Source organism: Mesorhizobium sp. GW821-FHT04C10 (assembly GCF_059420305.1).
The window spans coordinates 1,018,963-1,131,145 of sequence record NZ_JBWKTL010000001.1; the positions used below are offsets into that span (position 1 = coordinate 1,018,963).

109 protein-coding genes (2 of these 109 running past the window's edge) are annotated in these 112,183 nt (G+C 64.6%); 51 read left to right on the forward strand and 58 right to left on the reverse strand.

The annotated features are described in order from the left end of the window. Together AC07UC_RS04820 and AC07UC_RS04825 are read left to right on the forward strand one after the other, a co-directional pair. On the forward strand, positions 1-444 hold the 3' end of the coding sequence (locus AC07UC_RS04820) for a cytochrome ubiquinol oxidase subunit I (RefSeq protein ID WP_140771092.1). 918 nt of this gene lie to the left of the window's left edge; 444 of the gene's 1,362 nt are visible here — the last part of the coding sequence; the start codon falls outside the window, past its left edge; it ends in the stop codon at positions 442-444. A gap of 1 nt (position 445) precedes the next feature. After that, positions 446-1,450 (forward strand): cytochrome d ubiquinol oxidase subunit II, encoded by a 1,005-nt coding sequence (locus AC07UC_RS04825; protein ID WP_494904381.1) that lies wholly within the window; start codon positions 446-448, stop codon positions 1,448-1,450. Positions 1,451-1,488: 38 nt separating this feature from the next. Here AC07UC_RS04825 and AC07UC_RS04830 read toward each other — a convergent pair whose 3' ends face one another. Continuing rightward, complete coding sequence (locus AC07UC_RS04830; RefSeq protein ID WP_494908894.1) at positions 1,489-4,077, reverse strand: ATP-binding protein; 2,589 nt, start codon at positions 4,075-4,077, stop codon at positions 1,489-1,491. A 246-nt stretch (positions 4,078-4,323) separates the two neighbouring features. Between AC07UC_RS04830 and AC07UC_RS04835 the strand changes: the two genes are divergently transcribed. From AC07UC_RS04835 to AC07UC_RS04845, 3 genes are all read left to right on the forward strand, one after another. After that, a complete protein-coding gene (locus AC07UC_RS04835) occupies positions 4,324-4,596 on the forward strand; it encodes a DUF4242 domain-containing protein (RefSeq protein ID WP_095775628.1) in 273 nt (90 codons plus the stop codon). 43 nt (positions 4,597-4,639) lie between these two features. Further along, on the forward strand, positions 4,640-4,864 hold the full coding sequence (locus AC07UC_RS04840) for a hypothetical protein (RefSeq protein WP_246682911.1): 225 nt from the start codon (positions 4,640-4,642) through the stop codon (positions 4,862-4,864). 71 nt (positions 4,865-4,935) lie between these two features. After that, positions 4,936-5,436, forward strand: coding sequence for a hypothetical protein (locus AC07UC_RS04845; RefSeq protein ID WP_494904384.1), 501 nt, complete (start codon positions 4,936-4,938; stop codon positions 5,434-5,436). 265 nt (positions 5,437-5,701) lie between these two features. Here the strand turns inward: AC07UC_RS04845 and msrA are convergent, their stop codons facing one another. The 4 genes from msrA to AC07UC_RS04865 all read right to left on the reverse strand — a co-directional run bounded on the left by msrA (position 5,702) and on the right by AC07UC_RS04865 (position 8,909). After that, positions 5,702-6,427 (reverse strand): peptide-methionine (S)-S-oxide reductase MsrA, encoded by a 726-nt coding sequence (gene msrA / locus AC07UC_RS04850; RefSeq protein ID WP_140776422.1) that lies wholly within the window; start codon positions 6,425-6,427, stop codon positions 5,702-5,704. A 126-nt stretch (positions 6,428-6,553) separates the two neighbouring features. Then, a complete protein-coding gene (locus AC07UC_RS04855) occupies positions 6,554-6,853 on the reverse strand; it encodes a hypothetical protein (protein ID WP_494904386.1) in 300 nt (99 codons plus the stop codon). 84 nt (positions 6,854-6,937) lie between these two features. Beyond that, positions 6,938-7,642 (reverse strand): DUF1223 domain-containing protein, encoded by a 705-nt coding sequence (locus tag AC07UC_RS04860; RefSeq protein ID WP_494904388.1) that lies wholly within the window; start codon positions 7,640-7,642, stop codon positions 6,938-6,940. A 142-nt stretch (positions 7,643-7,784) separates the two neighbouring features. After that, entirely contained in the window at positions 7,785-8,909 is a 1,125-nt protein-coding gene (locus AC07UC_RS04865) for a TadE/TadG family type IV pilus assembly protein (RefSeq protein WP_494904389.1), read from the reverse strand. A gap of 206 nt (positions 8,910-9,115) precedes the next feature. On the opposite strand from AC07UC_RS04865, the gene lepA reads away from it, so the two are divergent. Further along, a complete protein-coding gene (gene lepA / locus AC07UC_RS04870) occupies positions 9,116-10,921 on the forward strand; it encodes a translation elongation factor 4 (RefSeq protein ID WP_494904390.1) in 1,806 nt (601 codons plus the stop codon). A 115-nt stretch (positions 10,922-11,036) separates the two neighbouring features. On the opposite strand, the gene AC07UC_RS04875 is transcribed toward lepA, so the two are convergent. The 3 genes from AC07UC_RS04875 to AC07UC_RS04885 all read right to left on the reverse strand — a co-directional run bounded on the left by AC07UC_RS04875 (position 11,037) and on the right by AC07UC_RS04885 (position 13,618). Beyond that, the gene (locus AC07UC_RS04875; RefSeq protein WP_494904391.1) at positions 11,037-12,077 is read right to left on the reverse strand and encodes a COG3904 family protein; all 1,041 of its coding nucleotides are present in this window, start codon (positions 12,075-12,077) and stop codon (positions 11,037-11,039) included. A gap of 275 nt (positions 12,078-12,352) precedes the next feature. Continuing rightward, on the reverse strand, positions 12,353-13,084 hold the full coding sequence (locus AC07UC_RS04880) for a hypothetical protein (protein WP_494904392.1): 732 nt from the start codon (positions 13,082-13,084) through the stop codon (positions 12,353-12,355). A 9-nt stretch (positions 13,085-13,093) separates the two neighbouring features. Continuing rightward, positions 13,094-13,618, reverse strand: a complete 525-nt coding sequence (locus AC07UC_RS04885) for a hypothetical protein (RefSeq protein WP_494904394.1) — start codon at positions 13,616-13,618, stop codon at positions 13,094-13,096. 372 nt (positions 13,619-13,990) lie between these two features. Here AC07UC_RS04885 and AC07UC_RS04890 point away from each other — a divergent pair, with 372 nt between their 5' ends. Further along, entirely contained in the window at positions 13,991-14,350 is a 360-nt protein-coding gene (locus AC07UC_RS04890) for a hypothetical protein (protein ID WP_494904395.1), read from the forward strand. Positions 14,351-14,844: 494 nt separating this feature from the next. On the opposite strand, the gene AC07UC_RS04895 is transcribed toward AC07UC_RS04890, so the two are convergent. The 3 genes from AC07UC_RS04895 to AC07UC_RS04905 form a co-directional block, all read right to left on the reverse strand. After that, positions 14,845-16,485, reverse strand: a complete 1,641-nt coding sequence (locus tag AC07UC_RS04895) for an ABC transporter substrate-binding protein (RefSeq protein ID WP_494904396.1) — start codon at positions 16,483-16,485, stop codon at positions 14,845-14,847. Between the two features lie 427 nt (positions 16,486-16,912). Continuing rightward, positions 16,913-17,416 carry a protein-export chaperone SecB gene (gene secB, locus AC07UC_RS04900; RefSeq protein ID WP_140776400.1) on the reverse strand — a complete coding sequence of 168 codons (504 nt, stop codon included), beginning with the start codon at positions 17,414-17,416 and terminating at the stop codon, positions 16,913-16,915. A 350-nt stretch (positions 17,417-17,766) separates the two neighbouring features. Further along, positions 17,767-18,267 carry an FxsA family protein gene (locus AC07UC_RS04905; protein ID WP_494908895.1) on the reverse strand — a complete coding sequence of 167 codons (501 nt, stop codon included), beginning with the start codon at positions 18,265-18,267 and terminating at the stop codon, positions 17,767-17,769. Between the two features lie 198 nt (positions 18,268-18,465). Here AC07UC_RS04905 and AC07UC_RS04910 point away from each other — a divergent pair, with 198 nt between their 5' ends. The 4 genes from AC07UC_RS04910 (at position 18,466) to AC07UC_RS04925 (ending at position 21,321) form a co-directional block, all read left to right on the forward strand. Then, a complete protein-coding gene (locus tag AC07UC_RS04910) occupies positions 18,466-19,173 on the forward strand; it encodes a Tim44/TimA family putative adaptor protein (RefSeq protein ID WP_140776454.1) in 708 nt (235 codons plus the stop codon). 126 nt (positions 19,174-19,299) lie between these two features. Next, entirely contained in the window at positions 19,300-20,400 is a 1,101-nt protein-coding gene (gene mltA, locus AC07UC_RS04915; RefSeq protein ID WP_494904399.1) for a murein transglycosylase A, read from the forward strand. Further along, positions 20,397-20,927, forward strand: coding sequence for a Smr/MutS family protein (locus AC07UC_RS04920; RefSeq protein WP_494904401.1), 531 nt, complete (start codon positions 20,397-20,399; stop codon positions 20,925-20,927). The genes mltA and AC07UC_RS04920 overlap by 4 nt, the downstream gene beginning before the upstream one ends. A gap of 25 nt (positions 20,928-20,952) precedes the next feature. After that, positions 20,953-21,321: a helix-turn-helix domain-containing protein gene (locus AC07UC_RS04925; protein ID WP_172347765.1), complete on the forward strand. Its 369-nt coding sequence runs from the start codon at positions 20,953-20,955 to the stop codon at positions 21,319-21,321. A gap of 91 nt (positions 21,322-21,412) precedes the next feature. On the opposite strand, the gene AC07UC_RS04930 is transcribed toward AC07UC_RS04925, so the two are convergent. The 4 genes from AC07UC_RS04930 to AC07UC_RS04945 all read right to left on the reverse strand — a co-directional run bounded on the left by AC07UC_RS04930 (position 21,413) and on the right by AC07UC_RS04945 (position 24,737). After that, positions 21,413-21,658, reverse strand: a complete 246-nt coding sequence (locus AC07UC_RS04930; RefSeq protein ID WP_202325228.1) for a hypothetical protein — start codon at positions 21,656-21,658, stop codon at positions 21,413-21,415. A gap of 376 nt (positions 21,659-22,034) precedes the next feature. Further along, positions 22,035-22,649, reverse strand: a complete 615-nt coding sequence (locus AC07UC_RS04935; protein ID WP_494904404.1) for a transglutaminase-like cysteine peptidase — start codon at positions 22,647-22,649, stop codon at positions 22,035-22,037. A 158-nt stretch (positions 22,650-22,807) separates the two neighbouring features. Continuing rightward, the gene (locus AC07UC_RS04940) at positions 22,808-24,085 is read right to left on the reverse strand and encodes a polyhydroxyalkanoate depolymerase (RefSeq protein ID WP_140776388.1); all 1,278 of its coding nucleotides are present in this window, start codon (positions 24,083-24,085) and stop codon (positions 22,808-22,810) included. Between the two features lie 283 nt (positions 24,086-24,368). Further along, entirely contained in the window at positions 24,369-24,737 is a 369-nt protein-coding gene (locus tag AC07UC_RS04945; protein ID WP_056574162.1) for a septal ring lytic transglycosylase RlpA family protein, read from the reverse strand. Positions 24,738-25,046: 309 nt separating this feature from the next. Between AC07UC_RS04945 and AC07UC_RS04950 the strand changes: the two genes are divergently transcribed. Beyond that, complete coding sequence (locus tag AC07UC_RS04950) at positions 25,047-25,223, forward strand: hypothetical protein (RefSeq protein ID WP_494904407.1); 177 nt, start codon at positions 25,047-25,049, stop codon at positions 25,221-25,223. An 86-nt stretch (positions 25,224-25,309) separates the two neighbouring features. On the opposite strand, the gene AC07UC_RS04955 is transcribed toward AC07UC_RS04950, so the two are convergent. From AC07UC_RS04955 to tauA, 8 genes are all read right to left on the reverse strand, one after another. After that, positions 25,310-26,107, reverse strand: coding sequence for an ATP-binding cassette domain-containing protein (locus AC07UC_RS04955; RefSeq protein WP_494904408.1), 798 nt, complete (start codon positions 26,105-26,107; stop codon positions 25,310-25,312). 10 nt (positions 26,108-26,117) lie between these two features. Continuing rightward, positions 26,118-26,894, reverse strand: a complete 777-nt coding sequence (locus AC07UC_RS04960) for an ABC transporter permease subunit (RefSeq protein ID WP_494904410.1) — start codon at positions 26,892-26,894, stop codon at positions 26,118-26,120. Beyond that, positions 26,891-28,054, reverse strand: a complete 1,164-nt coding sequence (gene ssuD / locus AC07UC_RS04965; RefSeq protein ID WP_181180139.1) for an FMNH2-dependent alkanesulfonate monooxygenase — start codon at positions 28,052-28,054, stop codon at positions 26,891-26,893. The genes AC07UC_RS04960 and ssuD overlap by 4 nt, the downstream gene beginning before the upstream one ends. 89 nt (positions 28,055-28,143) lie before the next feature. Then, the gene (locus tag AC07UC_RS04970; RefSeq protein WP_140776380.1) at positions 28,144-29,097 is read right to left on the reverse strand and encodes a sulfonate ABC transporter substrate-binding protein; all 954 of its coding nucleotides are present in this window, start codon (positions 29,095-29,097) and stop codon (positions 28,144-28,146) included. 376 nt (positions 29,098-29,473) lie between these two features. Then, positions 29,474-29,662 carry a hypothetical protein gene (locus AC07UC_RS04975; protein WP_140776378.1) on the reverse strand — a complete coding sequence of 63 codons (189 nt, stop codon included), beginning with the start codon at positions 29,660-29,662 and terminating at the stop codon, positions 29,474-29,476. Between the two features lie 28 nt (positions 29,663-29,690). Beyond that, positions 29,691-30,551 carry an ABC transporter permease subunit gene (locus AC07UC_RS04980; RefSeq protein ID WP_202325235.1) on the reverse strand — a complete coding sequence of 287 codons (861 nt, stop codon included), beginning with the start codon at positions 30,549-30,551 and terminating at the stop codon, positions 29,691-29,693. Beyond that, positions 30,548-31,321, reverse strand: a complete 774-nt coding sequence (locus tag AC07UC_RS04985) for a taurine ABC transporter ATP-binding protein (RefSeq protein WP_494904413.1) — start codon at positions 31,319-31,321, stop codon at positions 30,548-30,550. Before AC07UC_RS04985 ends, AC07UC_RS04980 begins: the two co-directional genes overlap by 4 nt. Positions 31,322-31,552: 231 nt before the next feature. Beyond that, complete coding sequence (gene tauA / locus AC07UC_RS04990) at positions 31,553-32,566, reverse strand: taurine ABC transporter substrate-binding protein (protein WP_494904415.1); 1,014 nt, start codon at positions 32,564-32,566, stop codon at positions 31,553-31,555. Positions 32,567-33,013: 447 nt separating this feature from the next. Between tauA and AC07UC_RS04995 the strand changes: the two genes are divergently transcribed. The 9 genes from AC07UC_RS04995 to AC07UC_RS05035 all read left to right on the forward strand — a co-directional run bounded on the left by AC07UC_RS04995 (position 33,014) and on the right by AC07UC_RS05035 (position 42,329). Continuing rightward, positions 33,014-33,169, forward strand: coding sequence for a hypothetical protein (locus tag AC07UC_RS04995; RefSeq protein WP_494904417.1), 156 nt, complete (start codon positions 33,014-33,016; stop codon positions 33,167-33,169). 169 nt (positions 33,170-33,338) lie between these two features. Continuing rightward, positions 33,339-33,815, forward strand: a complete 477-nt coding sequence (locus AC07UC_RS05000) for an RrF2 family transcriptional regulator (RefSeq protein ID WP_140776369.1) — start codon at positions 33,339-33,341, stop codon at positions 33,813-33,815. A gap of 25 nt (positions 33,816-33,840) precedes the next feature. After that, positions 33,841-35,199: an FAD/NAD(P)-binding protein gene (locus AC07UC_RS05005; protein WP_494904419.1), complete on the forward strand. Its 1,359-nt coding sequence runs from the start codon at positions 33,841-33,843 to the stop codon at positions 35,197-35,199. 253 nt (positions 35,200-35,452) lie between these two features. Next, on the forward strand, positions 35,453-36,892 hold the full coding sequence (locus AC07UC_RS05010) for a pyridoxal-phosphate dependent enzyme (protein ID WP_494904421.1): 1,440 nt from the start codon (positions 35,453-35,455) through the stop codon (positions 36,890-36,892). Next, entirely contained in the window at positions 36,889-38,070 is a 1,182-nt protein-coding gene (locus tag AC07UC_RS05015; RefSeq protein WP_494904423.1) for a trans-sulfuration enzyme family protein, read from the forward strand. The genes AC07UC_RS05010 and AC07UC_RS05015 overlap by 4 nt, the downstream gene beginning before the upstream one ends. Positions 38,071-38,200: 130 nt before the next feature. Then, positions 38,201-39,169 carry a GlxA family transcriptional regulator gene (locus AC07UC_RS05020; protein WP_494904425.1) on the forward strand — a complete coding sequence of 323 codons (969 nt, stop codon included), beginning with the start codon at positions 38,201-38,203 and terminating at the stop codon, positions 39,167-39,169. Between the two features lie 218 nt (positions 39,170-39,387). Next, complete coding sequence (locus AC07UC_RS05025; protein WP_494904427.1) at positions 39,388-40,683, forward strand: M24 family metallopeptidase; 1,296 nt, start codon at positions 39,388-39,390, stop codon at positions 40,681-40,683. Next, positions 40,680-41,360 (forward strand): isochorismatase family protein, encoded by a 681-nt coding sequence (locus AC07UC_RS05030; protein WP_140776353.1) that lies wholly within the window; start codon positions 40,680-40,682, stop codon positions 41,358-41,360. The genes AC07UC_RS05025 and AC07UC_RS05030 overlap by 4 nt, the downstream gene beginning before the upstream one ends. Positions 41,361-41,378: 18 nt before the next feature. After that, positions 41,379-42,329, forward strand: a complete 951-nt coding sequence (locus tag AC07UC_RS05035) for an alpha/beta hydrolase (protein WP_494904430.1) — start codon at positions 41,379-41,381, stop codon at positions 42,327-42,329. 3 nt (positions 42,330-42,332) lie between these two features. On the opposite strand, the gene dnaQ is transcribed toward AC07UC_RS05035, so the two are convergent. The 5 genes from dnaQ to AC07UC_RS05060 form a co-directional block, all read right to left on the reverse strand. After that, complete coding sequence (dnaQ, locus tag AC07UC_RS05040; protein WP_494904432.1) at positions 42,333-43,061, reverse strand: DNA polymerase III subunit epsilon; 729 nt, start codon at positions 43,059-43,061, stop codon at positions 42,333-42,335. Between the two features lie 75 nt (positions 43,062-43,136). Continuing rightward, positions 43,137-43,730, reverse strand: coding sequence for a dephospho-CoA kinase (gene coaE, locus AC07UC_RS05045; RefSeq protein WP_494904434.1), 594 nt, complete (start codon positions 43,728-43,730; stop codon positions 43,137-43,139). Continuing rightward, positions 43,727-44,569 carry a shikimate dehydrogenase gene (locus tag AC07UC_RS05050; protein WP_494904436.1) on the reverse strand — a complete coding sequence of 281 codons (843 nt, stop codon included), beginning with the start codon at positions 44,567-44,569 and terminating at the stop codon, positions 43,727-43,729. The genes coaE and AC07UC_RS05050 overlap by 4 nt, the downstream gene beginning before the upstream one ends. Beyond that, positions 44,562-45,161 (reverse strand): Maf-like protein, encoded by a 600-nt coding sequence (locus AC07UC_RS05055; RefSeq protein WP_494904438.1) that lies wholly within the window; start codon positions 45,159-45,161, stop codon positions 44,562-44,564. The genes AC07UC_RS05050 and AC07UC_RS05055 overlap by 8 nt, the downstream gene beginning before the upstream one ends. A gap of 142 nt (positions 45,162-45,303) precedes the next feature. Continuing rightward, complete coding sequence (locus AC07UC_RS05060) at positions 45,304-46,125, reverse strand: pyruvate, water dikinase regulatory protein (RefSeq protein WP_140776340.1); 822 nt, start codon at positions 46,123-46,125, stop codon at positions 45,304-45,306. Positions 46,126-46,528: 403 nt separating this feature from the next. Here AC07UC_RS05060 and hemE point away from each other — a divergent pair, with 403 nt between their 5' ends. From hemE to rho, 3 genes are all read left to right on the forward strand, one after another. After that, positions 46,529-47,560, forward strand: a complete 1,032-nt coding sequence (gene hemE / locus AC07UC_RS05065) for a uroporphyrinogen decarboxylase (RefSeq protein ID WP_140776338.1) — start codon at positions 46,529-46,531, stop codon at positions 47,558-47,560. Beyond that, complete coding sequence (gene hemJ / locus AC07UC_RS05070; protein WP_494904440.1) at positions 47,560-48,096, forward strand: protoporphyrinogen oxidase HemJ; 537 nt, start codon at positions 47,560-47,562, stop codon at positions 48,094-48,096. Before hemE ends, hemJ begins: the two co-directional genes overlap by 1 nt. Positions 48,097-48,312: 216 nt before the next feature. Continuing rightward, positions 48,313-49,578, forward strand: coding sequence for a transcription termination factor Rho (gene rho, locus AC07UC_RS05075; RefSeq protein WP_081294988.1), 1,266 nt, complete (start codon positions 48,313-48,315; stop codon positions 49,576-49,578). Positions 49,579-49,649: 71 nt separating this feature from the next. Here the strand turns inward: rho and AC07UC_RS05080 are convergent, their stop codons facing one another. Beyond that, positions 49,650-51,668 (reverse strand): thioredoxin domain-containing protein, encoded by a 2,019-nt coding sequence (locus tag AC07UC_RS05080; RefSeq protein WP_494904442.1) that lies wholly within the window; start codon positions 51,666-51,668, stop codon positions 49,650-49,652. A gap of 65 nt (positions 51,669-51,733) precedes the next feature. Between AC07UC_RS05080 and mnmE the strand changes: the two genes are divergently transcribed. The 8 genes from mnmE (at position 51,734) to AC07UC_RS05120 (ending at position 59,820) form a co-directional block, all read left to right on the forward strand. Beyond that, a complete protein-coding gene (mnmE, locus tag AC07UC_RS05085) occupies positions 51,734-53,065 on the forward strand; it encodes a tRNA uridine-5-carboxymethylaminomethyl(34) synthesis GTPase MnmE (RefSeq protein WP_494904444.1) in 1,332 nt (443 codons plus the stop codon). 474 nt (positions 53,066-53,539) lie between these two features. Continuing rightward, positions 53,540-55,429, forward strand: coding sequence for a tRNA uridine-5-carboxymethylaminomethyl(34) synthesis enzyme MnmG (gene mnmG, locus AC07UC_RS05090; RefSeq protein WP_494904446.1), 1,890 nt, complete (start codon positions 53,540-53,542; stop codon positions 55,427-55,429). Further along, a complete protein-coding gene (gene rsmG, locus AC07UC_RS05095) occupies positions 55,426-56,058 on the forward strand; it encodes a 16S rRNA (guanine(527)-N(7))-methyltransferase RsmG (protein WP_494904447.1) in 633 nt (210 codons plus the stop codon). The genes mnmG and rsmG overlap by 4 nt, the downstream gene beginning before the upstream one ends. Positions 56,059-56,112: 54 nt before the next feature. Next, positions 56,113-56,913 (forward strand): ParA family protein, encoded by an 801-nt coding sequence (locus AC07UC_RS05100; protein ID WP_080680503.1) that lies wholly within the window; start codon positions 56,113-56,115, stop codon positions 56,911-56,913. Positions 56,914-56,994: 81 nt separating this feature from the next. Then, a complete protein-coding gene (locus AC07UC_RS05105) occupies positions 56,995-57,882 on the forward strand; it encodes a ParB/RepB/Spo0J family partition protein (protein WP_140776326.1) in 888 nt (295 codons plus the stop codon). A 491-nt stretch (positions 57,883-58,373) separates the two neighbouring features. Next, complete coding sequence (locus AC07UC_RS05110; protein WP_202325254.1) at positions 58,374-59,000, forward strand: DUF1326 domain-containing protein; 627 nt, start codon at positions 58,374-58,376, stop codon at positions 58,998-59,000. A gap of 33 nt (positions 59,001-59,033) precedes the next feature. Continuing rightward, positions 59,034-59,501: a copper chaperone gene (locus tag AC07UC_RS05115; RefSeq protein ID WP_494904450.1), complete on the forward strand. Its 468-nt coding sequence runs from the start codon at positions 59,034-59,036 to the stop codon at positions 59,499-59,501. Beyond that, entirely contained in the window at positions 59,449-59,820 is a 372-nt protein-coding gene (locus AC07UC_RS05120; protein ID WP_494904452.1) for a DUF2182 domain-containing protein, read from the forward strand. The genes AC07UC_RS05115 and AC07UC_RS05120 overlap by 53 nt, the downstream gene beginning before the upstream one ends. A 26-nt stretch (positions 59,821-59,846) precedes the next feature. Here the strand turns inward: AC07UC_RS05120 and holA are convergent, their stop codons facing one another. Continuing rightward, the gene (gene holA, locus AC07UC_RS05125; protein ID WP_494904454.1) at positions 59,847-60,890 is read right to left on the reverse strand and encodes a DNA polymerase III subunit delta; all 1,044 of its coding nucleotides are present in this window, start codon (positions 60,888-60,890) and stop codon (positions 59,847-59,849) included. Positions 60,891-61,845: 955 nt separating this feature from the next. Here holA and AC07UC_RS05130 point away from each other — a divergent pair. The 4 genes from AC07UC_RS05130 to lpdA all read left to right on the forward strand — a co-directional run bounded on the left by AC07UC_RS05130 (position 61,846) and on the right by lpdA (position 67,054). Continuing rightward, the gene (locus tag AC07UC_RS05130) at positions 61,846-63,078 is read left to right on the forward strand and encodes a 3-methyl-2-oxobutanoate dehydrogenase (2-methylpropanoyl-transferring) subunit alpha (protein ID WP_172347792.1); all 1,233 of its coding nucleotides are present in this window, start codon (positions 61,846-61,848) and stop codon (positions 63,076-63,078) included. Positions 63,079-63,081: 3 nt separating this feature from the next. Then, on the forward strand, positions 63,082-64,095 hold the full coding sequence (locus tag AC07UC_RS05135) for an alpha-ketoacid dehydrogenase subunit beta (RefSeq protein ID WP_202325257.1): 1,014 nt from the start codon (positions 63,082-63,084) through the stop codon (positions 64,093-64,095). 1 nt (position 64,096) lies between these two features. Next, a complete protein-coding gene (locus AC07UC_RS05140) occupies positions 64,097-65,419 on the forward strand; it encodes a dihydrolipoamide acetyltransferase family protein (RefSeq protein ID WP_494904456.1) in 1,323 nt (440 codons plus the stop codon). A 240-nt stretch (positions 65,420-65,659) separates the two neighbouring features. Beyond that, complete coding sequence (gene lpdA / locus AC07UC_RS05145; RefSeq protein ID WP_494904458.1) at positions 65,660-67,054, forward strand: dihydrolipoyl dehydrogenase; 1,395 nt, start codon at positions 65,660-65,662, stop codon at positions 67,052-67,054. Positions 67,055-67,209: 155 nt separating this feature from the next. Here lpdA and AC07UC_RS05150 read toward each other — a convergent pair whose 3' ends face one another. Next, on the reverse strand, positions 67,210-68,313 hold the full coding sequence (locus AC07UC_RS05150; protein WP_140776312.1) for a saccharopine dehydrogenase family protein: 1,104 nt from the start codon (positions 68,311-68,313) through the stop codon (positions 67,210-67,212). Positions 68,314-68,434: 121 nt separating this feature from the next. On the opposite strand from AC07UC_RS05150, the gene AC07UC_RS05155 reads away from it, so the two are divergent. The 5 genes from AC07UC_RS05155 (at position 68,435) to AC07UC_RS05175 (ending at position 72,636) form a co-directional block, all read left to right on the forward strand. Then, positions 68,435-68,863, forward strand: a complete 429-nt coding sequence (locus AC07UC_RS05155; RefSeq protein WP_202325261.1) for an Lrp/AsnC family transcriptional regulator — start codon at positions 68,435-68,437, stop codon at positions 68,861-68,863. A 171-nt stretch (positions 68,864-69,034) separates the two neighbouring features. Continuing rightward, positions 69,035-69,187: a hypothetical protein gene (locus AC07UC_RS05160; protein ID WP_202325262.1), complete on the forward strand. Its 153-nt coding sequence runs from the start codon at positions 69,035-69,037 to the stop codon at positions 69,185-69,187. A gap of 100 nt (positions 69,188-69,287) precedes the next feature. Then, on the forward strand, positions 69,288-70,814 hold the full coding sequence (locus AC07UC_RS05165; RefSeq protein ID WP_494904461.1) for an ArnT family glycosyltransferase: 1,527 nt from the start codon (positions 69,288-69,290) through the stop codon (positions 70,812-70,814). Then, positions 70,811-71,974 carry a glycosyltransferase family 2 protein gene (locus AC07UC_RS05170; protein WP_494904463.1) on the forward strand — a complete coding sequence of 388 codons (1,164 nt, stop codon included), beginning with the start codon at positions 70,811-70,813 and terminating at the stop codon, positions 71,972-71,974. Before AC07UC_RS05165 ends, AC07UC_RS05170 begins: the two co-directional genes overlap by 4 nt. Positions 71,975-72,084: 110 nt before the next feature. Beyond that, positions 72,085-72,636, forward strand: coding sequence for a phosphatase PAP2 family protein (locus AC07UC_RS05175; RefSeq protein WP_494904465.1), 552 nt, complete (start codon positions 72,085-72,087; stop codon positions 72,634-72,636). 88 nt (positions 72,637-72,724) lie between these two features. On the opposite strand, the gene AC07UC_RS05180 is transcribed toward AC07UC_RS05175, so the two are convergent. From AC07UC_RS05180 to AC07UC_RS05220, 9 genes are all read right to left on the reverse strand, one after another. Then, entirely contained in the window at positions 72,725-72,979 is a 255-nt protein-coding gene (locus tag AC07UC_RS05180; protein ID WP_494904467.1) for a DUF1344 domain-containing protein, read from the reverse strand. A gap of 130 nt (positions 72,980-73,109) precedes the next feature. After that, on the reverse strand, positions 73,110-75,764 hold the full coding sequence (locus AC07UC_RS05185) for an FtsX-like permease family protein (RefSeq protein WP_494904469.1): 2,655 nt from the start codon (positions 75,762-75,764) through the stop codon (positions 73,110-73,112). Further along, positions 75,761-76,444 carry an ABC transporter ATP-binding protein gene (locus AC07UC_RS05190; protein ID WP_494904471.1) on the reverse strand — a complete coding sequence of 228 codons (684 nt, stop codon included), beginning with the start codon at positions 76,442-76,444 and terminating at the stop codon, positions 75,761-75,763. Before AC07UC_RS05190 ends, AC07UC_RS05185 begins: the two co-directional genes overlap by 4 nt. Then, positions 76,437-77,099 (reverse strand): ABC transporter ATP-binding protein, encoded by a 663-nt coding sequence (locus tag AC07UC_RS05195; protein ID WP_494904473.1) that lies wholly within the window; start codon positions 77,097-77,099, stop codon positions 76,437-76,439. The genes AC07UC_RS05190 and AC07UC_RS05195 overlap by 8 nt, the downstream gene beginning before the upstream one ends. A 1-nt stretch (position 77,100) precedes the next feature. Next, positions 77,101-77,703 (reverse strand): hypothetical protein, encoded by a 603-nt coding sequence (locus AC07UC_RS05200; RefSeq protein ID WP_494904475.1) that lies wholly within the window; start codon positions 77,701-77,703, stop codon positions 77,101-77,103. A 127-nt stretch (positions 77,704-77,830) separates the two neighbouring features. Further along, complete coding sequence (locus tag AC07UC_RS05205; RefSeq protein WP_140776292.1) at positions 77,831-79,210, reverse strand: HAMP domain-containing sensor histidine kinase; 1,380 nt, start codon at positions 79,208-79,210, stop codon at positions 77,831-77,833. Then, positions 79,207-79,890 (reverse strand): winged helix-turn-helix domain-containing protein, encoded by a 684-nt coding sequence (locus tag AC07UC_RS05210; RefSeq protein WP_140776290.1) that lies wholly within the window; start codon positions 79,888-79,890, stop codon positions 79,207-79,209. The genes AC07UC_RS05205 and AC07UC_RS05210 overlap by 4 nt, the downstream gene beginning before the upstream one ends. A 105-nt stretch (positions 79,891-79,995) precedes the next feature. Beyond that, positions 79,996-80,790, reverse strand: a complete 795-nt coding sequence (locus AC07UC_RS05215; RefSeq protein ID WP_140776288.1) for a COG4705 family protein — start codon at positions 80,788-80,790, stop codon at positions 79,996-79,998. 142 nt (positions 80,791-80,932) lie between these two features. Further along, positions 80,933-81,181: a hypothetical protein gene (locus tag AC07UC_RS05220; protein ID WP_494904478.1), complete on the reverse strand. Its 249-nt coding sequence runs from the start codon at positions 81,179-81,181 to the stop codon at positions 80,933-80,935. A gap of 265 nt (positions 81,182-81,446) precedes the next feature. Between AC07UC_RS05220 and AC07UC_RS05225 the strand changes: the two genes are divergently transcribed. Then, positions 81,447-82,082: a methyltransferase family protein gene (locus tag AC07UC_RS05225; protein WP_140776284.1), complete on the forward strand. Its 636-nt coding sequence runs from the start codon at positions 81,447-81,449 to the stop codon at positions 82,080-82,082. A gap of 23 nt (positions 82,083-82,105) precedes the next feature. Here AC07UC_RS05225 and AC07UC_RS05230 read toward each other — a convergent pair whose 3' ends face one another. The 9 genes from AC07UC_RS05230 to AC07UC_RS05270 form a co-directional block, all read right to left on the reverse strand. Further along, positions 82,106-83,410, reverse strand: a complete 1,305-nt coding sequence (locus AC07UC_RS05230; protein ID WP_494904480.1) for an NAD(P)/FAD-dependent oxidoreductase — start codon at positions 83,408-83,410, stop codon at positions 82,106-82,108. Positions 83,411-83,517: 107 nt separating this feature from the next. Next, positions 83,518-84,570 carry an ABC transporter substrate-binding protein gene (locus tag AC07UC_RS05235; RefSeq protein ID WP_181180130.1) on the reverse strand — a complete coding sequence of 351 codons (1,053 nt, stop codon included), beginning with the start codon at positions 84,568-84,570 and terminating at the stop codon, positions 83,518-83,520. Next, positions 84,563-85,675 (reverse strand): ABC transporter ATP-binding protein, encoded by a 1,113-nt coding sequence (locus AC07UC_RS05240; protein ID WP_494904482.1) that lies wholly within the window; start codon positions 85,673-85,675, stop codon positions 84,563-84,565. Before AC07UC_RS05240 ends, AC07UC_RS05235 begins: the two co-directional genes overlap by 8 nt. After that, a complete protein-coding gene (locus tag AC07UC_RS05245) occupies positions 85,672-86,487 on the reverse strand; it encodes an ABC transporter permease (RefSeq protein WP_494904484.1) in 816 nt (271 codons plus the stop codon). Before AC07UC_RS05245 ends, AC07UC_RS05240 begins: the two co-directional genes overlap by 4 nt. Next, positions 86,484-87,365: an ABC transporter permease gene (locus AC07UC_RS05250; protein WP_494904486.1), complete on the reverse strand. Its 882-nt coding sequence runs from the start codon at positions 87,363-87,365 to the stop codon at positions 86,484-86,486. The genes AC07UC_RS05245 and AC07UC_RS05250 overlap by 4 nt, the downstream gene beginning before the upstream one ends. Beyond that, the gene (locus AC07UC_RS05255) at positions 87,362-88,537 is read right to left on the reverse strand and encodes an acyl-CoA dehydrogenase family protein (protein WP_140776276.1); all 1,176 of its coding nucleotides are present in this window, start codon (positions 88,535-88,537) and stop codon (positions 87,362-87,364) included. The genes AC07UC_RS05250 and AC07UC_RS05255 overlap by 4 nt, the downstream gene beginning before the upstream one ends. 20 nt (positions 88,538-88,557) lie before the next feature. Then, positions 88,558-90,690 carry an acetate--CoA ligase family protein gene (locus AC07UC_RS05260; protein WP_494904488.1) on the reverse strand — a complete coding sequence of 711 codons (2,133 nt, stop codon included), beginning with the start codon at positions 90,688-90,690 and terminating at the stop codon, positions 88,558-88,560. Between the two features lie 179 nt (positions 90,691-90,869). After that, entirely contained in the window at positions 90,870-91,793 is a 924-nt protein-coding gene (locus tag AC07UC_RS05265; RefSeq protein WP_202325278.1) for a LysR substrate-binding domain-containing protein, read from the reverse strand. After that, positions 91,790-92,437 (reverse strand): TetR/AcrR family transcriptional regulator, encoded by a 648-nt coding sequence (locus AC07UC_RS05270; protein ID WP_494904490.1) that lies wholly within the window; start codon positions 92,435-92,437, stop codon positions 91,790-91,792. The genes AC07UC_RS05265 and AC07UC_RS05270 overlap by 4 nt, the downstream gene beginning before the upstream one ends. A 254-nt stretch (positions 92,438-92,691) precedes the next feature. On the opposite strand from AC07UC_RS05270, the gene AC07UC_RS05275 reads away from it, so the two are divergent. Together AC07UC_RS05275 and AC07UC_RS05280 are read left to right on the forward strand one after the other, a co-directional pair. Beyond that, complete coding sequence (locus tag AC07UC_RS05275; protein ID WP_494904492.1) at positions 92,692-92,991, forward strand: aminotransferase class III-fold pyridoxal phosphate-dependent enzyme; 300 nt, start codon at positions 92,692-92,694, stop codon at positions 92,989-92,991. Next, positions 92,988-94,010: a peptidase C39 family protein gene (locus tag AC07UC_RS05280; protein ID WP_494904493.1), complete on the forward strand. Its 1,023-nt coding sequence runs from the start codon at positions 92,988-92,990 to the stop codon at positions 94,008-94,010. Before AC07UC_RS05275 ends, AC07UC_RS05280 begins: the two co-directional genes overlap by 4 nt. Before the next feature lie 159 nt (positions 94,011-94,169). On the opposite strand, the gene AC07UC_RS05285 is transcribed toward AC07UC_RS05280, so the two are convergent. Further along, a complete protein-coding gene (locus AC07UC_RS05285; RefSeq protein WP_494904494.1) occupies positions 94,170-94,655 on the reverse strand; it encodes a hypothetical protein in 486 nt (161 codons plus the stop codon). A gap of 222 nt (positions 94,656-94,877) precedes the next feature. Between AC07UC_RS05285 and AC07UC_RS05290 the strand changes: the two genes are divergently transcribed. Beyond that, positions 94,878-95,243 (forward strand): RidA family protein, encoded by a 366-nt coding sequence (locus AC07UC_RS05290; protein ID WP_027047560.1) that lies wholly within the window; start codon positions 94,878-94,880, stop codon positions 95,241-95,243. Positions 95,244-95,274: 31 nt separating this feature from the next. Beyond that, entirely contained in the window at positions 95,275-96,510 is a 1,236-nt protein-coding gene (locus AC07UC_RS05295; protein ID WP_202325281.1) for an amidohydrolase/deacetylase family metallohydrolase, read from the forward strand. Between the two features lie 30 nt (positions 96,511-96,540). On the opposite strand, the gene AC07UC_RS05300 is transcribed toward AC07UC_RS05295, so the two are convergent. The 6 genes from AC07UC_RS05300 to AC07UC_RS05325 form a co-directional block, all read right to left on the reverse strand. After that, positions 96,541-97,122, reverse strand: a complete 582-nt coding sequence (locus AC07UC_RS05300) for a CatB-related O-acetyltransferase (protein ID WP_140776262.1) — start codon at positions 97,120-97,122, stop codon at positions 96,541-96,543. A 101-nt stretch (positions 97,123-97,223) separates the two neighbouring features. After that, positions 97,224-99,524 carry a xanthine dehydrogenase family protein molybdopterin-binding subunit gene (locus AC07UC_RS05305; RefSeq protein ID WP_494904495.1) on the reverse strand — a complete coding sequence of 767 codons (2,301 nt, stop codon included), beginning with the start codon at positions 99,522-99,524 and terminating at the stop codon, positions 97,224-97,226. Beyond that, entirely contained in the window at positions 99,517-100,881 is a 1,365-nt protein-coding gene (locus AC07UC_RS05310) for a c-type cytochrome (protein ID WP_494904497.1), read from the reverse strand. The genes AC07UC_RS05305 and AC07UC_RS05310 overlap by 8 nt, the downstream gene beginning before the upstream one ends. A 2-nt stretch (positions 100,882-100,883) precedes the next feature. Beyond that, positions 100,884-101,342 (reverse strand): (2Fe-2S)-binding protein, encoded by a 459-nt coding sequence (locus AC07UC_RS05315; protein WP_494904498.1) that lies wholly within the window; start codon positions 101,340-101,342, stop codon positions 100,884-100,886. A gap of 290 nt (positions 101,343-101,632) precedes the next feature. Further along, entirely contained in the window at positions 101,633-103,423 is a 1,791-nt protein-coding gene (locus AC07UC_RS05320; RefSeq protein WP_494904499.1) for a flavin-containing monooxygenase, read from the reverse strand. A 24-nt stretch (positions 103,424-103,447) separates the two neighbouring features. Next, entirely contained in the window at positions 103,448-104,392 is a 945-nt protein-coding gene (locus AC07UC_RS05325) for a MurR/RpiR family transcriptional regulator (RefSeq protein WP_140776252.1), read from the reverse strand. A 310-nt stretch (positions 104,393-104,702) separates the two neighbouring features. Here AC07UC_RS05325 and AC07UC_RS05330 point away from each other — a divergent pair, with 310 nt between their 5' ends. From AC07UC_RS05330 to AC07UC_RS05350, 5 genes are all read left to right on the forward strand, one after another. Further along, on the forward strand, positions 104,703-105,536 hold the full coding sequence (locus AC07UC_RS05330) for an ABC transporter ATP-binding protein (RefSeq protein ID WP_056574351.1): 834 nt from the start codon (positions 104,703-104,705) through the stop codon (positions 105,534-105,536). Further along, complete coding sequence (locus tag AC07UC_RS05335; protein WP_056574354.1) at positions 105,533-106,375, forward strand: ABC transporter permease; 843 nt, start codon at positions 105,533-105,535, stop codon at positions 106,373-106,375. Before AC07UC_RS05330 ends, AC07UC_RS05335 begins: the two co-directional genes overlap by 4 nt. A 69-nt stretch (positions 106,376-106,444) precedes the next feature. Beyond that, positions 106,445-107,608: an ABC transporter substrate-binding protein gene (locus AC07UC_RS05340; protein WP_494904502.1), complete on the forward strand. Its 1,164-nt coding sequence runs from the start codon at positions 106,445-106,447 to the stop codon at positions 107,606-107,608. A 75-nt stretch (positions 107,609-107,683) separates the two neighbouring features. Further along, positions 107,684-108,772 (forward strand): Gfo/Idh/MocA family protein, encoded by a 1,089-nt coding sequence (locus AC07UC_RS05345; RefSeq protein ID WP_483120502.1) that lies wholly within the window; start codon positions 107,684-107,686, stop codon positions 108,770-108,772. Between the two features lie 184 nt (positions 108,773-108,956). Further along, positions 108,957-110,393, forward strand: a complete 1,437-nt coding sequence (locus tag AC07UC_RS05350; RefSeq protein WP_494904504.1) for an amidase — start codon at positions 108,957-108,959, stop codon at positions 110,391-110,393. 234 nt (positions 110,394-110,627) lie between these two features. Here AC07UC_RS05350 and AC07UC_RS05355 read toward each other — a convergent pair whose 3' ends face one another. Both AC07UC_RS05355 and AC07UC_RS05360 read right to left on the reverse strand, forming a co-directional pair. Then, positions 110,628-111,869 (reverse strand): M24 family metallopeptidase, encoded by a 1,242-nt coding sequence (locus AC07UC_RS05355; RefSeq protein ID WP_494904506.1) that lies wholly within the window; start codon positions 111,867-111,869, stop codon positions 110,628-110,630. Between the two features lie 50 nt (positions 111,870-111,919). Beyond that, positions 111,920-112,183, reverse strand: partial view of a hypothetical protein gene (locus AC07UC_RS05360; RefSeq protein ID WP_494904507.1) — the 3' portion only. The gene runs 51 nt beyond the window's last position; the window shows 264 of its 315 coding nt (coding positions 52-315); the start codon falls outside the window, past its right edge; it ends in the stop codon at positions 111,920-111,922.

Below are 112,183 nucleotides of genomic sequence, written 5' to 3' on the forward strand. Positions count from 1 at the left end.
CCCGGCAACCACCCGCCGGTCTTTCCGGTGTTCTGGGGCTTTCGCGTCATGGTCGGCACCGGCCTCCTGATGCTCGCCGTTTCCTGGTCGGCCGCCTTCTTCCTCAAGCGCCGGCACAGCCTGCCGAGGCCGCTCGCCATGCTGATGGTGCCGATGGCGCTGTCGGGCTGGCTGGCGACACTGGCCGGCTGGTACACGACCGAGATCGGCCGCCAGCCCTGGCTGGTGACGGGCGTGCTCAGAACCGCCGACGCCGTCGGCCCGGTGGCGGGCAGCCATGTCGCGCTGACGCTCGCCGTCTATCTCATTCTCTACGTGCTGCTGCTGATCGCCTATCTCGGCGTGCTGGTGCACCTTGCGCTGAAGGCGGCCAAGGATGGCGACACCTCGCCATTGCCGGGCGTCATGAAAGCAGCGCTTTCACAGCCGGCGGCAGGAGAGTGACATGAGCTTCGATTGGCCAACCGCCCTCCCCCTCATCTTCGCCGGCCTGATGGGCCTCGCCATCCTGATCTACGTCATCCTCGACGGCTTCGACCTCGGCATCGGCATTCTGTTCGCGGCCGCCGAGGACACCGAGCAGGATACGATGATCGCGGCCATCGGTCCGTTCTGGGACGCCAACGAGACTTGGCTGGTGCTGGCCGTCGGCCTGCTGCTGGTCGCCTTCCCGATGGCGCATGGCGTCATCCTGACCGCGCTCTACATTCCGGTCTTCGTGCTTTTGGTCGGGCTGATCCTGCGCGGCGTCGCCTTCGATTTCCGCGCAAAGGTGCCGAGCGGTAAAAAGCATCGCTGGAACCGCATCTTCTTCCTCGGCTCGGTCATCGCCTCGCTGGCGCAAGGCTATATGCTGGGCGTCTATGTGCTCGGCCTCGATGTCGGCGTGGGCGGCATGGCATTCGGCGCTCTGGTGGCGTTCTGCCTGGCCGCGGCCTACGCGGCGATGGGTGCGGCCTGGGTGATCTACAAGACCGAAGGCGCATTGCAGAAGAAGGCGGTGCGCTGGCTGCGCACGGCGCTGGTGCTGACCGCGCTCGGCATGGTGGCGGTGTCGCTGGCGACGCCCTTCGCCAGCCCGCGCATCTTCGACAAATGGTTCGTCTGGCCGGAGATGCTGTACCTGTCGCCGCTGCCGATCCTTTCGGCACTGCTGTTCCTGTGGCTGTGGCGGCAGACCTTCCATCTGCCGAAGCCCGACGACCGCCATTCGCTGACGCCGTTCCTGACGCTGGCCAGCATCTTCGTGCTGGGCTTTGCCGGCCTTGCCTGGTCGTTCTACCCGTTCGTGGTGCCCGACAAGCTGACCATCTGGCAGGCGGCGTCGGCGACCGAAAGCCTGGCCATCATCCTGGTCGGCACCGTGGTGGTGCTGCCGATCATCATCTTCTATTCCTTCTATGCGTATAGGGTGTTCGGCGGCAAGGCGACGGATCTCACCTACGACTGATCCGCCGGCCTTCCCAACCGCCAAGGCATGGCGAAGGTTCAGATCAGCCCTGAGTCGCGCGCGGCTGCGGTCGCCTCGCCGCGCGACACGGCATCCAGCTTGCCCAGCACCGCCGAGACATGGTGGTCGACCGTCTTGGGCGAAATGGCGAGATGTTCGGCGATGCGCTTGTTGGACAGGCCGCGCTCGATCAGCTGCAGCACCTCCATCTGGCGCTGGGTCAGGCCGGCGCTGTTGGCCCGGGTGGTGCGGCGCGGCCCCCTGGCAATGTGAATGACGCCGTTCTGCCGCATGATGTCGCGCACATGGCTCGCGACCGGTTGGGCGCCGAGCGCCTCGAGAATCTCCAGCGCCGTGCGCTGCGCGGCCTCGTCGCCCTGGGCGAGCGCCAGCGCGCGTTCGTAAGGGGCGTCGAGTTCCGCCCAGGCCGAGGCCGCGCCGCGCCAGTCACCGGCCAGCAGCATGCGGTAGGGCGCGGCCATGCCTGACGTGTCGCCCGGATCGGTATCGGGTGAAAGCAGCTGCCGCCAGCCGGCCAGTTCCGCGAAGACCGCCCGCGTCGGCGACAGGCCCTCGGCAAGGCCGATCAGGCGCAGCGCCTCGGCCTTGTCCGCCTCGCCGAGCCAGGCCCGTTCGGCAATCACCGCCGCGTAGGGCAACAGCCGCTGCAGCTCGGCTCCCCTTTCCAGAAACTGCTTCATATCGGCCAGAAGCGGCTCGGCCGAGGGGTCGCCGCGACGGACCCTCAGCCGCGACAGCGCCACAAGGGCCGGATAGCGCACCAGTGCGGTCGCCCTGTCGTTGGCAATCACATCCAGAGCCTCGGCGGCCGCCTCATTCCAGCATCCCTGACGCAGCAGCAGCTGGGCCCGCACGCCACGCATGTAATCGCGCCACGTCGCGAGATCGTTCTCGACGCAATAGTCGATGCCGCGGTCAAGGAAGGATTGGGCCTGGCTGTAGCCCAACTGGTTCATCTCGCCACAAGCGCAATTGGTGAACGCGCGGGCCGCATGTTCCTGGAAATTCTCTTGCAGCGCGATTTCGAGGCTGCGGGCAAGATGCAGCCGGCTTGAGTCCAGGTCCAGCCACTGCTCGGCGGCACCGACATTGTTGAGCGCATGGCAGACGACTTCGGGCCTGTTCAGCCGTTCGGCGAGCTCGATCGCCCTGGCACCCAGCGACAAGGTCTCGTCCAGCCTTTCGGCCAGCATCGCCAGTTGCGAGAGGTTCGAATAGGCCATGGCAAGCTCGGCGCTGGCCGGTACGGTCTCCAGCAACGCGACCGCCTGGGCGCCGAACATGTCGGCGGCCTGCCGGTCGCCCACAAGATAGGAAAAGCGCGACAGCCATCTGAGGCTGTCGCCTTCCTTCAGCGTGTTGCCGAGCGCCTGCTGCAGCACACGCGCCTGTTCCTGCGCCTTGATGGCCTCTTCGATGCGCGCGATCAGATGGCACTCGAAGGCATATTGCTCGTAAAGGCCGGCGCGCTCTTCCTCGGGCAAGGTGTCGGCCTGGCGCAAGGCGACCTCGTAATAGCCGGCGGCGTCGCGATGGGCGCCGACACGCGAGGCTTCCCGCGCCGCGATCGGCGCGAATTCGCGCACCGCCTCGAGATTATGCGCTTCCACCGCATGATGGACGAGGCGCGCGGTGGCGACATCCCTGTTCTCAAGCAGCGCCGACAGCGCACGCTGGTTGAACAGTCTCCGGGAACTCGTCGTCAGCATCATCTCGATGGCGCGGCGTGCGATCTCGTGCCGGAAGGCGTAGCCGTCGCCCAGATCGTCAAGCAGCCCATGCGACACGCATTCGGCGAGCTGACCGGCGGCGGCCACGCCGCACAGGCCCTGCAAGGCCCAGGCGTCGGCGCGTCTGGGAAACACCGACACCGCGTCGAGCATCGAGCGGGCGCCGGCCGACAGCCGTTCGGCTCGTGCGACGACGGCGTCGCGCACGCTGGCAGGCGGCGTCATCTCATTGTCGGCGCATAAAAGCTCGGTGACGAAGAAGGCGTTGCCGGCCGTCGCCCGGTAGATGGCGTCGCCGTCGCGGCCGGCGGCAATGGCGAGCGAGAGCACCGCCGCCTCGCTGAGCAACGGCACGTCGATCCGCACGACATTACCGGTGGGAATTTCGCCGAGCGCGCGACGCACGCGCATCTGTCCTTCGCTGCGGTCGGTGCGCGCCGTCAGGACGAGCAGGATGTGGGTGTTGGCGATGCGGCGGCCCAGAAAGCGGACGAAATCGAGCGTCGCGTCATCCGCCCAGTGCAGGTCCTCGATGATCAGGAGCGTTGGCTGCGTCCTTGCCTCGAAGACTTCGAGCGCGTCGGAAAACAGGGGCAGCCTCTGTCCCTGCCGGGCATCGATCGCCTGCGGCATCGACCATCGCGCCTCGCGGGCGAGATCGTAGAGCGGCCCGAGCGGGTCCGGTATCGACAGATCCTCGCAGGCGCTGCGGAAAACGCGCACGCCGTCGCCAACGCCGCCGACGAAAGCCTCGACAAGGGCCGACTTGCCGGCGCCTGCCTCGCCGGACAGTGCAGCCACATGGCCGAAGCCACGCGTGGCCTCCGCGAGAAGTCCATCCAGCTGCTCCAGCTGTGCCTGCCGTTCCAGAAGCATCGTCATTCGCTCAACAGGGATGGTGTCCGGGCGTATCCCTGGACGTCCGCCACGAGCGTCCGGGACGATGACCGACAATGTGCCCCTCCCCACATTTTCGGTGCCACCTACCACATAACGTCACCACTATAGGGAATCTTCCAACAAAAAAATAGGGAAAGGCTCCGATGCGCGCGCTTGGCGAGCGTGATCAATGTCCAGCCGCGCTCAAATCGAGCGTGAATCAACAGAAAAGGGAAACTTGATATGCCTCGCTATGTGGTACAACGCACATTTCCTGACGGCCTCAGCGTGCCGATGAACGATGCCGGCGCCGACGCGCTGGGCGGCGTCATCATGCGCAATGCGGAGAAGGGCGTGACCTGGGTGCAGTCCTTCGTGTCGCCCGACAAGAAGCAGAGCTTCTGCATCTATGACGCGCCGTCGCCGGAAGCGATCCGCAGCACGGCCCAGAAGAACGCGCTGCCCGTCGACAAGATCACGGAGGTGCGGGTCCTTGACCCTTACTTTTACCGTTGATCCCTCCGATGGGCGTCAAACTGCCCTTCGCGGCGGTGGCGACATGCCTGACGAAGCGCCCGGCGAGGTGCCGGCGGCTTCGAGACCCGTCGGACGACGGCCGTCACTGGGCCGGCTTCCCTGGCGGCTTGCCTCGCTGCTGCTCGCACCATTGCGCAAGGGGCGGCGCCGGTTGCCACCGCAGGACAACTATCTGAGACGCGACATCGGCTTGCCGGAGCTCGAGGAGCTGCCGCAGTACTGGGATTTCACCCGGTCAGACCACTGAACGCGCAGCCATCCGACGTGCCGGCGGCGGGAGCGGCTGCTCCCGCGCACCATCAACAACGAGGAGAGAAAATGAACATTCATGTGTGGACCAAGCACCTCATCAACCTGTCGATCCTGTCGATCGCGGCCACGGCGGCGAATGCCCATGACACGGGTACGCTGGATGAGAAGGTACGGGCAGCCAATGGCCGTTTCGAGAATGTGGCGATGGCCACCGCCGAAGGCTATGCGCCGATCCCTTGCGCCAGCGGCATCACCGGCGGCGCGATGGGCATCCACTATGTCAACGCGGCCTATCTGAAGGACGATGCCGTCGATCTCGCAAAGCCGGAGGCCGTCATGTACGAGCCGATGGCGGACGGCACGCTTAAACTGGTGGCGGTCGAGTACATAACCTCGAAAGGCCCGGCCTCGCTGGAAGGGCAGCTGTTCAACTTCAACAGCGCGCCCAATCGCTATGGCCTGGGCGCCTTCTACGAGCTGCATGTCTGGGCCTGGAAGAAGAACCCGATCGGCACCTTCGCCGACATGAACCCCGATGTGTCGTGCGACGCGATGAAGGCCATGTAGGCGCAAATCTCCCCTCTCGAGGCAGGGCAATTGCATATGAGTTTTTACGAAGAGGACCCCCACCCTAACCCTCCCCACAAGGGGGAGGGAACGCTGCCGCGCGCTACGCTTTGGCGTCGAACTTCTACAGATTACCGAGTGCAGCGCCGGCGCGAGTCTCCCTCCCCCTTGTGGGGAGGGGTTAGGGGTGGGGGTACGTGCCGGGCAAACCTTCGGGAAGTTTCATATGCGATTGCCCTGCCCCTCGAGGGGGGAGATCACGCACTCAGTTGCTCGCCGACAGCACCAGCACCGGCTTCTCGCTGTACAGCGCCGGGAACAGCTGCTTCAGGTTCGCCACCTTGGGCAGGTCGTTGTAGACGATGTAGGGATAGGTCGGGTTCAGCGTCAGAAAGTCCTGGTGGTAGTTCTCGGCCGGATAGAAGGTCTTGCCGGTCTCGATCGTGGTGACGATCGGCGCCCCATACAGCTTGGCCTTGTCGAGCTGGGCGATGTAGCCCTGCGCGATCTTCTTCTGCGCATCGTTTTCGGCGAAGATCGTCGAGCGGTACTGGGTGCCGGAGTCCGGTCCCTGGTAGTTGAGCTGCGTCGGATTGTGGGCGACCGAGAAATAGACCTGCAGCAACTGGCCGTAGGTCACCTTCGAGGGATCATAGGTGATCTCGACGGATTCGGCGTGGCCGGTGCGGCCGGTGCCGACCGTCTCGTAGACGGCGTCATCCTTGGCGCCGCCGGTGTAGCCGGAGACGGCCTGGCTGACGCCCTTGACGTGCTGGAACACGCCCTGCACACCCCAGAAGCAGCCGCCGGCGAAGATCGCCTTCTCGCTGCCCGAGGCCGCCTTTTCGTCCAGCGCCGGCGGCGGGATCACCACGGCGTCTTCCGCCGAGACGGCCGGCGTCAGCCAGAAGGCGGCACCGGCGGCCGCCAAGGCGAGTGCGGCGAGCGCGCTCCTGGCAAAGCCGGTCGAACGGGTCTTGATGTCGGTCATGGTTGCACTCCTCATGGCTTGCCCCTTTGAGCAACTGGGGATCAGTCTATTGGATCAGCTACGATGGCGCGATGCGCGAGTTGCGGCCCAGCCTCACATTCTTGCGACCGGGCGCATGTCCTCGCCCTAGTTGGCCGGAGCCATGGCGTCCGCCGCCGGCTTCATCGCGTCGGCCGCGGGCTTCATCGCATCAGCGGCGGGCTTCATCGCATTGGTGGCCATCGGGTCGGCAGGCTTCATCGCGTCGGTCGCCGGCTTCATGGCATCGGCTGGCTTCATTGCGTCCGTGGCCGGTTTCATGGCGTTGGTCGCCATCGCATTGGCCGGCTTCATGGCATTGGTCGTGTCGTCGGCACGGGCGCCGGCGACGAAGACGGCGGCCGAAAGCGCGAAAGCGAGCGCCGGCAGGGTCAGGTACTTGGTCATGGGAGTCTCCTTGGGTTTTGGCGCGCGGAAGCGGGCCGGGTGATGCGTTGCCGTGTTCCACGGCCCCGCGCGATAAAAGGATGATCAGTTGGTCGCGGCGGCCAGGATCGGCCCGCCGCCGGGCGATTGCACCAGCACGGCGGTGCTCAGGCCACCGGCCGCGGCGGGCAGCGCATAGGCGGTGGCGTCGCCGCTCCAGTTGCCGAGCTTTTCCAGAGCATGCACGACATTGGCATGAGGCAGTGTGCGGCCGGTGTTTTCGCCACGCGCGACCGGCACCTGCACGACGCCCTTGGCATAGCGCACCAGCCAGACATCGGCCTTGCCGCCTGGGGCGGCGCCGGCACCGATCGCGACCTTGCCGCCCTCGAGCGACAGCGACGGGCCGCCGGTCTTGCCCGTTGCCTTGATCAGATGCTCGATCTCGCCTTGCGCTGCGCCGACGACATCGGCATGGCCGTTGACCACCACTTGCGGCGTGAACGGGCCGTCATGGCCGAGCGACGGTTCGTAGGAAACCTGGCGCTGGGTGAATTCCTGTTTGCCGAACGTGTCCTTCCAGCCGAGATAGTCCCAGTAGGTGACGTTGAAGGACAGCGCCAGCACGCCGGGCTGGTCCTTGACCTTGATGAGGTTGGCGTTGGCCGGCGGGCAGGACGAGCAGCCCTGGCTGGTGAACAGCTCGACCACGGTGAGCGGCTGGGCGGCGGCGGCACTGAGCGCGGCAGCGAGCGCAAGCGCGCCTAGGCCGGTCAGTACGGCGAACCTTGGGGCTGAGAATCTCGGCATCGGCTTGCTCCATGGGGGCGGCGCTTGGACGCGCCGGTCATTCCCCATTTCGCTTGCACCTGCCGCTTCGTTACAGCGCTCACCGGTTTGTGATGAGGCGCGATCGTCCTTCGCCCGTGAGGGAGAAGGACGATCAGGGTCGTTACTGCGTCAGCGCCGTCTCGGATGGCCGCTGGTTGAAGGCGCACTTGCCGGTGACATTGTAGAAGAAGTCGGCATTCGTATAATCCGCCGGAAGCGAGTTACCGCCGTCTTCCCAAGCCTGGTAGCTGGTCTCCGCGCAAGGCACGACGGAAAAGATGTCGATCAGCTTGCCCGAGGCAACCTCGGTCAAGGGCGTAGGTGTGGTGCCCAGATAGAGGTGGTTGGAGGTCGTGGTGTCGTTCGACTTGAACGTCGCCTTGTTGCCGCTCGTGACATCCATCTGCAGGGAGAGCTGGCCCATCTGGCTGACGTCGACGGCGGCGCCGGCGCCGGTGGCCGGCACGTTGGTGGTGGCGCACGTGATCTGGAAATAGATCGTCTTCTTGCTGTTGCTGTCGTATTCGGGGGTCACTATCGCGCCCGCCGGCGGGTTGGTGAAATTGGATGTCGAGCCCACGGTGGTGCAGGTCTGCGTCTGGACCACGGTCGGCGTCGAACCATTGATAAGCGATATCGTGGTCGTGCCGTAGCCCTTCTGTTCCGTCATGGGATAGGATTTGGTCCCGACCTTGTATGTATAGGTGTAGGGCGCGTAGACGTAGCTGGCCGTCATCAGTTTCTGCGCCGTCGACCCGCCGAAATTCGTGCCGTAAAGCGTCACGGTCTTGTTCCAGTAGCCCGACACCTTGTCGACCTTGAACGTCGCCTGCACCAGGCTGGGCGCCTTGCTGACCCCCGATTTGACCGCGACCGGCACGCTGTCGATCCTGGCGATGGTCATGAAATTGGTCGGCATGGCGAAGCTGGCCGACGTCTGCGCCGCGACGGTGCCGTCGTCGGCGAGGTTGAAGCTCACCAGCGTCGCGGTGCCCTGGCCGTTGTTGGCGGCGAAATTGTCCTGCAGCGCCTGCTGGCGGTCGGTCAGCGTCGTGCTCGCCGGCAGCGTGGTGATCGCCAGCGTCGCGGCATCCAGCGCAGCCTGCATGCCGGAGCGAGTCTGGACGGCATCGGTATAGTCGACCGAGAAGCCGACGACGCTGATCAATGGCACCAGGCTCAGGAAGAACAGCGGCATCATGGACCCGCTGCGGGAACGGGCAAACCTGTCTGCAATTTTCTGCATTTCTTTACCCCCAAGGACATTAGTAGCCGTGCAAATACCACGCAGCCGGCAAATCAAGGTCTAACGGGATCGATCAAAGTTTATGCATTTGCGGTCGCCGGACCGATATTGTCGATTTTTGGCGCCGCTCACCGCGTTGTGACCGCTGGGGCAGCCCTTGGGCGCCAAGCCTTGCCGCCGCTTGCCGCCCCTGCTAAAGCGCGCGCATGAGCACGCCCCTCGACCACATCCGCAATTTCTCCATCGTCGCCCATATCGACCATGGCAAATCCACGCTTGCCGACCGCCTGATCCAGCTGACCGGCGGGCTGGAGCTGCGCGACATGAAGGAGCAGGTGCTGGACTCGATGGATATCGAGCGCGAGCGCGGCATCACCATCAAGGCGCAGACGGTGCGGCTGAAATACCGCGCCAACAATGGCGAGGACTATATCCTCAACCTCATCGACACGCCCGGCCATGTCGACTTCGCCTATGAAGTGTCGCGTTCGCTGGCCGCCTGCGAGGGCTCGCTCTTGGTGGTCGACGCAAGCCAGGGCGTCGAGGCGCAGACGCTCGCCAATGTCTACCAGGCGATCGACAACAACCACGAGATCGTCGTGGTGCTGAACAAGGTCGACCTACCGGCCGCCGAGCCCGAGCGCATCCGCGAGCAGGTCGAGGAGGTGATCGGCATCGACGCTTCCAACGCCGTGCTGATCTCGGCCAAGACCGGCCTTGGCATTCCCGATGTGCTGGAAGCCATCGTCCACCAATTGCCGCCGCCGCGCGAGGGCGACGCCACCGCGCCCTTGAAGGCCATGCTGGTCGACAGCTGGTATGACGCCTATCTCGGCGTCATCGTGCTGGTGCGCATCATCGACGGCGTCTTGAAGAAGGGCCAGACCATCCGCATGATGGGCACCGGCGCCAAATACCTGGTCGAGCGCACCGGCGTGTTCACGCCCGCCCGCATCAATGTCGACGAGCTCGGCCCCGGCGAGTTCGGCTTCTTCACCGGCTCGATCAAGGAAGTGGCCGACACGCGCGTCGGCGACACCATCACCGAGGACAAGCGCCAGACTGCCCACGCCCTGCCCGGCTTCAAGCCGGCGCAGCCGGTGGTGTTCTGCGGCCTGTTCCCGGTCGACGCCGCCGATTTCGAGGATCTGCGCGCCGCCGTCGGCAAACTGCGCCTCAACGACGCCTCTTTCTCTTATGAGATGGAAACCTCGGCCGCGCTCGGCTTCGGCTATCGCTGCGGCTTCCTTGGCCTGCTGCACCTCGAAATCATCCAGGAGCGGCTGGAGCGCGAGTTCAACCTAGACCTGATCGCCACGGCGCCGTCAGTCGTCTACCGGCTGCTCCTCAATGACGGCTCGGTGAAGGAACTGCACAACCCGGCCGACATGCCCGACGTGGTGAAAATCTCCGCCATCGAGGAGCCGTGGATCCGCGCCACGATCCTGACCCCCGACGACTATCTCGGCGGAATATTGAAGCTCTGCCAGGACCGGCGCGGCATCCAGGCCGACCTGTCCTATGTCGGCAAACGCGCCATGCTGACCTACGATTTGCCGCTCAACGAAGTCGTCTTTGACTTCTATGATCGGCTGAAGTCGATCTCCAAGGGCTACGCCTCGTTCGACTATCACCTGACCGACTACCGCGAGGGCGATTTGGTGAAGATGTCGATCCTGGTCAATGAGGAGCCGGTCGACGCGCTCTCCATGCTGGTGCACCGCACGGCGGCGGAAAAGCGCGGAAGGCAGATGTGCGAGAAGCTGAAGGAGCTGATCCCGCACCACCTGTTCAAGATCCCGATCCAGGCCGCCATCGGCGGCAAGGTCATCGCGCGCGAAACCATCTCCGCCCTGCGCAAGGACGTGACCGCCAAGTGCTACGGCGGCGACGTCTCGCGCAAACGCAAGCTGCTGGACAAGCAGAAAGAAGGCAAGAAGCGGATGCGCCAGTTCGGCAAGGTGGACATCCCGCAGGAGGCGTTTATCCAGGCCTTGAAGATGGGTGATTGAGCGGTTCGGCCTATGGCCGGACGCATCGACCCGGTGGGTCGATGCGAGCGCAAGTCCGGGTGGGAGCTGCCGCAGGCAGCGGGTCCCACCCCGGGGGTAGCGGCAGTCCTCATGACTATTTTGGAAGGGTCTCTTCGTCTTTGGAAAATACGTTGTAGATCGTTTGCAACTGCTCCGTGCCGCCTGCCGTCGGCACTGGGGCTATGCCAAGAAACATCGGGGATTCCGACCAAAATCGAATGTGAACCCCGAAACTGGTGGAATACGCAATCGCCCGAGCCTCTTCTTGCGTGACCTTGGCGAAGACATTCACATAGATACCGCTAACGGTCCGCTCGCACCTATTTGAAATATCGATCTGTTTTTCCTCGCCGTTCAATACGATTTCAACAAGGCCAAGTGTAGTCAGCTCGTCCTCCCTGCCTTGAGCTTCGATCACGGCCCAGAAAAAGAAACCCGATCCCTTAGTGTGACCAAGCATAACTTTGTGGTGGCCATAGAGCGAATCTCGTTCTCCACGTACATAGATCATGTTGGCCCGTGCCTGCACTGTCCAACTGGTGTCGGTCTCACCACCTGTCACCACGCCGAGCATTTTTAGATTGTCTTCGTCGGCAATAAGTATCGAATCGCTTCGAACCGATGAGGAGAACTCAAGGAAGTCCGGAGATACTCCCATATCAACTAAAAACCGGGAAATCCTTGCCGATAGGATTTGTGACTGGCCAACGTTGTCTGGTGACGGGTTTTTGAATGAGAACTGATGAACTCCAAACTCGGATCCTTGCGGAAAGTACCTTAGCCGACCGCCGAGGAAAATCAGGGTTGCAGCACTCATGCATCTACCAGGTAACTGCATGCGGGGCACCATCAGGTGCGAGGTATCAGCGACTTCGTTGGTGTTGAGGACGTACTTGCCGATCGAAGTTGAGAACCAGTAATCTCTGATCGTTCGCCCGATGATCATCGCTTCTTCAACGTTGCCGCCACTCGAATCGATGTAAACAGTCGTTCGGGGCGGAGGCGCAGATCGATCCACGAATTCGCGAAACTTGACCCCGTCTCCCGCTTGGATGGTTCCGAGGGCGTTGATCGAAAACGACCCACCAATGGCCCTTTCAAATTCCGTCTGGGGATCGGTAAATTCGAATTGCACAGTCGCTCCTGACTAAAAGGGCTCCACTCGTTGCGGCAGGTGAATCACCGCCATAATCGAGCTCCCACGACAGCCCGACAAAGGCGCGAACAGCTAAACAAAAAGCCAGAAAGCTTTGGCGAAGTGAACTAGAAAGTGCCCCTAGAAAAGCCCGCCATCCTTTGGCGGCTTTTCTTTCTTCGGCTTAGGGGGCGGTGCCAGCGGGCCGCTTGTGTGTCGGGTGGGATGTTCAGCATGCGTCGAACAACCTCATCGCGCCGGTGGGCGCTTTGGGGTCATCGGGTCATGACCCTTTTAGTATTTTGCGGAAGCGCAGCGATCGGAAGGATGCTTGCCACCTGCTGTAGCAGGGCCACGTCATCGGTTTCCAGATGACGGTCAAATACTGCCAGCTTGTGATCTTGGTCGCCTTCGGTGTCCGCGAACGCCACGTACTTCGCAGAAATCGACCCGTGATGTGGCGAAACTCCATTGATAAGAATGGGCTGGGCGTCGCCTTTACCCTTAACCGCAAAATCAAAATGACGGCGCCCGCCGCTCTTGCCCGTTACGTCAACACCGGTGTCAAAACCATCCGCGCCAACGGTTTCGACCAACGCCTTTTGGATCCGGTCCACAAGCGCGGCTTCCGCCACGGCCACGATGCGTGCCACAGCTGCATTCGCCGCCAACGACGAAGCATTCGCGACACCCAAGATGGCGCTCAGAAGCCAGTCCCTCGATGATACGTCGGCCACCAGCCGCTCGTTGTCCATCGAGAGATGGAACCGAGTGCATTCGCTTTGCAGTGCCCGATTTATCAGCGCATCGTCGCGCCCGTGCGACCACGCCGACATGAATGCGCCACCGCCGTCATGCACCTTGAAGCCTTCGCCAACCTTGGCCACGAATATCCGCACTGGCTCAAATGAAGGATACAGACAGTGAGTCGTCACGCGTGCGCCGTCCGGCGTCTCTTCGCATGTGTCAAACTCGGATAGCGCTGCGCGAACGTCATCACACGACATGGCCGTCTTTCACGCGAAGCTCAAAGGAACATCGAATGTTCGCTGTTGAGGAGTTAATACCAAGTTTATGCGCTCCGCCAGCCATGGAAATGCCTGGCTGAACTTCCGCACCTGCGCCGGCAGTGGCTCGCGACATTCGAGTTCCCATGTATCACTGCGCAAAAGATGCTCTCGATTGTCTGGCCAACTGTGAAAGTGCGGACCGCAAACCCGCGCTGGGAGCGGAGATGCCCAATGCGGGTTGGCCTCACATTCCGTCATCGGCACGAAGTCCAATCGACTGACATTTTGGCCCCTGAATATGACGTTTATTGTCACACGGTACTCAGTGCCGGTCCGCGTCACGATCCTTAGTTGACCGGATGTAACCACACCAAGTTCATCGGCAATGGGCCACACAGCTCTACGCTCGTATTGGCCGCGACGCTGAAAATTTGACGGACCAAATTCTGGAGGATCACCGCTCAGATATTTCTTGTCCGCCAGAAAGCGGTCAACTGCCTCAACATCTGCCAATCGCGCGGCTGGTTTCATTCCAGATGTCTACCGCGAAATGCTGGCTTCTGAAAACGGTTGCGATTCCAGTCAGACTCTAAGAAGGCTCGACGCTTTCCGGAGCCGGCCGAGATTCGGTCCGTAACCGCCATTGGCACCCGTCGGTACCTCTCCGCGTTCCATTTCTCACTGCCGCGGATTACCCTTTGAGAGGCGTTTTGCCCTGGAGTATCCTCCGCCCGACTAGGGGACCTCTCACTGCGTTCCGCCTCAGACACCCATCCCTCTCCAGGTCTAGCCATCGGTGGCGCCTTCGGCCTGGCTGGCACCTTCGTTGCCAGCGCGCCGCTGCGCGAAACGCTCTGGACGATCGACGGCGCGGCGCTCGTCGTCGCCACCGCGCTACTGACGATGAAATACCAGCGGCTGGGTAACGATTGCGTGGCGGCGGGCTTCCTGACCTTCCTGGCCGGCGAGACGTTGCTGATATCAGGCAATGCGGCGGGGCTGGAGGCCAGCGTGCCTTCCTATGTCGGCGGCATTTCGCTGTGGGCGGCGGGGCTGGTCATGGTCAGCGCGCCGAGGACGGTCGCGCTGTGGATGCGGCTCACCGTGCTCGCGGCCGCCGTGCTGTTTATCGTCTCGGCCGGCATGATCCTGTGGGGCGCGCCTTTGCTGCCGACCTCGGCGCCGCTGCCGGCGGCCGGCTATCCATTCCTGGTGCTAACTTTTGTTGGGTGGATCTGGACGCTTTTGCGGCCCGCGCGGTAACTGGAGCCCACGTCAGCGTCCGTCGAAGTCCGCAACAAGAAGACGAGCGTCGGCGCTGCCCCTCGTCTGCCTGCCGGCATCTTCTCCCCGTAAACGGGGCGAAGGGGCTGGCATCGCCGCTTTCGCCAATCGCTGACGCCGCAGGAAGGGCGCCGGCGGCCGTAGAGCTTCTTTCGCCCCGTTTACGGGGAGAAATGCCCGGCAGGGCAATGAGGGGCGGCGCTGACGGTGAAGGTGAGGCGGCAGGGCTCGGCGCTGCTGTCCTTCCCCCTTGTGGGGGAAGGTGGATCGGCGCGCTAGCGCCGAGACGGATGAGGGGTGCTCCAGCGGAGTGAGGCGGTGGTGTTTTCTCGTTCGATTTGTTGTCGACGTCGCGTCAAGCTGGAGCACCCCTCATCCGACCTCGCTTCGCGAGGCCACCGCCCTGGGCGAGTCACGGGCCTCGCCCGCCCTTCGGGCCCCACAAGGGGAGAAGGGAGGACCAGCGCCGTGCCTCACCCCTCAATCCAAACCTTCTCAAAATGCTGCTCCAGCGCCTGGTGCTGCTCGCAGCCCTCCACCCCCTTGCGGTAGGTCCGGTACACCGAGCGCCAGTAGGGTTGGATGATGATGCCTGAGTCCCGCAGATTCTTCTCGATGCCGGCCATGATCTCCTTGCGGGCCTTGGCGTCGGGGGTGGCGAGCGCCTTGTCGAGGAGGTCGTCGAACTCCTTCGAGGCGTAGGCGCTTTCGTTCCAGGCGGCGCCCGATTTGTAGGCGAGCGCCAGCACCTGGACGCCCAGCGGCCGTCCCAGCCATTCGGTGCAGGAGAAGGGGTATTTGCTCCAGTCGTTCCAGAAGGTGGCGGCGGGCAGCACGGTGCGCTTGATCTTGAGGCCGGCCTCGCGCATCTGCGCCGAGATGGCGTCGGCGGTGCTCTTCTGCCATTCGACGTCGACCGAGATGAGCTCGTACTCATGGTCCGGCTTGCTGGAGGCGGCGAGCAACTTCCCGGCTTCCTCCACGTCGCGTTTTGCGGGGCCGATATCGGCATATTCGGGGTGCATGGGGCCGACATGGTGGTTGTCGGCGGGTTTTCCGCGCCCGTCGAGGCCGAGCTTGAGCACCGCGGCATTGTCGACGGCGAGTTGGGCGGCGCGGCGCAGCTTGACGTCCTGATAGGGTGCGTTGCCGACATTGAAGCGGGCGACGATGGTGGAGCCGGTGGCGATCTCGGAGTTCTTCAGCCCCATCTTGTCGGTCTGCGAGACGGCATCGGAGGCGGTTTCATGGTCGGTGTCGATCTCGCCGGATTCGAAGGCCGACAGCATGGCGTTGGGGTCGGAGCCGTAGTCGATCCACTGGATGCCATCGAGGTAGAACTCGCCCTTCCACCACGGCTTGTCCTTGCGTTTCACCTCGGCGCTCGTCTCGGCGTCCCATTTCACCAGCTCGCAGGGGCCGGTGGTGATCGCCAGCGCCTTCATGGGGTCGCCGTCACCCGCATAGGACCGGTGCATGATCAGCGCGGGATAGTCGGCCATGCCGGCGATCAGCGAAATGTCGGGCTTCGGCAGGTTGAGTTTTATCGTGTAGTCGTCGACTTTCTCGATGCCGCCGTCGACCACCTTCTTGGTATCGGCATCGACCAGCGCGCCCATGCGCGCGGCGACCGAATTGCCGGCGACGCTGGCCTCGCACCAGCGGTTGAGGTTGTGGACGACATCGTCGGCGTTGAAGGTGTCGCCGTTCGACCAGGTGATGCCCTTGCGCACATGCAGCGTCAGCGTTTTGGCGTCGTCGCTCATCTCCCATTTTTCCAAGAGCCAGGGCTCGAACGAGAAATCGGTGTTCCAGCGCACCAGATATTCGTTGCAGTGGCGGGCGACGTTGGACATTTCGACGCCGTCGAAGGTGCGCGGGTCCTTGAAACCCTTGACGTTCATGGCGACGCGCAAGGTGCCGCCCCTTTTGGGCTCGGCGGCGCGGGCAGGCGTCGCGGCGATGCCGCCCAGCGCGAAGGCGCCGGCGGCGCTGACGCCGAGGCCGGCCATCAGCGCCAGATATTCGCGGCGGCTGATGCCGCCGGTCTTGAAATCGTCGGCGACGGGTTTGGCCCGCGGATGCAGTTTGCGGTCGGTCAGCATGAATTTCATCGTCGTTCCCTCTTTTGTTGGGCGTCCCGACGAATCGCCAACGCGGGGGCGGCTGCGACCGCCGGGACGCCATTGCCTGAAGGCGCGATGATAGGGCCGGGTGACGTCGGGGAGTGTTCGGGAATCCGCAGGAGTTGTGCGGTGCTCCGCAGGGGGGGTGACGGCCTCCTCAGTTCGTCATCCACGGGCGGAGCAGCCGCGCAGCGGCGTCGCGGAGACCCGAGGATCCATGCCGCGACCTTGCCGACGGGATGCAACGGTGCAGGATCTGAACCGTGGCGACGCATTGGAGTCCCGGCATGGATCCTCGGGTCTGCGCCGCGTCGCTGCGCTCCTTGCTCCGCCCGTGGATGACGAAGGGAGGGGCGCCGCCAACAAAAAACCCGGCTCAAGGCCGGGTTTTTTAGAACATTCGTTCAGCCTGAAATCAGCTGACCTGGACCTTCGAGGACGCGGCCTGGTCCTCGGCGATCTTCTGCTGGAACATCTGCGCGAAATCGATCGGGTCGAGCATCAGCGGCGGGAAGCCGCCATTGCGGGTCGCCTCGGCGATGATCTGGCGCGCGAAGGGGAACAGCAGGCGCGGGCATTCGATGAACAGGATCGGCAGCATGTGCTCCTGCGGGAAGCCCGAAATGGCGAAGACGCCGCCATAGACCAGCTCGACGTTGAACAGCACTTCCTGGTCGAAGGAAGCCTTGGCGTTCAGCGTCAGATTGACGTCGAACTGCTTGTCGGAGAGCGGGTTGGCGTTGACGTTGACGTTGATGGCGATGCCGGGCGCCTTGTCGCGGCCGCGCAGCGAGTTCGGCGCGCCGGGGCTTTCGAAGGACAGGTCCTTCACATACTGGGCCAGGACGTTGAGCGAAGGCTGCTGCCCCGCATTGCCGTTTCCGTTGGCGCCGACCGGCGCGTCATCATTGCTGGCCATGAGCCTTTTCCTTTTGCCTGGGCAGCGTTGCTGACCGAATTGAAATCGGGCGTTCGCTACCATGGCCGGCATGACAAGACAAGGTTTGCCACCTTCGAGCTCAGGCAATTGCCGCGGGCCTTTTGTGGGTGGAGACCAATCGCCAAAGGCAGCGCCGCCCCCCACCTGCCTGCCGGCATCCTCTCCCCGTATAGTGACGGGGAGAGGGCTCTCTCATCGATGATTTCGCTAACCACCAGCGTTGCGGTCAGCTCCTTTCTCCCCGTCACTATACGGGGAGAAATGCCCGGCAGGGCAATGAGGGGCGGCGCTGACCTCACAAAACTGATCAGCACGCTGCAACCGCGTTCTCAGTCGTCCTTCAGGCGCCGCCACGGCGAATTGTGATCCGGGCCGCGCTTGAAATCGTCCTCGCGCGAATAGTCGCCGTCGTCGAGGTCGATGACCTTGTCGCGCGGGCGGCCGCGAAACCCGCCGGCGGAGAAATCGGTGGCCACCACGATGCGGCCCTTGAAGCGGCTCCAGGCGAAGTCGCGCACCGGCGGCAGGAACAGCAGCAGGCCGATAATGTCGGTGATGAAGCCGGGGATGATCAACAGGATCGCCGCCACCACGATCATGGCGCCATGGGCCAGCTGGCGGCTGGGATCATGGCCGGCATCCATCTCGGTGCGGATGCGGGTCATGACGCCGAAACCCTGGTGGCGGAGCAAAAGCACGCCGGCGATGCTCGAGGCCAGCACAAGGCCGACCGTCGCCAGCGCGCCGACCTCACGGCCGACGATGACGAAACCGGCGATTTCCAGCAGCGGGAGCGCGAGGAGGAGGAGGGGAAGCAGCGAAATGCGCAAGTCTTTACCGACCATTCGATTGTTTTGCCCGCTGGCGACCAATCGCCGCTGGCACGGAGGCTGTTAGATAGGTATGCCTGCCTTTGATTTGAATGATTGCACCTTGCGTTCTATATGCTTTGAATGTTGAACGCTATGCGACCGCGGCCTGTTGGCCGGATGGTCCGGCCTAGAGGCAGGGATTGATTGGCGGAAGATATGGGCTTCTTCGACTTCGGCACGATTTTCTTCCTGATCGCGGCGGTGGTGATCTTCTTCCAGCTGCGCAACGTGCTGGGCCGTCGGACCGGTAGCGAACGGCCGCCCTTCGACCCCTACACGGCGGCGCGCACCGACAAGGACGCCACCCAGAAACCCGAGAATGTCGTTTCGCTGCCGCGCAAGCGGCTGCCGGGCGAACCGGCGCCAGCCGACGCCTACACGGCGATCGACGCCTTCGCCAAGCCCGACACCGATCTCAACAAGGGCCTGCGCACGATCAAGGACAATGATCCGTCCTTCGACCCGAAGGGCTTCGTCGACGGCGCCAAGATGGCCTATGAGATGATCGTCATGGCTTATGCCGACGGCGACCGCAAAACGCTGAAGAACCTTCTGTCGCGTGAAGTCTATGACGGTTTCGTCGCCGCGATCGGCGAACGCGAGGCCAAGTCGGAAAAGATCCAGTCCTCTTTCGTCGGCATCGACAAGGCCGACATCGTCTCGGCCGAGATGAAGGGCGGTGAGGCGCATGTGACGCTGCGCATCATCAGCGAGCTTATTTCGGCGACGCGCGACAAGGCGGGCGCCGTCATCGACGGCGATCCGGAAACCGTGGCCGAGGTCAAGGATGTCTGGACCTTCGCCCGCGACACGCGCTCGCGCGATCCGAACTGGAAGCTCGTCGCCACCGAAGAAGAAGACTGAGTCCCGATGCATGTCGCCCAAAAGTGCGAAGCGGTTTTGGGACAACGACTTGCATCAAAACCAAGCCTCGAAGCGCGTCGCATGACCCTTTTCGAACACGATGCGCTTTAAGGCGACGGGGCTCCGGTGTCGCTATCGCCTCTCTTCATCGAAAAATCCTTTGACGACCTGCCCGGCTGGGGCGACGACGACCACCTGCCGGCCTTCGAGGCTTTTCGCCGTTCCGCCTTCCATGCGCCGGTAAAACCCTATCGCAGCGGCGCGCTCGGCGTCGATTTCGGCGCCTTCGCGGCGGCTTATGCGGCGGCGCGCACCGCACCGCCCGTGAACCGGCCGGAGGCGCGAAGCTTCTTCGAGCGCCATTTCGTGCCGATGCTGGTGCGGCCCGACACCGGCGCCGGCCTCGTCACCGGCTTCTACGAACCGCAAGTCGAGGCGTCGCCGGTGCGCACGGAGCGGTTTGCCGTGCCGCTGCTGTCGCGCCCGGCCGATCTCGTCGATGTCGACGACGCCAACCGGCCGCAGGGGATGGATGCCTATCTCGCCTTCGCACGCCGCACGGCGGACGGCCCGGCCGAGTATTTCGACCGTGGCGCGATCGAGCGCGGGGTGCTTCAGGGCCAAGGGCTGGAAATCGCCTGGCTGGCCGACAAGGTCGACGCCTTCTTCATCCATGTGCAAGGCGCGGCACGGCTGGCCATGACCGATGGCCGGCTCCGCCGCGTCACCTACGCGGCCAAATCTGGCCAGCGTTTTACCGGGCCGGGCAAGATCCTGAGCGAGCTGGGCGAAATCCCGCTGGCGCAAGTGACGATGCAGTCGATCCGCGCCTGGTTCAAGGCGCATCCCGGGCGCATCGACGAGATCCTGTGGCAGAACCGCTCCTACATCTTCTTCCGTGAAGCCGATGTCGAGGACGCAGCCCTCGGCCCGATCGCCGCCGCCAAGGTGCCGCTGACGCCGGGCCGTTCCGTCGCCGTCGACCGGCTGCTGCACACATTCGGCACGCCCTTCTACATCGACGCGCCGACGCTCACCGCCTTTGACAAAAGACCGTTCCGGCGGCTGATGATCGCGCAGGACACCGGCTCGGCCATCACCGGGCCGGCGCGGGGCGATCTTTTCGCCGGCTCCGGCGACGCGGCCGGCGAGATCGCCGGCGTGGTGCGCAACGCCGCCGATTTCTACGCGCTGGTGCCGCGCCCGCTGGCCGGGGGCGCCGGATGAGCAAGCGTCCGGACAAGCTCAGCGAGGATGACCGGGTGCTGTGGAACCTGGTGGCGCGCACGGCCAAGCCGCTGAAGGGCAGGGCGGCCGTCGACATTCCCGATATCGCGGCCGACGCCATGCCGACATCGCCGCAAGCGGCCCAACCCGCCGCCAATGCGCCGGGCGCGGCAAAGCCGAAGGCGCAGCATGTCACGCATCGCCTCGACGAGCCGACACTGGACAAATTGTCGAAGGGCCGGCTGCCGATCGAGGGCCGCGTCGACCTGCATGGGATGACGCAGGACGAGGCCTATTCGCTGCTGTTCTCGTTCCTGCACCGGGCGCATGCCGGCGGCATCCGCTATGTCCTGGTCATCACCGGCAAGGGGTCGTCCTCCGGCGGCGACGGCGTGCTGCGGCGCGCCGTGCCGGCCTGGCTGTCGACGCCGGCATTCCGGTCTCTGGTCTCCAGCCACGACCATGCCGCCCGCAACCATGGCGGCTCGGGCGCGCTCTACATCCGGCTGCGGCGGGTGCGTTCATGAAAGCTGAAGCCGTGAGGCGGGGCGCATGACACCGTTCGGCGAGCGGCTGCGGGCGCTTCGCGCCGAGCGCGGCGTCACCCAGAAGGACATGGCGGCGGCGATCGGCATCAGCGCCGCCTATCTGTCGGCGCTCGAGCATGGCAGGCGCGGCGCGCCGACCTGGACGCTGATCCAGAAGATCATCGGCTATTTCAACATCATCTGGGACGACGCCGAGGAGCTGGCGCGGCTGGCCGAAGCCTCGCATCCGCGCGTGAAGCTCGACACGTCGGGTCTCAACCCCGCCGCCACCGAGCTGGCCAATCTTCTGGCCGAGAACATCGAAAAGCTCGACGAAGCGGAGCTGCGCCGCATCACCGCCTCGATCCGCGCGGCGCTGGGCCGGCTGAAGTAACCGGTTTTATCCGGATTCCGCGACGGCCGGGCGGCCGCCTGGTCGCAAAACAGTGCCCGCCGGCATTGGCCAGCGGGCAGCTGTGGCGAGATCAGTTCTTGCCGGCCGTGCTGCCGTTGGGGTTGCCGCCGTTGGTGCCCGGGCGGTCATGGTCGCCACGGCCACCGTTTCCACCACCCAGGCAGTCCGACGCGCCGGCAGTGCCACAACAGCGGCCGGCCCAGAGGTCATTGAGGTTGGTGTGGGCGCAGCTGACCGTCTGGTCGGCCATCGCGGATCCGCCCAGGGCCGATACGGCAGCGACGGCGAGAAGGGTGTTACGCAGGAAAGCAGTCATTTGAGGTCTCCATGATTGGGTTTCGTCATTCACGGCTGTGTGTCGCCGGGCGAACGGAGATGGTTCACGGAGAGATGGAGATTTTTCGGGACGGCTGCCGGTAGAGCCCTCGGCTTCGTCATCCACGGGCGGAGCGGGAGCGAAGCGGACGCGCGCAGACCCGAGGATCCATGCCGGGACCTGCGAGCGCCGCAACAGTGAAGAATGTAGCGATGCTCGGATGAAGATGGCCGGCGCCTGTTTCTGCGCCGCTGTGTTCTATGTTGGCGTCACGGCATGGATCCTAGGGTCTGCGCGCGTCGCTGCGCTCCTTGCTCCGCCCTAGGGTGACGAAGCGCTGGGGGTGGCGCTGCCTAATCGAGCCGCGCCCCAGTCCTTACTCGACCGACCCCACCAGGACCTGCTGGCCGCCGCGGATCGAGACCCAGCGGCCGGTGTTGTCGATCGCCTGCCGCTTGAGGAAGCGGTAGCCGGTCTGGTCCCAGGCCCTGACCTTGTCGGTCAGGTTGTCGAGCACGTAGTCGCCCTTGTCGGTGCGCACGGTCAGCACCGAATGGCCTTCGCCGTCCGGTTTGCGCACCACGGTGATGAGAAGATCGGCAAGCGAGATGCCCGAGCGGGACAGTTGGCGCCGCTTTTCCAGAACATAGTCCTCGCAATCGCCGACGCCCTTGTCGGGATAGGCCCAGACCTCGTCCTTGCCGTATATGTCCATGTCGCTCATCGGCTTGACGGCGGCGTTGACCCTGGCGGTGACATTGATGAGCTTGCGCATCAGCCCGTCGGTCATCCTGGCCGGTGCCAGATTGCTCGGACGGATCGAGCATTCGCCGGGGTGCAGCTTGCAGAAATCATAGTGGCCGATCGGCTGCGAGGTGATGCCCCCGGTCGCCATCGCTCCGGCAGCCAAAGCCGGCCAGCTTCCCGTGGCTGCCAGACCGGCCGCGGCCACGCACACGCGCAGCCTTCTCGCCATTGTTGAGGAATTCATTGTCCCCGCTCACCCTGTTGTTAACGAAACGTTAAGGGCGATTGACAGTCCGTGTCAATTACAAGGACAGGCTGATTTGCAGCATGGTTACCCGCGGGGAGGGACAGCGGCACTTGTGCAACAGAAACGGCCCTGAAGCCGATTTGTCGCGGAATTGCCTATCGTTTGGCGGTGCGGACCAGCTTCGGCTTCACCGCGACGCGGTTCTGGCGGCCATAGCTGGTGATGAAGTCGACGATGCGCGGCACGATCTCGGAGCGGAAGCGCGAGCCGTTGAAGACGCCGTAGTGACCGACCGCCGGCTGCATGTAGTGGGCCTTCTTGTCGGCCGGAATGTTGACGCACAGATCCTGCGCCGCCTTGGTCTGGCCGAGGCCCGATATGTCGTCATTCTCGCCCTCGACCGTGAACAGGGCGACGTTGCGGATGACTGACGGATCGATACGGGTGCCACGATGCGTCATCTCGCCCTTGGGCAAGGCATGGCGAACGAAGACGGTGTCGACGGTCTGCAAATAGAACTCCGCCGTCAGGTCCATGACCGCCAGATATTCGTCATAGAAGTCGCGGTGCTTCTCGGCGTTGTCGCCATCGTGCTTCACAAGGTGCATGAAGAAGTCCTTGTGGGCGATGATGTGGCGGTCGAGGTTCATGCTCATGAAGCCGGACAGCTGCAGGAAGCCCGGATAGACCTCGCGGCCGAAGCCCGGCACCGGCCACGGCGCGCGCATGACGACATTGTCGCGGAACCAGTCGATGCCCTTTTCCTCGGCCAGGAGATTGACCGCGGTCGGGTTGCGGCGGGTGTCGATCGGCCCGCCCATCAGCGTCATGGTCGAGGGCACGAAGGGATCGCCCTTCGCCTCCATCAGCGCCACCGCCGCCAGAACCGGCACGGAAGGCTGGCACACCGCCATCACATGGGTGTCAGGCCCCAGCGCATGGAACATGTCGACGATGTAATCGATATAGTCGTCGAGATCGAAACTGCCGTCGGCCATCGGCACCATGCGGGCATCGACCCAGTCGGTGATGTGGACATCGGCATAGGGCAGCATGGCTTCCACCGTGCCGCGCAGCAGCGTGGCATAATGGCCCGACATCGGCGCCACGATCAGAAGCTTCGGATCCGGCTTGCGGCCGGCGGGCACCGCGCGTTCGAAGCGGACGAGATTGCAGAACGGCTTCGACCAGACGGTCTTTTCGGTGACCTCGACGCTCTTCCAGTCGACGACGGTCTTGTCGAGGCCGAAGGCCGGCTTGCCATAGCGGCGCGTGGTGCGTTCGAACAGTTCGGCACCCGCGGCGACCGAACGGCCCCAGGGCGTGTGCGAAATCGGATTGAGCGGGTTGGAGTAGAACATCCGCACCGCGTCGGCATAGAGCCGGGCCGGCTGCAGCGCCGCATGGTTCAATTCATAGAGCTGATAGAACATCGACAACCCCGCTGCTGCCTGCGACCGAAGGGACGACGAGCAGCGCCGAGCCTCAAATGTCTCGCGGCGAAGTTAACAACTAATTGCTGCGATGCAATACGTCACGTGGCGTGACCAATGGTTCTTTCGTCCAAAGGCTTGCAAATCCGCCCGGAATGGCGGAGCCGGCTCAGTGTGCGCTGCCGAAATGTGTAGGAAATATGTCGGGCAGCCGGACACCCGACCATGATCCCGAAAACTGGTTTGGGTTTTCGAAGGAGATCATGGTCCGGAGATAATCACATCAAACGCGTGCCATGCAGACCGAGGTGTGGCCGGAACCGATGAAGCCGAGCTGGCCGGCGGCGCCCTTCGACAGGTCGAGCACGCGTCCGCGAATGAACGGGCCGCGATCATTGATGCGCACGATGACGCTTTTACCATTGTTCTGGTTGGTAACCCGCAATTTGGTGCCGAATGGCAAGGTGCGGTGGGCGGCGGTCATCGCCGACGGGTTCATGCGCTCGCCCGATGCGGTTTTCGAGTGCAGCGCGTACCAGGAGGCGCGGCCGCACTGGCCGGCGGCGGCGGTCGCCGAAGTGGCGGAAGCGCCGACCATCAGGCCAGCAGCGATCGTTACCGCGACAAGCGCGGTCTGGTTTAGGTTCTTCATCTTTAAGGGGTGGCTCCGTTTTTGACAGACCCCAGCCGTTAGGTGCCGAATAAGGCAGGAAATGCGGCAGTGATCTGTCAGTTCCGTGGCGAGATCACACGTTTGGAGTCACCAGGTAACAGTCTGTCAGGGATATTCCGGCGCAATTTGATCCATTTTCGATGATCTCCGGGCCGATATCCGAGATCGTTTTGACAAGATACCGGATTAATATCCAAGTAGATTCCGGGGTGATTGTGCCACTTCCTTTGGCTCTTTCATCACGGTCACGACACGGCCAACGATCGACTTGAAAAGCGAGATCCGTCAATGAGACTGACCAAAAATCTGCTGGCCTTGATTGTGCTGGCCATCGGTGCGCTGTGGTCGCTGCAAGGCATCGGCGTGGTCGGCGGCAGCTTCATGACCGGCCAGCCACAATGGTTCTATATCGGCATCGTCACCATGCTGGCCGGCCTGGCCGGGCTGGTGTGGGCGAACCGGTAGGGGGTGGCGCTAGACTGCGTTGCAGAACGAGCGTGGGCGCCCCCCTCTGTCCCGCCGACGTCTCAGGGTTCGCCTTGCCCCAAGCCCTAACCGAACAGCCGGTCCAATATCGTGCCCTCAAGCCGGGCGAGCTCGGCGGAACCGCGCCGGCGCGGCCTTTCCACCGGCACATCCAGATCGAGCGCGATCTTGCCGGCGCTGATCACCACCACCCGGTCGGCGAGCGCGACCGCTTCGGCGACATCGTGGGTGACCAGCACGGCGGTGAATTTCTGGGCGAGCCAGATGCGCTCCAGCAATTGCTGCATCTCGATGCGGGTCAGCGCGTCGAGCGCGCCGAGCGGCTCGTCGAGCGCCAAGATCTGCGGGTGGCCGACCAGCGCGCGGGCCAGCGCCACGCGCTGCTTCTGGCCGCCGGACAGCACCGAGGGCCATTCGTCGGCACGATCGGCGAGGCCAACCTCGGAGAGGATATCGAGAGCGCGCTGCCTGGCGTCCGGGCCGGAAGCGATGCCGGTCAGCCCAACCTCGACATTCCTGACCACGTTGGCCCAGGGCAGCAGGCGCGGCTCCTGGAACATGAACCGGGTGCGGCTGTGGCCCTCTTCCCCGGCGCCCAGCGTCAGCGATCCCGATGTCGGGCGGTCGAGCCCCGCCAGCAACCGGAGCAGCGTGCTCTTGCCGCAGCCGCTCTTACCGATGACGGCGACGAACTGCCCGGCCGGCACCTCGAGATCGATGCCGTCGAGCACGGTCTTGTCGCCGAAGCGCTTTCCCACGCCCTTGAAGGCGAAGGCGCGCCGTCCTTCGACCGCTATGGCCGGGCGCGCCGGCGCCGGCGTGGCGATGAAGGATCGGGCGGCGGTCAGGCTGGCAGCGGTCATCGACAGCATCTCATCCGTTCTGGAAAGCCGGATGCCAGCCGAGCGACAGCCGCTCGAGCAGGCGGGCGAGGCTGTCGGCGAGCTTGCCGAGCAGCGCGTAGATCAGGATCGACAGCACGACGACATCGATCAGCAGGAATTCGCGCGCCTGCATGGCCATGTAGCCGAGGCCGGAACTGGCCGAGATGGTTTCGGCGACGATCAGTGTCAGCCACATGATGCCCAGGGCATAACGCAGGCCGACGAAGATCGCCGGCAGCGCGCCGGGCAGGATAACGCGAAAGAACAGCGCGCGCCGGTCCATGCCGTAGACGCGGCCCATCTCGACCAGCTGCGGGTCGACGCTCTGGATGCCGAGCAGCGTGTTGACGTAGATCGGAAAGAACACGCCAAGCGCCACCAGGAACAGTTTTGCCTCCTCGTCGATGCCGAACCACAGGATGACGAGCGGGATCAGCGCCAGATGCGGAATGTTGCGGATCATCTGCAGCGTGGTGTCGGTCAGGCCGCGGCTGAGCCGCGACAGGCCGTTGGCAAGGCCAAGCGCGAATCCGATCGAGCCGCCGATGGCAAAGCCGCCAAGAGCGCGTGCCGTGGAAACACCGATGTTGCGGATCAGCTCACCCGACAGCGTCAGCCGCCAGAAAGCCTCGGCAACGGCGCTTGGCGCCGGCAGCACATTGGCCGGCATGACGCCCGCGCGCGACGCGGCTTCCCAGCCGGCAATCACCAGAACCGGCAACACCCAGCCGATGGCGTTTGCGTGGAGGCGCGCGGAAAAGCTCATGAAGAGGCCTGCAAGCGGGCGGCACCATGGAAGCCGACCGAGAATTCATTGGCGATGTCCTGGTGCGCCCGCTGCCGCCTGGTGCCAAGCCCAAGGCGTGGGAACAGAAGCTCGGCGACGCGGTAGGCTTCTTCCAGATGCGGATAACCGGAGCCGATGATGGTATCGATGCCGATCGCCTGGTATTCGCGGATCCGCTCGGCGACCTGCCCGGGCGTGCCGACCAGCGCGGTGCCGGCGCCGCCGCGCACCAGGCCGACGCCTGCCCACAGATTGGGCGAGACGACCAGCTTGTCGCGACGGCCGCCATGCAGCTCGGCCATGCGCCGCTGGCCGACCGAGTCCATCTGGTTGAGGAAACGCGCCTGCGCATTCTCGATCTGGGCGTCGGTGACGTGGCTGATCAGCCGCTCGGCGGCGCGCCAGGCCTCGTCCTCGGTTTCGCGCACGATGAAATGCAGCCGGATGCCGAAACGCAGTTTTCTACCACGCAGGGCTGCCTTTTTGCGCGCAGAAGCGAGCTTCTCGGCCACCTGTGCCGGCGGCTCGCCCCAGGTCAGGTACATGTCGACGAGGTCGGCGGCGAGATCCTGGCCGGCGTCGGACGAGCCGCCGAAATAGAGCGGCGGCCGTTCCTGCAACGGCAAAAGGTCGAGGCGGCCATTCTCGACGCGGTAATATTTGCCGTCGAAATTGACGCGCTCGCCGGATACCAGGCCGCGCCAGATGGTGAGGAATTCCTGCGCCTGGGCGTAGCGCTCGTCATGCGGCAGGAAGACGCCGTCGCCGGCGAGCTCGGTCGGATTGCCGCCGACCACCACATTGAGCAACAGCCGGCCATTGCTCAGCCGATCGAGTGCCGCGGTCTGGCGCGCGGCGAAGGTCGGCAGCGTCACACCGGGCCGCAGCGCGACCAGGAATTTGAGTTTTTCGGTGAGCGTCGCAAGTCCTGTCGCGGTGATCCAGGAATCCTCGCAATTCTGACCGGTCGGCAGCAGCACGCCGGGAAAGCCGAGCCGGTCGACCGCCTGCGCGATCTCCTTGAAATACCCGAACTCCGGCGGCCGCTGCTGTTGCTCGGAACCAAGATAGGAGCCGTCGCCATGGGTCGGGATGAACCAGAAGAAATCGAGCGGCGCGGTGCCGGCCGGTGTGGTCATGTCTGGCGCAGTCACGGGCGGATCTCCTGGAGATATCAGCGGAAACGACAAAGGCGCCGGACGTTCCCGCCCGGCGCCGTGCGAGAAAATCAGTTGCCTGGCGCGGTCCACACCGCGTCGGAGATCCGAACCGCCTTCGGGATCAGGCCGAGCTTGTAGAAGCGGTCGGCTGTCGCCTGCTGGCCGGCGGTGATCTCGTCGGTGATCGGAAAGATGCCGAATTTGGTGCGGTTGGCGGCAATCGTCTGTGCGTCGAGCGGCACGCCGGTCACCTCATGCAGCGCCTCGGCCACCTTGTCGCGGTTCTGGTCCGCCCATTTCGCCGCCTCGCCGAGAGCGGCGATCGTCGTGGTGATGATCTCGGGATGCGCCTTGGCGAAATCCTTGTTGGCGAGGAAATAGGTGTTGACCTTGAGCACTTCGCTGGAGCGGGCCAGAACACGCGGCTGATAACGCGTTTCGGCGATTGCGAAGAAGGGATCCCAGACCGCCCAGGCATCGATCTGGTCGCTGGCGAAGGCGGCGGCGGCATCGGCGGGGCTGAGATAGACCGGCGTGACCTGATCGAAGGGGATGCCTGCCTTTTCCAGCGCGGCGACCAGCAGATTATGCGCACTGGTGCCCTTGCCGACGCCGACGCGCTTGCCCTTGAGGTCGGCGACCGACTGGACCGGCGACGCCGGCTTGACGAAGATCGCCTCGCCGTCGCCATTGGACGGCAGTGCCGCCGCGTAGACAATGTTGGCGCCCGCCGACTGGCCGAAGATCGGCGGCGCGTCGCCGGTCCAGCCGGCGTCGATGGCGCCGACATTGAGCGCCTCGACCAGTGGCGGGCCGGCGGTGAATTCGACCCATTTGACGGTGACGCCCTTGTCGCCCAGCGCCTTTTCGATGACCTGCTGCTGCCGGGCGATCACCGGCAGGCCGGTTTTCTGATAGCCGATGCTGAACTGCTTCAGCTCCTGCGCCGCGGCGCCGAACGACAGGATGACCGTCGCGGCCACAAGGCCGATGCCGAAAGCGCGCCTCGTCAAATTGAACATGATCCCTCTCCTTCGTTGCGGATCGGCGCCGGGACCATGTCCTCGCCGGTTGGAAGAGAGATCAGGCTAGGTAGTTCTATAAATTTAGTAGAGGAACGATTTTGCGAGATGAGGTTGGAGGGCGGAATGGTTTTTCAGCCGCTTGGTCAAGCGGCGGCGGCCGTTGCTAGTCTCTTTCTCCCCGTTCACGGGGAGAAATGCCCGGCAGGGCAATGAGGGGCAGCGCCGGCATTGGACTGGTAGCCTGCAGCATTAACTTGGACCCGTATTCGCCGGACCTCGATTGCATACCTAGGTCTGCGCCGCCCCTCACCTGCCTGCCGGCATCCTCTCCCCGTAAACGGGGCGAGGGGCGCTCTGTCCATGGTTTCGCCAGTCACTGCGACCAGTACTGCCAGGCCCAGTAGAAGCTCTCGTCGCGCGGCGGCAGGCGGTCGCGCCCGGCCTGGAACGGAACTGGCGCCGGCGATCGCGGGGTGTCCTCCTTCGTCGCCTTGCGGTCGGAGGCAAGGCCCAGCAGCCAGTTGCCGAAATGGGCGAACAGCACGGCGGTGGAATGGGTCATGGTCATTCTCTCCTGCACTTGCGGTTGGTCACTCCCGTCCCGCCCACGGGACGAGCGCGCGCTCGATCCTGCGGATGGTGAATTCGAGCACGAAGGCTATGGCCGCGATCACCAGGATGCCCATGATCACCACGTCGGTGACCAGGAACTGGGCCGCGGACTGGATCATGAAGCCAAGTCCGCGCGTCGCCGCGACCAGTTCGGCCGCGACCAGCGTCGACCAGCCGGCACCGAGCGCGATGCGCAGTCCGGTCAGGATCGAGGGCAGCGCGCTGGGCAGGATCACGTGGCGGACCACCTGGCGCCTTGTCGCGCCAAGCGAACGCGCCGCGTTGATGCGCTCCTGCGAGACGCCGCGAACGCCCGAGGCGGTGGACAATGCCACCGGCGCCAGCATGGCGATGGCGATCACCAGGATCTTCGACGGCTCGCCGATGCCGAACCAGATGATGACCAGCGGCAAATAGGCGAGCGGCGGGATCGGCCGCAGGAATTCCAGCAGCGGATCGAAAATGCCGCGGCCGACAGTGCTGATGCCGATGGCGAGACCCACCGGCACACCGACGAGGATCGCCGCGACGAGTGCTGCGAACACGCGGCCGAGACTGGCGACGACATGCTGCAGCAGCGTCGCGTCGACGAAACCATCCCTGATGACGACAATGAATTTGTTCCAGACGGCGACCGGCGAGGGCAGGAATACCGGCGACACCAGCTGCAGGCGGGCCGACAGCGCCCACGCCGCCAGCACCACCAGTATGGTGACCGCGCTGACCATGCGCGCCGAAACGCCCCTGCGTTTCGGGCTTGGCCGCGACCACGGCACCGACAGGCCGTCGGCCTCTTCGGTCCTCGGGGCGGGGCGTTCGGTGTAGGAGGAAATGGTCATGCCGCCTCTCCCTCGAAGATCGCGTCGGTCAGTTCGCCGCGCGCCGCGGCGAAGGCGGGATCGGCCTTGATCGCGCGGATGGCCTCGCCCGAGGCGTAGCGCCTGGCGAAGCCGGGTTCGAAGGTGCGCACCACGCGACCCGGGCCGGGCGCCAGCACGACAATGCGGGTGGCGAGCACCAGCGCCTCCTCGATGCCGTGTGTGACCATCAGCACGCCGGCATGGCTTGCCGTCCACAGGTCGAGCAGTGTCGTCTGCATGCGCTCGCGTGTCAGCGCATCGAGCGCGCCGAGCGGCTCGTCGAGCAGCAGGAATTGCGGTTCGGCGGCAAGCGCGCGGGCAAGGCCGACACGCTGGCGCATGCCGCCGGAAAGCTCCCAGATGCGCTTGTCGCCGGCACGCTCAAGCTTCACCAGCGCTAGAAGCTCGTCAGCGCGGCGCGCCCGCTCGGCCGGCCTGACACCGCGCAGGCGCAGCGCGAAGGCAACGTTCTCGCGCGCCGTCAGCCAGGGAAACAGCGCGTCGTTCTGGAACACCACGGCGCGATCCGAACCAGGTGCCGTAATCGGCTGGCCGTTGATCGTGGCCGTGCCGCGCGAAGGCGCGACCAGGCCGGCGGCGACATTGAGCAGCGAGGTCTTGCCGCAGCCGGAGCGGCCGACAAGGACGACGAAATCATCCTTGGCGATGTCGATCGACACCCGTTCGACGGCGGGTGCCGGCTGGCTCTCATAGTGGATCGAGACTTTGTCGAGCACGAGATGCGGCATGGGGGCCTCTCAGAGCATGATCCCGAAAAGTGGCGTCCGGTTTTCGCGGACAAACGGTTTCCGTTTGTCCAGAGATCATGGTCAAACGAATGGGAAATCCGACTGCCCCGGAACGGCTCCTCGTCAGCAGGTCCGGAGCAGGCAGCACGCGGCGTCAGGGAAGGAGCGCGCGAGCCATTTGAGCGCCGCCGCGTGCCCGTCAGGACATGCGGGGACGCCTCAGCACTGGTTTCAGTTCGAGGCCAGCGCCTCGGTGACGTATTTCGATGTCACGTATTTCGAGTAGTCCGCAAGCACGGCGTCGACCTTGCCCTGCTCCTTGAGGAAGGCGGATGCCGCCGCGACCGCCTTGACCGTGCCGCCGCCGAGGAACTTGTCGGAGGCCTGCTCCTCGAGCGTCGGGAAGACGTAGCCCTTCAACAATTCGGGTACCTCTTCGAGCTTGGCGCCGGTGAGCTTGGCGATCTTGCCGGCCTCAGGCGACGACACCGACCAGGCGTCGGGCTTGGCGAGGTATTCGGCATAGGCGGCGCCCGTCACCTTGACGAAGTCGCGCACCGCTTCCGGGTTCTTCTCGGCAAAATCGGTGCGCACGATCCAGGCGTCGAAGGTCGGCGCGCCCCAGGCCGCGACCTGCGAGGAATCCAGCACCACCTTGCCTGTCGTCTTGATCTGGCCGAGTGCCGGATCCCAGACATAGGCGGCATCGATGTCGCCGCGCGCGAAGGCGGCGGCGATTTCCGGCGGCCTGAGATTGAGAATCTCAACCGACTTCGGATCGACATTCTCATGCTTGAGCGCGGCGAGCAGGCTGTAATGCGTGGTCGAGACGAAGGGCACGGCGACCTTCTTGCCGGCGAGGTCGGCGACCTTCTCGATGCCGGCGCCGTTGCGGGCGACGAGCGCCTCGGACGGCCCGATCAGGCCGACGACGAAGATCGTCTGGATCGGCAGTTCGCGGCTGGCCGCCGCCGCCAGCGGGCTCGAACCGACATAACCGATGTCGACCGAGCCGGAAGCGACCGCGGCAATGACATCGGCACCGGAATCGAACTTGCGCCAGTCGATCGTGGCCTTGGTGGCCTTCTCATAGGCGCCATCGGCCTGCGGCACTTTGGAGGGCTCGACCACCGTCTGGTAGCCGATGGTGATCTTCAGGTCATCGGCCAGGGCCGGGCCGAGGAAGGCGGCGCCGGCAAGGGCTGCCGACGACAGAAGGAGAATGCGTCGCGAAATGGTGGACATCAAAGGGCTCCATGAAAACAGAGAAAACCGGATTGCCCTATGATAGTCCGCTAATTCTATCGGCCTTGTAGAGTTAAATCCTTCCAACGACGGCGGGTTTGTTGGAAAAAATCTGCCGGTAGCGGAAGGCCAGAGCGCATAGGACGGCTGCAGCCCGCTGTCGCTGCTCCGTCGCCACGGTTCAGAACTCTGCACCGCTGCACTCTTCGATCAACGTCACGGAATGGATCCTCGGGTCTCCGCGGCTGCTCCGCCCGTGGATGACGACGTTGTAGAGGCTCCGGCACTCGACTGCTGTCTGTGCCGTTCACGCACGAATGATAAATTCTTACCCAGGCCAACATCACGCAAATCCATGCCCCAAACAGCACGGGAATTGACAAGCCGTTCCGGGTGTTCGAGGGTAAGTATAGTATCCTTATCGACATGAGGGAATTGGAGGCGACGATGAGCGGGCACCCCACCACCATGATCGCTCGCGGCATGCATCGGCTGTCGGCGGCGCGTGCGTCGGCGCGCGACACGGCCGGCCCGACTGGAGCCATCCGTCGCTTTGGGGCCGTCGATGTGCATTTCTGTATTCTTAATGGCACAAAAGCCTGACAAAATGGCCAAAACGGCTTGAAAACAAAGCAAAATCAACAGTTCTCGGCTTGTATATCATGTCACTAGAATTTATGTGTCATGGATGCTTGGACGCGGCGGGGAGGCACGCCAGGCGTTTCGCAACGGATGGCGTCAAGCCATCGCATGACAGAGAAGCGTTCGGTTTATGCTCACCAAAAAAGGCAAGTACGGCCTCAAGGCGCTTGTACACCTCGCGCAGATGCCGGCCGGGCAGCTCGCTTTCGTCAACGACATCGCGACCGGCAACAACATCCCGAAGAAGTTTCTTGACGCCATCCTGGGCGAGCTGCGCAATGCCGGTTTCGTCCAGAGCCGCAAGGGCAAGGATGGCGGTTACCGCCTCGCGCGCCCTGCCGAGGAGATCAAGGTCGGCCACGTCGTGCGTGTCCTCGACGGGCCGCTGGCCCCAATTCCATGCGCCAGCCGCACACAATATCAGCGCTGCGAAGACTGCAACGAGGCGACATGCCAAGTCCGACACGTGATGCTGGAGGTCCGGCAGGCGATCGCCGAGGTGCTCGACCAGCGCAGCCTCGCCGAAATGCGCGATATCGGTCTCGACGACCTCACGGTCGCGAGGGAGATCGGCGATCTTCCGGTCGCGGTGAAGGTCCAGGCCTGACGCTTCGCATAATGCGGGAACGCGCATGAGCGGGCGTGCCAATTCGATCATCCCCAACTCGATCATCATTGTCGGCGGCGGCGCCTCGGGCGTCGTGCTGGCCGCGCATCTTCTGAAATCGCCCAATCCGGATCTGCGTGTCACGCTGGTCGAAAAGCGCCCGCATTTCGGCCAGGGCATCGCCTATTCGACGCTGCTGTCGGCGCATGTGCTGAATGTGAGTGCCGCCGGCATGAGCGCCTATGCCGACGACCCCGGCAATTTCTGGCGCTGGCTGCAGGCGCGCGGCCTGGTAAGCCAGGAGCAGACGCCACAGACACCATTCTACGCGCCGCGCAGCATCTATGCCCGCTATCTCGGCGAGCTGCTCGACGAACTCGAAGCGCGCGAGCAGCCGACCGGGCGGCTGCGCCTGATCCACGAGGAGAGCCTGTCGATCACGCCGACACCGTCCGGCGTCGAGGTGGCGCTCGCCAACGGCACCAGCGTCGTCGCCCATCTGGCCATACTCGCCACCGGCCATGACGAGCAGCCGGCGCAGGGCCATGCGATCCGCATGGGCTCGGAAGCCGACACCGCGCTCGATCCGCACAGCGCCGTGATGGTGCTGGGCACCGGCCTCAGCATGGTCGACGCGTTCCTGGCGCTGAAACAGCGCGGCCACACCGGGAAGATCATCGCCGTTTCCCGGCGCGGCCTGCTGCCGTCGCCGCACCGCAAGGGCAATCCGATCAAGCTCGACGTCGCCGACATCCCGCTCGGCACCCAGCTTTCCTATTTCGTCGGCTGGTTCCGCGACCTGATCCGCGAGAACCAGAAGGCCGGCATCGACTGGCGCGACGTGGTCGACGGCCTGCGCCCCTTCAACCAGAAGATCTGGCAGAACTGGCCGGCTTCCGCCAAGCGCCGCTTCGTCGAGCACACCAAGGCCTGGTGGGACATCCACCGCCATCGCATGGCGCCCGAAGTCTACGCCAAGGTGACCGAGGCCGTGCAATCCGGCCGCATCCGGCTTGTCGCCGGCCGCGTCGTCGGCATCGTGCCGGGGAAGATTTTCACCGTCGACGTCCAGTCGCGCCACAGCCAGCTGGTCGAGACTTTTAACGTCGCCCGTATCTATGATTGCTCGGGCATCGTGCGTGACATTTCGACCTCCTCGAACAGCGTGGTGCGCTCGCTGGTCGACCGCGGGCTCGCGCGGCCGGACCCGATGCGCATCGGTCTCGACGTGTCGCCCAATTGCGAGATCATCGCCAGCGACGGCACGGTCTCGCGAAAGATCCTCGCCGTCGGCCCGCTGACACGCGGCACCTTCTTCGAAATCGACGCCATTCCGGATATTCGCGTGCAGTGTGCAAGGCTGAGCAAGCAGTTGCTGGGGTGAATTGCTGATGGGGTTGCGCTCTACGGCGCCCCCCTCTGGCCTGCCGACCATGCTACAAACTGGAATTTCATTCCCCGTCTGGCCGTCTGATTGGCACGATCTATCTTCTTTCCAACTGTAAACGGCTGGAAAAGAAGCTACGCTGCCGCTCTGCCGGCTCAATCAAAGAAATAGAGCATGATGTCGCCCGAAAACCGCTCACACTTCGGCATCATGCTCTGGGCGGTCGCTTGATCGATCATGGAGCATCTGAATGAGCGAGCAGAAGGTCGCCGCGCCTGACAGCGGTCCCTCGGAAAGCGCAACGTCGCGACTGCGGCCACCTTACGCCTCGGTTCTCGACCTGATCGGCCAGACGCCGGTGGTCGAACTGACCAAGTTCGACACCGGCAAGTGCCGGCTGTTCATCAAGCTCGAAAGCCAGAATCCCGGCGGCTCGATCAAGGACCGCATCGCCCTGTCGATGATCGCCGCCGCCGAAAAGCAAGGTAAACTCAGGCCGGGCGGCACCATTGTCGAGGCGACCGCCGGCAATACCGGCCTCGGCCTTGCCCAGGTCGGCATCCCCAAGGGCTACCGCATCGTGCTGGTCGTGCCCGACAAGATGTCGCGCGAAAAGATCCAGCACCTGCGCGCGCTCGGCGCCGAGGTGCGCATGACGCGTTCCGATGTCGGCAAGGGCCACCCCGAATATTACCAGGACATGGCCGAGAAGATCGCGGCGGAGGTGCCCGGCGCCTTCTACGCCAACCAGTTCGCCAATCCGGCCAACCCGCTGGCGCATGAGACGACCACCGGCCCTGAGATCTTTTCGCAGCTCGACGGCAATGTCGACGCCGTGGTCGTCGGCGTCGGCTCGGGCGGCACGCTGACCGGGCTTGGCCGCTACTTCGCCAAAGTGTCGCCGAAGACCGAAATGGTGCTGGCCGACCCGGTCGGCTCGGTGCTGGCGCCCTTGATCAAGACCGGCAAGATGGAAGAGGCCGGCAGCTGGACGGTGGAAGGCATAGGCGAGGATTTCGTGCCGCCCAATGCCGATTTGTCGCTGGTCAAGAAGGCCTATTCCATCACGGACAAGCAGAGCATGCTGGCGGTGCGCGACCTCCTGTCGCGCGAAGGCATCCTGGCCGGCTCGTCGTCGGGCACGCTTTTGTCGGCCGCCCTGCGCTATTGCCGCGAGCAGACGGTGCCGAAGCGCGTCGTCACCTTCGTCTGCGACAGCGGCAACAAATACCTGTCCAAGGTGTTCGACGATTTCTGGCTGGCCGAGCAGGGGCTGGCCGAGCACGAGCAGCATGGCGATCTGCGCGACCTCGTCATGCGCTCGCACCGCACCGGCGACACCGTTTTTGTCGGCCCGGACGAAAGCCTGCTCAACGCCTATGGCCGCATGCGCCGCTCGGACGTTTCGCAGCTGCCGGTGCTCGACAATGGCAAGCTCGTCGGGATCGTCGACGAGAGCGATATCCTGGCCAAGGTGGACGGCCCCTATGACGGGCGCTGGGAGCGCTTCAACGGCCCGGTGCGCACGGCCATGACCTCCAATCTGCACACTCTGCAGGCCAGCCAGACGCTGGATGCGCTGCTGCCGGTGTTCGACCGCAACGAGGTCGCCATCATCTTCGACGGCGAAGAGTTCGTCGGCCTGATAACCCGCATCGACCTGATCAACCATCTGAGGCGCGCACGATGACCAAACACACCCCGCCGGCGGGCAAAAACCGCCTGGCCTTCTCGACGCGCACCATCCATGGCGGCCAGAGCCATGACCCGCTGACCGGTGCCGTGATGGTGCCGATCTATGCCACCTCGACCTACGGCCAGCAGTCGCCCGGTGTGCACAAGGGTTTCGAATACGCGCGCAGCCAGAACCCCACCCGCTTTGCCTTCGAGCGCGCCGTGGCCGATCTGGAAAGCGGCACGGCCGCCTTTGCCTTCGCTTCCGGCCTGGCAGCGGTCTCGACGGTGCTGGAGCTGCTCGATTCCGGCGCCCATATCGTCGCCACCGACGACATCTATGGCGGCTCCTTCCGGCTGATGGAGCGGGTGCGCAAGCGCTCGGCCAACCTTCAGGTCAGCTTCGTCGACTTCACCGATCTTGCGGCGGTAGAGGCCGCGATCCGGCCTGAAACGAAACTGCTCTGGGTCGAGACGCCGACCAACCCGCTGCTGCGCATCGTCGACCTCGAAGGCGTCGCGGCGCTGGCCAAGCGCAAGGGGGTTCTCACGGTCGCCGACAACACGTTCTGCAGCCCCTATCTCCAGCGGCCGCTGGAACTCGGCATCGACATCGTCGTCCACTCCACGACAAAGTATCTCAACGGCCATTCCGACATGGTCGGCGGCGTGGCGGTCGTCGGCGACAACAAGGATCTCGCCGCCCAGCTGAAATTCCTGCAGAACGCCATCGGCGCCATATCGGGCCCGTTCGACAGTTTTCTCGCCTTGCGCGGCCTGAAGACGCTGGCGCTCAGGATGGAGCGGCATTCCGACAACGGGCTGAAGATCGCGCAGTGGCTGGAAGCGCGAAATGATGTGCGCCGGGTCATCTATCCCGGTCTCGCCAGCCACCCGCAGCACGCCATCGCCGTCCAGCAGATGCATGCCTTCGGCGGCATGATATCAGCCGTGCTCGCCCGCGACCTTGCGGGAACCAAACGCTTCCTCGAACGCACACAGCTGTTCACGCTCGCCGAAAGCCTCGGCGGCGTGGAAAGCCTGATCGAGCATCCGGCACTGATGACGCATGGCTCCATTCCCGCCGAGAAGCGCGACGAGATCGGCATATCGGATTCGCTGGTAAGGTTGTCGGCCGGGATCGAGGATGGCGATGATCTGATCGCGGATCTGGAGCAGGCGCTGGGGGGATAGAAGCGGCGGCGCTCTCGTAGGAACCAGCCAATCTCCAAAGCCAGCGCTGCCCGGCGCCGACGTTTCATGGTTGTCGATCGGCATCACCCCAGGTTGACCTCGCGCGCCATTCGCCCGAGATGTAGCGCCCATGGCGACGCGCGAACCCGAAAAACCCACCGAGCCCCTGACTTTCGCGGTGCTGGTGTTTCCCGGCTTTCCGATGATGGCGTTCAGCTCGGTCATCGAGCCGCTGCGTGCCGCCAACATATTGGCGAAGCGGGAGTGCTACCGCTGGATCATCGTCGGCGGCACGAAAGGGGCCGTCGAGGCCTCGAACGGCGTCGTCATCCAGCCCGGTTTCCATGCCGAGGATGCGCCGAAGGTCGACCGCATCGTCGTCTGCTCCGGCGGCGACGCCGATCATCTCGTCGCGGAGGACGCGGCAAGCTGGATCCGCAAGAGCCTGCGCAATGGCGCCCATATCGGCGCGGTGGCCGATGCGGCGTTCTTCCTTGCCCGAGCCGGTTTGCTCGACGGCCATGCCTGCACCTTGCACTGGACCAGCCAGGCCGCCTTCACCGCGGCCTTCCCCACGATCGAGCTCAGGCGCGACCTCTATGTCATCGACCGCAAGCGTTTCACCTCGGCCGGCGGCGTCGGCAGCCTCGACATGATGCTGGAGATCATCACCCGGGACTATGGCGCCGAACTTGCCGCCGGCGTCGCCGAATGGTTCGTGCACAGCCAGTTGCGATCGAGCGTCGACCGCAAGCTGATGCCGCTCAGGCTGCGCACCGGCGTGCAGAACGAACTGGTACTGTCGGCCATCGCTATCATGGAGGACGCGGTGGAGGAGCGGCTCGGCATGACGGAGCTGTCGGCCCGGCTCGGCGTATCCTCCGACAAGCTCGAGCGCTCCTTCCGCTCCGAACTCGCCATCTCGCCCAATGGCTACTACCGGCGGCTCAGGCTGAAGCGCGCCGCCGACCTGCTGGCGCATTCGACGCTTGCCGTGCGCGACGTCGCGCTGGCCTGCGGCTTTGCCTCCATGTCGAGTTTTGCCCGGGCTTTTCGCGAGGAGCATGGCCATCCGCCGAAGCTCGCGAGGCGGCATTAGCTTGCGCTCGCTGACGCGATGAGATGTCCGGCGGGACAGCGCCCCCAATCTCCCCCCTAGTGGGGGAGATGCCCGGCAGGGCAGAGGGGGGCGCGAAGGATCGCGACGCAACCGATTGGCCAGCGGCATCCGGCACAACAATCGCGGTTTTCCGCACAATGCCTCTGCCCCGCCTGCGCCATGCTCGGCCTTCCCAACTGACCCAAGGCCAGGCACCCATGAGCATTGTCGTATTCGACCCCGACAGCACCGAGGACGTCGACTTCAAGGACCGCATGCGTCACCCCGTGGCGGCCGATCCGGCCGGCGGCATGTGGCTGTCGGACACCGAGCCGTCCTTCATCGATGCCGATGCCCTGCGCAAAGGGCGGCTGGCAAAATTGCGCGGCTGGATGCGTGACGCCGGCTATGGCGGCGTCGTGCTGTTCGACCCCTACAACCAGCGCTACGCCACCGGCTCGCGCAACATGTTCGGCTATTTCCTGCGCAACTCGACCCGCTATTTCTTTATCCCGACCGAAGGGCCGATCGTGCTGTTCGAATACCCGCAGAGCTACCATGTCTCGATGGTGCTCGACACGATCGACGAGGCGCGTCCGTCCAAGCTGGTCTGGTCGTCTGTCTCCGGCCGTGACGACGAAACCGCCGGTCCCTTCGCCGACGAGATCGCCGAACTGTTGAAGAAGCATGGCGGCGGCTCGATGAAGCTCGGGCTCGACCGCTGCAGCCATCTGCAGGCGCTGGCGCTGGAGAAGCGCGGCTGCGAGGTCCGCGACTGCCAGGGCGAAATCCTGGCGGTGCGGGCAGTGAAGACGCCGGAGGAGGTGAAATGCCTGCAAGTGTCGATGGCCGGCGCCGAGGCCGCGGTCTATGCGGTGCGCGAGGCGATCAAGCCCGGCGTTTCCGAAAACGACCTGTTCGCCATCATGTATGGCGAGGTCATCCGCCAGGGCGGCGAATTCATCGAGACGCGGCTCCTGACATCAGGCCAGCGCACCAACCCTTGGTTCAACGAGGCCAGCGGCCGCAAGATCCGACCCGGCGAACTTTTGGCGCTCGATACCGACACGATCGGCTGCTACGGCTACTATTCCGATTTCTCCCGTACCTTCCGCTGCGGACCGGGCAAGCCGACCGCTTACCAGAAGTCGCTCTACCGCATGGCGCATGACCAGGTTCAGCACAATATTTCGATCGTCAAACCCGGCATGGCGTTCCGCGAAATCGCCGACAAGGCCTGGAAGATCCCGGACCGTTTCGTCGACCAGCGTTATACTTCGGTGATGCACGGCGTCGGCATGCATGGCGAGACGCCGTTTATCGCGCATGCCATGGATTACGAGACCTATGGCCGCGACGGCCATATCGTGCCAGGCATGGTGGTGAGCGTGGAAAGCTATATTGGCGAGAAGGGCGGCCGCGAGGGCGTCAAGCTGGAGGACGAGATCCTGATCACCGACACCGGGACGGAGCTTCTGTCGCGCTTCCCCTATGAGGATGAGTTTCTGGCGTGAAGGCTCCCATCGCCATCAAGCGCGGCACCGTGGCCGCCGTTTTCATCGACCTGCAGGAAGAGCACCGGCAGGACCCGCGCTATCTGGTCGAAGGCTTCGCCGGCATCCTGGCCAATGTCCAGCGCCTGCAGGAAGCGGCGCGCGCAAACCACGTGCCGCTCCAGCACTGGGCCTATATCGTCGACCTCGACAAGCAGGACCGGCCCTTTCATCCCGTAGGCGCCGACGGCAAATCGGCTTTCTCCGACAAAAGCGATCCGCTGACCGAAATCTGCCATGAGGTGGCGCCTGCCGCTGGCGAGGCGCTACTGGTCAAGGCCGAGGCCAGCGCCTTTCGCACTGGCTCAGCCGCCGATCGGCTCAAGGCCTCCGGCATCGAATGGCTGGTCATCGCTGGTGTGTGGACGGAGGCCTGCATCGACGCATCGGTAAAGGATGCGGTTGCGAAAGGTTTTCGCGTGCTGCTGGTCAAGGATGCCTGCGGCAGCGGCAGCGCGGCCATGCACCAGACCGGCATCCTCAACCTTGCCAACCGGCTCTATGGCGGCGCTGTCACCGACACGGACGGCGCCTGCCGACTGCTGGCCGGAGAGGCGGTCTCCGCCTGGCAGGTCGAGGGCTCGGTGCCGCTGCGCTTCGGTTTCGATAACGCAGCCGCCCTCTACGCGGATCTGTGACAGGTTGGGCAGGCTGACATGACCGGCTGCGGCAAGTACGAAACACGGCTCGATCCAGCGCTGTGGGCCTACATTGACAGCGTCAACGCCTGGTATCCGCCCGAGATCACCGGCCTGCCGATCGACAGGCAGCGCGCGGTCTATGACAGGATGTGCCGGGCCTTCCATCAAGGGCGCCCGGCAGCGGTCAAGGTCAGCGACGGCCTGGTCGCCGCGCCGGGCCACGACATCCCGATCCGCCACTACCAGCCTGCCGGCAACCCCGCGCGCGCCATGGTGCTCTATTTCCATGGCGGCGGCTTCATCCTTGGCGGGCTCGACAGCCACGACGACATCTGCGCCGAACTCTGCGCCGGCACCGGCTTCGACGTGCTGTCGGTCGACTACCGGCTGGCGCCCGAGCATGTCCATCCCGCCGCCTTCGACGATGCGATGACCGTTTTCGCATGGGCGGTGGCGACGTCAGACCTGCCGCTCGTGCTGTGCGGCGAGAGCGCCGGCGGCAATCTGGCCGCCGCGGTGGCGCACGCGACGCGCCAACACGCCCGGACCGCAATCGGCCAGGTGCTGATCTATCCCGGTCTCGGCGGCGACGAGAGCAAGGGTTCCTATGTCGAACATGCGGAGGCGCCGTTGCTGTCCGTCGGCGATATCGCCTTCTACCGCGACGTCCGCTCGGCCAAGCGGCAGGCGCCCGACGATCCTACCTTCTCGCCGCTGCGCGACAGCGACTTTTCCGGCCTGCCGCCGACGGTGGTCATCACGGCCGAGTGCGATCCGCTGTCATCCGACGGCGAGACCTACCGCGACCGCATCCTGGCCGCCGGCGGCAAGGCATGGTGGCATGAGGAGAAGCGCCTGGTTCACAGTTTCCTGCGCGCCCGCACCACGGTGCCCGCAGCCGCCGAGGCATTCGCGCGCATCATCGCGGCGGCTGGTGCGCTGGGCCGGAGCGAATGGCCGTACTGAAGGCTAGGACGACGTCGCGGTATTTGATTCGGGTGACGTCGCCTTCAGCCAAAGCGCCTTTTCGCCAAGCGTGGCGACCATGGCGGCATGGGCGGCGCGGTCGGCCTCGGTGAGGCGCGACGGCAATGGGGCTGGGCGTTGGGCGACGATGATCTCAATGTGCCGGACATTTTCGCCGCCTCGCGCCGGTGCTGTCGAGCTGTCGAGGACGAGGGCGGCCTGCTTGCCGCCGATCAGCTCGATATAGACCTCGGCCAGCAATTCGGAATCGAGCAGCGCGCCGTGCTTGGTGCGCTTCGTGTTGTCGATGCCGTAGCGCCGGCAGAGCGCGTCGAGCGAATTGGGGCCCATCGGGTGCTTGCGGCGCGCCAGCGCCAGCGTATCGACGACGCGGCCGGGATCGACGACGGGATGACCGAGCCGGCCGAATTCGACATTGAGGAAGCCGATATCGAAGGTCGCGTTGTGGGCGACCAGCTTGGCGCCGTCGGTGAAGTCGAGCCACGCCTGCGCGATCTCGGCAAAGGTCGGCTTGCCCGCGAGGTCGGCCGCGCTGATGCCGTGCACCGCTTGCGCCTCCTCATGGATCGCCCGGCCCTGCGGGTTGATGTAGTGGTGGAAGGTCCGGCCGGTCGGGAAACGGTTGACCAATTCGACGCCGCCCAGCTCGATCACGCGATCGTCGCGCGAATCAAGGCCGGTGGTTTCCGTGTCGAAGATGATCTCGCGCATCGAATCAGTCGCTCCAAAGGAGCAGAATCACGAGGCCGGAACAAAATGACAATGGGCAATGCTGACGGCCTGCCGTCAGGAACCCCTTTGTCCCCGGAGTTCGGCAGTGATGGCGGCGACGGCGGCACGCGCGGCATCCAGACCCTGGCCGGTGTCGATGATGAAATCCGCCAGCCTGCGTTTCTCCTCATCCGGCACCTGCTTGGCCAGGATGGCCGCCAGTTTCTCTTCCGTCATGCCTGGCCGCGCCAGCACGCGCTGGCGCTGCACTTCGGCGGGTGCGGTGACGACGACGACCTTGTCGACGCGGACGCGGCCACCGGTTTCGAACAGCAGCGGGATGTCGAGCACGGCGATCGATTCGCCAGCGTTACGATGCCTGGCCAGGAAGGCGTCGGCATCGGCGCGGACCAGCGGATGGATGATGGCTTCCAGCTGCTTCAGCGCGGCGGCATCGCCAAGGACGCGCGCGCCAAGCTTTACGCGATCGACCACACCGCCAACCGTGGTGCCGGGAAAGGCGGCCTCCACCAGAGGCGCCGCCGCGCCGGAATAGAGGCGATGCACCGTCTCGTCGGAATCGTGGACCGGCACGCCGGCCTCGGCGAACATTTTTGCCGTCGTCGACTTGCCCATGCCGATCGAACCGGTAAGGCCGAGCACGATCATGGCTTCGGCACCAGATCGGCGACGATGAGCGCGCGCAGCTCGGCCGTGACCTGAGGCCTGACGCCGAACCAGTGTTCGAAGCCGGGCACGGCCTGGTTGAGCAGCATGCCGAGACCGTCGACCGTTTTCAGCCCCCTGGCGCGCGCGGCGGCGAGCAGCGGCGTCTCCAGCGGCACATAGACGAGGTCGGTGACGACGGCATGGTCCGGCAGCAAGGCCGGATCGGCGGAGAGGCCTTCATTGCCGACCATGCCGAGCGCGGTGGTGTTGACCAGCAGGCCGGCGTCGGCCAGCAATTCGTCGGTCGCCGCCGTGCCGTGCGCCGAAACGCCGGCGCCGAAACGGTCGCGCAATTCCTGCGCCCGGGCGAGCGAGCGGTTGACGATGCGGATATCGCTGATGCCACGCTGCTTCAGCGCCTGGATGACGGCGCGCGACGCGCCGCCGGCGCCAAGCACGACCGCGGGTCCGGTGTTCGCCCAGCCCGGCGCGTAGTCATCCAGGTTGGCGGCAAAGCCGTGGCCATCGGTGTTGCCGCCCCACAGGACGCCCTCCTCGAACCACAGCGTGTTGACGGCGCCGATCTCCTCGGCCGCCTGGTCACGGCGAGCGGCGAGCGCAAAGGCGGCTTCCTTGTGCGGGATGGTGACATTGCCGCCGCGAAACCCGTTTGCCTGCAATGTCGCGATGAATTCGGCGAAATCCCGCGGCGCCACGTCGATCGCCTGGTAGCTGCCGTCGATGCCATGTTTTGCCAGCCAGTGGCCGTGAATCTTCGGCGAGCGCGAATGCTTGATCGGATGGCCGGTGACGAAGGCCTTCTTCGTTGCCTCAGCCATCGATGGCTCCCAGTGTGCGCAGTTCCGCCAGCAGCGGCAAAAGCGGCAGGCCGACAATCGTGAAGTGGTCGCCTTCGATCTTCTCGAACAGCTGGATGCCTTCACCCTCGATCTGGTAGGCGCCGACGCTGGCCAGCGCCTTGGCGCCGACACGGGCAAGATGCCGGCCGATGAAGCCGGGGTCGAGCTTGCGCATGGTCATGGAGGCGATACCGACATGCCGCCACAGCACCTTGCCGTCACGGACCAATACGGCGGCGCTGTTGAGCTGGTGCGTCCTGCCCGATAGCGCCAGGAGATGGCGGCGCGCACCCTCCATGTCGGCCGGCTTGTGGAACACCTCGTCGCCGAGCGACAAGGTCTGGTCGCAGCCAAGCACCAGCGCGCCGGGCCGGCGCTCGCTGACCTCGGTGGCCTTGGCCTCGGCCAGCACCAGGGCGACGTCCTCGGGCGAAACCCCACTGTCCTGCAACGGTGCCTCGAGCGCGCGCTCGTCGACATCGGCGGGCACCGCCTCGATGTCGAGCCCGGCATTGACGAGCATCGCCTTGCGGAACGGGCTGCCGGAGGCGAGGATGATTTTTTCGGTCATGGTTTGTGCCTGGGTATTGTGGTTGGGATGCTGGCTGAGTGGCGCGCATTCAACCGCCGCACCCCTTGGCCACCGTCACGGCATGCCGTGACCTTCAAGCTTCGCGGCGGTGGGGTGCCATCACCGCGCAGCCCGGCCCCAATTATCTGTTCTTCCCTCTCAGGGCAACGATCGCCGCGGCCGTTTCCTCGATCGAGCGGCGGCTGACATCGATCATCGGCCAGCCGTGACGGGTACAGATCTGTCGGGCGTAGGCGAGCTCCTCGTTGATCGCCGCGCGGTCGACATAGTCGGTCGGCACGTAGGAGCTGCTGTTGCCGAGGATACGGTTCTGGCGGACATGCGAGATGCGCTCCGCGGTGGCGATCAGCCCGACGATCAGCGGTGTCCTGGCGGCGACCAGGCTTTCCGGCACCGGCACGCCGAGCACGATCGGTATGTTGGCGGTCTTGATGCCGCGATTGGCGAGATAGATGCTGGTCGGCGTCTTCGAAGTGCGCGAGATGCCGATCAGCACGACATCGGCATCGTCCATGTTGAGCGGCAGCTGGCCGTCATCATGGTCCATGGTGAAGTTGAGAGCATCGATGCGGCGGAAATATTCGGCGTCGAGAACGTGCTGGGCGCCGACCCGCCGGCCGGCCGGCGTGCCGAGATAGGACTGGAAGACGGTGAGCACCGGTTCCAGCACGGAGACACAGGGCAGGCCCATGGTGGCGCAGCGCTCGTCGATGCCGCGCGCCAGCTTCTGGTCGACGACCGTATAGAGAATGATGCCCGGCTCCTCCTCTATGTCCTCGAACACCTTGGCCACCTGCTTTTCGGTGCGGATGAGCGGGTAGATATGCTCGATGGCGCGCGCATCCTTGTATTGCGCCGACGCCGCCCGCCCGGCGGCGAGCAGCGTTTCGCCGGTCGCATCGGAAATCAGATGCAGGTGAAAGAAGCTCTGGGGTTTGTTCACAGGGATCACCTGGGGCTGTGGGCGGATGTGGATAAGGTCGGATGGAAAGACAGGACCGTGGGGGGCGACTGTATCAGATGCCGGTTTGTCCACAATTCGATCGTCTGTCAGCTTCGCCGAGCGGCTGGGGACAAATCTGGGGACGGGTTCTTTTGCCTTCAGGCCATCCACAGGGCCGGGTTTTTGCGGGATGTTCCAAGGCTTTGACTCCAATGATAGATTCCGGACTGTCCCCAGAACCCCGCAGCCGGGAGAGAGAAGCGCGCGACAATATGCTTGCTGGCTTTTTGCCTGGCGAAGCGGGACAGGTGACAACCACCACAACCAACAGACTCTTAGAATCAGAAGAATCTTAGATATAAGAATCTTTGATTATAGGAAGGCTGGGAGAGGCGAGCGTTCAATGCCCAAAAGCCGGATCATGCTGGACGTCCTGAAGGGCGAGGCAGTGTTTCCGCCTCCGCTCTGGATGATGCGTCAGGCCGGGCGCTATCTGCCTGAGTATCGTGAAACACGAAGGCGCGCCGGTTCGTTCCTCGACCTCTGCTACGATCCCGACCTCGCCGTGGAAGTGACGCTGCAGCCGATCGAGCGCTTCGGCTTCGATGCCTCGATCCTGTTCTCGGATATCCTTGTCGTTCCGCATGCGCTCGGCCGCGACGTGCGCTTCGAAGAAGGGCGAGGGCCGCTTTTGACGCCGATCTCGGTTGCCGAGATCATGGCTCTGGAAAGCGATGTGTTTCACGTGAATCTCGAACCGGTCTATGAGACGGTTCGCCGGTTGCGGACAAAACTGCCTGATGAAACCACCCTGATCGGCTTCTGCGGCGCGCCGTGGACGGTGGCGACCTACATGATTGCCGGCCATGGAACCCCCGACCAGGCGCCGGCGCGGCTGTTCGCCTATCGTGAGCCGGCGGCGTTTCAACATCTCCTGAAGGTGCTCGCCGATCATTCGGCGGCCTATCTGATCCGCCAGATCGAGGCCGGCGCCGACGTCGTGCAGATTTTCGATTCCTGGTCCGGCGTGCTCGACGATGCGTCGTTCGACCAGTTTTGCGTCTGGCCGGTGGCCGAGATCGTCAGGCAGGTTCGGGCGGTCCATCCCGATGTCCCGATCATCGGTTTTCCCAAGGGTGCCGGCGCCCGCTACCGGACCTATCGCCAAAAGACCGGCGTGACGGGGCTGGGGATCGACTGGACGGTGCCGCTGGCGGCGGCGAAGGACCTGCAGCGCTCGGGTGCCGTTCAGGGCAATCTCGATCCCTTGCGTCTCGTGGCTGGCGGCAAGGCGCTATCCGATGGCGTCGAGACCATCCTGAAGGCGCTGGGTGACGGACCGCTGATCTTCAATCTCGGCCACGGCATCACGCCGGAGACACCGATCGCGCATGTCGAGGCTATGGTGAAACAGGTGAGGAGTGCGGTACGCTGATGGCCGGGATGAACAACACCAACAGCACCGGCCAGGCGATGATGCGCATGATCATCAGCATCGGCATCCTGATTGTGCTGACCGCGCTTCTGTTTTTCGTCGCACCCGAAGGCTTCTACCCCTGGGCAAAGGCGATCCATATCCTCGCCGTCATCTCCTGGATGGCCGGCATGCTCTATCTGCCGCGGCTGTTCGTCTATCACGTCGATGCCGAGAAAGGTTCGGTGCAGTCGGAGACCTTCAAGGTGATGGAGCGGCGCCTGCTGCGAGGCATCATCAATCCGGCGATGATCGTCACCTGGGTGCTCGGGCTGTGGCTCGCCTGGAAAGTCTTTGGCTTCCAGGGCGGCTGGCTGCACGCCAAGATCGGCCTGGTGCTTCTGTTGTCCGGTGTTCATGGTTATCTGGCCGGCGCGGTGCGGAAATTCGCTGAAGATCGCAACGAAAAGTCCGCGAAGCACTGGCGGATCGTCAATGAGATCCCCACATTGCTGATGGTCGCAATCGTGATCCTGGTTGTCGTCAAACCGTTCTGACGCAGGCCGCGCGAAAGTGGTCGCGGTTTATGGATAACGACATGCCGCGCTCCGGGCTTTTTCAGCCCGCAAAACGCGGCTTGCTCTTTCATCCGACCGACGATAAAAGACGGGTCTTCCTTCCCGTCATGCGCCGCCCCTCATTGTTTTCGGCCGCGCCCGGCATTTGTCGCATCCCGCCGATATTTTTTCCCAAAGCTCACCCAGAGTCCGTCTATGCAAGAAATGAAACTTACCGAATTCAAGAACAAGAAACCGCCAGAGCTGATCGCTTATGCCGAATCGCTCGAGGTGGAGAACGCCAGCGTCATGCGCAAGCAGGAGCTGATGTTCGCGATCCTGAAGAAACTGGCCGCCCAGGACGTCGAGATCATCGGCGACGGCGTGGTCGAAGTGCTTCAGGACGGTTTCGGCTTCCTGCGTTCGGCCAACGCCAACTATCTGCCAGGTCCCGACGACATCTATATTTCGCCGTCGCAGATCCGGCGCTTTTCGCTGAAGACCGGCGATACGGTCGAAGGGCCGATCCGCAGCCCCAAAGAGGGCGAGCGCTATTTCGCGCTGCTCAAGGTCAACACCATCAATTTCGACGATCCCGAGAAGATCCGTCACAAGATCCACTTCGACAATCTGACGCCGCTCTATCCGACCTCGCGGCTGAAGATGGAGATGGAGGTTCCGACCTCCAAGGACATCTCGCCGCGCGTCATCGACCTGGTGGCGCCGCTCGGCAAGGGCCAGCGCGCCCTGATCGTGGCGCAGCCGCGCACCGGCAAGACGGTGCTCCTGCAGAACATCGCCCACTCGATCACCACCAATCACCCCGAATGCTATCTGATCGTGCTTTTGATCGACGAGCGGCCGGAAGAAGTGACCGACATGCAGCGTTCGGTGAAGGGCGAGGTTGTGTCCTCGACTTTCGACGAACCGGCGGTGCGCCACGTCCAGGTCGCCGAAATGGTTATCGAAAAGGCCAAGCGCCTGGTCGAACATGGCCGTGACGTCGTCATCCTGCTCGATTCCATCACCCGTCTCGGCCGCGCCTACAACACCGTGGTGCCGTCATCCGGCAAGGTGCTGACCGGCGGTGTCGACGCCAACGCGCTGCAGCGCCCGAAGCGCTTCTTCGGCGCGGCGCGCAACATCGAGGAAGGCGGTTCGCTGACCATCATCGCCACGGCGCTGATCGACACCGGCAGCCGCATGGACGAAGTCATCTTCGAAGAGTTCAAGGGCACCGGCAATTCGGAAATCGTGCTCGACCGTAAGGTCGCCGACAAGCGCATCTATCCGGCCATGGATATCTTGAAGTCCGGCACCCGCAAGGAGGACCTGCTGGTTCCGCGCTCCGACCTGCAGAAGATCTTCGTGCTGCGCCGCATCCTGGCGCCGATGGGAACCACCGATGCGATCGAGTTCCTCATCGACAAGCTGAAGCAGACCAAGACCAACGCCGACTTCTTCGATTCGATGAACACGTAAGGCTCTTACCCTCCCCCTTGTGGGGAGGGCCGATCCGCGCAGCGTGTGGGTCCAACGCTGGGGTTGGCGATTCACTTTCGCCGCAACAGCCGCTCCAATTCCTCGGCATCTGTCACGGCCGGCAGACAGACCTGGCCGGTACAAAGCCATGCGCCCGGCCTGTTGGTTGGCGGGAAGATGCCACCGGGCAGGAGTGGTCGATTCGCCTCCGAACCAATCGTTGTGATGATGTCGACGCGGCGTGGGTCAGGGCATCGATTCGCAACCGGAACGAGCTTCGGATCTTCCGGCCTGTCCACGATGACCAGTTTCAGGGGCTCGATTGCGAGCGAACAGGCATTGACGATGCCCGCCTGGCCGTAGGCCTGATGCGCGGCGCGGCCGGCCGCGTGCTCGGCGACCTGCCAGGCCTTTTCCTGCAGATCGAGATCGCCGGTGACGGAGGCGAGCCGGACCAGCGCTTCGATGATCTGGCTGGTGGCTGACGGAATGGCCTCGTCGACATCGCCCCTGATGCGGATCGGCACGTCGGTACTGTCCGAAGCGGTCAGATAGTAACCCGTCCCCGTGGCGTCGGCGTGCCAACGGTCGAGTTGTTCGACGAACCCGCTGGCCTGATCGATATAATTCCAATCGCCTGACGCTTCGAACAGCGAGATCGCGGCGTTGGCCATGGCGGCGTAATCGCTCGACAGTGCAGGGAAGAGTTTTCTCGGGCCGAGCATGGAATGCGGCAGGCGCTTGTCGTGGCTGGCCGCGACGATATGGGCAAAGGCCTTTGCCGCCGCTTCGATCCAGTCGGGCCGGTTCAGCGAGCGGCCGGCTCCGGCGAGGGCGGCTATCATCTGGCCGTTCCAGTCGGTGAGGGTCTTTGCATCCAGGCCCGGCCTGACCCGCTCTTCCCGGACCGCCAGAAGCCGCGCCTTGAGGGGGATCAATCGTTCGCGGTCGGCCACGCCCTCGGCTTGCTGGGCGCGGGTTTGGTGGACAACCGGCTTGCCTTCCCAGCCATGCGGGCTGGAAAGTGTGAAGTAATTGAAAAACAACGAGGAATCGTCGCCCAGGACGGTTTCCACTTCCTCTCGGCTCCAGGTGTAGAAAAGACCTTCCTCACCATCGCTGTCGGCGTCCAGGCTGGCGGCGAAAGTGCCGCCGTCGACGCGCATTTCGCGCAGAAGCCACTCAACCGTCTCTTCGATTCGTATCCGGAACAAATCATTGCCGCTCGCCGCATAGGCCCAGTTGCAGAAGCGGACGAGCTCCGCATTGTCGTAGAGCATCTTCTCGAAATGCGGCACCAGCCATTCGGCATCGGTCGAGTAGCGGCTGAGCCCGCCGCCGATGTGATCGTAGATGCCGCCGCCGAGCATCTGTTCGAGGCTGATGAGCACGTCGTCGCGATGCGTGGCGTTGCCGTCGCGCAGCCAGGACAGCCAGAGCGTGAGCATGAATGGCGCGTTGGGGAATTTCGGGGCGCCGCGCAGGCCGCCAAGGTCGCGATCGATCATGCCGCCGATGCGGCCGGCGAGGTCGCTCAGTGTACCGCGGTCAAGGCTTTCCTTGGCGTGCGTGCCGGAGAGCCGCGCTTCGACATGGCCGGTCAGGCCGTCGGCGCTCTGGTTCAGGCTGGCGCGCTTTTCCCGCCAGGCCTTGTCGACCGCTTCCATCACCTGGGTGAATCCCGGGCGGCCATAGCGCGACTCGCGCGGGAAATAGGTGCCGCCCCAGAACGGCTTGCCGTCCGGGGTCAGGAACATGGTCAGCGGCCAGCCGCCTTGTTCGCCCATCGAGGACAAGGCCGCCATATAGATCTGGTCGATGTCCGGGCGCTCCTCGCGGTCGACCTTGATATTGACGAACAGACGGTTCATGACGGCGGCGACCGCGTCATTCTCGAAGCTTTCATGGGCCATGACATGGCACCAGTGGCAGGCGGCATAGCCGACGGAAAGCAGGATCGGCTTGTCGAGGGCCTTGGCTTCCTCGAGCGAAGCCGGCGACCAGGCCCGCCAATGGACGGGATTGCCGCTGTGCTGCTGCAGGTAGGGGCTGGCCTCGTCGGCAAGCAGGTTTTGCGCGGGCAATGTCACAATGGAACTCGGGTAACTCGGTTCAGCGTGTGGCGAAAGCTAGGGCGGTTCAGCAGAGCGGGCAAATGATTTCAGGCGATTCGATCGTAGCGCTGTCCAGCGGCCGGCTTCCGGCCGGCGTTGCCGTGCTGCGCATCTCCGGTCCGCAGACTCGATTCGTAGTCGAAACGATCGCCGGTGATATGGTTAAGCCCCGTGCCGCGGTTCTGCGCACGTTCAGGACACCGGATGGATCGGTGCTGGACAGCGGGCTTGTCGTCTTCTTTCCGGGCCCGGCCAGCTTTACCGGAGAGGACGTGGCCGAATTTCATGTCCATGGAGGACGCGCCGTTGTGGCCAGAATGCTGGAGACGATCATTGCTTTTGACGGCGTCAGGCACGCGGAGCCGGGCGAATTCACGCGTCGAGCCTTCCTCAATGGCAAGGTCGACCTGGTCGAAACCGAGGCGCTGGCGGATCTGGTCAATGCCGAGACCGAGGCCCAGCGCCGCTTTGCCATCCAGAATGCCGAGGGCGCTCAGAGCGCGCTTTATCTCGGCTGGCGCCGGCGGCTGATTCATGCGCGTGCCATGATCGAGGCCGAGATCGACTTTGCCGACGAGGACGATGTGCCGGGTTCCGTTTCGGATACGGTCTGGTCTGATGTGCGGGCGATGATCGCGGAAATCGATCACCATGTCGCCGGATTTCGCGCCGCCGAGATCATCCGTGAAGGGTTCGAAGTCGTCATCCTCGGTGCGCCGAATGCCGGCAAGTCGAGTCTGTTCAACGCCTTGGCGCGACGCGATGCAGCTATTGTAACGGATGAGCCGGGCACGACACGGGACCTGCTTGAGGTGCTGCTTGATCTCGACGGGATGCGCGTCAGGCTGACGGATACGGCCGGGCTGCGCGATGCGCCGGGCAAGGTGGAGGCGATCGGCATCGAAAAGGCGCGGGCCAAGGCGGATCGTGCCGATCTCTTGCTGCTGCTGGAGGATATTTTGTCCCCCGGGGAGGTCGGCCCGTTCCGGGGTACTGCAGCTTTGCTGCGCGTCGGCACCAAGGTCGACCTGCTGGATGAGCAGGCGGCTCGGGATGCGCCCGGTCGCTATGACCTTGTTATTTCAACCGTGAAGGGGACAGGCGTGGAGGCGCTGCTTGCTGAAATCGGCCGGCGCGCGGCGGAAGCTGCCGGTGATGTCGGCGATGTTCTGCCATCGCGCCTGCGCCATGTCGAACTGCTCGGCGAGGCCAATCGCCATCTGCTTCGTGCCACAGATGACGGGACCGCGGGCCAGGAACTGCGCGCCGAGGAGTTGCGGCTGGCGGCGGATCGCCTTGGCCGGATCGTTGGCGCCATCGATGTAGAGGATATGCTCGATGTGATCTTCGGGCAGTTCTGCATCGGGAAATGACTCACGTGAAACAATGAGTTGGTTCGGAGACCGGCTCGGGTGCTCGGCGCTGATAATTGAGCGGCGACATCAACAGGTTCGTCATCCTAGGGCGAAGCAAGGAGCGAAGCGACGCGGCGCAGACCCTAGGATCCATGCCGGGACTCCGACGCTCCGCAGCGGCGCAGGATTTGTTCCGCTGCACTCTTCGATCAACGTCACGGAATGGATCCTCGGGTCTCCGCGACGCCGCTTCACGGCTGCTCCGCCCGTGGATGACGAAGTTGGGACGCCTCGGCAATGCGTGGCCATGACTCACGTGAAACAGCTGCGACTGCTGTGACTCACGTGAAACATGGCGCTACGCTCGCCGTCCTCACAAGGGAGGAGGGTAGGTAATCCTTTGTTTCACGTGAAACTTGTGGCGAAGTGTTCTTGACAGGCTCGCCCTGCGGGGACATGTGTCCCTTAATCTTTGAGTCCGGGACATTTGAAATGACCGATCACTATGATGTGGTTGTGGTGGGCGGCGGCCATGCGGGTTGCGAGGCGGCGAGCGCCGCCGCGCGCGCCGGAGCCAGGACCGCGCTGGTGACGCTACGCTTCGCCACGATCGGCGTCATGTCGTGCAATCCCGCGATCGGCGGCCTCGGCAAGGGCCATCTGGTTCGCGAGATCGACGCCATGGACGGCCTGATGGGCCGCGTGGCGGACGCCGCCGGCATCCAGTTCCGCCTGCTCAACCGGCGCAAGGGCCCGGCGGTCCGCGGGCCCCGCACGCAGGCCGACAGGAAGCTCTATCGCCTTGCGATGCAAAAAGCGATTCGGCAGCAGAACGATCTCGACGTGGTCGAGGCGGAGGTCCTGGATTTCGAGATCGACAACGGCAAGATCGCCGCCGTTCTGCTGGCGGATGGCAGGCGGCTGGCTTGCGGCGCCGTGGTCCTGACGACCGGTACCTTCCTGCGCGGCCTCATTCATATCGGCGATAAGAAGATTGTTGCCGGCCGCATGAACGAGCAGGCGAGCCTGGGTCTGTCGGCCACGATGGACAGGGCAGGCTTCAGGCTTGGCCGGCTGAAGACCGGGACGCCGCCACGGCTGGACGGAAATACCATCGACTGGGCTTCGCTGGACCGCCAGGCGGCGGATGAGGATCCGGTGCCGTTCTCGCTGATGACCGACCGCATCGAGACACCGCAAATCGACTGCGGCATCACGCGCACGACATCAGCCACGCATGAACTGATCCGCGCCAACCTTGGCCGCTCCGCCATGTATTCCGGCTCCATCGAAGGCGTCGGCCCGCGCTATTGCCCGTCGATCGAAGACAAGATCGTCAAGTTCGGCGACCGGGACGGCCATCAGATCTTTCTCGAGCCGGAAGGGCTCGACGACGATACGGTCTATCCGAACGGGATCTCGACCTCACTGCCCGAGGATGTGCAGCTCGATATCCTCAAAACCATTCCGGGTCTGGAGCGCGCGGTGATGCTGCAGCCCGGCTATGCCATTGAATATGATCATGTCGATCCGCGCGAGCTGCATCAGACACTGGAAACAAAACGCGTCGCCGGGCTGTTCCTCGCCGGACAGATCAACGGCACGACCGGGTATGAGGAGGCCGCCGGACAGGGCTTGCTTGCCGGGCTCAATGCGGCGCGGCGGGCAGCGGGCGGCGAGCAGATCGTGCTCAGCCGCACCGAAGCCTATATCGGTGTGATGGTTGATGACCTCACCAGCCGCGGCATAAGCGAACCCTATCGGATGTTTACCTCGCGCGCCGAATTCCGGCTGTCGCTGCGCGCAGACAATGCCGATGAGCGGCTGACGCCGCTGGCGGAGAGGCTGGGGATCGCTTCGGCGCAGCGGATGCAACGCTATGGCGATGTGATGCAGCGTATCGACGCGGCGCGGGAGCTGGCCAATGTCCTGACCATGACGCCCAACGAGGCGGCGCGGCACGGGCTGGAGATCAATCGAGACGGCGTGCGCCGATCCGCCTATGAATTGCTGGCCTATCCCAGCGTCGATGTCGCCTGGCTGGCCAGGATTGAGCCGAAATTTGCCGCGATCGATGCCAAGACAGCCGAGCGCCTCGAAACGGAGGCGAAATATTCCGTCTATCTCGACCGCCAGAAGACGGATGTGGCGCAGATTCGCCATGAGGAGAGCCGGCTGATCCCCGAGACGGTCGATTTCACAGGCGTTCCTGGACTGTCGAACGAGTTGAAGCAGAAGATGCAGGCACGGCGGCCGCGTTCCATTGCCGATGCGCAGCGCATGGAGGGGATGACGCCGGCGGCGCTGGCGATCATTGTCGCCCATGTCCGGCATCATGAAAGTGCGCAAAGGCTCCAGCGCGAACAAAAGGATGTTGCGTGAGCTCTTTTTCCCTGGAGAGGCTGGAGGCCGCCGCCGGCCCGGTTTCACGTGAAACATTCGACCGCCTGGTGGCGTTCGAACAGATGTTCCAGAAATGGAACCGCAGCATCAATCTCGTCGCGCAGTCGACGTCGGGCGATGTCTGGCAACGCCATATATTGGACAGCGCACAGCTCGCCCGCATAGAACCCGGTGCTCTGCGTTGGGCCGACATCGGTTCCGGCGGTGGATTTCCAGGCCTTGTCATGGCTTTCCTGCTCGCCGAGCGCCCAGGGGCCAGTATCGATCTGGTGGAAAGCAACCGCAAAAAGGCTTCGTTCCTGCAGGCTGTCGTCGGCCAGTTCAACCTGCCGGCTCGGGTCGTGGCGCGCCGGATCGAGGACAGCCATGCGCTTGTCGCGACGCCGCAAATCGTTACGGCGCGGGCTCTGGCCTCGCTTTCGGTCCTTCTCGACCTGTCGGCGCCCTGGTTGACATCCGGCGCGCGTGGGCTGTTCCACAAAGGCCGGGATTATCGCGCGGAAGTGCAAGAAAGCGTTAACCGATGGTCTTTCGATCTGGTAGAACATCCCAGTGTGACGGACCCGCATGGCGTCGTCCTTGAACTGTCAAATCTGCGACCTGTCTGACCTTCGACGTGTCGAGCTATCTGGCGACCCAAAATGAATTTCTGGCATAAACCCATGATGAAGAACGGCCCCCGAATCATCACCGTAGCCAACCAGAAGGGCGGTGTCGGCAAGACCACCACCGCCATCAACCTGGCCACCGCTCTGGCCGCAATCGGCGAAAAGGTGCTGATCGTCGATCTCGATCCGCAAGGCAATGCCAGCACCGGCCTCGGTATCGACCGCAAGGACCGGACAGTGTCTTCTTACGATGTGCTGACGGGCGAGCTGGAGCTGGAAGCCGCGGCCATTCCCACAGCCGTGCCTGGCCTGTCCATCGTGCCGTCGACGCTCGATCTGCTCGGCATCGAGATGGAGATCGCCTCGGCGCCCGACCGGGTGCTGCGGCTGCGCAATGCCTTGCGTGCGGCCTCGGCGCGTTCGGCCGGGTTCGGCTATGTGCTCATCGACTGCCCGCCGTCGCTCAATCTGCTCACGCTCAACTCGATGGCGGCCGCCGATTCGGTGCTGGTGCCGCTGCAATGCGAGTTCTTCGCGCTCGAAGGCCTGAGCCAGCTGCTGGAGACTGTCGAGCAGGTGCGCCGGTCGATCAATCCGGACCTCACCATCCAGGGTATCGTGCTGACCATGTATGATGGCCGCAACAATCTGGCCAACCAGGTGGTCCAGGATGTGCGCGAGCATATGGGCGACAAGGTCTACGAGACGATCATTCCGCGCAATGTGCGGGTGTCCGAGGCGCCTTCCTATGGCAAGCCGGCGATTCTCTACGATCTGAAGTGCTCGGGCAGCCAGGCCTATCTGCAACTGGCCTCGGAAGTGATCCGCCGCGAGCGCAAATTGCGCGCCGCTTGATTAGACCGGATGCATGATTAACAGCCGATTCGATACCGAAACGATCTGAAGACAATTATCTAAAATAGACTTGGAATAAAGATGAGCGAAGATCTCTCGAGGAAAAGACTGGGGCGTGGCCTGGCAGCACTGATCGGCGAGATTGATCGCCCGGCGGCACCGGAAAAGCCCGGCATGAGCGCCGATGGCAAGGTGCCGATCGAGTTTCTCAGCCCGAACCCGAAAAACCCGCGCCGGCATTTTGGCGACGCCGAACTGACCGACCTCGCCCAGTCGATCCGCGAACATGGTGTGGTGCAGCCGGTGGTGGCGCGGCCGTCGCCAACGCAGGCTGGGCGTTACGAGATCATCGCCGGTGAGCGCCGCTGGCGGGCGGCGCAGCGCGCCGGGCTGACCGAGATCCCGGTCATCATCCGCGAAGTCAACGACCGCACCGCACTCGAGCTGGCGATCATCGAGAACGTCCAGCGCACCGACCTCAACGCGGTCGAGGAGGCGCTGGGCTACCAGCAGCTGATCGACGAGCACGGCTACACCCAGGCCGATCTCGGCAACGTCATCGGCAAGAGCCGCAGCCATGTCGCCAACACGCTCAGGCTGCTGAAGCTGCCGGAGGTGATCCGCGACATGCTGGTCGACGGCGCGCTGTCGGCCGGCCACGCCCGCACGCTGGTGACGGCGGAGGATCCGGCGGGTCTCGCCAAGCGCATCGTCGAGGAAGGTCTTTCGGTGCGCCAGGCCGAGGCGCTGGCCCAGATGCCGGCCGGCCCGACGCCGGCCAAGCCGAAGCAGGCGCAAGCCGCGCCGGAAAAGGATACCGACACGCTGGCGCTGGAAAAGCTGATGACCGATACGCTCGGCATGATCGTGGCCATCGATCACAAGGGCAAGGGCGGCGAGCTTCGCGTTTCCTATCGTTCGCTGGAGCAGCTCGATGAGCTGTGCCGCAGGTTGAAGCAGGATCGGTAATTAGCCGGCGAATTTCTTTTGAACTCAAGGTTTGAACTCAAGGGATGACACAGGGGCGGGCTGCCAGGCCCGCCCCTTTCTTTTGCGGCGTTGGTGATTGGCGAAATCAGCGAAGCGATCAATCTCCCCCCTCGTGGGGGAGATGCCCGGTAGGGCAGAGGGGGGCGCCGTAGGGCTCAGCCTTGACTATCCGGGGCTAGCCGAGAACTCGCATCGCGATTGATCGAGAGGCCGGCGGGACAGCGCCCCCTCTGGCTTGCCAGCCATCTCCCCCACGAGGGGGGAGATCGACCAATCGCCTGTCGCCGGCCTTGCCACTCGCGGCTTGACAGTGCCGGGCAACGGAGTAGCCTGAATTAGATATGGCTTAATTATCTGCCCTAGCGTGCCGGTCAGTCGCGGTGAGGGCTATTTGCCATTCCTGCAAGTGTCGTGAAATGGCACCGCCTCGCCGACTATGCCGACGCGCCTGACGCAAGTGGGAGGTGCAAATGGCAGTCCGTTGGCAATTGTCCGGAAGTTACTTCGAAAATTGCAGCTGCGATGTCGTGTGTCCTTGCCTGCTGTCCACCAACGCGCAGCTGACATCGAAGCCGACGAGAGGCGTTTGCGACGTCGGTTTGGTCTTTCATATCGATACGGGCAATTACGGCGACGTTCGATTGGACGGACTCAGTGTCGCGATGGTTGCTCACACGCCGGGTCCGATGGCAAACGGCAATTGGACCGCCGCCGCCTATATCGACGAACGGGCCGATGACAGGCAGACCGAGGCGCTGGGTGCCATCTTCACGGGCGCCGCGGGCGGCCCCATGGCGGTGTTGGCACCCATGATCGGCACGAACCTCGGCGCCAGGAAGGTGCCGATAGACTACCGGATAGACGGCAAGAAGCGGTCGGCGGAGATTGCCGGCGTCATGCGGATGGCGGTCGAGCCGCTGCCGACAATGCGCGAGGACGGGCAGATGTGGGCGGCGACCGGCCATCCAGTCAATCCAGATTGGCTCGCCCTGGCGATGGGATCGGAAGGCAGTACATACACCGACCATGGCATGAGCTGGGACAATTCCCGCCGAAATGGACATTACGCCCCGATCAATTGGTCCGGCCAGCAGTAGCTGTTGGCCGGATAGCATGGAACGTGCTCGTCCATGGCGCCGACGTTGCAGCGATACATCCTTCTCGCGCTGCTGATCGCTATCGCGGCGGCGGCGTGGACCCTGCTTATCCGGCAGCGGATGGGCATGGACGCGGACATGCGCATGGAAATGGACTCACTCACCATGGGCATGAAGGCGCCGCTGTTTCTTGCCGTCTGGATGATCATGATGATTGCCATGATGTTTCCAACCGCCGCGCCCATGATCCTGACGTTTCACCAGGTCCAGGCCGGCAGACAGGGCCGGGGCGAGACCTTTGTCTCGAGCTGGGTGTTCGTGGCCGGGTACATGCTGGTTTGGGGCGTGATGGGCGCTATCGCCTTTGCCGGTGCGGCGGGTGCGCAGATACTTGCCGGGCGTGTGGGATTGTCGACGGCGACGGGCGCGCATCGGCGGCGCGCTGCTGATGATTGCGGGCGCCTATCAACTCTCGCCCCTGAAAGATCTGTGCCTCGCTAAATGCCGCACGCCGATCGGCTTCATCCTGACCGCATGGCGCGATGGCTACTGGGGCGCGGTTCGCATGGGCCTGGAGCATGGGCTTTTCTGCCTGGGCTGCTGCTGGCTTTTGTTTCTCGCCCTCTTTCCGCTCGGGATCATGAACGTCGCCGCAATGGCCGTGGTCACCTTGCTGGTCTTTGCGGAAAAGACCCTCCCGTCAGGAGAAGGAATCGCAAAGGTGTCCGGTGTCGGCCTGTTGCTTTATGGCGCGGCGGTGCTGGTCTTTCCACAGGCGCTGCCAACCTTTCAGCCGGTGGGCGCCATGATGATGAATTGACCAATGGGAGCAGGGAGCAGCGTCTCCTACCGCTGCCCCAGCCTCGCGCTTTCCACCGCAATCCCCAGCAGCGCCTGCCGTGCCAGCGCCACCGAGAGATCCGGTCGCCGCCGCGTCTGCAACACCGCGGTCTGCAGCCGGGTCAGCGCGCGGCTGAGCGCCTCGCTGCTCCAGCGCTCGAGCGCCTTTTCCACCAGCTTGCGTCGCGAGAAAAAAACCGGCGGGCGCGCGCCGGCAACGACCGAGGCGGCGTTGCGGCCGGCAGAGTCCATCTGGCCGCGCATGATCTGGATCTGCTGCAATTGCCGCATTGCCGAGGACAGCACCAGGAAAGGCGGGCCGCCGGACTGGCAGTGGCGGGTGAAGGCGGTGTCGAAATCGCCGACCTTGCCTTCGAGAAGCGCGTCGACCGCCTCATCGAACGAGGCGCCGGATACGTCGCCCGACATCGCCCGCACCTCTTCCAGCCCGATCTCCTTCTGGCCGTGGGCATAAAGGACGAGCTTTTCGATCTCGCCGCGCGAAGCCAGCCGGTCGCCGCCGAGATTGCGGCGCAGTGCCTGGCGGGCCTCCAGCGTCATCGACATGCCCGCCTTGCGCAGCTCGTCATCGATGACCGTATCGATATCCCTCGCCTCATCGGCGTAGCACGGCAACGCCATGGCGTTGTCCGCGCCCTCGACCACGGCGCGTAGCCCAACGCCCTTCTTGAGATCGCCGGCCTCGATCAGGATGATGGCATCGCGCGCGGGTTCCGCCGTCAGCGCTTTCACGTCCTCGGCCAGCGCCTTCTGGCCGGTGGCATTGCGCACCCAAAGCAGGCGCCGGTCGGAAAACATCGGCACGGTGCGGGCCTCGTCGAGCAGGCGGCCCTCGTCGCGGTCGACCTCGGAACCTTCGAGCCTCACCACGGAGAAGGGATCGTCGAGCGGCAGGCCGGTCTTCTCGGCAAAGGCCTTCGCGCGCTCGGAAACGAGCCCGCGATCGGGGCCATAAAGCAGGACGATGGAGATGCGCGGATCGGGCCGCGCCAGCCAGGAATCGACCTCGAAAGCTTTCTTCTGTGCCATGGAGGGTGGTTAGCACAGCGTGAGCGCCGGGTGAACGGCTTCCGGCTCGGGTTCCCCGCCCTGACGAGGGTATCGGATGGGGAGGGGAGAAACGCGGGCTCGCTGACCTTGGCACCGTTCCTCTCCCCGATCGACGCAGGGGCAATCGCATATGAGTTTTTATGAAGAGGACCCCCACCCTTAATCCCTCCCCACAAGGGGGAGGGAGACTTGGTAGGCGCTGATCTCCGCAAATTGCCTAGGCTCGATGCCAAAAAAATGGCATGCGGCAGCGTTCCCTCCCCCTTGTGGGGAGGGTTAGGGTGGGGGTCCTCTTCGCAAAAAGCCATATGCGATTGCCCCTGCGTCGATCGGGGGATAGGAAAACTGTCACCCATGCTATCGGTCCATTCTGTTACCTATCTATCCGGTCCGGACACCCTTCCTCTCCCTCCGGAGGGGGGAGAGGTGGCGCTGCGAAGCAGCGACGGAGTGGGGGAAGGCGGTTCTCAAATGCGCTACTGCCGCAAGACTCCCGCAACCTGGTGAGCAGGAAAACTCAGGCAAGCGGTAATCAGGTGGCAGCATGGCTTCGATGAAAGGTCGACCCCCACTCCGTCGAGCTACGCTCGACACCTCTCCCCCGATCGACGGGGGATAGGAAGGGAGCCAGACCTGGCCAATCCTCGCTTCTCACCTCCCGTCGATCGGATGTTCTCACGACGGAAGAGGAACCCAATCATCGCCGCCCAATCGCCTTATCTGGCGGAAACCCCAGCGCAATCTTGCGCCAAATTGCGCGCCGCGACGAAACATCGACAAGAAATTTCGCGGACATATCTTCATCTTGTACTCGGGAGGCTGGATCGGCCGGCGTCGCTGGCCCGATGCGAAAGGCTTGCCTGACGAATTCGCTCTGGTCTGGCGGCGCGGATGTGCAAATATCGGCGCCAGGCAACATTGGAGGACAAAGGTCATGGCCGATGCTGGGATGTTGCGATTTCACGTTCCGGAGCCGGAAGTGCGGCCGGGCGGCACGCCTGACTTTTCCAATGTGACCATCGCCAAGGCCGGCTCGGTGCCGCGCCCCGATATCGATGTCGATCCGCGCACCATCCGCGACATGGCGTTTTCGATCATCCGCGTGCTGAACCGCAATGGCGAAGCCGTCGGCCCCTGGGCCGGGCTGCTTTCCAATGACGAGTTGCTGGAAGGCCTGCGTCACATGATGACGCTGCGGACCTTCGATGCGCGCATGCAGATGGCGCAGCGCCAGGGCAAGACCTCGTTCTACATGCAGCATCTGGGCGAGGAGGCGGTGAGTTGCGCGTTCCGCAAGGCGCTCGAGCCTGGCGACATGAATTTCCCGACCTATCGCCAGGCCGGCCTGCTCATCGCCGACGGCTATCCGATGGTCACCATGATGAACCAGATCTATTCCAACGAGGCCGACCCGCTGAAGGGCAGGCAGCTGCCGGTCATGTATTCCTCGAAGGAACACGGCTTCTTCTCGATCTCCGGCAATCTGGCGACGCAGTATATCCAGGCGGTCGGCTGGGCGATGGCTTCGGCGATCTCGAACGATTCGAAGATCGCCGCGGCCTGGATCGGCGACGGTTCGACGGCGGAATCCGATTTTCATTCGGCCCTGGTGTTCGCCTCCACCTACAAGGCGCCGGTGATACTCAACGTCGTCAACAACCAGTGGGCGATCTCGACCTTTCAAGGCATCGCACGCGGCGGCTCCGGCACGTTCGCGGCCCGGGGGCTCGGTTTCGGCATCCCGTCGCTGCGCGTCGACGGCAATGACTATCTCGCCGTGCATGCGGTGGCCAAATGGGCGGCCGAGCGCGCGCGCAAGAATCTCGGACCGACACTCGTCGAATACGTCACCTACCGCGCCGGCGCGCATTCCAGCTCGGACGATCCTTCCGCCTACCGGCCGAAGACCGAATCCGACGCCTGGCCGCTCGGCGACCCGATCGTGCGGCTGAAGAACCATCTGATAGGGCTCGGCGTCTGGTCGGACGAGCGGCATGCGCAGGCCGAAGCCGAGATCCTCGACACGGTGATCGCGGCGCAGAAGGAGGCGGAAAGCCACGGCACGTTGCATGCCGGCGGCAAGCCGTCGACGCGCGACATGTTCGAGGGCCTCTATGCCGAGATGCCGCCGCATCTCAGACGCCAGCGCCAGCAGGCGGGGGTCTGAGCCATGCCAAGACGGACCATGATCGAGGCGATCCGCGACGCCATGGATGTGTCGATGGGGCGCGACGAGAAAGTCGTCGTGTTCGGCGAGGATGTCGGCTTCTTCGGCGGCGTCTTCCGCGTTACCCATGGCCTGCAGGCCAAATACGGCAAGAGCCGCTGCTTCGACGCGCCGATCAACGAATCCGGCATTGTCGGCTCGGCCATAGGCATGGCTGCGTATGGCCTTAAGCCCTGCGTGGAAATTCAGTTTGCCGACTACATGTATCCGGCCTACGACCAGCTGACTCAGGAGGCGGCCCGGCTGCGCTACCGTTCGAACGGCGATTTCACCTGCCCGATCGTGGTGCGCATGCCGACTGGTGGCGGCATTTTTGGCGGCCAGACGCACAGCCAGAGTCCGGAAGCCCTGTTCACCCATGTGTCCGGGCTGAAGACGGTGGTGCCGTCCAACCCGCATGATGCCAAGGGGCTGCTGATCGCGGCGATCGAGGATCCCGATCCGGTCATCTTCCTCGAGCCGAAGCGGCTCTACAACGGTCCGTTCGACGGCCATCACGACCGGCCGGTGACGCCGTGGTCGAAGCATGAACTGGGCGAAGTCGCCGATGGTCACTACACCGTGCCGCTCGGCAAGGCGGCGATCCGCAGGGCGGGCTCGGCGGTTACCGTGCTTGCCTACGGCACCATGGTCTATGTCGCCCAAGCAGCGGCCGAGGAGACCGGCATCGATGCGGAGATCATCGATCTCAGAACCTTGTTGCCGCTCGACCTCGACACGATCGTCGCGTCGGTCAAGAAGACCGGGCGCTGCGTCGTCGTTCACGAGGCGACGCTGACCTCCGGCTTCGGCGCCGAGCTGTCGGCGCTGGTGCAGGAAAACTGTTTTTATCATCTGGAGGCGCCGGTGGCGCGGGTCGCCGGCTGGGACACGCCCTATCCGCATGCGCAGGAATGGGACTATTTCCCCGGTCCCGCCCGGGTCGGCCGCGCCCTTATAGAAACCATGGAGGCCTGACATGGGCGAGCACATCATCAAGCTGCCCGATGTCGGCGAGGGCGTCGCCGAGGCCGAGCTCGTCGAGTGGCACGTCAAGGTCGGCGATATCGTGCGCGAGGATACGGTGCTTGCCGCCGTGATGACCGACAAGGCGACGGTCGAAATTCCTTCGCCGGTCGATGGCGAGATCCTGTGGCTGGGCGCCGAGATCGGCGACACGGTGGCGATCGGCTCGCCGATCGTGCGGCTGAAAGTTGCGGGTGAGGGCAATGTGAAACCGCAGAGCGGCGAGGCCGTGGCTGCCGAACCGCCGGCCAAACTTCCGACGCCAAAGCCCGAGGCCGCCGCGCCCGCCGCGAAGACCGCGCCAAAGGCCGCCGCTCCGGAAGCGAAACCTGCACCTGCCGTTTCGAAGAGCACCGGGAAACCCTCCGTCTCCGGCGCGCCGCGCCCGGAAGGCGAAAAACCGCTGGCGTCGCCGGCCGTGCGCCTGCGCGCGAAAGAGGCTGGCATCGATCTGAGACAAGTTGCCGGAAGCGGCCCAGCCGGCCGCATCGGCCACGAGGACATCGAGGCGTTCCTGGCGCGCGGGCCGCAGGTGGCCAAGGCATCGGGCCTCGCCCGCAACGACACGGTCGAGGACATCAAGGTGGTCGGTCTGCGGCGCAAGATCGCCGAGAAGATGACGCTGTCCAAGTCGCGCATCCCGCACATCACCTATGTCGAGGAAATCGACGTCACCGCACTGGAGGAATTGCGCGCCGCGCTCAACAAGGAAAAGCGTGCCGCCAGGAGTGGGGTGGAGAGGCCGAAGCTGACGCTGCTGCCGTTCCTGATGCGGGCGATGGTCAAGGCGATATCAGACCAGCCCAATCTGAATTCGCTGTTCGATGACGAAGCCGGCATCATCCACCAGCATGGCGGCATCCATATCGGCATCGCCGCGCAGACGCCGTCGGGGCTGGTGGTGCCTGTGGTCAAGCATGCCGAGGCGCGCGACATCTGGGATTGCGGCGCCGAGGTCAACAGGCTGGCCGAGGCGGCCAAGTCCGGCACGGCGACGCGCGAGGAGTTATCGGGATCGACCATCACCATCACCTCGCTCGGCGCGATGGGCGGCGTGGCGACGACCCCGGTCATCAACCATCCGGAAGTGGCGATCATCGGCGTCAACAAGATGATGGTGCGGCCGGTGTGGGACGGCACGCAGTTCATCCCGCGCAAGATGATGAACCTGTCGTCGAGCTTCGACCACCGCGTCATCGACGGTTGGGATGCGGCTGTGTTCATCCAGCGCATCAAGGCGCTTCTGGAAACGCCGGCTTTGATTTTCGTGGATTGAGGGCGATGAGTTGATCGAAACGGTTCAGAAGGCGCCAGCGTCGGGGTTTGAGCTCCCCCTTCTCCCCTTGTGGGAGAAGGTGTCGTCGCAGGCGACGGATGAGGGGTGTTCCAGCGGAGTGAGGCGTCGGCGTTCCCTGGAGCACCCCTCATCCGTCTCGGCGCTGTTGCGCCGATCCACCCTGTCCCACAAGGGGAGAAGGGAAGGCGCGTATCGACCGTTGCCGAAAGGACAGCCAACATGAAAGAAATCTCCTGCAAGTTGCTCGTCATCGGCGCCGGTCCGGGCGGCTATATCTGCGCCATCCGCTCCGGCCAGCTCGGCGTCGATACGGTCATCGTCGAAGCGGGCAAGCCCGGCGGCACCTGCCTCAATGTCGGCTGCATTCCGTCGAAGGCGCTGATCCATGCGGCGGAGGAGTTCGAGAAGGTCTCGCATATGGCCGGCGGCAAGAGCCCGCTCGGCATTTCGGTCACCGCGCCCGCGCTCGACCTTGCCAGGACCGTCGCCTGGAAGGACGGCATTGTCAGCCGGCTCAACAGCGGCGTCGCCGGCCTGCTCAAGAAGGCTGGCGTGAAGACCGTGCAGGGCTGGGCGACATTCCGCGACGGCAAGACCGTCGAGGTCGAGACCGAGACCGGAAGCCAGATGATCCGCGCCGAGACGATCGTCATCGCCACCGGCTCGGCGCCGGTCGAGCTGCCTTTTCTTCCCTTTGGCGGGCCTGTCATATCGTCCACGGACGCGCTGGCCCTGAGCGAGGTTCCCAGGAAACTCGCGGTTGTCGGTGGCGGCTATATCGGGCTGGAACTGGGCATGGCCTTCGCGAAAATGGGCGCCAAGGTTACGGTGGTCGAGGCCTTGCCGCGCGTGCTGGCGCAGTATGACGCCGAATTGACCCGGCCTGTCGTCAAGCGGCTCGCGGCGCTCGGTATCGAGGTGATGACAGGCGCAAAGGCCAAGGGCCTGTCAACGAAGGGCGATGCCCTGCTGGTCGAGACAGCGGATGGCAAGAGCGCCAAGGTCGCCGCGGACAAGATCCTGGTGACGGTGGGACGCAAGCCGGTGACGGAAGGCTGGGGCCTCGACCAGATCGACCTCGACATGGCAGGCAAATTCATCAAGATCGACGACCAGTGCCGCACGTCGATGCGCGGCATCTTCGCAATCGGCGACGTGACCGGCGAGCCGATGCTGGCGCACCGGGCGATGGCGCAAGGTGAAATGGTCGCCGAGATCGTCGCCGGCCACAAGCGCGGCTGGGACAAGCGCTCGATTCCCGCCGTCTGCTTCACCGATCCGGAGCTGGTGACATCAGGGCTGTCGCCGGAGGAGGCCAAGGCCCAGGGCGAGGTCAAGATCGGCCTGTTCCCGTTCGCCGCCAATGGGCGGGCGATGACCAGGCTCGGCGAAGACGGCTTCGTCCGCGTCGTCGCCCGCGCGGACAATCATCTGGTGCTTGGCATCCAGGCCGTCGGGCAAGGCGTGTCGGAACTGGCGGCGGCTTTCGGGCTGGCGTTGGAAATGGGCGCACGGCTGGAGGATATCGCCGGAACCATCCATGCGCATCCGACGCAAGGCGAGGGGTTCCAGGAAGCGGCGCTGAAGGCGCTGGGCCACGCGCTGCATATTTGAACGGTTACCCTCCCCTTGTGGGGAGGGTCGATCCGCGAAGCGGAGCGTGGTGGGGGTCCTCGCCGACCGTCGGCGCTCACCCCCACCCCGTCTCGCAATTTCCGCTTCGCTCCGATTGCGAGCCGACCCTCCCCACAAGGGGGAGGGTAAAAAGCTCAGCTCGCCAGCCGGCTTACCATCTCGTGCTGGGCGTAGGCGCGGCCAAAGCGGTTGGCCAGAAATGCATCCAGCGCGATCTCTTCCTGCTTGACGAAACCGGTCGCCGGCAGGCTGCCGTCGGCCAGCATGTCGAGCACGGCGCAGATGCCGGACGCGGTGGTGATCTGGATGGCGCTGCGCACCTGGTTGCCGACGCGCTGCGAATAGATCTTGTTGGCGTAGGTCTCCTGCAGCAGGCGGCCGTTGCGGCGGCCGGAGACGGTGACGAAGACGATGACCACGTCCTGCAGCGTCGCCGGCAAAGCACTTTCGAAAATGTCCTTCAGCACGTCGCGGCGGTGACGCAGGCCGAGATCGTTGAGCAGCGCCTTCATGATCGCGGCATGGCCGGGATAGCGGATGGTGCGGTAGTTCAGCGTGCGCACCTTGCCCTTCAGCGTCTCGGCCAGCGTACCCAGCCCGCCCGACGTGTTGAACGCTTCGTAAGTGACGCCGTCGAGCGAGAATTCCTCGCGCTCCTCCAGCGGCGGCACTTCGACCAGCTCGCCCTCGACGATCGCCTCGCAGGGCTCGCAATATTCGTTGATGACGCCGTCGGTGCTCCAGGTCAGATTGTAGTTCAGCGCGTTGGACGGGTATTGCGGCAAGGCGCCGACGCGCATGCGCACGCTTTCGAGCGTATCGAAGCGGCTGGCGAGATCATTGGCGACGATCGAGATAAAACCCGGCGCCAGCCCGCATTGCGGGATGAAGGCGCTCTTGCCCGAACGCGCCAGTTCCTTGACGCGGCGGGTCGAGACGACATCCTCGGTGAGGTCGAGATAGTGCACGCCGGCGCTGGCCGCCGCCTCGGCGATGCGCGTGGTGAGATGGAAGGGGGCGGCGCTGAGCACCGCGAACTTGCCGGCGAGCGCTGCTTCCAGCGCGCCTACCGCCGCGATGTCGAGTTCAAGCGTCTCGACGCCGGCGGGCACTTCGGCCGCGGCGAGCTGTGCCGCCGAGCGGTCGACAAGGGTAACGTGGTAGTCGCCCGTCGCGGCGAGCATCCCTGCAATGGTCGAGCCGATCTTGCCGGCGCCGACGATAACGATGTTGTTCATGATCAATACCCCTGTCACTTCAATTCGGCGGGAATCATCGCAGCTTGCCTGTCGAAAGGAAGTGTGAAATCTGGCAGAGTGAACCCTAATATTAGCCAATTTGCCGAAGGAATTCGTCGAAATGCTCAGTGAAGCCGAACAGGCCCTTCTTTCCCTGCTGCGCGCCAACGCACGCGCCTCGACGGCCGAACTGGCGCGGCAGCTCGGCGTGTCGCGCACGACGGTGCAGAGCCGGATCGAGCGGCTGGAGCAGCGCGGCATCATTGCAGGCTACGGCGTCAGGCTCTCGGCGGACTATGAGCAAGGGCTGGTCAAGGCGCATGTGCTGCTCACCGTGACGCCCAAGCTTGCCGACAGGGTGGTACGGGCTCTGCAGGCGCTGCCGCCGGTCAGGACGCTGCATTCGGTCAGCGGCAATTTCGACATGATCGTCATTGTCGACGCCCCGTCGATCCGCGACCTCGACGCGCTGCTCGACCAGATCGGCGCCATGGACGGGGTCGAGCGGACCTCATCGTCGATCATCCTGTCGACGCGCATCGACCGCTGAGTGTCGGGGCCGGCTGTGTGGGGTCGGGTCGTCCCGAGAACAATTCCACCCCTTACTGATTTGTAAGAACCCGGCAAGGCGGCAGTATGATTGACGAGGCAGTGTCACGCCTGAACCGCTGCGGCTAAGACCGTCCCAAGCCGAAAGCCTGTCGTGTTCCGAGAGGTGGCTTTGTCCGTACCGCGCAATATTCCCGTCCGGGCTGGCCGGTGGATCTGGATCACGACCGGCATCGTGTTGCTGGCCATTGCCTTGGTGCTGATCGTCATGTCCGGAAACGAGCCGATGCCGGACTACGGCACCCATCTGTTCTGGTTCTGGTAGCGCCCAGATGCAGTACGACGAGACCTGGCGAGGTGCCGGGGTTGCCACATGGCCCACATCCAGCGCGGCGCGCTCCTTTCCGGCGTACCCGATCTCTCAGATGGCACTTCTCGTCATCATCTTCCTGATCTTCAGGATAGGGCTTGCATCGGTCATCCCACTTTCGATTGACGAAGCCTATGCGGTGGTGGTGTCACGCAGCCACTCGCTTTCCTATTTCGATCATCCTCCGATCGGCTTCGCGCTTGCCCGGTTCATGGCGGATATTTTCGGCTGCGAATGCCGGCTCGTGGTAAGACTTCCCTATGTGTTGCTCGGCTCTGCGTCGGCGTTGCTGCTTTTTGCGCTGACCCGATACGCCTATGGCGCCGTTGCCGCATTCTGGGCCGTTGCCTGGTATACGGTCGCCCCGTTCTTTCTTATCTCCGCCGGCCATTTCGTCGTTCCCGACGGGCCGCTTGATTTCTTTCTGCTGGCCGCCGCCTGCCTGGCCGCACCGATGCTTCTCGGCGCTGAAACCCGGTTTGCCCTTCCGCGCTGGTGCGTGGCCGGCGTGGCGCTCGGGCTGGCGCTGATGTCGAAATATCAGGCCGGTCTGTTCGGCATTTCCGCCCTGCTGGTCCTGCTGTTGACGAAACCGGGCCGGGACCAGCTTCGAACCGCCGGGCCATGGGTGGCCGGCGCCATCGCGGCACTTGGTCTGCTGCCGGTCATAATATGGAACATGGATCATGGCTGGATTTCCTTGGCATTCCAGTCCGGCCGGGGTACCGCCAACGAAGGCCATCTCCTGCATCCCGGCAACCTCGCCGTCACACTGCTCGGCCAGGCGCTCTATGTTTGGCCGCCGATCTGGCTGGTCGCCATGGCGTGCCTGTGGCGAGGTGCCTGGGCCGGCTCGGCAACGGATCGCTTCTTTGTGCTGCTTTCGGCGCTGCCCGTCGTGTTCTTCGACCTGGTCGCCCTGTTCAGTGCCCACTCGCTGCCGCACTGGTCGATGAGTGGCTTCCTGTTTGCCTTTCCGCTCGTCGGCCAATGGTGCGGCGCATTCTCGATGCGCAGGCGAACGTTGCTCATCGTGTCTATCGTTCTCGCCGCCGCTGTCGTTCCGCTTCTGGCCACCGGGTTTGCGGTGCAGGCGACAACCGGCGCCTTGACCAGGCCATTTTTCCAGAGGGCGCCGAAGTTCGACGTCAACTGGCAGCTCGTCGACTGGTCCGGGCTGACGGACAGCAAGGTTGCCGACGAGATCAGGCGCGCCAATGGATATGTCGTTGCCTCGAACTGGATGCAGGCGGCAAAGCTCGGCTACGAACTTGGCCCGGACATTCCGGTCGATGTGCTTCCCGGAGATCCGCGCCACTTCCAGTTCATGGACCACAGGCGACTCGCCAGCCAAACCGCCGGCTTCTTCATCGGAGCCATGAATTTCCGCGACGACGAGGCCGCCCAGGAAAAAGCCTATCGCGACAATCTCGGCGGCCTGTTTGTCGTCGACGGCGACGCTAGGCACATAACGCAACGGATCTCCGGATTTCCGGTCTTCGACATGCTGATCCTGCCGGTGAAGCGCGTAGCGCCGCCGCTCTCCAAGGCCGATGGGCAGCCGGCCGGGGGACAGCCATGAACCAGGCGACCACCTACCAGGACGCCCGCGTGGCGTTGACGGCGGAGAGCGCGTTGCCCGTCACGGCTGCGCATGGCGGCCCGGAAGTGACGATCGTCATTCCGACGCTGAACGAGCGCCCCAACATCGGCCTGCTGGTGGCCCGGCTGCGGCAATCGCTGGCGCACATCGACTGGGAAGTGGTCTTTGTCGATGACGACTCGAAGGACGGCACGATCCTGGCGGTTCACGATATTGCCGCCGGCGATCACCGGGTTCGCGGTATCAGGCGTATTGCTCGGCGAGGCCTCGCCGGAGCCTGCCTCGAGGGCATCCTGTCGAGCTCGGCGCCGATCGTCGCCGTCATGGACGGTGACCTGCAACACGACGAAACATGCCTGCCCGCCATGTTCGCGATCCTGCAAGGCGGTGAGGCCGACCTGGTGATTGCCAGCCGTTACGGGAGCGACGGCAGTGCCCGTGGCGGATTCACCAGGCTGCGGTCGAGCGTCAGCCGGCTGGCGACGTATCTTGCGCGCCTGCTCCTGAGAACGCCGATCCATGATCCGATGAGCGGGTTCTTCATGCTGCGCAGGGAAATCGTCGACGCCGTGGCGCCCCGGCTGTCGCGGCAAGGTTTCAAGATCCTGCTCGACATTGTCGCGTCTTCGCCAAGCGCCATCAGGATCAAGGAAATCCCTTACGTGTTTGCCCCGCGTCTGCACGGACAGAGCAAGCTCGACTCCCTGGTCGCGCTTGAATATGCCGGCCTGCTGGTCGCGAAAATGTCGGGAGACCTGATCTCGACGCGCTTCCTTGCCTTTGGCCTGGTCGGGTCCGCCGGCGTTGTCGTCCATCTCGCGGTCCTGCATGCATTGTTGCCGCACGGCCTGTCGTTTGCCGTCGCCCAGACAGCAGCCATGTTCACGGCAATGGCCTTCAACTACACCCTGAACAACGCCTTCACCTATCGCGACCAGCGCCGGCGCGGCTGGCGGTTCCTGACCGGCCTGCTTATGTTCGCCGCGCTTTGCAGCTTCGGCGTCGTGGCAGGTGTCGGCGTGTCGACGCTTCTCTACAGCGGCCACTCACGCTGGTGGGTTGCCGGCCTTGCCGGCGCAATCGTGGGCTCGGCGTGGAACTACATCACCAATTCCGCAATCACCTGGCGCCGCCAATAGAGCGGTCGCCGTTTCACGGAAACGGTTCATTTCTTTGCCTTGACGCGCGTCCGGACGGAAACCCGTCAGGCACTTTTCCGGGGACTTACTCCAACCGAGGCCGACCACGCATGTATCAATTCGACGCCGCGATCACCACCTGGATAAACACATGGGCCGGACATGCTCCGACGATTGATTCCGTGATGATCGGGATCTCGACGGCAGGCGTGCCGCTGCTGGTATTGGCGGTAGTGGCGCAGTGGTGGGTGCCGCGATCTGATCCGGCCATCCGTCATGTCCTGATAGCGGCCGGTCTTTCGTTCCTTATCGGACTTGGCATCAACCAGCTGATCCTGCTGTTCGTGCAACGGGCCCGCCCTTACGAGGCACATGTCACGCACCTCGTCATCGACAGGACCGTCGATTTCTCGTTCCCGTCTGATCATGCGACGGCAAGTTTCGCCATCGCGGCCGCCTTCCTTGTCCATGGCCTGTCCCGGCGCGGATTCTGGTTTCTTGCGGCGGCGCTGCTGATCGGGCTGTCGCGCGTCTATCTCGGGACCCACTACGCCAGCGACATTCTCGGCGGCGCCGCGACCGGCTTTCTGGCGGCGGTCCTGGTTCGCTTCGCGTACCGGGAAAACACCCGGCTCGATCGGCTGGTCACTGGAATACTTTGAAGAAGCCCGCCGACAGCCGTCGGGATCGCTGCCGGCGGGCCCCTCGGCCTTACGCATGTTCCCTGGAATTGCTCCAGGCGGCATTGGTTTATTTAGCCGGCTTGATACTCGATGCCGCCAGCATGCCAGCCTTGGTCGAGTAGGTCACGACCACCTTCTCGCCGACTTTCAGCGTCTCGGCTTCGATGCCTTCCGGCAAGGTGAAGGTCTTGCCGTCCGAAAGCGTGATCGAGTCGCCCTTCTTGTCAACGCTGGCGATGGTGCCTGTGGCTGCCTTGGCGAACGCACCGGTTGACGATACGGCGGCGAATATCATTGCGGCTGCGATAGCTGATTTCTTCATGGTCTTTTTCCCGTTTTGCTTGGTTGTGAAGCCGCAGGGCCATCGGCCCTTGGAGCGGCTAAACGAGCCTAGGCCGTGGAGTTGTCGGCGGGCTGGCCGCGAGTTTACAAATAGGTAACCGACGTCCAGCTCACAGGTCGCGCAACTGTTCCGCAGCCTGGCCCGCCGATGGCCTGGCGGACCAAACGGCGGCAGCCACCGAAGCGGCGACGAGGCCGAGCATGGTCGCCAGGTAAAGCCAGGGGATCGACAAGGCCTCGGGCGGCGGATCGAAAACGCCGGTCAGCAGCTTGACCAGAATCCATGCCGTCAGCAGGCCCGAAAGCAGGCCAAACACCATGCCGCCGACAAGGATCAGCAAACCTTCGCTCCACAGGAAGGCCGCGAGCTGGCGCGGTTTGGCGCCGATCGCGGCGAGGATGGCGAAAGGCCGGCGACGCTCGAGGAATCCAAGCGCCAGCATCAGTCCGGCGGCGGCGGCGGCCATGACGACAGCGAAGCCCAGTTCGATTGTCGTCAAGCCGCTGAGGTCGACCGCGGTCAGGCTCGAGCCGATAAGATGTGCTGCCTGGCCGATCTCGGCCACCTTCAGCGACGGATCGGATGTGAGCATCGACGAAGCCTGCCGCGCCAGTGCCGCGGGATCCGCCTTGGCCCGCATCAGCACGTATTCGGACGCATCGGAGCCGGTCATGCGGGCCACATAGGCCGAATTGGCGACAAGGAAGGAATCCTTGGGCGCGGTCGGAAATTCGCGGGCGACGCCGATGAACTTGAAGGCCACGGGATGATACTGGTGATCCCTGGCATCGATGAGCCGCAGATTGATGGTATCGCCTTGCTGGAGCTGGAAATCCTGCACGGTCTCTTCCGAGACCAGGACACCATCCGGCGTCGCGGCGAGCAGGGCAAGCGTGCCGGCCGCGCTGGCGCCGCTGAAATAGGCATCGGAAAGACTGGTTGCGTGTCCGATGCGGCTGGGGTCGATGCCATAGAGGTCCTGCAGGTCCGCGCCGACATAGGCGAAACGATGCTGCATGGGTTCCGCCGCTGCCGCGCCGGGCAACGAGGCGAGAGCCGCCAAGTGCGCTCCGGCGGGCTTGTCCGCCGTGCCGAAGACGGTGACGTCGGAACCGTTGGTCAACTCGGCGTCGATGCGCGCCTGGGCATTGTAGGTGGTGTTGAAGATGGCGGTCGACGCGGCGAAGGAGATGGCCAGCGCCGTCATCGCAATGCCGATCGTCAGCCGCCCCGATTGCCGCGACAGGGCGGCCGATACGACGGGCGCCAGTGTTCCCGATGCCGGAACAACCATCATTCGCAGGAGCGCGCCATTGCGGGCGATGACCGTGGCCGACAGCCGGATCGTCAGCAGCGCCATGCCGAGCCAGAACAGGGCCGGCGCGACGAACGCCTTGTAGTCCACCGCCGTTGCCGCCACGCCTTCGGGCGCAAGCACGACCTGATATCCGGTGCTCGCCGACTGCCAGAAGAACAATCCCGCCGCCGCGAGCAACAGGATATCCAGCCACAGGCGCTGCCAGAGCGGCGCCTGTAGCCGGCTCACGGTGCGCCGCGCCGCGCTAACGGTCGCCCAGCGCGCATCGCGCCAGGCCGGATAGAGAAAGGCGACGAACCCGACCAGCAGCCCGAAGAAGGCGACAAGAAGCAACGTCGGGCCGTCAACGCCAAGCGTCGCCTTGAAACCTGGTCCGGTTCCGGAAAGGAGCGGTGCGGCGGCCATTCCGATGGCGGTTCCACCTATTGCCGCCATGGCGGCTTCGGCGGCGGACAGAAACAGGATGTCCCTGGTCGTCGCGCCGCGGACGCGAAGCAGCGCCTGTTCCGTGCGTCGGCGTGCGGCGCCGGACGCAGTGACCGCAAAGGTAAGCGCGACCGCCAGCGCGACGCCGGGCAGCCCGAGAAACAGAAACAGCACGGAGGCGTACAGCGCATCCTCGCGGACCGCCCCGAGGCGCGAGCCGAGATTGTCGGCAATGATGGCCAGGCCGGCGATCCTTGCCTCGAGATTGCGCTGGGCGTCGGTGACAAAAGTGTAGGCCGTGACCGGATCCGGCGGCAGCGCCTCACGGGCTAGCCGCACATGCAATTGCAGCCGGGTGGTGTCGGGGCGGGCCTTCTGCTGCGGATCGAACAATTGCCGCCAGGCTTCCCGCGGCAGGATGAGGACATTGTCGGGTGGGGCCTGCGGCACGGCCTGGGGCGGCAGGCCGACAGCCTGGAACAGGGCGTCGGCGTCCGGGAGGTCGACCACACCGGCAATCCTCACCTCCGCCGGCGGCAGGCCCACCCGCTGGATCGAGACAGTGTCGCCAGGACCGACATGAAGGTTGGCGGCTGTCTGCTGGGCAATCAGCGCGCCGTCAAGGGTGCCGGAAAGCGAGCGGATTTCCGCCGGGAAATCGCTGGAATACCGGCTGTCGAAAGCAACCGCCTGACCGGGGCCCGTGGTCTGGGTCGTCTCGCCGGTCCGAGCCTCGAAGCCGGCGACGTCGGCATAGCGCACCTGATGCACGGCCTTGACCGGAGCGGCTTGCGCCAGCGCCTTGCCGATTAGGTCCGGATCGGCGCCGGGGACTACCTGCACCTGCCAGTCGATCGGGACCGCCGACACGGCGCGTGCGGTCATCGATGCACCGGCGTCGGCGAGGAAGAGCGACATCGCCGCCAGCAAGGCGACCGACAGCGCGATGCCGAAGGCAGCGCCGGCCACACGCAGGAAGCGGCGGGCGAGCACACCGCGAATCCATAGCAGGACCATCATGCCGCGGCCGCCCCTGGCCGATGCCCGGTGGTGAGCCGGCCGTGATCCATCGTCCAGCGCGTTGCCATGCGGTTGGCCATGGCTTCGTCATGCGTGGCAACCACCAGGGCGATGTCGGTGCCGTCCAGGCGGTCGAGCACGGCGTCGAAGAAGCGCAGCGCCGTTCGGCTGTCCAACTGCCCGGTGGGCTCGTCGGCCAGCACAAGCTTTGGACCCATGGCCAGGGCGCGCGCCATGGCAATGCGCTGGGCCTGGCCACCGGACAGTTCCTCCGGCAGCTTGTCGCCGAGTTCGCCGACGCCGAACGATCGCAGAAGCGATACCGCGATGTCGTTGGCGCCGGTATTCTCGCCGGCCAGCAGCAAGGGCAGGCCGACGTTCTGGGCAGCGGTGAGGGCGGGAAACAGGCTGGGCGACTGGAATACGAAACCGATATGGCGTGGCCTCAAGGTCTCGAACGCGCCAAGCCCGGGCCATTCGACGGTACCGGCCGTCGGCCGGTCGAGGCCGCCAAGAATATGCAGCAAGGTCGTCTTGCCGCTGCCCGAAGGTCCGACAAGAGCGATGCGCGCGCCTGAGGCAATCTCGCAGTCGACATCACGCAGCACGTCGATCCGACCGGCGTTGCCATCCCGGAAGTCTCGCCCGAGGCCTTTTGCGACGACGAGTGTCTCAGCCACGGTCGATCCTCCCATCCTTCAGCCTGACGATGCGATCGGCTTTCTGTGCCAGGGCCCTGCTGTGGGTCGCCAGCAGCGTCGCCAGTCCGGCGTCGCGCCGCGCCTCGAAATGAGCGATCAGCCGGGCTTCGGTCTCGCTATCGACCTCCGCCGTCGGCTCGTCGGCGATCAGGATCGGCGGATCGGCGGCCAGCGCGACAGCTAGGCCCGCGCGCGCCGTCTCGCCACCGGACAGTTCGGTCGGAAAAGCGCGTGCGCGATGCGAGAGGCCGACACTTTCCAGCAGGCTGGCCGTTCGCCGGTCGTCGGGCTTCCTGGCAAGCAGCATCTGCAATCGCAGGTTCTGTTCGACGGTCAAATGGCCGAACAGGTTTCCCGATTGCAGCAGGATGCCGAAGCTGGCGGCGCGAACGCGCGTGCGATGCGCCTCCGGACGCCGCGTCAGCCGGACGCCGGCTACCTCGACATAGCCGCCATCCGGTTCATCGAGGCCGGTCACGCAGGCCAGCAAGGTGGATTTGCCGCTGCCGGAGGGGCCGACCAGGGCGACGATCTCGCCGGCGGCGACGTGGAAACTGACGCCCCGCAATGCGGCCGTCTCGTCGTCGCCGATGTGGAAAAAACGATAGATTTCATGCACGTCCAACGCGTGCATCTCATTTCCACCGGAACGAGCTGGACATTAGTTGCCACTGGTCGACATTGTCGGCGCCCTTGGGCGCATAGAGTTCGAGCGCCACGAGCTTGCCGTCCTTGAAATAGAGATAGCGCTCATTCTCGAGGCGGACCTGCCGGTTGGTGACCGCGTTCGGTTCGGAGTTCGATGTGTAGACGATGCGGATCGCGGCGCCGGCCGGCAGCTTGACCTGCTTGACGGCGCTCACCCGCACCGCGCGTCCGGCGGCTTCGAGCTTGGCGACATAGTCCGCCTTGGTACTGTCGAGGGTCGGCGCGGCATTCGCATTGGAAACAGAGACCACGACGCCGTCCAGCTTGTCGACGAAGCTGGCGCCGTCGGCACGATCCGATCGTGCCCAGCCCTCCGGCACCTTCAGGGTGAAGCCTTCCGGCGAGGTATAGTCGATGAAGACCTGCGTATCGGGAATGTCGCCCGGAGGGTTCTTCTCCGGCTGGATGGGCTTCTCGGCGGCCGAGGCCGGCAAGCAACCAAGCGCCGGAACCAGACTTGTCGTGACCAGGCACGCCGCGACCGCGAGTGCCGGCAGGACGCTGATGGCTTTCCGAAAATGGGGTTTCATTTTCCACGGCCTTTCGATGGAAGGTGAGGTCCATCCAGTATGAAGCTGCAAGCTTACGGACGGGTCGCCAGTCCCATACGCTTTTGTAAGCTATTGCCGCTTTCGCAGGCTTTGACTCGCTTCGGCCTTATGGCGCTTGCGACCTTACGACTGGGAAGCTCACCACCACGGCAAGGCCGGGCCGGCAATCGTCAAGGGCGATGGATGCCCCGTGCAGATCGGCGATGGCCCTGACAAGACTGAGGCCAAGGCCGCTGCCCGGGGTCGAGCGGCTGTGGTCCAACCGGTAGAGCCGCTGAAATACCCTTTCGCGCTCCTCCGCAGGAATGCCGGGTCCGTCGTCGGCGACGCTGGCGAGGACACGTTCACCCTGGCGTGCCACCGACAATTTGATGGTCGTGCCGGGCGGGCAATGGCGCAGCGCGTTCTCGACCAGATTGGCCAACATCTGCGTCAACAGTTCCCTGTCGCCATGGATACGGTCCCCGATTCCGTTCAGTTGCGAGAACGACAGCACCTTTCCGTCGTCCTCGGCAACGTCGGCGTAGATCTCGGCCATGGTCTGCAGGATCTCGTCGAGGTCGACATCAGTAAAGCGGGCCTTGCGCGCGCCGGCTTCGATCTGGGCGATCCGCAACAGCGCATCGAAGGTCTCGTTGATCTGATAGCCCTCCGCGCGCGCATCGGCGAGATCGTCGGAGACGTCCTGATCCCGCGCGGCCTTGTCGGCGGCGCCTTCCAGGATCATTTGCAACCGGTTGAGCGGCGTCTTCAAATCGTGCGCGATGTTGGTGCTGACCTGTTTCATGCCGTCGACCAGGCCCGACAGCCGGTCGAGCGCCGCATTGACCTGGCCGGAAACCATGTCGATGTCGTCGCCATTGCCGGTCAGCGGGATGCGCGTGTCGAGCCGGCCATGCGAGACGTCGACCATGGTGGCGGCAATGCCGTCGAGACGGCGTTGGACGCGCGAGGCGAGCAGGGCGCCGCCGGCGATCGCCAGCCCGGTGATGATCAGGGTTGCCCAGCCGAAGCTCATCAGCATGATCGTCTCCAGTTCCTCCGTCTCGGACAGGCTGAAGGCGATGGTCAGGTTGTTGCCGCCGACCGAGCCGGAATAGGCGCGGTATTCGGTATCGGGAGGCAGGCCGGGCATTTCGGCCCCGAACATCGAAAAGCCGTCGGGAAGCTCCGCCGCGGTGAAGTTGCCGGCCAGACGGTTGCCGGCCGCGTCGGTCAGCGAAAAGAGCTGTTCCTTCCTCGGGCTGCGCGTGGAGTGGCTTTGGACGGTCTCCACCAGCTCCTTGAGGTCGTTGTCGGCATAGGTCGCGGCGACGACGGAGTAGGTTTCCTTGATGCTGTCATCGAGCTGCTCGGCAAGATCGGCGCTCATCATCTGGTAGACGATGGCGCCCGCCAGCACGAAGGCCAGCATGAACAGGAAAGCAAACGTCAAGGCGAGCCGGAACGGCGTGCTGCGCAGCAGGCGGGCCCAGGTTCCGGTCATGATGCAAGAGGTGCGTGCAGGCTGTAACCGGTGTTGCGGACGGTATGGATAAGCTGGGTTTCGAACGGCTTGTCGATCTTGGCGCGCAGCCGGCTGATATGGGTCTCCACGACACTGGTCTTGGGGTCGAAATGAAAGTCCCAGACGCGCTCCAGAAGCATGGTGCGGGTGATCACGCGGCCTTCGCCGCGCATCAGCACCTCCAGCAGGCTGAACTCGCGCGGCTGCAGGTCGATCGGCTGGCCCTGCCTGGCAACGCGGCGCATGATGAGGTCCATTTCGAGGTCGCCGACCCGCAGAACGGTCTTCTGCTCCAACGCCGCCGGGCGGCGGCCAAGGGCGTTTATACGGGCGAGAAGCTCCGAAAAGGCGAAGGGCTTGACCAGATAGTCGTCGCCGCCGGCTTCCAGCCCCTCGACGCGGTCGTCAACGCCGCCGACGGAGGTGAGAAAGATGGCCGGCGTGCGCACGCCGGCGGCGCGGACCGCCTTGATCATCGACAGGCCGTCGAGACCCGGGATCATGCGATCGGCTATGATCACGTCATAGGCGCCGCTGGTCGCCGCGAAAAGCGCGTCATGGCCATCGCGCAGGAGGTCGCAGACATGGCCGGCCTCGGTCAGTCCCCTGACGATGTAGTCCGCGGTCCTGTGGTCGTCCTCGACAAGAAGAAGTCGCATTGGCTTATCCGGGTCTTTGCCGATATCGGCGACAGGCTATCACCGGGACGGGTCCTTTCCTAGGACGGTCAGGGAATGGCAAGCCACGCAGCGCATGCCGAACCCTCAATCCGATTCCAGCAGGATCTCGTCGGCATCGTCGGCGGTTCTCTTCAATGTCATATAGAGAACCAGGGCGATGATGCAGCCCAGGAAGATCACGCTGGTGAAGGTGGTGCCGAAGCCAAGGCCGCCATATTCGCCCGGTTGCGACAGCAAGTCGCCAAAGGAAGCGCCAAGCGGCCGCGTCAGGATATAGGCAAGCCAGAAGGCCAGGATAGCGTCCAGATGGAGGAGATAGTAGGCAAGTGCGATGAGTGCGATCACGCCGCCGAACAGCAGGCCCGTGGTCAGATAGCCCATGTCGAAGCTTTCCGCGACCAGGTCGCCGGCGGCGGTGCCGAGCGAGAAGGTGAAGAGGATCGCCAGCCAGTAGAAGATCTCGCGCCTGGTCGTGAAGATGGTGTGGATCGAGAGCGTCCGCTCGCTGGCGTACCAGACCGCGAACGTCGCCGCGAGCACCACGCTGAAGGCGATCGTGGTGGTCTGCAGGCGTACGCCGAAATTGTCGACGAGGTTGTCGGTGATCAGCGTGCCGACGACGCTGATCAGCACCACGGCCAGCCAGTAGGCCCAGGGCACGTAGCGTTTCTGGGCGAACTGCAGGACAAGGGCAACGACCAGAACGCCGGTCATGATCAGCGATGTGGCGGTCAGTCCGAGTCCGAGGTTGACGGCCAGATAGTCGGCCGCCGTCTCGCCCATGGTCACCGCCATCAGCTTGATCAGCCAGAAATCGAAGGTGACATCCGGAACCCTGTTCTGGGCCGGCCCGGCGGGCTGCTTGTTGCTGGGGAGCATGGCTGAAGTCCTGATTTTGATGGTCGTGGCGGGATGAAAGCGCATCGCGAGGGAGTCATGCGATCCGCCCCTATTGATGCATGTCTTCTCAATCGCCCGCACACCCTCGGATGATGCCCGAGGGTGCTTTGGACGGCATGGATTACTTGCCCATGACCTTCATGGCCTGGGCGAAGAAGTCGTCGGCGCGCTTGTCGTCATCCGCGTTGCAGCGTTCGATTCCCTTGGTCTCCAGTTCCGAGACCTTGTTCTTGTCCGCGTCATTGAGCTTGGCCGCCGACTCCGCCGCGCGCAGTGCCTTCAGTGTTTCCTCGCAAGGCGCAGTGGCCGCGAAAACCGGACCGGATGCGGTGAGGAGGCCCAATGCGACCGCAAGTGCAAATTTTCTCATGAAACCATTCCCTGTCTGATGCCGGTGGTCCGGCTGCCGTAAACTGAAGCCGGCCCCAAAATGGCGGGCTGGCATTCGAACGATAGGGAAGCGACTTCACTCCAGCCTGTCCGGCGGCATACAATTTCGTAAGAATGAACCTGGGCCGCGCAAAAGGCCTTTACGAACCTCGCGCGCTGCGCTGATAGAAGCCACCGCCTTGTATCCGCCATCAATGGCGTGCCCCAGTGCCCGAACCTGCAATCCGTGCCCCAGGAAAACCCGAATGACCTATGCTTCCCTCAAGCCGGTTTCGAATGCGTTCGTCCAACGCAAACGGCTGATCTTCGTGCGGGTGGCGGCGGTGCTGGCGGTGCTGCTCCTGTTTCTCACCAAGCCGGCGCTCACCGAGGGCTCGGAAGGTCACGAAGCCCTCGAATTCTTCGGTTTCTGCCTGGTGCTGGTCTGCGTCGCCGGCCGGCTCTGGAGCATTCTCTATGTCGGCGGCAAGAAGAACGAGGAACTGGTTTCAACCGGCCCGTTTTCCATGAGCCAGAACCCGCTCTATTTCTTTTCGACCGTCGGCGCGGTCGGCATCGGTCTGCTCTATGGCTCGCTGGTGGCGGCGGCAATCCTTGGCCTTGCCAGCTTTCTCATCTTCCGCGTCACGGCGCGCAAGGAAGCCGAATATCTCCTGGGCAAATTCGGCCCGGCCTATGCGGCCTATATCAAGGCGACGCCCAGGTTCTGGCCGAACCCGCTGCTCTACCGTGACAATGACGAGCTGCAGTTCTCGACGCGCGCGCTCAAGCGCACCTTCTATGACGGGCTCTATTTCCTGGCCATCTTCCCGGCCATCGAGCTGATCGAGTATTTCCGGGAGACGGGCATGCTGTTCCCGGCCTTCGTCACGCTCTACTGACCATCCATTAGCCGGCTAATTTGTCACGCTGCGCTTCGGCTGTCGAGCAACCTGTAATACTGGCTGAAGGCGAAGACACCGACCTTGCGCAAGGCATGCAGCGCGTAGCGGTCGGGGGCGGTGACCGGGAACGGCAGGTCGGCCGGCGCGGTGCCCAGGGCAAGATCGGCAAGCAGCCTGCCTGTCGTCGTGCAGGCGGCAACACCGCGTCCGTTGCAGCCAAGCGCGGTGAACAGGCCAGGCGCCAGCATGTGGATATGCGGCATCGTGTCCTTGGTGATCGCGACCTTGCCGCTCCAGACGAATTCGACCGGGGCGCCCGCCGCCTGCGGGAAGATGCGGGCAAGGGCGGCCTTCAGGGGTGCCGCATCGTCCATGGTCGGATTGTCGTCGACCGGCGAGCGGCCGCCCATCACCAGCCGGCCTTCATGGTCGAGGCGGAAATAGAGCAGGAGCCGCCTGGTGTCGGCGACGCCCTGGCCGCCCGGCAGGATGGTGCGGCGCAGCGCCGGCGACAGCGGCTGCGTGGCGATCTGGAAGCTGGTCACCGGGATGACGGTCTGGCGCAGACCCGGCCACAGGTTTCCGGTGTAGGCGTTGGTGGCCAGCACGACCTGCCGCGCGCGGATCGAGGCTTGTCCGAGATCGAGCCGCCAGTTGTCACCTTCGCGCCTGAGGCCAAGCGCCGGCGACCGCGCCAGCACGGTGGCGCCCTGCGAGATGGCGGCGGCGGCCAGGCCACGCGCGTAGCTCAGCGGCTGCAGCACGCCGCCGCGCGGATCGAACCAGCCGCCATGATAGGCCTCGGGCGCCGAGCCGGTGAGATCGGCCATTTGCTGACGGTCGAGCAGGCGCGCCTCGACGCCCCTGGCGCGCCACTGCCGGAAGCGGGGCGTCACGATGTCCGAAAAAGGCCTGGGTCCGTGCGCGCCTTGGATCCAGCCGCTGCGCTCGGCGTGGCAGTCGATGCGGTACTTCTCGATGAGATCGAAGACCAGATCGCCGCCGGCACCAAAGGTCTCGGTGATGGCGCTCCCCAGCTTCCGGCCGAACTTGGCTTCTAGCGTGTCGGGATCGTGCTTCAGCCCGGCGATGATCTGCCCGCCATTGCGCCCGGAAGCGCCCCAGCCGGGTTCGCTGGCCTCCACCACGATCACCTTCCTGCCGGCCTGCGACAAATGAAGAGCGGCGCTCAAGCCCGTATAGCCGGCGCCGACAATGGCGACGTCGGCCACGGCATCGCCTTTTGCCCCGGCATAGAGCGGGGCGGGGGTGGCCGTCGCCGCCCACAGGCTGGCCGGCAAAGCTTGGGGTGCGTCAACAGGCATGTCTTCTCCGGCGAGGTCGTGCGATGCGCCGCCTCAATCGCGGCGCCGTCCTTGGGCCGATGTTCCGGCGTGGCGGGTTTCGGATCAGCCACGCCGGTCGGTGCGGTTCACTGCAGCATCAGCTGGTTCCACTTTTCCTCATAGGCGACCGAATATTTGTCGGCTTCGCCTTCGTTGAGGATCAGCATGTCCTTGATGTTGTCGGGAGCCATGACGAGGATCTTCTTCGTGTCGGCATCGGCGCCCGATGTCGCGCTGCTCAGCACCGGGCCATAGGTCCTGAGCGCGAGCAGCTTCGCCTGCTGGGCTTCGGCGAGCGCGAAATCGATCGCCTCATGCGCCAGCTCGACATTGGGCGACCCCTTGGGAATGACCCACCAGTTCGCCCAGGCGATGCCGTCCTTGTAGGTGAAGCCGACGGGCGCGCCTTCCGCTTCGGCCGCCAGCACGCGGCCGCTCCAGGCCGAGGACAGCGCCAGCTCGCCCGACGAAAGCAGTTGCGGCGGCTGCGCGCCACTGCCCCACCAGACGGTGACATGCGGTTTCAGCTCCTTGATCTTGGCCATCGCCATGTCGGCCTTCTCGGTCGTGTAGGGGAACACTTCCGAGGGCTTGAGGCCGGAGGCCAGCAGGGCGGCCTCGTAATTGTAATAGAAGAAGCGGTAGAGGCCGCGCGGGCCGGGAAAGCGCTTCACGTCCCAGAAGTCGGCCCAGGATTGCGGTCCGGCATCCGGGAATGCCGTCTTCGACCAGGCGATGACGGTGGCGCCGGTCGAGGTGGCGATGCCGTTGGGGGCGACCCAGCCTTTTTCGAGTGCCGCGGCATTGGGAATTTTCGAAACGTCGATCGGTTCGAGGAAGCCCTCATTGGCGCCTTGCCAGACGGTGCGGCCGCCGACGTCGACCAGATCCCATTCGACCGCCTTGGCCTCGACCATGGCCTTGATCTTGGCCGTCTCGGTCGGCGAGGTGTTGACCACCGGAATGCCCTTGAGCTGGCCGAACGGATCGATGAAAGCCGCCTTTTCGGCGTTCGACAGGGCGCCGCCCCAGGAGGTGAAAGTGAAAGGCCGGTCCGCCGCGCGCGCCAGTCGAGGAAGACCCGTCGCGCCGGCCAGCACGCCGCCCGCTGCCGTCAGAAGGAAAGTACGCCTATGCATCAGCTTTCTCCGTTTTGGTGGGTTTGGATGGGGAATGAGGAACCGCGCGGACATGGCCAGGCTTCCACGAGACATGGACCCTGGCGCCGGCCCGCAATGTCCGGTCGGTGATCTGCCGGGCGGCGAGCGTCTGGCCGCTCTCCAGCCGCAGGGTGAGCTGGGTCAATTCGCCGAGATAGATCACCTCGACGATCTCGGCGGCGACGCCCTCGCCGCCGAGATCGAGCTCGACATGCTCGGGACGGATCAGCAGCCGCGCCGGCTCGCCCGGCGTCGTTCCCGGCGCCGCATCGACGGCGATCGTCCTGCGGAACGCCTCGACATCGACGGAGGCCTTGCCGCCCGATGACGAGAGCACGCGTACCGGCAGCAGGTTGGATTCGCCGATGAAGCCGGCGACGAAGGCGTTGACGGGACGGTCGTAAAGGTCGTCGACCGTCCCCAATTGCTGGATGCGGCCGCTGTCCATCACCGCGATGCGGTCGGAGAGCACCAGTGCCTCCTCCTGGTCGTGGGTGACATAGATCGTGGTGCGGCCGAGCCTCTGGTGCAGCCGGCGCAGTTCGAGCTGCACCGAGCGGCGCAGTTGCTTGTCGAGCGCGCCGAGCGGCTCATCCATCAAAAGCACGTCGGGCTCGATGACCAGAGCGCGGGCCAGCGCCACGCGCTGCTGCTGGCCGCCCGAGAGTTGCTGGACGGGTCGGTCGGCAAAGCCGTCGAGTCGCATCAGCGCCAGGATGTCGGTGACCCGTCTGGTGATGTCGGGCTTGGGCAGCCGGCGCACACTCAGGCCATAGCCGACGTTCTCGCCGACACTCATATGCGGAAACAGCGCATAGTTCTGGAACACCATGCCGATGTTGCGGTGGCGGGCGGGCATGCGGGTGACGTTGCGCTCGCCGATGCGGATCTCGCCCGCCGTCGGCTCGATATAGCCGGCGGTGAGGTTGAGCAGCGTCGTCTTGCCCGAGCCGGAGGGGCCGAGCAGCGTCAGGAACTCGCCGGCTTTGACGTCTAGGTCGGTCGACTCCAGTGCCCGAAAGCTGCCATAGGTCTTCGACACGCCGGCCAGGCGCAGTGACTGTCCCGATTGGATCGCGGTCATCGGCTCGGGCTCCCGGTTTTGCGGCTGCCAGTCTTGCGGCTGAATGTCTGCGCCAGCGCGAACAGGACGATGGCCAGCGCGATCATCACCGTCGCGGCGACAGCTATGACCGGCGTGAATTCCAGCCGGATCGATTCCCAGATCTTCACCGGCAGCGTTTTCGAGGCATAGCCAGCCATGAACACGGCGATGATCACTTCATCAAAGGAGGTGATGAAGGAGAAGATGGCGCCACCGACGATGCCCGGCGTGATGTTGGGCAGGGTGACGGTGCGGAAGATCCGCCATGGGCCGGCGCCAAGGCCGGCGGCGGCACGCAGCCAGTTGTCGTCGACGGCGCGCAAGGCGATGCCGACATTGATGACGACGAAAGGCAGCGCCAGTATAGCATGGCCGAGGCTCATGCCCAGGATGGTGCCGCTCAGGCCGACATCGAGCGCGCTGCGGTAGAGCGCCACCGCCGTGACGATGACCGGCACGATCATCGGCGCCAGGAACAGGCCGGTGACGAGCGTGCGCAGGCGGCCGTCGATGCGGCGCAGCCCGATTGCCGCCAGCGTGCCGAGCACCACCGCGATGATCGTGGCCAGCGTGGCGACCTCGACGCTGTTGATGAGCGAGGTGCGCCATTCCGGATCGGCGAGGAAGCGCTCGTACCAGACGACGGACCATGCGCGCGGCGGCAGATAGATGAAGCTCGCCTTGTTGAAGGAGGCCGGCACCACGGCAAGGATCGGCAGCACGAGGAAGGCGAGCACCAGGCTGGCGCCGGCGTTGGCTGATATGCGGAGCAGGAGCGGCAACCTGTTCATCGTGCGAACAGCCCCCTCTCGATCGGCAGCAGCCGGGCGGTCAGCGCCATCAGCACCAGCACGATGGCGAGCAGTGCCAGCGAGCCGGCTGCGGCGAGCGACCAGGCAAGGCGGTCGTTGACGAAGCTGGCGATCAGCATCGACAGCGTGATGGCGTTCGAGCCGCCAAGCAGGGCAGGCGTGATGAAGAAGCCGAGCGACAGCAGGAAGACGAAGGTCGCGCCGCCGGCAAGGCCGGGCAGGCAGAGCGGCAGGTATATGCGCCGGAAGGTGTCGACGAGGCTGGCGCCGAGCCCATCGCTTGCCAGCAGCAGGCGGCGGTCGATGCGGACCATGGCGCCGTAGAGCGGCAGGATCATGTAGGGCAAGAGGATGTGGATCATGCCGACCAGCACGCCGACATTGTTGAACAGCAGCGCCAGCGGCGCGTCGGTGATGCCGGTCGCCATCAACAGCCGGTTGATCGGCCCGTTGCGCTCCAGAAGCAGCATCCAGGAGAAGGTGCGCACCAGCACCGAGATCCAGAAGGGAAACAGCACACCGTAGAGCGCGATGCCGAACCAGACGCCGTCGAGGCGCGACAGCACATAGGCGACCGGCCAGGCGAGCAGCACGCAAAGTGCCGTCACCATGATTGCGACGACAAAAGTGTTCCACATCACCTGACGGTAGACCGCGCTTTCGGCGAGCACGCCGAAAGTCGTGAACGGTCCGGCCGGGTCGGTGAAGGCCAGCGAGAACAGCCGCGCCAGCGGCACCACGAACAGCAACGCCAGCACGATCAGCGCCGGGCCGAGCAGGCATGCGGTCTCGACATGCCGGCGCGACGGCAAGGCGGCCCGTGCCCTCGGTTCCGGCAAGGTGCTTGTTGCCGTCACGCCCAGGCCACCTCGCTGAAGACGCCTATGCCGCGCTTGCGGATCTGGCCGGCGACGACCACGCGCTGGATTTCCGACGTGCCTTCCCAGATGCGGTCGACGCGGATGTCGCGATAGAGCCGTTCGACCGGGTTCTCGCGCATGTAGCCGCGCCCGCCCAGCACCTGCAGCGCCTTGTCGATGACGCGGCCGGCGGCTTCCGAGCAGTAGAGCTTCAGCGCGCTGGCATGGGCGTGCACGCGCTTGCGGTCGAGACCCTGGTCGATCTCCCAGGCGACGCGGTACAGCATCGACTTGGCGGCGAAGATCTCGACCGCCATGTCGGCCAGCATGAATTCCACGCCCTGGAAATCGCGGATAGGCCGGTCGAACTGGTGGCGGGAGGTGGCGTAGTCATTGGCGATCTCGGCGGCGCGGGTCGCGGCACCCACCGCATGCGAGGCGATCTGCAGGCGCGCCTCGACGAACCAGTCCTTGGTCAGCTCGAGCCCCTGGCCGATCTTGCCGAGCATCTTGTCCTCGCCGACCGTGGTGCCCTCGAAGCGCAATTCGGCATGGTCGAAGGCGAAATTGTGCATGAATTTCGGCGAGCGCAGATGCACCATGTTGTTCACCGGCTTGTCGACCAGGAACAAGGTCGGCTTGTCGGGATCGTCGTCGACATGGGCATGCACGATGACGAAATCGGATGCGTTGTAGGAGGTGACGAACCATTTCTCGCCGGTCAGGTGCCACTGGCCATTTTTCAAGACCGCGCTGGTCTTGACCCGGCGCGGGTCGGAGCCGGCCTCCGGCTCGGTGATGGCGAAGGCGCCGCGGCGATGGCCGTGCGAGGACGGGATCAGATAATCCTGCTTCTGCGCCTCGGTGCCGAATTTCAGGCTCACCGGCGGGCGCCAGACACAGCTCCACAGGCCGTTGGTGACGCGGCCGAGCTGTTCCTCGATCGCCGTCTGCTCGACCATGGTCAGGCCGAGGCCGCCATTTTCCTTCGAGTGGTTGATGCCGGCCAGCCCCCAGTCGCGCACCTGCTGCCGGACAGCCTCCCGGCGCTCCATCGGCAGTTCGCCGTGGTCGTCGGTGATTGCTTCCAGCGGCAGAAGCACCTGGTCGCAGAAGTCGCGCCCCTTCTTCGACAGTTCCTTTTCGCGCGGGCTGAGATCGAAATTCATGGCAGTCCTCTAAAAGCAATTCATCGTGTCGGGTGCCCGGCGTTGCGGCCGAGCAGGAGCGCGTCGACGGCCATGCAGCCATGGTCGGAAACCAGGAGCGGGTTGACGTCCATCTCGTCGATGAGGTCGCCGAGATCGGCGGCGAGCATCGAGAAACGGGCGAGGGCGGCATGGAGTGCTGTCCTGTCGGCGGCCGGCCGGCCGCGCCCGCCGTCGAGCAGCGGGCTTGTCTTCAGCCTGACGACCAGGGCTTGCGCCTGTTCGAGGCTGAGCGGCGGCAAGGCGACCGCGCGATCCCTGAGCACTTCGATCCAGATGCCGCCGGACGCAATGACCAGATAGGGTCCGAACTGTTGGTCGCGGATCAGGCCGAATGCGATCTCGACGCCCTTGGGCGCCATTTCGGCAACCAGCACCTGCGGACCGAGCCGCGCCGCCATGTCGGCATAGGCCACCGCCAGCGATGGTTCATCGGCCAGGCCGAGGCGGACGCCGCCGACATCGGATTTGTGCTGGATGCCGGGGACGGCGGTCTTAAGGGCGATGGGAAAGCCGATCTTTCGCGCGGCGGCGACAACGTCGTCCGGCGTGGCGGCGGCGATCGAGCGCGGCGTGACAATGCCATAGTCGGCCAGCAGCGCCAGTGCTTCGCTTTCCCCGAACGGCTTTTCCTGGCCAAGGCGCCGGCGCCAGCGCTCGCGGACGTCACGCGCCACGGCATCGGGATAGGTGTGGGTCGCGGCGCGCCGGTCGCGAAACGCCAGCAGATTGCGGATGGCCTGCAGGCCTTCATCGGTGCCGTCGATGACCGGCACGCCGGCCTCCGTGGTCGACAAGGCGAGTGCGCGGTGGTTCACCGTGGCGTAGTTGCTGACCACGGCAACCGGCTTGCCGGTCTTGGCGTGGGAACGGATCACAGCGCGGGTAAAGCCTTCGGCGACGTAGGAGCCGTCGCGTATGTCCTGGAACAGCACGCCGATGGCGGTGTCGGGGTCGGCGAGCATGGCGTCCATGCAGGCCTCGACATGCGTCTCGAAGTCGAGGCCCGAGCCCCAGACATCGAGCGGATTAGCCGGCTGTAGGCCGCTGTCGAGATGCAGACGCAACCCCGCCTTCGTCCGCTCCGAGATGGCGGCGAACGGCACGCCGGCCTTTGCCGCGAGGTCGGCGACCATTTCGCGTTCACCGCCGGAATCGTGCAGGCTGGCAAGGCCGCCGCCGGCGGCCGGCCGGCCGGCCGAAAACAAAGCGAGATTGGCGGCGAGCTGGTCCAGCGTGTCGACGCTGAAGGCCCCCCATCTGTCGAACAGCGCCTCGTAGGCGGCATTGTCGCCGGCAATCGCGCCGCTGTGGCTGGCGGCGAAGCCGGCGCTCAATTCCGTGCGCCCGACCTTCAGGACAACGACCGGAATGCCGAGCCGGTCGGCCTTTTCCAGGCAGCGGGCAAAATCGTCCGGCCGGCGCGCCGTTTCGAGAAACAGGCCGATGACCGAGGTGTCGGGCTGGTCGAGCGCCCAGTCGACATAGTCTGATGTCGTCGTCGTCAGCTCGCGGCCGCTGGAAACGCAGAGCTGGAATTTCAGCCGCTGGTCGTTGTAGGCGAGCGCGGAGAAGGCCGAGCCGGATTGCGTGACCAGCGCCACGCCGCCGGGCTTCATGGCGAGACGGGAGGCGAAGCCGGAGACGCGCAGGCCGATGCCGGGGTTGCAGAAGCCCATGCCGTTGCCGCCGCAAATGACGATGCCGGCCTCGCGGGCGATTTCGGTCAGCCGGCCGGCGAGCGGATCGTTGGCCGCACCGGTCAGGTCGCAGCTGGCGAAGATGGTGACCGCCCTGGCGCCATGGCGGGCGGCCGCCAGCAGACTGTCCTCGAGATAGTCATTGGCGACGCCGAGCACGACATGGTCGACCGTCTCCGGCAGGCTTGCCAGATCAGGGAAGCACGGCACGCCTTCCACGACGTCGTATTTCGGGTTGATGGCGTGGAGCCGGCCCTTGTAGCCGTCCATCGCCGCTGCCCGCACCATGGTGTTGCCCGGCGTGTTGGGGCGCACGGACGCGCCGACGAAGGCGATCGACGCCGGCCGCAACAGCGGGTCGAGACGATGTCCTGCGTTCGTCATGCCACCGAGGGCGGCAGGAATCCCAGCCAAATCTCTTCCTCCCACGGCTCGTTCCCAAAGCCATCTCGTCCCGGCGCTCTGATTTTGATTTTGCGAGCTGTCGGACCGATGGCGACTATAGAACCGGGAAACGATCGCGCACGCTCCGAATAGTCACGAGGCGATGACCTGCAGTCATGGGGGTAAAGCCAAATGTGGCCGTCGACGGCTCAGCCGGCGAGGATTTCCCGTTTCAGCACGGCCATTTCATTGAGCAGCCAGTCGCGCACCAGCACGGCCGGCTTGCGCAGCGGGCGTCGTGCCGTTGCCACCAGGTAATAGTGGTCGCCGGTACGCAACTCATGTTTGCCGCCCTTGACCAGGCCTTTCTGCAGCAGTTCGTGGGCCACGACGTGCCACCAGCCGAGCGCCATGCCACGGCCCTTGATCGCCGACTGGACGACCAGCGTGTAGTCGGAGAAGGTCAGGCTGCGGCTGCCCACCGGCTGTGGATAGTCGAACTGCGCGAGATAGTGCTGCCAGGGGATGCGCAACGCGCCGGAGAGATGGGCAAGCGTGTGCCGGCTGAGATCGCTGCAATCGTCGAGACTGCCGTGCTCGGCCAGATAGGACGGGCTGCAGACCGGCAGCACGACCTCTTCCATCAGCGCCCAGCTCTGCTGCTCGGCATTGGGTGGCTGGTTGTAGCGGATGGCGAGATCGACATCCTCGATCGGGCCGGTCGGCTCGCCGCGCACCAGCTGGAAACGCAGGTCGATGCCGGGAAAGCTGGCCTGGAAGCGATCGAAGCGCGGCATGAACCAGTGCATGGCGAAGGCGGACGACAGCGACAGCGTCACCGTGCCGGCCTCGCCCTGGCGCGCCCTGATATCATCGAGCGCAATCTCGATCTGCTGGAAGCCGCTGCCTACGGCGCCATAGAGCAGGCGGCCGTCGTCGGTCAGGTCGATGCCGGTCGGCGCGCGCACGAACAGCTTGACGTCGAGATGGCTTTCCAGCCGCGCGATCATGCGGCTGATCGCCGACTGGGTGACGTTGAACTCACGTGCCGCGCTGGTGAAGTTGAGATGGCGCGCGGCTGCCTCGAACATGAAGATCGCATTGGGCGAGGGCAGCAGCTTGCGCAGGGTCATGGCCGTTGGCTCGTTTCGGTACCGAAACTTTTCGGAAAGAAGGCGCGGAGATAAGTCCGGCAGATGGCGCGGGCACGCGCCCAGTCTGCCTCGCCATGGCCGTCACCGATCTGGCTTTCGATCCACAGCCCGTCGAAAATGGCGCTCAGCCCGCCAGCGACCAGCCGATAGTCCGCGGCCGGCGGCTCCTTTTGGGCGAGGGCCGATATCAGCGGTTCGAGCCGCGCCAGATAGGCCCTGTTGAGTTCGCTGAACCGCGCCCGGTAGTCAGCGTTGCGCGAAGTTTCGGCCCAGAACGCCGTCCACACAGCGATGTGCCTGTCATCGGTCACATCGGAACCGAGGTCGAGATCGATCAGCGCCTCAAGCTTGGCCGCGGCATCGTCATGGGGGTCGCTGCGCGCATGCCAGGCCGCGCGGTATTCCTCGACCAGCGCGTCGAGCGCGGCCAGAAGCAGGCGGTCCTTGGTCTCGAAGTGGAACGAGACCAGGCCGTAGCCGCAGCCGGCCTGCCGCGCGACATCGGCCAGGGTGACGCCGGGCAGACCTTTCTGGGCAATGACAGTGATGGCCGCCTGGGTGAGGCTCTGTCGCCGGCGCGCGACCTTTTCGGCATCGCGGCTTTTCTTGTCGGGCTTGCTCAATGGCGCCGTTCTCCCTGGAGTGGTTTCGTATCCGGTTTTCGGCCGGCTAAGCAATGCTTCGTGGATGGCCGTGCGTGCAGGCGATCACTGGAGGTGTCGGGTCGTCCATCGCCCCTTTCCGAGCGTTGGCGCTGCCCTTCATGCGATGGTCCAACGGCACAATCATCATTGACTGATCAATCAGTCTACGAGATTATCGGCCGGCCGCAACCGGAAACGCAGGAACGGTTGCCAGGACAACAGGAAGCCGTGCCATGCCGCCGCAGGACCTCGCCAACGACCAACGCGCCGCGCTCGACGCGCGCCACCTGATCCATCCCTGGACCGATTTCCGCGAGCAGCCGGTGCTGATCCTGGAGGAGGGCAATGGCGTCCATGTCCGCGACAGCAACGGCCACCGGATGATCGACGGCATCGGCGGCATGTGGTGCGTCAACATCGGCTATGGCCGCAAGGAGATGGCGCGGGCGATCGCCGCCCAGGCGGAGAAGCTCTGCTACCATTCGCCGTTCGGCTTCCTTTCCAACACGCCGTCGATCGAGCTGGCGGCGTGACAGTCTTCACTGCCGAGGACGCGTCCGTCTGGGCGGACCTGATGGCGGCGGTGCCGGCGGAGATCGGCGATCGTCTGGCCGGCCTGCGGGAGATTGCCGGTGTCACCGGCGTGGCGCGATACAGGGAAGGCCGCCCGGAGGCGATCATGGTCGGCCAGCGGCGGCCGTCGGCGGCGATGATGCGCATTGCCCTGTCCTGGTCCGCCGCCAGCTTCATCGCGAGCGACGGCCCGTACCTGCTGGAGACGCTGGAGACGGAGGCGCTTGCCCAAGATGTGCTCTGCATGCGCGCCGACGAGGGCATGGCGTTGCGCATCGGCGGCCAATGGGAGCGCCGGGACGGTTTTCTGCAACGCTGGATCGGCATTGAACCCTCCCGTTTGCAGGGGCGGATACCGCCGTCCTGGCCGCAGACGGCGGGCTTCACCTGCGGACCGTCGGCGCTCGCCATGGCCATGGCTGGCCTCGACCCGGCCTTGCTGCCGGATCGTTCGCTGGAGGTCGAGCTGTGGCGCGAGGCCACAACCATCATCGGTCCAAGCGGCCCGGGCGGCTGCGACCCCTATGGCCTGGCGCTGGCGGCGCACCGGCGCGGGTTGCGGGTCGAGGTTTTCATGAGCAGTGCCGAGCCGATCTTCCTCGACCGTGCCGCCTCGGAGGAGAGGCGCGGGCTGATGCGCTTCGTGCAAGCCGGTTTCAAACGCGACGCCGACGCCGCGTCATTGCCGATCGAGACGCGCGCCTTTGCCATCGAAGAAATCGGTCAGGCGCTCGATCGCGGCTTGTTGGCGCTGGTGCTGATCGATCAGGCGCCGATGATGGGCTACACCTGCCCGCACTGGGTGCTCGTCCATGGCTATGGCGATGGCATCTACTTCCTCAACGATCCCTGGATCGAGCCTGACCGGCTCGAGCAGAAGATGGACGTTGTCGGCCTTCCGGTCATTGCGGCGGAGCTCGACCGGATGGCCTGGTACGGTAATCCGGCATACCGCGCCGCCGTGCTGGTCGGGCGATAGCGTTCGGTGGAATTAGACGCCTATCACTTCGTCATCCTCGGGTCTGCGCCGCGTCGCTTCGCTCCTGCTTCGTCCGGGGATGACGAAGAGGGGAGCGCCTTGGCAAATCTCGAACGTCTACGATAAGCCGACGAACGAAACCCGCTAGCCCATCCTTGCTCAACTTCCCAGCGGATAAGGCATGTAACCGACGAAGCCGGCGATCTTCCAGGTTCCGCCGACCTTCCGGCAGAAGTATAGCGTCTGCCATTTCAGCCGGTCGACGGTGCCATCCGCCTTGGCAACGGAGCCATCGAATTTCTTGTGCAGCACGGCGCGGTCGCCGTCGACATCGATGTCGCGCAGATTGGTGACGCGAAACAGCGCCTCGCGCAGCGGCTCGGCGAATTTGGTCGCGGCCGTCTCCCCGGCCTGGCGCAGCCACTCGTCGCGATAGATTTCCAGCCTCGGGAACTGCAGCCGCCAGGCATCGGCGTTGGGAAGGAAATGGGCATGCATGCCGAAGAAGCTTTCGGCGACGAAGTCATTCTCGACCATGGACCAGTCCTGGCCGATGAAGGCGTCGATGTCGCGCCGCACCAGCATTTCCCACAGCGCGTGGCGGTCGGCGTCGCCTGGTGGGAACGGGTTCTTGTCGAAAGTCATTCTCGGTTTCTCCGGTCTCGCATAGGCATCTGTCCGTCGCGGCCCCCAAGGCCGTCCGGCAAGCGCGCACGATGCAAGCGCTCTTGTAATAAAGCAACACGGATTTCGAAGAATGTTGCTTTCCAACAAGGGCCCTATCGGGACCGGCCCGATCGCGGTAAATCTGCGCCGAAGCGGGCGCCGCCCCGGTGTCCTGCCCGCGTGATCAGAGGAGGTCGTCCCTTGCCCAAGCAGACTTTTGGAACATCCCATGTGCCGCTGTCGCCCGCCGTGCGGGCCGGCGACTTCGTTTATGTCTCAGGCCAGGTCCCGGTCGGCAGCGACGGCATCGTGGTCAAGGGCGGTATTACCGAGCAGACCGAGCAGGTACTTGCCAATGTGAAGGCAGCGCTGGCATTGGCAGGCTGCACCCTGGACGATGTGGTGAAGACCACCGTGTGGCTGGAAGACGCGCGCGATTTCGGCGCCTTCAACGCGGTCTATGCCAGGCACTTTCCCAAGAACCCGCCGGCACGCACCACGGTGGAATCGCGGCTGATGATCGACATCAAGATCGAAGTCGAGGCGGTCGCCTACCGGCCGGTCTGATAAAAGACGCTACGAAGCGGAGGGTCTCCCCATGCAATTCGACCTCCTGCTGAGGGGTGGCCGGCTGATCGATCCGGCGTCCGGGCTCGACGCGCCGCGCGATGTCGCCATCGCCAATGGCCGGGTCGCCGCGATCGACGCCGACATCCCGGCGGACCGCGCCGCGCAGGTCGTCGACGCGACCGGCTGCATCGTCACACCCGGCCTCGTCGACCTGCACAGCCACGTCTATTGGGGCGGCACCTCGCTTGGCGTCGATGCCGACCGGCTGGCGGCCAAGAGCGGCACCACCACCTTCATCGATGCCGGCAGTGCAGGCGCCGGCAATTTCCTCGGCTTCCGCCGCCATGTCATGGAGCGCTCCAGGGTGCGCATCCTGGCCTATGTCAACATTTCCTTTGCCGGCATCTTCGGTTTCTCGCAGACCGTGTCGGTCGGCGAGTGCAGCGATCTCAGGCTCTGCGAACCGCGCGAGGTGGTTGCCGCCGCGCGCGAGCACGCGGACGTGGTCGTCGGCGTGAAAGTCCGCTCCGGCAAGCATGCCGGCGGCACCAGCGGCATCGCGCCTGTCGATCTCGCCCTGGAGGCCGCCGACAAGGCAGGCCTGCCGCTGATGGCGCATATAGACGAGCCGCCCCCCGGCCGCTCGGAAGTGCTGCCGCGCCTGCGGCGGGGCGATATCCTCACCCATTGCTTCCGGCCGTTCCCCAACGCGCCGGTCTTTGCCTCCGGCGCGGTGCGGCCCGACATGCGGCTGGCGCGTGAGCGCGGCGTCATCTTCGATCTCGGCCACGGCATGGGGTCGTTCGATTTCGAGGTCGCCCGCGCCATGCTCGCCGAGGGGCTGGCGCCCGATGTCATCTCGAGCGACGTGCACCTTTACTGCGTCGACGGGCCGGCTTTCGACATACTGGTCTGCATGTCGAAACTCCTGGCACTCGGCATGCCGCTGGTCGAGGTCTTGCGGGCCGCGACGCAAGGGCCGGCGCAGGCGATCGCACGGCCGGATCTCGGCACGCTGGCGGTCGGCACCGTCGGCGACGTCACGGTCCTTCGCCAGCGGCCGGGCCGCTTTACCTTCGTCGACGCGGTCGGCGCTTCGCTGGTCGCCGATCAGCGGCTGGTCTCGGAAGGTATCGTCATCGGCGGCACCTGGTGGCCGAACGAGGCGGCGAACGATGTCAGCGAAACCGAGCGCTTCGAGCCGCATGCCAACCACACGCATGTCGAGGTTGCCGCCCGGCATTTCGGGCATCGGCACGAGTGAGATCATGCGCGGTGCGGAGCGTCGACACGGTCACGCCGCCCCCACAACGCTCAGGAAACGCTCGATACCTGTCGCCGTCAAAAGCTCGATGCGTTCACGGATAAGGTCGTCGCTCCAGTTCCACCACTCCAGCGACTGCAGGCGTTGGATGACATCGGGCGCGAACCGGTACCGGATGGTGCGAGCCGGATTGCCGACCGCGATCGCGTAGGGCGGAATGTCCCGGGTGACGATGCTGCCGGCACCGAGGACCGCTCCATTGCCGATCGTGACGCCGCTCAGGACGATACAGCGAGCACCGATCCAGACGTCATGGCCGACCGTGATCGGCCCCTTGCCGGCGGTTCCATTTGCGTTGCGGATCTTGCCGTTCGCAAACTGGATCGGAAAGGTGGTCGCGGTGTCGACGCGGTGCTCGGCCGCGCAGATAAAGAGAACATCCGGGCCAATCGAACAGAACGATCCTATGCGCACCGGAACGTTTTCGTGCGGAACGAAGAACGATTCCTTGGTGAGGCCGTAGGTATGACGACCGATCTCGACGCCTGGCAGCGGCGGTAACGGGTCCTTCTTCAATCCCAGTTTTATGCGAAGTCCTCTCAGCAGACCCATGGGCTTCCTCCCCCGAGTTTGCCGGCTATTATAGCGGAAATCCTCCGTTCCGAGTGCTTCGCAAGCGATTTCGGTCCCGGCTGGTCCAGCGTCGCCGTCGATCAGGCCGCCAGCGAGTAGCCCAGATCGCGCAACGGCAGCCGGCGTACCCGCTCTCCGGTGGCGGCGAAGATGGCGTTGCCGAGTGCTGGCGCCAGGGCCGGAAAGGCGGGTTCGCCCATGCCGGTCGGCGGATTGTCCGACTGGATGAAATACGGCTCGATCGTCATCGGCGCGAAAGGCATGCGCAGGATCGGATAGGCATTGTAGTTCTGTTCCTCGATCCGGCCATTCTCGATGTTGATCTTGAGGCCCATGGCGGTCGAGAGCGCGTCGGTGGACGCGCCCTGCGCCTGGGCTTCGGAGCCTGCCATGTCGATGATGGGGCCGACATCGAGCACCACCACGATGCGCGCGATCCTGATCCGCTTGCCGGCGTCGACACTCAGCTCGACCGCCTGCGCGACATGGCCGGCGTGGGAATAACACCAGGCGAGGCCCAGGCCGCCGCCCTTCGGCAGCGTCTTGCCCCACCCTGCCTTGTCGGCGCACATCTTGATGACGTCGACCGCGCGCCTCGGGCTGAAGTTGACGCTCTTGTCCTTGGCCACCAGTTCGGGCACGTCGCGGGTCACCGCATCGATCAGGAATTCGACATGGTCGCGGCCGGAAGCCAGCGACAGTTCGTGCATGAAACTCTGCGCTGCGAAGACCTGGGCATTGTCGCCCGGCGCGCGCCAGGCGCCGGTGGGGATCCTCAACGGGAACATGGTCTTGGCGCGGCGCAGGTTCGGCGCCTTGATGGAATATCTCAGATTGTCGGTGAGGTTGGCGCCGGAGGCTTCTTTCTTGCCGTCGGCGGTGAAGGTGATGAAATGCTCCCGCCAGGCGTCGAGACGGCCACCCTTGTCGATCGCGCCCTTGAACTGGTGATAGCCGGCGGGCCGGTAGAAGTCGTGGGCGAAATCGTCCTCGCGGGTCCATTGCAACTTGACCGGGGCACTGACCTTCCTGGCGATGGCCGCGGCCTCGCAGGCATAGTCATTGACCAGCCGCCGCCCGAAGCCGCCACCGACCCGGGTCTGGTGCATCACCACCTTTTCCGGCGCGATGCCCGCCACCTTTGCAATCAGCGGCAGGCCGCGATCGGGCTGCTGGGTGGGCACCCACATTTCCATGATGCCGTCGTGCCAGTGCGCCGTGGTGTTCATCGGCTCCAGCGGCACATGGGCGGCGAAGGGATATTCGTAATAGGCTTCCACCGTCTTGGCGGCATTGGCGAAGGACTTGTCCACGTCACCGACATTGTCATCGGATTTTTGCGGGAAACTGGCCGCCAGCTTCCGGGCCTGGGCCGAGAATTGCGATGTGGAATCGCTCGACGCCTCGCTCAGGTCCCAATCCACCCGAAGCTTGTTCCTGGCCTGGAAGGCGCTCCAGGTATCCCTGGCGATGATGGCCACGCCCGGCATCACTTCGACCATCATGCCGGTCCCGTCCACGGCAAAGGCGTCGAGCACGCCGCGCTCACCCTTGATCTCGTCGACATTGAAGGACCTGACCTTGCCGCCCGCCGCCGGGCATTTGGTGTAGGTGGCGTAGACCATGCCGGGAAGCTGGACATCGATGCCGAACAGCGGCTTGCCGCTGACCACCTTGGGATCGTCGACGCCGCGATAGCGCTTGCCGATCAGGCGGTAGTCCGCGCGGCTCTTCAGCTTCAAGCTCTTGGGATCGGGCACCGGCATCTTCGCTGCCGCCGCGGCAAGCGACCCATAGGTTGCGGACCTGCCGCTGGCGGCATGGGTCAAGATCGAATCCCTGGCGGTGACCTGCGAGGGATCCACCGCCCACTGCCCCGCCGCGGCGGCGATCAGCATCGCCCTGGCGCCGGCACCGGCCTGGCGCAACTGGTCCCAGGCATGCGGGATGGAGGTTGAGCCGCCCGCCCCCTGGCTGCCATAGACCTTGGGATTGATGTCCGCCTGCTCCATCACGACATGGTTCCAGTCGGCGTCGAGCTCGTCGGCGATGATCACGCCGAAGGACGTCTTGATGCCCTGGCCGATCTCCGGGCATTTCGAATAGATGGTGATTGTGTTGTCGGGAGCGATGCGGATGAAGGCATTCATCGCCTGGTCGTTGCCGTCAGGCGTATCGACGTTCGCCGTTTCGGCCGCGAACGCCGTGCCGCCAAGATGGAAGCCCAGCACCAGCCCTGCGGCGCCAACGCCTGCCAGCTTGAAGAAGGTGCGCCTTCCCATGGTCATCGGCGCGCTGGCCGGCGGCGCCGAGCGGACGCCGCGTATCAGCGCCGAGAGGTAGGCATCGGACTGGGCAAAGTTGGACTGGGTGTCAGCCATGGGGGGCCTCACTGGATTGCTGTGCCGCCTGCTGCCGCAGAGCGCTCACATCCTTGCCTGTCAGGTTCGCGCCTTTGGCGCCGAACCGGGCGGTGACGTAATTCGCCACGGCCGCGATGTCGTCGTCGGAATAGCCCTCGCCGAAGGCCGGCATGAAGATCGTGCCGTCAGCGGTCTTGCGGTTGACGCCGTTGATGACCGTCTGCGCCACATTGGTGGCGCTGGGATCGTTCACCGCGCGCACGCCGGTCAGCGTGGCAAAGCCGGTGACCGGGCTGACGCCGGTCCAGTCGTGGCAGGAGGCGCAGGCGCCGGCGAAGATCTTTTCGCCATGCGCATTGGCGACCGCCGCCACGCCCTCCTTGTACGATGCGGGCGCCGCCGTCGTGACGGTACGCGGCAGGTCGCTCGCATGGCCGGGAATGCTGCGCAGATAGGTCACCAGGGCACGGGTGTCGTCCGGCACGAGATAGCTCAGACTGTCGTCGGCGGCTTCACCCATGGGGCCGGCGGCACCGCCATGACCATTGGCATGACCGGTGGACAGATAAGAGGTGAGATCCTCGTCGCTCCAGTCGCCGAGGCCGGAAACGTTGTCGCCGGTGATGTTGTAGGCGCGCCAGCCGGCAGTAAGGGCGCCCGCGAATTTGCCGTGATTGTCCAGCGCAAAAGCCAGGTTGCGCGGTGTATGGCATTCGCCGCAATGGCCCATCGCCTCGGCAAGATAGGCGCCCCGGTTCCATTGCGGGCTCTGGCCGATGTTGGGGCGGAAGCGTTCGTCGGGATTGAACATGATGTTCCAGAGCGCAATCAGGCCGCGCTGGTTGAACGGCCAGGACAGCTGGTTCTGTTTCGGCGGCGCATTCACCGGCGCCAGCGTGAACAGATAGGCCTTGATCGCCAGCGCGTCGGCATCCGTCATCAGGCTGTAGGAAGCGTAGGGCATGGCGGGATAGAGTTTTGCGCCGTCCGCGCGAATGCCCTTGTGCACGGCCGCCAGGAACTGGGCGTCGGTATAGTTGCCGATGCCGGTTTGCTTGTCCGGCGTGATGTTGGTCGAATAGATGGTGCCGAACGGCATGTTGAAGGCGAAGCCGCCGGCGAAGGGCGCGCCGCCCGGAGCGGTGTGGCAGGCCTGGCAGTCGGCCGCATGGATGAGGTATTCGCCGCGCTTGACCAGATCGGCGCCGGCAAGCTGCGACGGCACGCCGGTGACATCGGCGCCATGGTAATCGGCCAGCGTCACTGTCGAGCCGGCGGCAAACGACATCGGATCCCGGCCAAGATAAAGCCAGCCCGCGAAACCAAGCGCGACGACGACAATGACCGCGACGAGAAGGCCGATGATCTTCTTCATGGTCAGGCCGATTTTGCGGCGGCGTTCTTGATGGCGCTGCGGATGCGGATATAGGTCCCGCAACGGCAGAGATTGCCCGCCATGGCCGCATCGATGTCTGCATCGTCGGGTTGGGGATTGTTGTTGAGAAGCGCCGTGGCCGACATGATCTGGCCGGCCTGGCAATAGCCGCATTGCGGCACCGCGGCTTCGATCCAGGCTTGCTGGACCTTGGCGCCGGTGGGCGTGCCGCCAATCCCTTCGATGGTGACGACGGCGCGGGTGCCGACATCGCCAACGGTCAGTTGGCAGGAACGCACCGGCTTGCCGGCCACATGCACCGTGCAGACGCCGCATTGGGCGATACCGCAGCCATATTTGGTGCCGACCAGGTTGAGATGGTCGCGCAGGACCCACAGAAGCGGCATGTCCTCCGGCACATCGACATCACGTGACTGTCCGTTGATCGTAAGCGTGAGCATGTCTCTATCCCTGCCTGGAACCGGCGGATGAACGGAATTCGTCCATCGGATTCTAGGGGACCGAGACTCAGCGAGTAGGGCGCGTCCGTTCACATTTAAGACATCGCCGGCGGCCGCCTCATCGATCGGCGAACTGGAAGGATTATCGAAAAAGCCGCACACGCCCGCACGTGCTCGTGCCGCCATACAGTCTCAAACAGACTGACGTTGTCCGTTGCGCCTTGCCGCGTCTTCGCGGATCTGCCGCCTCCGTCCGCTCCGTCCCCAACGAGGAGGGAGATCGGGCAGCTTCACTGCCCGGAATTGCTTGGCTTCCCGTAAACCGGCGTCGCGATCCCCTCCATACGCGCCTTGATCTGCAGCGCCACGTATTTGGAGTAAAAACGCGACAGCGCCAGGTTGCCGCCGTGGAACCACAGCGCTTCCTGCGCCGTCGGCTTCCACATGTTGCGCAGCTCGCCCTGCCAGGGGCCGGGGTCGCCCTTGACGCCGGAGCCGAGACCCCAGCAGGGCCCGACCTTGTCGGCGACCTCGCGCGAGACGAGCGCGGCCACATTCTCGTTCATCGACTGGTAGCCGGTGCAGGCGATGATGGCGTCGGCCTCGAGCTCGGTGCCGTCCTCGAACAGGATGCCGTTTTTGGTCAGCGACTTGATGGCGACACCGCTGCGGATGCCGATCTTGCCGTCGATGATCAGGTCCGAGGCGCCGACATCGATGTAATAGCCCGAGCCGGTGCGATAGGCCTTCATCAACAGGCCGGTCTCGTCATCGCCGAAATCGATGGCGAAGCCCGAGGCGCGCAAGCGGTCATAGAAGGCGGCGTCGCGCGCCCGGATGACATCGTAGAGCGCGCGCTGGCCCTTCGGCACCAGGGCAAATGGCGTCGAGGCGACGATCATGTCGGCCTTCTCGGTGGTGATGCCGCGCGCCACCGCGTTCTCCGAAAAGATCTCGAAGCCGACCTCCATCAGCGTGTCCGACTTGACCACGGTGGTCGGCGAGCGCTGGACCATGGTGACATCGGCGCCGCTTTCCCAGAGGTCGACGCAGACGTCATGTCCCGAACTTGCCGCGCCGATGACGGCAACACGTCTGCCGCTGAATTTGTCGCCGCTGGCATACTGGCTGGAATGCAGCAACTCGCCCTTGAACTCACCGGCGCCGGCCAGGTCGATCTTTCGCGGCGGGCCATAGGCGCCGGTGGCGAAGACGACGTGTTTCGGCTTCAGCGTGATCTGGCGGCCGACACGGTCGACGACCACGGTCCACTCCTTCTCCGCCTCGTCATAGGAAGCGCTGAGGCATTTGGTGGCGACCCAGTAATTGAGCTCCATGACGCGCGTGTACATTTCCAGCCAGTCGCCCATCTTGTCCTTGGGCGTGAAGACAGGCCAGTTTTCCGGGAACGGAATATAGGGCAGATGGTCGTACCAGACCGGATCGTGCAGCACGAGCGTGCGGTAGCGGTTGCGCCAGGAATCGCCGGGCCGGGCGTTCTTCTCGATGACGATGGTGGGCACGCCGAGCTGCCTCAACCGTGCGCCCAGCATGATGCCGCCCTGGCCGCCGCCGATGACCAGGCAATAGGGTTGCTCGGAGGCGCCAAGCTCGCGCGTCTCGCGCGCCCTCGCCTCCGCCCAGGTCTCGCGCTCGGGGTCGGCCTTGTGGCGCACGCCGAGCGGCCGCTCAGCGCCCTTGCGTTCCTCGAAGCCCTTGAGGTCGGTCATCGCCGTGAACAGCGTACGGCAGCGGCCATCGCGCAGGCGCATGATGCCTTGGCCGGAAGCCACCGCGGTCTCGAATGTGAACCAGGCTTCGATCGTGCCTTCGTCCGAAGTCGCCTCGCCGGTGATCCGCCACGCGGTGGGTCTTGTCGTCGCCAGCGTTGCCGCGAGCATGCCGGCAATGGCCTCGCGGCCTTCCATGGTCGTGACGTTCCAGGTGAAGGTCAGAAGATCGCGCCAGTAGCAATCGTCGACGAACAGGTTGGCCGCCGCTGCCACGTCGCCGGCTGCGAGCGCCTGTGCCAGGGATTCGAGCCATGCGGCTGCCTGTTTCGTCGGTGCTATTTCGAGCATGTCTTCCCCTCTTCCTGCAATGAACTAATCCCCGAGCGGCTCCATCTCCTTGCCGGTGCGGTGGATCTGGGCGTTGTATTTGATGCGGCGCACCGTCTCGCGTGCGGACCCATCGAGCTTGTAGGCCGAGGCCACCGCCAGCAGGTCGATCGCCGCCAGGAAGGCGAAGCGCGAGGCCGTCGGCTTCAGCGTGTCGGGATATTCCGGCACCGCCACGGTCAGCCTGACGTCGCAGGCGCGGGCCAGATCGGTGTCGGGCGCGGTCACGGCGATCGCGTTGGCGCGGTAATGCTTGGCGAGTTCGACGGCCTCGATCACCTCGCGCGTGCGCCCGGTCGCCGAAATGGCGATCACCAGGTCGCCGGGCTTCAGCGTCGAGGCGGTCATCCGCATCAGATAGGGGTCGCACTGGGCGCTGACCGTGATGCCGTAGCGAAACAGCCGGTACTGGGTCTCCTGCGCCAGCGCCGAGGAACTGCCACCGAGACCGAAGACCGTGATCTGGCGCGCCTTGGCGATCAGCTCGGCGGCCTTCTGCAGCTCACCCGGGTCGAGCTGCCGTTCGGCCTCCTGCAGCGCCCGGCGCGCCTCGCCGAAGACGGCGTTCCAGAACGGCATGCCATTGTCGTTGCTGACGGTCGGCGACTTGGCCAGGTACAGCGCGCCGACGACGAGGCTTTGCGCCAGCTTCAGCTTGAAATCACGCACGCCCTCGCAGCCGATGGCGCGGCAGAAGCGGGTCACCGTCGGTTCGCTCACGCCGGCGCGTTCGGCAATCGCCGCATTGGAAGCGTCGACGGCGTATTTGACATCGTCGAGCACGACATCGGCGACGCGGCGTTCGGCCGGGCGCAACTCGGCGTAGGAATCCTTGACCAGCGAGATGATGTCGGGAATACGCCGGACAGGCTCGCGCTCCTCCGGATCGGTGCTCAAGGCGCTGTCTTCCCTGTTGTCAGCTTCGGTCATGAAGTCGGTCTTCCCTGCCCTTTTCGACCTGACCTCTTATCATGTTTGCACGCTGTCGTTCCATGCGCCCGGCCACGCTGCAACCGTTGCGTGCCGCAAGGGCATGTTGGCATCCGTTTCGCCGAGTATGTAGGAAAGCAACACGCATTTCAAGACGAAGAAAATCCTTTCAAAACAATGCCATGAACATGGATATGGGTTTTGGTGATACAGGTATTACCGCGAACGCTTGACAGCAAAGTAGGATAGTTACACACTGATTTTGGCAGTCCGATGACCATTGGATCATCGCGCAATCTCCGAGGGGCGGATGAACGCGGGCGAGACAACAACGCCGAAACTTGGCGTGCAGGCAGCGACCAAGATCTATCACACGGCATCCGGCGACCTGCTGGCGCTGGACCGCTGCAGCCTGGACATCCGAGCCAATGAAATCGTCTCGATCGTCGGCCCATCCGGTTGCGGCAAGACCACGCTTTTGTGGTCGATGTCGGGCCTGCACGGCCTGACCAGCGGCGAGATCCGGCTGGACGGCAAGGCGATCACCGGCCCGCATCCCGATATCGGCATCGTCTTCCAGGAGGCCAACCTTTTGCCCTGGCGCAATCTCGACGCCAACATCCGCTTCCCCTTCGAGATCAAGGGCGAGAAGCCGGACCGTGCCTGGATCGCGCATCTCCTGAACCGGGTCGGCCTCGACGGTTTTGGCGGCAAGTTCCCGCGCGAGCTTTCGGGCGGCATGCAGCAGCGCGCGGCGATCGTGCGGGCGCTGGCGCTGAAGCCCTCGGTGCTGTTGATGGACGAGCCGTTCGGCGCCCTCGACAGTTTTACCCGCGAGGAGATGAACCGGCTGGTCGAGGAGATCTGGCTCGACACCAAGACCACCATCGTCTTCATAACCCACTCGATCGAGGAAGCGATCTTTCTCTCCGACCGTGTGGTGGTGCTCAGCGCCCGGCCAGGCCGGGTCGCGAAGGAATATCGCGTGCCGTTCGCGCGGCCGCGCTCGCTGGAGATCATGGCGACCAAGGAAGTCTTCGATCTCACCAACCGGATCAAGATGGACATTGTCGGCGAGCGCGCCAGACCGAAGGCACCGGAACAGGAGCGCACCAGCGCCGAGATCGTGAGGATCAGGCCGTGAGCGACGCGATCCCCGAATTCTCCAAATCCAAGCCGGGCGACGGCAAGGATGTCAGCCTGACCAATCTGTCGGCCTTCGCCAGCGGCCCCGGCATCAAGTCGGGCAAGGAAGTGGCGGCCATCATCGCCGTTGCCGTGATCATCATCGGCGGCATCGAGCTGGCGCTGCGGCTGTTCCACGTGCCGCTCTACATCATGCCGCCGCCAAGCTCGATCGCCTATGCGCTGTTCGACGAGTTCCCGCTGATCGCGCCGCATCTCGGTTATACGCTGGTCGAGCTTTTGTCCGGCTTTGCCATCGGCGCCGTCGTCGGGCTGGTGCTGGCCGCCGTCATCACCCAGTTCCCTTTCGCGGAAAAGATCGTCGCGCCCTATATCCTGCTGCTGGTCACCACGCCGATGCTGGCCCTGGTGCCGCTGCTCATCCTGCGCTTCGGCTTCGGCTACACGCCGCGCATCATCGCGGTGGCGCTGGCCGCCGGGCCGATGGTGATGATCAACGCCGCCACCGGCTTCCGCCGCGTCGACAGCGCCAAGATCGCGCTCGCCCGCTCCTACGGCGCCAGCACCTTGCAGATCTTCTGGAAGATCCGCGCGCCGATGGCGCTGCCGATGATCCTGGTCGGGCTGATGATCGGCGCCATCTTCGGCCTGCTCACCGCCGTCGGCGCCGAGATGGTCGGTGGCGGCTTCGGCCTCGGCAACCGGCTGACCACCTATTCGTCGATGATCCAGATGCCGCAGTTCTTCGCCGTGGTGCTGATCCTGTCGACGCTCGGCATCCTGATCTACGTGCTGTTCTTCCTCATCGGCAAGAAATGGGCGAGCTGGGAGGCATAGGCAACACGCAACGACGGCGCCCGGGAGGCGGGCGGCAACAGACTGACGTCAAACAAAAAGGGGAAAGCGATGACCAAAGACAATTCGATCCGCCAGGCGGGGATCTCCCGCCGCTATTTCCTGCAGGTCACCGGCGCCGGCCTGGTGACGGCAACGGCGCTCGGCGCCACCGGCCTCAAGGCCAGGGCCGAGGCCTATGGCAAGTTCACCTGGATCTCGCCGCGCGGCACGCTCGAAGTGCTCGACGACTATCCCTACTGGGCGGCGAAGAAGGCCGGCTATTTCGACGGGCTCGACACCGACATGCAGCCGGGTCCGTCGGACGGTACGGCGACGGTGAAGTTCGTCGATGTCGGCCAGGCCGATATGGGCTTCCCCTCGCCCGGCGTGTTCTCCTTCGCCATCCAGAACGGCATGAAGCTGAAGTCGGTGTTCCATATGGGCGCGCGCGACACGTTCAGCATCGCCTTCCGCAAGGGCGAGGGATCGAACGACCTGAAGAAGCTCGAAGGCAAGACCATCCTGCTCGGCTCCGCCGCCTGGCAGTCGATCACCGATCCGCTGCTGGCCGCGCAAGGCGTCGACATCAAGAAGGTCAAATATGTCGAGGCCGGCTGGCCGACCTGGGGTACCGCACTTGCCGGCGGCCAGGGTGACGCGGCCCTGTCGTGGGAGGGGCTGCGCGCCGAATGGATCGCCAAGGGCCTCGACTTCGAATACTGGCTCGGCGTCGAGCATTCCAAGCTGCCGGCCAACACCTTCGTCGTGCGCAGCGCCGATCTCGAGGATCCCGACAAGAAGGCGTTCCTGGAAAAGTACCTGCGCGGCTGGGCGATGGGCCTCGAATTCGGCTACCAGAACCCGCGCGCGGCGGTCGAAGCGGTGTTCGAGCAGTTCCCGACGCTGGCCAAGAATCTCGGGCCGGAGCTCGGCACCACCTCGATCCTGCAGCAGATCAACGTCTTCCGTGGCGACATGGACAAGCGCGGCGGCTGGGGCTCGCACGACATGGCGAGCTGGCAGGGCTTCTTCGACGAGATCCACAAGATCGGCCAGATCACCAGTCCGGTGAAGGCCGAGGATGTCTGCACCAACGACCTGATCCCGGCCGCCAACGACTTCGACAAGGCCAAGGTCAAGGCCGATGCCGACGGCGTCAAGCTGTCGGAAGGCTTTGCCGCGCTCGATGTCGAGAAGATCAAGGCGCATCTGTTCGATTCGGCGGTCAAGTAAGAACTGCCGGCAGCAAAATTGGGCGGCGACAGGGTTGCCGCCCGCACTTCATTGGAAAAAGCATGGGAGGCTGATGTGGCCGACAAGGTAAAAGTGCTGGTGGTGGGTCTGGGCAATATGGGTGCGTCGCATGCCAGCGCCTATCACCGCTCCGAGGGCTTTCAGATCGTGGGCATCATGAGCCGCTCGATCAAGAGCAACACCAAGATCCCGGCGGAATTAGCCGGCTATCCGCTCTACGAGGATTTCGACCTGGCGCTGAAGGAGACAAAGCCGGACGCGGTCTCGATCAACAGCTGGCCGAACACCCATGCCGAATACGCGCTGAAGGCGATCGCGGCCAATTGCCATGTGTTCATGGAAAAGCCGCTCGCCACCAATATCGAGGATGCCGAAAAGGTCGTGGCGGCGGCTCGCGCCAAGAATCGCAAGCTGGTGCTCGGCTACATCCTGCGCGTCCATCCCTCTTGGATCAAGTTCATCGAGGTCGGCAAGACGCTCGGCAAGCCGCTGGTGATGCGCCTCAACCTCAACCAGCAGAGCAGCGGCAGCGCCTGGCACTGGCACAAGAACCTGATCGATTCGCTGATCCCGATCGTCGATTGCGGCGTGCACTATGTCGACGTCATGTGTCAGCTGACGGGCGCCAAGCCGGTACGTGTGCACGGCATCGGCGCCAAGCTCTGGGCGGAGGCCGACAAGCAGAATTACGGCCATCTGCACGTCACCTTCGATGACGGCTCCGTCGGCTGGTATGAAGCCGGCTGGGGCCCGATGATGAGCGAGACGGCCTATTTCGTGAAGGATGTGGTCGGCCCCAAGGGCGCGGTGTCGATCGTCGCCGGCCAGGCCGCAAGCACGGCCTCGGACGCCGAGGTCTCCAATTCGGCCGACATCGACCGGCACACCAAGACCGATGCGCTGAAGATCCATTATGCCGCCGTCGACGGCGACAAGAACTTCAAGAAACCGGACGAGATCGTCAGCATGGAGGACGAGCCCGGCCACCAAGAACTGTGCGACCGCGAGCAGGCCTTCTTCCTGCGCGCCATTCGCGAGGATCTCGATCTGACCGAGCAGATGGACGCGGCTGTCAACAGCCTGCGCATCGTGCTCGCCGCCGAACAGAGCATAGAGCTCGGCCGGACCGTCGAGCTGGCCTGACGCAATCCGGCCGCTGGTGCTGGAGGAGGCGCCGGCGCCGCAAGAGTTTCACCTTCTCCCCGTCACCATGCGGGGAGAAGGTGCCGGCAGGCGAATGAGGGGCAGCGCTTACATTTGCAATTGGCTGGCAGGGACAGCGCGCATTTCAGGCGCGGTGTCGAGGCATGGAAACTGGGAGAGAGACATGGTCACCGACAGTCTGTTGAAAACCTATGCCGAGTCCGATGCGCTCGACCTCGCCGCACTGGTGCGCGGTGGCCAGGTTTCGCCGGCCGAACTTGTCGAGGCGGCGATCACGCTGGTCGAGCGGCTCAACCCGGCACTGAACGCTGTTATCCACCGCCTTTACGACATGGCGCGCGCGCAGGCGCAGACGGTCGACAGATCGGCGCCCTTCGCCGGCGTGCCGTTCCTGCTCAAGGAGCTGGCCTCGTCCTGGACGGGCGCGCCCAACACGAATTCTTCCTTCTATCTGAAAGATGTCGTCGCCGACTTCGACACCGAAGTGGTCCGCCGCATGAAGGCGGCGGGGCTGGTGCTGGTCGGCAAGTCGAACGCACCTGAAAACGGCTGGTCGATCACGACGGAACCGAAACTCTACGGGGTGACGAAGAACCCTTGGAAGGAAGGCATCACGCCCGGCGGCTCGAGCGGCGGCGCGGCGGCGGCCATTGCGTCGCGCATGGTGCCGATCGCCGAGGCCAGCGACGGCGCCGGCTCGATCCGCATTCCGGCCTCCTGCTGCGGCATTGTCGGCCTGAAACCGTCGCGCGGCCGCGTCAGCCTCGCGCCGTTCGGCGACTATTGGTATGGCGGCGCCTATTTTCTCTGCTGCTCGCGCAGTGTGCGCGACACGGCGGCCTATCTCGACGCGGTGTCCGGCGCGCTGCCTGGCGATCCCTACACGCCGCCGGTGCCGGATGGCTCCTGGCTAAGCCTGTCGGCGCGGGCGCCGAAGAGGTTGCGCATCGGCTTCTCCGTCACGCCACCCAACGGTACCGCCATCGATCCGGAGGTGAAGGCGGCGGTGCTGGCAACCGTTGCGACGCTCGAGCGGCTGGGCCACGATGTCGAGGCGCATGACATGCCGCTCGACGCCAATGCCGTCTGGGCGACCTACACCAACATGACCTGCGTGCAGACGGCGGCGACGTTCGACTATCTCGAAACGGTGATCGGCCGGCCGGTGACCCCAGGCGACGTCGAAGCGGTGACCTGGGCGATCATCGAGCGCGGCCGCGCGACGAGCGGTGTCAGGCACATTTCCGATGTCGAGCAGCTCAGGCAGGTTGGCCGCGACATCGTCGGCGATCTCAACGCCTACGACCTTTTCATCACGCCGACACTGACCCAGCTGCCGCGTCCGTTCGGCTATTACGACATGTCGGAAACCGACATCGACCGCTACAACGCCAAATGGGCGGATTCCGTGTTTGCCTTCCCCTTCAACATTTCGGGCCAGCCGGCGATCTCGCTGCCGCTCGGATGGTCGAAGGGCGGCGTGCCGATCGGTGTGCAGCTGGTTGGCCGCTATGGTGACGAGGCGACGGTGCTGGCGGCGTCGGCGCAGCTGGAGCAGGAGATGCCGTGGAGGGATCGGCGGCCGCCGGTGAGCGGTTAATCTCTCCCGTCGTCATCCTGGGGCGGAGCAAGGAGCGCAGCGACGCAGCGCAGACCCCAGGATCCATGCCGGGACTCCAACGCGCCGCCACGGTGCAGAATTTCGCTCCGCTGCACTCCACGGCTGAGGTCGCGGCATGGATCCTCGGGTCTCCGCGACGGAGCTTCGCTCCTGCTCCGCCCGTGGATGACGAAGGTGGAGGAGCTTCGGCCAATCTCAGGAGTGAAGCCCCCGCTAACCAATCCCTTCCAGCCGCCTGGGCAGCCGGTTCATCGGCTTGGGTCCGTCAGGCGTGATCAGGAATTGGTCTTCGAGATTGAAGCTGGCGAGGCCGTCTATGTAGAGCGGGATCTCGAAGGCCAGCACCATGCCGGCTTCGATGACGACATCACTGTCGGCCGCGATGAACGGCCATTGTTCGGAAAAGACCGACTGGCCGACGCTGTGGCCGAAATGGCCGCGGCGGTACGAGCGCAGCCCTTGCCGCGCCAGGCTTTCGGTGGTGACGCGGTGGACATGGGCGAGCGTGTTTCCGGGGATCAGCGCCGCCAGCCCGTCCTCGAAAGCGCGCTCGGCGATCGCATGCAGTTCGGCCTGGTCGGCGGAAGGCGTCCCGAAGATGAAATTGCGCGACATGTCGGAGGCGTAGAAGCCGACCGTGCAGACCATGTCGCATTTCAGCGGGTCGCCGGCCACGGCCCTGGCATCGGCGCCCTTGGCCCTGGCGCCCAGCGTCACATATTCGGCCGTGGCGACCGGATGCGACAGCCCGGCCGCGGCCTCGGCGACGCCTTTCCGGTAAAGCGCGACGAGATCGGCTTGGCGCATGCCGGCCATGGCGTCCACCTGCAGACGCTCCAGCCCGGCTTCCGACAGGATGATGCCTTGTTGCAGCAGATCGATCTCGCGCTGCGTCTTGATGGCCCTGAGCCGGTCCAGCACCGGTGAACCGTCGACCATCGGGCTGTCCGGCAGCAGCGCCTGGATGGCCGCGAAATCGGCGGCCGGAATAAAGTCGAGGTCGACGCCGAGCGTCGCACGCGCCAGTGCGAAGTCGTCCAGCAGAGCCCGCAGCTGGTGCACCGCGCCGGCGAGATCGAAGGTGGCGGGCCGCGAGAAATCCGGCACGCGGCCAAGCGAGGCGAGGCCGGCCTCGATGCGTTCCGCCAGAAGACCGTGAGTGCCTGTCTCCAGTGGCGCGGTCTCGATCCAGATCGGGTGCGAACGTACAATCGCTTCGGGCGCGGCGAGCCGCAGCTGCGCGGCGTTGAAGTCCGCGACGACGATGCCGATCGGCAGATCCTGCCGGGCCGGGATGACGACGAAGCCGCCGCCGGCGCGCCGGAACAGTCCCGCCGGGCCGATCCACGCACCGGTCGCATAGTGGAAGGCCTCGGGCGCCGAGAGCACTAGCGCCCCGATGCCGGCGCTTTCCATCAAATGCGCGGCGCGCTGGCGGTCGACAAAGCCGGTCATGTCTTCTCCCGATCTCCGAAGCGGCAACGGAGCATTGCCGGCAGCGACGATCAAGGGGCAAATACCGACCGGGCGGCAATGCCGATGAAATCGTTTGCTTGATCGGCTCCGGCTTGGCGATGGCTGGTAAAGCCGGCCAGCGACAGCGGGATGGTGACCGGGTGACCGATTCCATGCCAATGGACACTGTAGTAGCTTGCTGCCGCGCCGGATTCTTGCCCAAGCAAGATCAGCGCGGCAAAAGCGGATTCCGGTCTTCGGGGTCCGATGCTGAAGAAGCCGGCTCGATCGGCTGGCGTGAGAAAGGGATCGAC

Excerpts from the sequence above, each read along its gene's own strand:
- ssuD (WP_181180139.1), bottom strand. The coding sequence starts at position 28,054 with ATGACCACACCGGCCGGCACCGCGCCGCTCGATTTCTTCTGGTTCATC.
- AC07UC_RS04865 (WP_494904389.1), bottom strand. The coding sequence starts at position 8,909 with ATGCAGAAAATTGCAGACAGGTTTGCCCGTTCCCGCAGCGGGTCCATG.
- AC07UC_RS04955 (WP_494904408.1), bottom strand. The coding sequence starts at position 26,107 with ATGACCGCTGCCAGCCTGACCGCCGCCCGATCCTTCATCGCCACGCCG.
- AC07UC_RS05015 (WP_494904423.1), top strand. The coding sequence starts at position 36,889 with ATGACCAAACACACCCCGCCGGCGGGCAAAAACCGCCTGGCCTTCTCG.
- holA (WP_494904454.1), bottom strand. The coding sequence starts at position 60,890 with ATGGCACAGAAGAAAGCTTTCGAGGTCGATTCCTGGCTGGCGCGGCCC.
- dnaQ (WP_494904432.1), bottom strand. The coding sequence starts at position 43,061 with ATGCGCGAGATCATCTTCGACACGGAAACCACCGGCCTTGATTCGCGC.
- AC07UC_RS05315 (WP_494904498.1), bottom strand. The coding sequence starts at position 101,342 with ATGCTCACGCTTACGATCAACGGACAGTCACGTGATGTCGATGTGCCG.
- AC07UC_RS05165 (WP_494904461.1), top strand. The coding sequence starts at position 69,288 with ATGGCACTTCTCGTCATCATCTTCCTGATCTTCAGGATAGGGCTTGCA.
- AC07UC_RS05050 (WP_494904436.1), bottom strand. The coding sequence starts at position 44,569 with ATGGCTGAGGCAACGAAGAAGGCCTTCGTCACCGGCCATCCGATCAAG.
- AC07UC_RS04845 (WP_494904384.1), top strand. The coding sequence starts at position 4,936 with ATGAACATTCATGTGTGGACCAAGCACCTCATCAACCTGTCGATCCTG.
- AC07UC_RS05285 (WP_494904494.1), bottom strand. The coding sequence starts at position 94,655 with ATGACTTTCGACAAGAACCCGTTCCCACCAGGCGACGCCGACCGCCAC.
- AC07UC_RS04835 (WP_095775628.1), top strand. The coding sequence starts at position 4,324 with ATGCCTCGCTATGTGGTACAACGCACATTTCCTGACGGCCTCAGCGTG.
- AC07UC_RS05230 (WP_494904480.1), bottom strand. The coding sequence starts at position 83,410 with ATGCCTGTTGACGCACCCCAAGCTTTGCCGGCCAGCCTGTGGGCGGCG.
- AC07UC_RS04995 (WP_494904417.1), top strand. The coding sequence starts at position 33,014 with ATGAGCGGGCACCCCACCACCATGATCGCTCGCGGCATGCATCGGCTG.
- AC07UC_RS05140 (WP_494904456.1), top strand. The coding sequence starts at position 64,097 with ATGGGCGAGCACATCATCAAGCTGCCCGATGTCGGCGAGGGCGTCGCC.
- AC07UC_RS04980 (WP_202325235.1), bottom strand. The coding sequence starts at position 30,551 with ATGACCATTTCCTCCTACACCGAACGCCCCGCCCCGAGGACCGAAGAG.
- AC07UC_RS05025 (WP_494904427.1), top strand. The coding sequence starts at position 39,388 with ATGAGCATTGTCGTATTCGACCCCGACAGCACCGAGGACGTCGACTTC.
- AC07UC_RS05105 (WP_140776326.1), top strand. The coding sequence starts at position 56,995 with ATGAGCGAAGATCTCTCGAGGAAAAGACTGGGGCGTGGCCTGGCAGCA.
- AC07UC_RS05020 (WP_494904425.1), top strand. The coding sequence starts at position 38,201 with ATGGCGACGCGCGAACCCGAAAAACCCACCGAGCCCCTGACTTTCGCG.
- AC07UC_RS04825 (WP_494904381.1), top strand. The coding sequence starts at position 446 with ATGAGCTTCGATTGGCCAACCGCCCTCCCCCTCATCTTCGCCGGCCTG.
- rho (WP_081294988.1), top strand. The coding sequence starts at position 48,313 with ATGCAAGAAATGAAACTTACCGAATTCAAGAACAAGAAACCGCCAGAG.
- AC07UC_RS05150 (WP_140776312.1), bottom strand. The coding sequence starts at position 68,313 with ATGAACAACATCGTTATCGTCGGCGCCGGCAAGATCGGCTCGACCATT.
- AC07UC_RS05185 (WP_494904469.1), bottom strand. The coding sequence starts at position 75,764 with ATGATGGTCCTGCTATGGATTCGCGGTGTGCTCGCCCGCCGCTTCCTG.
- AC07UC_RS05175 (WP_494904465.1), top strand. The coding sequence starts at position 72,085 with ATGTATCAATTCGACGCCGCGATCACCACCTGGATAAACACATGGGCC.
- AC07UC_RS05130 (WP_172347792.1), top strand. The coding sequence starts at position 61,846 with ATGGCCGATGCTGGGATGTTGCGATTTCACGTTCCGGAGCCGGAAGTG.
- AC07UC_RS05325 (WP_140776252.1), bottom strand. The coding sequence starts at position 104,392 with ATGACCGAAGCTGACAACAGGGAAGACAGCGCCTTGAGCACCGATCCG.
- AC07UC_RS04935 (WP_494904404.1), bottom strand. The coding sequence starts at position 22,649 with ATGAATTCCTCAACAATGGCGAGAAGGCTGCGCGTGTGCGTGGCCGCG.
- lpdA (WP_494904458.1), top strand. The coding sequence starts at position 65,660 with ATGAAAGAAATCTCCTGCAAGTTGCTCGTCATCGGCGCCGGTCCGGGC.
- msrA (WP_140776422.1), bottom strand. The coding sequence starts at position 6,427 with ATGACCGACATCAAGACCCGTTCGACCGGCTTTGCCAGGAGCGCGCTC.
- AC07UC_RS04895 (WP_494904396.1), bottom strand. The coding sequence starts at position 16,485 with ATGAAATTCATGCTGACCGACCGCAAACTGCATCCGCGGGCCAAACCC.
- AC07UC_RS05110 (WP_202325254.1), top strand. The coding sequence starts at position 58,374 with ATGGCAGTCCGTTGGCAATTGTCCGGAAGTTACTTCGAAAATTGCAGC.
- AC07UC_RS04975 (WP_140776378.1), bottom strand. The coding sequence starts at position 29,662 with ATGACCCATTCCACCGCCGTGCTGTTCGCCCATTTCGGCAACTGGCTG.
- AC07UC_RS05180 (WP_494904467.1), bottom strand. The coding sequence starts at position 72,979 with ATGAAGAAATCAGCTATCGCAGCCGCAATGATATTCGCCGCCGTATCG.
- AC07UC_RS05035 (WP_494904430.1), top strand. The coding sequence starts at position 41,379 with ATGACCGGCTGCGGCAAGTACGAAACACGGCTCGATCCAGCGCTGTGG.
- AC07UC_RS05310 (WP_494904497.1), bottom strand. The coding sequence starts at position 100,881 with ATGAAGAAGATCATCGGCCTTCTCGTCGCGGTCATTGTCGTCGTCGCG.
- AC07UC_RS04950 (WP_494904407.1), top strand. The coding sequence starts at position 25,047 with ATGAGACTGACCAAAAATCTGCTGGCCTTGATTGTGCTGGCCATCGGT.
- AC07UC_RS05170 (WP_494904463.1), top strand. The coding sequence starts at position 70,811 with ATGAACCAGGCGACCACCTACCAGGACGCCCGCGTGGCGTTGACGGCG.
- AC07UC_RS05205 (WP_140776292.1), bottom strand. The coding sequence starts at position 79,210 with ATGACCGGAACCTGGGCCCGCCTGCTGCGCAGCACGCCGTTCCGGCTC.
- AC07UC_RS04910 (WP_140776454.1), top strand. The coding sequence starts at position 18,466 with ATGGGCTTCTTCGACTTCGGCACGATTTTCTTCCTGATCGCGGCGGTG.
- AC07UC_RS04840 (WP_246682911.1), top strand. The coding sequence starts at position 4,640 with ATGCCTGACGAAGCGCCCGGCGAGGTGCCGGCGGCTTCGAGACCCGTC.
- AC07UC_RS05135 (WP_202325257.1), top strand. The coding sequence starts at position 63,082 with ATGCCAAGACGGACCATGATCGAGGCGATCCGCGACGCCATGGATGTG.
- AC07UC_RS05005 (WP_494904419.1), top strand. The coding sequence starts at position 33,841 with ATGAGCGGGCGTGCCAATTCGATCATCCCCAACTCGATCATCATTGTC.
- AC07UC_RS05200 (WP_494904475.1), bottom strand. The coding sequence starts at position 77,703 with ATGAAACCCCATTTTCGGAAAGCCATCAGCGTCCTGCCGGCACTCGCG.
- AC07UC_RS04985 (WP_494904413.1), bottom strand. The coding sequence starts at position 31,321 with ATGCCGCATCTCGTGCTCGACAAAGTCTCGATCCACTATGAGAGCCAG.
- tauA (WP_494904415.1), bottom strand. The coding sequence starts at position 32,566 with ATGTCCACCATTTCGCGACGCATTCTCCTTCTGTCGTCGGCAGCCCTT.
- AC07UC_RS05355 (WP_494904506.1), bottom strand. The coding sequence starts at position 111,869 with ATGACCGGCTTTGTCGACCGCCAGCGCGCCGCGCATTTGATGGAAAGC.
- AC07UC_RS05010 (WP_494904421.1), top strand. The coding sequence starts at position 35,453 with ATGAGCGAGCAGAAGGTCGCCGCGCCTGACAGCGGTCCCTCGGAAAGC.
- AC07UC_RS05210 (WP_140776290.1), bottom strand. The coding sequence starts at position 79,890 with ATGCGACTTCTTCTTGTCGAGGACGACCACAGGACCGCGGACTACATC.
- mnmE (WP_494904444.1), top strand. The coding sequence starts at position 51,734 with ATGATTTCAGGCGATTCGATCGTAGCGCTGTCCAGCGGCCGGCTTCCG.
- AC07UC_RS04970 (WP_140776380.1), bottom strand. The coding sequence starts at position 29,097 with ATGTTCAATTTGACGAGGCGCGCTTTCGGCATCGGCCTTGTGGCCGCG.
- coaE (WP_494904434.1), bottom strand. The coding sequence starts at position 43,730 with ATGATCGTGCTCGGCCTTACCGGTTCGATCGGCATGGGCAAGTCGACG.
- AC07UC_RS05330 (WP_056574351.1), top strand. The coding sequence starts at position 104,703 with ATGAACGCGGGCGAGACAACAACGCCGAAACTTGGCGTGCAGGCAGCG.
- AC07UC_RS05305 (WP_494904495.1), bottom strand. The coding sequence starts at position 99,524 with ATGGCTGACACCCAGTCCAACTTTGCCCAGTCCGATGCCTACCTCTCG.
- AC07UC_RS05215 (WP_140776288.1), bottom strand. The coding sequence starts at position 80,790 with ATGCTCCCCAGCAACAAGCAGCCCGCCGGGCCGGCCCAGAACAGGGTT.
- AC07UC_RS05265 (WP_202325278.1), bottom strand. The coding sequence starts at position 91,793 with ATGACCCTGCGCAAGCTGCTGCCCTCGCCCAATGCGATCTTCATGTTC.
- AC07UC_RS04920 (WP_494904401.1), top strand. The coding sequence starts at position 20,397 with ATGAGCAAGCGTCCGGACAAGCTCAGCGAGGATGACCGGGTGCTGTGG.
- AC07UC_RS05275 (WP_494904492.1), top strand. The coding sequence starts at position 92,692 with ATGCCGCCGCAGGACCTCGCCAACGACCAACGCGCCGCGCTCGACGCG.
- AC07UC_RS05240 (WP_494904482.1), bottom strand. The coding sequence starts at position 85,675 with ATGACCGCGATCCAATCGGGACAGTCACTGCGCCTGGCCGGCGTGTCG.
- AC07UC_RS05155 (WP_202325261.1), top strand. The coding sequence starts at position 68,435 with ATGCTCAGTGAAGCCGAACAGGCCCTTCTTTCCCTGCTGCGCGCCAAC.
- AC07UC_RS05100 (WP_080680503.1), top strand. The coding sequence starts at position 56,113 with ATGATGAAGAACGGCCCCCGAATCATCACCGTAGCCAACCAGAAGGGC.
- AC07UC_RS04890 (WP_494904395.1), top strand. The coding sequence starts at position 13,991 with ATGAAATACCAGCGGCTGGGTAACGATTGCGTGGCGGCGGGCTTCCTG.
- AC07UC_RS04860 (WP_494904388.1), bottom strand. The coding sequence starts at position 7,642 with ATGCCGAGATTCTCAGCCCCAAGGTTCGCCGTACTGACCGGCCTAGGC.
- AC07UC_RS05225 (WP_140776284.1), top strand. The coding sequence starts at position 81,447 with ATGACCTATGCTTCCCTCAAGCCGGTTTCGAATGCGTTCGTCCAACGC.
- AC07UC_RS04945 (WP_056574162.1), bottom strand. The coding sequence starts at position 24,737 with ATGAAGAACCTAAACCAGACCGCGCTTGTCGCGGTAACGATCGCTGCT.
- AC07UC_RS05115 (WP_494904450.1), top strand. The coding sequence starts at position 59,034 with ATGGCGCCGACGTTGCAGCGATACATCCTTCTCGCGCTGCTGATCGCT.
- AC07UC_RS05340 (WP_494904502.1), top strand. The coding sequence starts at position 106,445 with ATGACCAAAGACAATTCGATCCGCCAGGCGGGGATCTCCCGCCGCTAT.
- AC07UC_RS04960 (WP_494904410.1), bottom strand. The coding sequence starts at position 26,894 with ATGAGCTTTTCCGCGCGCCTCCACGCAAACGCCATCGGCTGGGTGTTG.
- AC07UC_RS04925 (WP_172347765.1), top strand. The coding sequence starts at position 20,953 with ATGACACCGTTCGGCGAGCGGCTGCGGGCGCTTCGCGCCGAGCGCGGC.
- lepA (WP_494904390.1), top strand. The coding sequence starts at position 9,116 with ATGAGCACGCCCCTCGACCACATCCGCAATTTCTCCATCGTCGCCCAT.
- AC07UC_RS05055 (WP_494904438.1), bottom strand. The coding sequence starts at position 45,161 with ATGACCGAAAAAATCATCCTCGCCTCCGGCAGCCCGTTCCGCAAGGCG.
- hemJ (WP_494904440.1), top strand. The coding sequence starts at position 47,560 with ATGGCCGGGATGAACAACACCAACAGCACCGGCCAGGCGATGATGCGC.
- hemE (WP_140776338.1), top strand. The coding sequence starts at position 46,529 with ATGCCCAAAAGCCGGATCATGCTGGACGTCCTGAAGGGCGAGGCAGTG.
- AC07UC_RS04940 (WP_140776388.1), bottom strand. The coding sequence starts at position 24,085 with ATGTTCTATCAGCTCTATGAATTGAACCATGCGGCGCTGCAGCCGGCC.
- AC07UC_RS05295 (WP_202325281.1), top strand. The coding sequence starts at position 95,275 with ATGCAATTCGACCTCCTGCTGAGGGGTGGCCGGCTGATCGATCCGGCG.
- AC07UC_RS05320 (WP_494904499.1), bottom strand. The coding sequence starts at position 103,423 with ATGCTCGAAATAGCACCGACGAAACAGGCAGCCGCATGGCTCGAATCC.
- AC07UC_RS05255 (WP_140776276.1), bottom strand. The coding sequence starts at position 88,537 with ATGAATTTCGATCTCAGCCCGCGCGAAAAGGAACTGTCGAAGAAGGGG.
- AC07UC_RS05245 (WP_494904484.1), bottom strand. The coding sequence starts at position 86,487 with ATGAACAGGTTGCCGCTCCTGCTCCGCATATCAGCCAACGCCGGCGCC.
- AC07UC_RS05350 (WP_494904504.1), top strand. The coding sequence starts at position 108,957 with ATGGTCACCGACAGTCTGTTGAAAACCTATGCCGAGTCCGATGCGCTC.
- AC07UC_RS05120 (WP_494904452.1), top strand. The coding sequence starts at position 59,449 with ATGATTGCGGGCGCCTATCAACTCTCGCCCCTGAAAGATCTGTGCCTC.
- AC07UC_RS04885 (WP_494904394.1), bottom strand. The coding sequence starts at position 13,618 with ATGAAACCAGCCGCGCGATTGGCAGATGTTGAGGCAGTTGACCGCTTT.
- secB (WP_140776400.1), bottom strand. The coding sequence starts at position 17,416 with ATGGCCAGCAATGATGACGCGCCGGTCGGCGCCAACGGAAACGGCAAT.
- AC07UC_RS04830 (WP_494908894.1), bottom strand. The coding sequence starts at position 4,077 with ATGCTTCTGGAACGGCAGGCACAGCTGGAGCAGCTGGATGGACTTCTC.
- AC07UC_RS05235 (WP_181180130.1), bottom strand. The coding sequence starts at position 84,570 with ATGCATAGGCGTACTTTCCTTCTGACGGCAGCGGGCGGCGTGCTGGCC.
- AC07UC_RS05300 (WP_140776262.1), bottom strand. The coding sequence starts at position 97,122 with ATGGGTCTGCTGAGAGGACTTCGCATAAAACTGGGATTGAAGAAGGAC.
- mnmG (WP_494904446.1), top strand. The coding sequence starts at position 53,540 with ATGACCGATCACTATGATGTGGTTGTGGTGGGCGGCGGCCATGCGGGT.
- AC07UC_RS05220 (WP_494904478.1), bottom strand. The coding sequence starts at position 81,181 with ATGAGAAAATTTGCACTTGCGGTCGCATTGGGCCTCCTCACCGCATCC.
- AC07UC_RS04930 (WP_202325228.1), bottom strand. The coding sequence starts at position 21,658 with ATGACTGCTTTCCTGCGTAACACCCTTCTCGCCGTCGCTGCCGTATCG.
- AC07UC_RS05000 (WP_140776369.1), top strand. The coding sequence starts at position 33,339 with ATGCTCACCAAAAAAGGCAAGTACGGCCTCAAGGCGCTTGTACACCTC.
- AC07UC_RS04880 (WP_494904392.1), bottom strand. The coding sequence starts at position 13,084 with ATGTCGTGTGATGACGTTCGCGCAGCGCTATCCGAGTTTGACACATGC.
- AC07UC_RS04855 (WP_494904386.1), bottom strand. The coding sequence starts at position 6,853 with ATGACCAAGTACCTGACCCTGCCGGCGCTCGCTTTCGCGCTTTCGGCC.
- AC07UC_RS05195 (WP_494904473.1), bottom strand. The coding sequence starts at position 77,099 with ATGCACGCGTTGGACGTGCATGAAATCTATCGTTTTTTCCACATCGGC.